We start from the raw sequence: 112758 nt of genomic DNA, 5'->3' as shown, positions 1-112758 counted from the left end.
ATAAAGATCGCATATGCCCGTCCCGCGGCCAGGCCTCGACGCCGAGGACGACACGGCCTCCATCGGCGAGGGCGGTCGAAAACAATCTCGGGATCAAGGCGTCGTGCTCGGCCGCTGCTGCCGGTTGTGCAAAATCGATCTGGCCCTTCCCGAGCAGAAACGCGGCGCGGCGGCACGTTAAATCTCGGGTCATCGCCGCCTCGATGTCAGGGCGGCTGCCCGCCAACGCGGCTCGCTTGAAATGACGACGTTGCTTTTCACGAATGCCAACCAGCGCCTCTTCAAGCTAAGGGAGAAAGAACAAGAGCGTGCTGGGGTGCGCAAACGCTGCCACTCTTTGACGCCATCCTGCGCGCAACTGATCGTCGGGATCACACCGCTGACGATGACGAGCCTCGTGCACAGCGCCAACGCCATCATCTCGAACCTGACGGCGCTGGCCTGACGCACGCGCGTCCTCACGGCGAACGTCGCGGAGCAGCGCATCATCTAAGCCGATCTCGAACCCGAGCAGATCCTGTGCATCCCATCTGCTGCCACTCGCGCGATGGCGGCTGTCCTCTGTCAGCGCCCCCTCAGAACGCATTCGACATCTCCGTCGCGCTCCGCGCGAAAGTCGCCCAACTTCGGAAGGAGGTCGCCGTCATCTGGTGTGAGACAGTCACGGCCAAGGCCGTGACCGCGCAGAAGCATCAGAATACTGTCCGCGAGACTGTGCAGCACCGCGTCAGCGGCCTCATCGCGGTCCTCGATAAAATGCCGGTCTTTCTGGCTGGTGGGCGAGCATGCATCGTCATACGTGATGCGTCCCTTTGCGAGGACCAGGTCGAGCGCGACCACCGCGTCCGAGGCCGGCGCGGAAATCCGCGACCCCGGCGCCGGGGCGGATGTACGGCGTCCGGGTCTTTGTGGCCTGAATGGCGAGGTCGTCGAAGGCCAGCTTGCTTTCGACGCCGGCGGGCTGCGGCACGGCGAAGAGGGGCGCCAGGGTCTGTTTGGTAATGTCCTACACCGCACGCTGGATTGCCAGCAGGGCGGCGATGGTGGCCGGATCACGAAGTTCCATGCACAAACCGATGTCGGCGGCTGCCCCGGCACCCTCTCGCTGACGCCCGGCAACGTCCGCAACGTGACAATCGCCGTGGCGGCACTGGCCGCGGCGCCAAACCGGATGAGAGCCCCGGCCCTCGGCTCGGGCCACGATACCGTCTGGCTGTGCGCTGACCAACGCAAGAGCAGGATCACGCCAAACATTCCGGGTGCGCGCTGCCGCAAGCGGACGGTCCGGCACGATGGGCCCTGCTCCCGCGAACGTCTGAGGCCCCCTTCAGCCGAATCAGGGACCGCCGCCGCATCGCAGCCCGCTCCGACAAGCTCGCACACAAGAACGCTTCGGCCGTCGCTCCGACTGCCGACATCGCCTTCTGAGGCCGATCGCGACCAGCCCCTAACGGGACCAAGGTCCGTTCAACCGACGGTTCGCCGCGTCGGCTGGGATCACCTCGTAGTGCCAGGCGGCCCCGGCGGCAGCCTCGCCGTCGCCGCCTGACCGCTTCAGGATGCGCCGATCGACCGTGAGGTCGAAGCGCGGATCGCGGCCGTCCTCGAGTGCGAGCGTCGCCCGGGGGAGCCGGGCACCCCGCGCAGGCGCATCACCATTTCCGCACGAGGGGCGCGGGGGCGGGGGCGGGCGGCGCGCCGAACACGTAGCGGAAGCCCACCGAGACGATGTCGGCGCTGGAATCCACCACCCCCGCGAAGGCGATGTTGCCGACGTTGTAGTCGCGGCCGAGGCCCGCCAGGATCCGCGACCGGTCCAGGAAGAAGTGCGAATAGGCGAGGTTCAGCGTCAGCTGCCGGCTCCAGCGGTAGCTGGCGCCCACCGAGGCGATGTAGCGGTCCCCGTCCGGCAGCCGCACCGAGCGGTTGCGGAAGTCGATCGGCGAGGTCTCGTAGGCGAAGCCCGTGCGCAGCGTCAGGTTCGGCGAGGCGTCGTACTCGGCGCCGATCGCATAGGTGAACCCGTCCTTGTAGTTGAGCGGCAGGGTGTTCACCGGCAGGCCGAGGGTCTTCGACACGATGCCGATGGTCCCGAGCCTCGACCAGTTGTCCCACTCGAAGCCGAGGTTCACCCGCGCCACCGGCGAGACCGCCTGGGTGAGGCCGACGCTCAGCTTGTCGGGGGTGTTCAGCCTCGCCCGGACCTGGCCGGCGAGCGGGGCCAGGGCGAGCAGCGGCACGCCGATCGAGCCTTCGATGTCGTGGTGCACCGAGGAGCGGTAGCCGATGCCCAGCACGGTCCCGTCGCGGGGCGTCAGCGTGGCGCCCGCGGTGAAGCCCACCCCCCAGGATTCCCCCTTGAGGAAGGAGCTCGGATAGGCGGTCGGCAGGAGGCCCGGGACCGGCAGCGCCTGCCGCAGGGTCAGGCGGAAATACTCGATGTTCGGCCCGGCCGCGATCGACAGCCATTCGTTGACCTTGACGCCGATCACCGGGTTGATCGCCAGGGAGAAGATCCGCGACGAGCGTCCGTAGACCTCCCCGGCCCAGACCTGGTTGGGCTTGGTCACGAGCCCGAAGGGCGCGCCGGTCGAGAGGCCGAGCCACAGGCGGTCGTTCAGCTGGTACGAGGTCGCGCCCGCCGGCACGAGGGCGCCCTGACCGAGCTCGCCCGAGCCGCCCAGCCGCGCGAAGCCCGGATTGGTGCCAGGCGCCGGGCGGATCTCCGAGGACAGGCCGATATAGGTGAAGTTCTGCTCCGCGACGAAGCCCGGATTCATCGTGATGGTCGCGGGGTTCCAGAACATCGACGACACGCCGCCCGATCCCGAGGCCGCGCCCGCAAACGCCAGCCCCTGCGCCTGCGTGCTCTGCTCCCGCAGACCGAACGCCCCAGCCTGAACCTCGGCAATCATGACGACAGACGCGCAGAGTGACGCCGTTCCGGCCGCCACAAGAAACCGAAATTTCATCCCCATCCTCCCCAAGGTTTACCGCGCATCCACTTCCTGTTTCGGGCGGATGTCGTGTTTTCTGAGTTCTGTGCCGCCAGAATCATCGGCGACACCGACACTTTGCGCGGCCGCCACTGTCACGATACTGCCGGTACGCGCAGGCATTACCCCTTCCCAATAGGTCAGGACGCTGCCGAAAGCGGCAAGAAAATGCAAGCGCGAAGCGGTGCGCCGATGAACTCCGGCGTCCGGCCGGCGCAGGGAAGGCGCTGGTGTGACAAATCGGTTTCACGCCGCCAGGCGGAGGCGCTGGATGGCGAGCGGCGGACCGCGTCGAGGACGCCGATGGGCCGCCTTGTACGGCACAGGGCTTCGGGTGCGGCGGCGCGAATACAAAGCTTCGCCGAGTGTCACCGCGGCCCTCGCAACATCGTCTGAACCGCTTGCGACCGGCTGACGCTTTGGGATAGAAGCTAACCTATACGTCAATCCTGGTCCGGCCAATCACGCACGCTCCGCGAGAGAGCGAGGCCGGTGAAGGGAGGGGAAGGTGGGAACCCAGCAGGGCACAAAGAGGTGGGCCGGCGAAGCCGACGCTCAGGGTCCGCGCCATCGACGGACGCTTTGCGACGACGCTCCGGAGACGCTTCCGGCGATGGGCGATCGAAATCCGCACGACCCTGCCCAAGATCGGGGTCGGCAGGCTGTCGGAGGCGGAGCGCGTGGCGGACGAGCGCCGGCGGGCCGATGCGGGGCCCATCAACATCCGAGTATCGGCACGACGTTGACCGCTCGCGCGCACCAGGAATACGGTGAATTCTCCGAAGAGAAGGTCACCTGTGTCCGATACGCTGTACACCGTGACCCAGCTCGCCAAGGACCTGGGGGTGACGGCGAGAACGGTCCGCTTCTACGAGGACAAGGGTCTCCTGACGCCTCAACGGGCCGGGAACACGCGGGTCTATACGCATCGCGACCGGGCGCGACTGATCCTGATCCTGCGCGGCAAGCGGCTCGGGTTCTCCCTGCGCGAGATCAAGGAATATCTCGACCTCTACGACGCCGATCCGACCCAGCAGGAACAGCTGCGCGCCCTGCTGAAGCGGATCCAGACCCGGATCGGCAGCCTCGTCGATCAGGAGCGGGCCCTCGTCGAGACGCTGGCCGAGCTGCGCGCCATCGAGCAGCAGGCCCAGGACGCCCTCGCGGCTCTGGCCCCATCCGAGGCGCCGGCGAAATCACGCCGCGCCCGCTAGGGCATACCGCGTCGTCAGGGCGACCGATCCCGCGGGCCGAGGCCGCGCGGCCGGAATCGGCCCGCGCGTCTCACAACCTCCTTCCCCGTTCTCGTGCGTGCTCCCACGCCGGGCTCGTGCGCGCCGGGACAGGGTACGTCCGGGTCGGTGGGCCGCCCGTGTCGCAGATCCATCGCGATCGTTCCGAGAGGACAGCATGACCAACGCGGTTATCGTGGGCTACGCCCGCTCGCCCTTCACCCTCGCCAAGAAGGGCGCCCTGGCCCGGGTCCGCCCCGACGACCTCGCCGCGCAGGTCGTGCGCCGGCTCGTCGCTGAAGCCGGCATCTCGTCGAACACCATCGAGGACCTGATCGTCGGCTGCGCCTTCCCGGAGGGCGAGCAGGGGTTCAACGTGGCCCGCCTGATCGGCATGCTGGCCGACCTCGATCTCAGCGTCGGCGGCGTCACGGTGAACCGCTTCTGCGGCTCTTCGATGCAGTCGGTGCACATCGCCGCCGGTCAGATCCAGCTCGGCGCCGGCGAGGCCTTCATCTGCGCGGGCGTGGAGAGCATGAGCCGCGTGCCGATGATGGGCTTCAACCCGATGCCCAGCCCGGCGCTTCATGCGGCGCGCCCTGGCGCCTACATGGGCATGGGCGACACCGCCGAGAACGTGGCGCGCCGCTGGCAGATCAGCCGGGCCGACCAGGAGGCCTTCGCGGTGACGAGCCACCGCAAGGCCGCCGCGGCCCAGGCCGCCGGACGGCTCGCCGCCGAGATCGTCCCGATCGCCACAAAGGCCGGCACGGTCGAGACGGACGGCTGCATCAGGCCGGAGGCCAGCGCCGAGGGACTCGCCGCGCTCAAGCCCGCGTTCCAGCAGGACGGCAGCGTCACGGCCGGCACCTCGTCGCCGCTGACGGACGGTGCCTCGGCGGTCCTCGTCTGCAGCGAGGCCTATGCCCACCGCCACGGGCTGAAGCCGCTCGCCCGGATCGCCGCGATCGGCGTCTCGGGCTGCGAGCCGGAGATCATGGGCATCGGTCCGGTGGCCGCGTCCCGGAAGGCGCTGGCCCGCGCCGGCATCGCCGTCGACGCGGTGGGCGTCGTCGAGCTGAACGAGGCCTTCGCCAGCCAAGCGCTCGCCTGCATCCGGGAACTCGGCCTGCGCGCGGAGACGGTCAATATCGACGGCGGCGCGATCGCGCTCGGCCATCCGCTCGGTGCGACGGGAGCGCGCATCGTCGGCAAGGCAGCGGCGCTGCTCGACCGCGAGGGCGCCCGCTTCGCGCTGGCGACCCAGTGCATCGGCGGCGGCCAAGGCATCGCCACCCTTCTGGAGCGTGTCTGATGAGCGGGATCCGCAAAGTCGCCGTCATCGGCGCCGGAGTGATGGGCTCCGGCATCGCCGCCCATGTGGCCAATGCCGGCGTGCCGGTCCTGCTCATGGACATCGTGCAGGAGGGCGCAACCGACCGGAACGGTCTTGCGGCGGCCGCCATCGCCCGGATGCTCAAGACCGAGCCGGCAGCGTTCATGACCCCGCGGGCTGCCAAGCGCGTCGAGGCCTGCAACGTCGAGGACCATCTCGACCGCCTCGCCGAAGTCGATTGGATCATCGAGGTGGTCATCGAGCGCCTCGACGCGAAGCGGGCGCTCTATCGGCGGATCGACTCCATGCGCCGGCCCGGCACGGCGGTCTCGTCGAACACCTCGACGATCCCGCTCGATGCGCTGGTCGACGGCATGCCCGAATCCTTCCGGCGCGACTTCCTGATCACCCACTTCTTCAACCCGCCGCGCTACATGCGGCTGCTCGAACTGGTGACCGGCCCGCAGACCGATCCGGCCCTCGCCGAGACGGTCGCCGACTTCGCCGACCGCCGGCTCGGCAAGAGCGTCGTGCGCTGCAAGGATCGACCGGGCTTCATCGCCAACCGCCTGGGCATCACGTGGATCCAGAACGCCATCGCGGCCGCCGACGACCTCGGCGTCCCGGTCGAGGAGGCCGACGCCATCATGGGACGCCCCTTCGGCATCCCGAAGACCGGCGTGTTCGGCCTCGTCGATCTCGTCGGCCTCGACCTGATCCCGCACACCACCGCGAGCCTGCGCGCGGCGTTGCCGCCGGAGGACGCCTTCCACGACTCCTACCGCGAGATGCCGCTCGTCAGCCGGCTGATCGCCGCGGGCTTCACCGGGCGTAAGGGCAAGGGCGGATTCTACCGCCTGAGCCGCACGGGCGGGCAGAAGACCAAGGAGGCCATCGATCTCGCGAGCGGCGCCTACCGGCCCGCCCGGAAGGTGGACCTGCCGGAGCTGAAGGACGCGAAAGGCCCCCGCGCGGTACTCGACCTGCCCGGCCGGGCGGGCGCCTACGCGTGGCGCGTCATCGGCGCGACCCTGTCGTACGCCGCCGGCCTCGTCGGCGAGGCGAGCGACGACGTCGCGGCGATCGATGAGGCGATGCGCCTCGGCTACAATTGGACATGGGGACCGTTCGAGCTGATCGACCGGATCGGCGGCGCCTACTTGGCCGATCGCCTCGCCCGCGACGGTCGGCCTGTCCCGCCGCTCCTCGCGGGTCTCGACGGCCGCAGCTTCTACCGGGTCGAGAACGGCCGCCGGCAGGTGCTCCAGCCCGGGGGCGGCTACCGCGACATCATCCGACCCGACGGCGTGCTGCGGCTCGCAGACATCAGGCTCGGCCGAGAGCCGCTCCTGACGAACGGCTCGGCGGCCCTGTGGGACATCGGCGACGGCGTGGTGTGCTTCGAGTTCACCTCGCAGAGCAACGCCCTGGACGAGCAGGTCATGATCCTGCTCGGCAAGACGATCAAGCTCGTGAAGGACCGCTACAAGGCGCTGGTCGTCTACAACGAGGGCACGAACTTCTCGGTCGGCGCCAATCTCGGGCTGGCCCTGTTCGCCGCCAATATCGCGGCGTGGGGGGAGATCGAGAAGCTGGTCCATCTCGGCCAGCAGACCTACCGGCAGCTCAAATACGCGCCGTTTCCGGTGGTGAGCGCACCCTCCGGCATGGCGCTCGGCGGCGGCTGCGAGATCCTGCTGCACAGCGATGCCGTCCAGGCCCATGCGGAGAGCTATATCGGCCTCGTGGAGTGCGGCGTCGGCCTCGTGCCGGCCTGGGGCGGCTGCACGGAGATGCTGGGCCGCTGGCAGGCCTCCGGCACGCTGCCGAAGGGGCCGATGCCGGCCGTCGCCAGGGTGTTCGAGACGGTCTCGACCGCAACCGTGGCGAAGTCGGCCGAGGAGGCGCGGGACCTCCTGTTCCTGCGCCCCGACGACGGCATCACCATGAATCGCGACCGGCTGCTCGCCGATGCCAAGGCCAGAGCGCTGTCCCTGGTCGCAGGCTATGCGCCGCCGAAGCCCGTGACGCTGACCCTGCCGGGTTCCGCGGGCGGCCTCGCCCTGCGCATGGCCGCCGAGGGCTTCGCGCGGCGCGGCATCGCCACGAAGCACGATCTCGTGGTGGCGGGCGAACTCGCCTCCGTCCTGTCCGGAGGAGAGGCCGACATCCTCGATACCCTGGATGAGGATGCCATCCTCGAACTCGAGCGCGACAGCTTCATGCGCCTCGTCCGCACCGAGGCAACCCTCGACCGGTTCGAGAGCGTGCTCGAGACCGGCCGGCCGGTGAGGAACTGACGATCATGCAGACCTACAAGGCCCCGCTGCGCGAAATGCGCTTCGTGCTCCACGAACTGCACGCCGATCCGGGTTCCGAGCCGCTGCCCGGCCTGGAGGAGATCACGCCCGACGTCGCCGACGCCATCCTCGAGGAAGCGGCGAAGTTCTGCACCGAGCGGCTCCTGCCGCTCAACGCCTCCGGTGACGCGGAGGGCTGCCGCCTGGAGAACGGCGTCGTCCGGACGCCGAAGGGTTTTCCCGAGGCCTACGCGGCGTTCCGCGCGGGCGGTTGGACCGCGATGGGCTCCGACCCCGCCTATGGGGGCCAGGGCCTGCCGGAGACGATCAACAAGCTCGTCGAGGAGATGATCTGCTCGACCAACCTGTCCTTCGGGCTCTATCCGGGCTTGAGCCACGGTGCCTACAAGGCGATCGCCGGTCATGCGTCGGAGGCGCTGAAGGCGGCCTATTTGCCCAAGATCGTCGACGGCACGTGGTCGGGCACCATGTGCCTGACCGAGGCCCATTGCGGCACGGATCTCGGCCTGCTGCGGACCCGCGCGGTGCCGCAGGACGACGGCTCCTACCGGATCACCGGCTCGAAGATCTTCATCTCGGCGGGCGATCACGACCTCACCGAGAACATCGTGCACCTCGTCCTCGCGCGGCTGCCCGATGCCCCCAAGGGCGTGAAGGGCATAAGCCTGTTCCTGGTGCCGAAATTCCTGCCCGCGCCGGACGGGACGCCGGGGGCGCGCAACGGCGTCACCTGCAGCGCCCTCGAGCATAAGATGGGCATCAAGGCCTCGGCCACCTGCCAGCTCTCCTTCGACGACGCCGTCGGCTGGCTCGTCGGCGAGCCGCACAAAGGCATGCGCGCGATGTTCACGATGATGAACAGCGAGCGCCTGTCGGTGGGAATCCAGGGGCTGGGCGCCGGCGAGGCGGCCTACCAGGGCGCCGTCGCCTATGCCCGCGAGCGCCTGCAGGGGCGCGCGCTCTCGGGTGCCAAGCGGCCGGACCTGGCCGCAGACCCGATCATCGTACATCCGGACGTGCGGCGCATGCTGATGACGATCCGCGCCTACAACGAGGGCGCCCGGGCGCTCGGCGGCTGGGTCGCCCGGAGCCTCGACGTGATGGAGCGCCATCCCGATCCGGCCGAACGGCGGCGGGCGGAGGATTTCTCGGCCCTGATGACGCCGGTGGTGAAGGCGCTGTTCACCGATCTCGGCTTCGAGGCGGCCAGCATCGGCCTGCAGGTCTATGGCGGCCACGGCTTCATCCGAGACCACGGCATGGAGCAGTATGTCCGCGATGCCCGGATCTCGATGATCTACGAGGGCACCAACGGCGTGCAGGCCCTCGACCTCGTTGGCCGCAAGCTCCCGGCCCATGCCGGCCGGCTGCTGCGCGGCTTCTTCCATCCGGTCCTCGCCTTCCTCGACGCGGCGCTGGAGGACGATGCCCTGGCGCCCCTCGCCCTGCCCGTGTCCAAGGCGTTCGGTGCGCTCCAGCTCGCCACCGCCCACATCGCGCAACGGGGCCTCAAGGATCCGGACGAGGCCGGCGCCGCCGCGACCGATTACCTGCGGCTGTTCGGCCTGGTGGCGCTCGGCTTCATGTGGGTGCGCGCCGCCAAGGTGGCGCAGGCGGCGCTGGCCGACGGAACGCCGGAGCGGGACTTCTACGAGGCCAAGCTCGCCACCGCCCGCTTCTTCATCGAGCGCATCCTGCCCCAGGTGGCCGGCCTGCTGGCGGCGATCAAGTCCGGCAAGGGCGCAATGATGGCCCTCGACGAGGCGATGTTCTGACCGCCCCGGACCTCCGGGGAATCCTCATGCGACTGATGGAGTGGAACGGATGGCGGATCTCGGCTTGCTGGTCGACTCGATCGAGGAACGGTCGGGGGCCCTGAGCACGCTCGGATACCGGGTGCGGTTCGACCTCACCGATGGCGGCGGCATCCTGCTCGACGCCACCGGCGGCACGGTCGCCTTGTCGATCGCCGAAGAGGGCGAGGCCGATGCCGTGATGCGCTTGAGTTCCGACAATCTGCTCAAGCTCGTGGAGGGCCGGCTCAGCCCGATGATGGCCTTCTCGACCGGCCGCCTTAAGGTGCAGGGCTCGCAGGGCGTGGCGCTGAAGCTCGCCGGTCTGCTCGATCAGTAGCCGTCCCTGCGGGTGCGCCCCCCTCATCCGCACCCGGCCATCGCGGGAGGCGCCACCGGAGGATCCGCGAGACCGTCCGAAGAATGAGCCGTGGCGGTGCAGGTGCCCGCCGCTTGGGTCGCGGTGGCGACATCGAGACCCGCGTGAAGGCCGGCGGCTCCGGGGGCCCATCGCCGACACGACGATGGCCATGCTCCCATTAAGGGGGAGCGCCGCCGAGCCGACCGGCGCCGGTCTGCGACCGCTACGAAACTTTCCGTCCGGCGCCCCCGTAAGGGCGGGTGCTACCCCTGCGTCGGGGTCGGATGGAAGGAAAAACGATGCCCACAGCGAACAGCCACCGCATGAAGGCGCTTGCTCTGGCCCTCGCGCTCGGTCTCGGAGCGAGCAGCGCAGCCTACGCCAAGAACCCGATGGTCGGCGGCGCGCCGATGTATGCCCAGAAGACCATCGTCGAGAACGCGGTCAACTCGAAGGATCACACCACGCTGGTCGCCGCCGTGAAGGCCGCCGGCCTGGTCGACACGCTGAACGGTCCGGGTCCGTTCACGGTGTTCGCCCCCACGAACGCCGCCTTCGCCAAGCTGCCGCCGGGCACGGTGGAGAACCTCGTCCAGCCGCAGAACAAGGCGACGCTGACGAAGATCCTGACCTACCACGTGGTCCCGGGTGTCTACACCGCCAAGGATCTGATGGCGCTCGCCAAGAAGGGCGGCGGACAGGGCACGCTCACCACGGTGGCGGGCGAGCCTCTCGCCGTCGAGGTGCAGGGCAAGAAGGTCTATGTGACCGACGTGAAGGGCAACACCGCCACGGTGACCATTCCGAACGTCATGCAATCGAACGGCGTCATCCACGTCGTCAATGCGGTGCTGATGCCCTGATCCACCCGGACGGTCCGGCGTCGGCGGCCCTGATCCGGCTGCCGACGCCGATTTCTCGCAAATGTTGACCGCTGCGGCTGCCGAGATCGCGTCAGTCCGCGATGAGCTTGCCGGTGTAGACCACCGGACCTGTCGGCTGGCCGGTGGGCGAGCCGCCGGGCGGCTCCACCGAGACTGCGATCACGCCATCCGGAGCGGCCCCCGCCGGCAGCTTCATCTGGCTCGCCGCCGTGCCGACAAGGCCGAGCGGCCGCGGCCCCTGGGCACCGACATACCACACTTCCAGGCTTCGATCCGCGGGTGCCTCGGCGCTGACGGGCCTCACCATTGCGACGCCAGTGCGTGTGTCGACGCGCACGATCAGCGCCGGGAGCGTTCCCCCGCCCTGCACCACGGCCAGATAGCGGCCATCCGACGGCCTCTGCCAGGGTCCGAGCGTCAGGACCAAAGCGAGGCCAGCCGCCAGCAGCCCGGCCCCGCCCGCGGCAACCCGCCACCGCCGAAGCTGGGAGCGCAGGGCTTCGATTTGATGCAGCTCCACGCGTCCCGCCGCCGGAAGCCTCCGCAAGAGTGCAGCGCGGACATGCGGCGGCGGCGTCTCGACGGGGATCACCATCGCGAGCGGGCCGAGGCGGCGTTCCCAAGCCTGGATCCGTGCCCGTGCGACCGGATCGCGCGCGGCCTCGCCCTCCATGGCCGCACGCTCCTGCGCGTCGAGCGTTCCGAGGACGTACTCGGCCGCACGCAGATCGGGATCGTCGGGGTCTGGCGCTCTCGTACCGCTCACGACACCGTCTCCAGGCAGGTCTTCAAGGCGGCGAGCGCCCGGTGGAGCCAGGTCTTGATCGTGTTCACGGGACGATCGAACCGTGCGGCCAGTTCCTCACGCGAGCGCCCCTCACAATAGGCCAGCACGACGCAATCCCGGTGCGACGGTTCGAGTCGGCCGAGACATGCCACGAGGGCATTGCGGTCTTGAAACGCGCCCGCCTCGTCGTGCGGATCGATCAGCAGGTCCACCCAATCCTCGCCGCTGTCCAATTCCTGCCCCTGCACCTCCGCCTTCCGGCGTACGCTATCGATGGCGCGGTTCCGTGCGATGGTAATAAGCCAGGGCAGCGGCGGCCCGGCTTCCGGCCGATAGCTGCCCGCTGCCTGCCAGATCCGCATGTAGACGTCCTGGAGTACGTCCTCGGCCAAGCCGCGGTCGCGTTGGATACGCAGGATCAGCCCGTAAAGTTTCGGGCTTGAGACATCGTAGAGTTCAGCGAGCCGGTCCGCCTCCCCTCGAGCGATTCCTGCAAGCAGCCGGCGCAGCGTGGCGTCGTCGGCCAATATGGGCCCCCGCATAGTTCGAGGCGCCTGCCATCGGACGCCCTCCCGGACGATGCTCTTAGACCAAGCCTCGGGACTCTGACGATCCCCCTGCGGGCTGCCGGAGGGGGCGCCACACACGGACGATCCGGCCGCCGGTCCAGGTCACAGGGCGGCGGCGTGCTTGTTCGCCCGGTGGTGCTGGCGTGGCCACCGAGGGGCGGAGAGATCGACCTTCGCTGAAGGCCGGTTCGCGGCGCAAATTCGCGCAAGCCTCGAAACGTCCCAAGACACGGCGCATGACGCTGAGCCATGGCCCTCCCGGCATCGCCCGTGCGTCAATCCATATTTCGCGTTGTCTGAAGCAGTGATCCATATAAAATCGAGATTGACCGGTTCGACCAGTTAGCGGTCAGAGCCGCGCTTCCCTCAGGTCGCTTCATGGCTATCGATATCGACAGTGGCGTCACCGCCGCGCCTCACCCCGCCGGTCCGCCCATTATCGGGGACGGCGCACCGAACTTCCGGGCCCGCACCACGATGGGCCCGCGCACGCTCTCGTCCTATCGGGGCCGCTGGCTGGTGTTCTTCTCGCATCCCGCGGACTTCACGCCGGTCTGCACCAGCGAGTTCGTGGCTTTCGCCCGGGCCCACGAGGCTTTCCAGGCCCTGGATTGCGACCTCCTCGCCCTCTCCGTCGACAGCCTGTCGTCGCACCTGGCGTGGCAACAGAGCATCGAGCAGCGTTTCGGCGTGCGAATGCCGTTCCCGATCGTCGAGGATCCGGCCATGGGCATCGCCCGTGCCTATGGCATGCTGCCGGCGGGAGCGGCGTCGAGCGCCACGGTGCGCACCACGTTCGTCATCGATCCGGAGGGGATCGTGCGCGCCCTCGTGGCCTACCCGCTGACGGTAGGGCGCAGCGTCGCCGAGATCCTGCGGCTTGTGAGGGCGCTTCAGGCCTCCGATGCGGCCGACGTCTCGACGCCGGAGGGATGGCAACCGGGCGAGCCGGTGCTGGCGAATCCACCGATGACGAGCGAAGAGATCGGCGGCTGCGGGACCGATTGGTATTACAGGTTGGAAAGCGTCTGATGGCACCCGGCACGGACGAAACCAAGGCGAGCGCGGCCGCCGAGTTGCTCAAGCTCGTCGCAAACCCCAACCGGCTGCGCATCCTCTACCTGCTGACGGAGGGCGAGCGCTCGGTTTCGGACATCGAGCAGCGCCTCGGCATCCGTCAGCCGACCCTGTCGCAGCAGCTCGGCGAATTGCGCAACGCCGGTACCGTCACCACACGGCGCGCGCACAAGGTCGTATTCTACAGCCTGACGGAGGCCCGCACGCGTGCGCTCCTCGATGCGATCGAGGATATCTTGATCGTCAACCGCCCGCAGCGGCGCCTGGCGGCGCGCGGCCCCGACGCGCGCGAACGGGCCCTCGGGCAGGCCGCGATGTTCGGCCAGATCGGAGACGCGCCATGAATGCCTTTCTCGCCCCCCTCGCCGGTGGTGCCCTGATCGGCGCCTCGGCGGCCCTGCTGCTCCTCGCCAATGGCCGCATCGCGGGGATCAGCGGCATCGTCGGCGGATTGCTCGGCCCGGCCTCTCGGGATTGGGCTTGGCGGGTGGCCTTTATCGTGGGGCTCTTCGCCGGCCCTGCCCTGTTCAGAGCGACGGCGGGCCATTGGCCACAAGTCCGCATCGATGCCTCCTGGCCGATGCTCGTCGGGGGCGGGCTTCTGGTTGGGCTCGGGACGCGTCTGGGGTCGGGGTGCACCAGCGGTCACGGGGTCTGCGGCCTCGCGCGGCTCTCGCCGCGTTCTCTCGCAGCAGTCGCGACGTTCATGGCCGCCGCGATCATCACCGTTTTCCTCGTTCGGCACGGCCTGGTCCGATGAACACCCCGCGCCTCCTCGCAGCCTTCGCGAGCGGCCTGCTCTTCGGAGCGGGGCTCGCCCTGTCGGGCATGATGGACCCCGCACGCGTGCTGGGCTTCCTCGATGTCGCGGGGGCCTGGGATCCCAGCCTCGCCTTCGTCCTGGCCGGGGCCGTCGGCGTCTCGGCCCTCGGATACGCGGTCAAGGCCCAGATGCCCCGGCCTGCCCTCGCGGACCGGTTCGAGATACCGGCGAACCGGAGCGTCGATGCCCGCCTGCTCGGCGGCGCCGTCCTGTTCGGAATCGGCTGGGGGCTCGCCGGCTTCTGCCCCGGCCCGGCCCTGGCCGGTCTGACACTCGGCCTGCCGGAGGTCGCGCTGTTCGTTGCGGCGATGCTCGCCGGGATGCTGCTCTTCCGGTTCACCGCCCCGCGCTCGAAGGGACCAATCGTCGTGAGCCGCTGAGGGCGGAGGCGCCAGCCCGTAGGCGAGCACCGGCCTCCCCGATCAGGCGACCCGTTCGGCTCGCTGCGGCTTCGCCATCCACTCTCGGCCCTTCAGCATAGCCTTCCAGTACAGCCGGGGCAGCATCCGTTCCTTGAGCAGCCACGCCAGCGGCTCGGCTTCGTGCCGTCGATCAGCCAAGCGGGGCTCCAGCGCACGCCTGTGGGAATCAGCGAGGCCATGGTCCTGGCTGTGACGGCGGGCGAGAAGACTCCGCCGCCGACCATGGTCCAGCCTGGCTGGTAATAGTGCACATCGGCGGGCTCGATCAGCGCGATGTCGAGATCGGGCTTGCGCGCCTTGAGACTGGCCGCCACGGCGATGCCGCCGGCCCCACCGCCGATGACGACCACGCTCTGGAACAGATCGGCCGATGCCTTCCGGATGCGGCCGCCCGCGGCGATGCGCCCGACAACGCCGGACAGGTCGTAGCCGGCTGCCTTCGCCGTTGACAGGATCTCCGGCAGAGGACGGCCGCGGGCCCCCTCGTCGAACGACCACAGCGTCGCCGAACGCATCCCCGTGCGGCAATAGGCGAGGAGAGGCTTGGGCAACGCCGCGCGCGCGACGCCGAATGCCGCCGCGTTCTCGTCGGAGACCTTGCCGGACACGACGGGCAGATCGTGGGCCTCGAGCCCCGCGGCGTGAGCAGCGGCCTCGATCTCCGCGAAATTCGACTGATCCACGCCCTCTCCGTCCGGGCGATTGCAGATCACGGCCCGGAAGCCGGCCTGCGCGATACGCACGAGATCGCCAGGAAAGATCTGCCCCGCGACCGACAGATCCGGCGTCAGGCGGTTTGATTCCATCGTCGCATCCATCATTCTATATTATGCGTATATGATTGGATGAATCGACAAGATCACATATTGACAGCAGCGGCAACAGATCGTCATATGCGCGGAGAGACTCAGGCTCGGGCCTATCGATATATTTTTAATTGAAATGAACGACGACTCAGGGCACGTCCTGCCTTGCCGCCCGTCGGATGTCGGTCTAGCGGAAGATCGGAGAGACACTGCAGATGAGTGCTCTTCCTGCTGTTCTTTCCGGCGCAGGGGTCGGATTTACGCTCGGGCTGATCGGCGGCGGCGGCTCGATCCTGGCAACGCCGCTGCTGCTTTACGTGGTGGGCATTGCCCAACCGCACCTCGCCATCGGGACAGGGGCGCTCGCGGTCGCGGCCAACGCGTTCCTGACGCTCATCGGGCACACCAGGGCCGGCAACGTGCGCTGGCGCTGCGCCCTTGTCTTCGCCCTCGTCGGCATCCTGGGCGCCCTCGTCGGGTCATCCCTGGGCAAGGCCGTGGACGGACAGCGCCTGGTGTTCCTCTTTGCGCTTCTGATGGTGATCGTCGGCATCCACATGCTGCGGGGCCGGACCCGACAGGAGGGCTCGGCCGAGCCGGTCGGCTGCGGCCCGACACCGAGCGGAAGAGTGGTGGCCGTCGCCTTTGCGGTCGGCATGCTATCGGGATTCTTTGGGATCGGAGGCGGGTTTCTGATCGTGCCGGGCCTCGTCTTCGCGACCGGCATGCCGCTCATCACAGCGGTCGGCACCTCGCTGCTCGCGGTCGGCGCCTTCGGCCTCGCGACCGCGCTGAATTACGCCCTGTCGGGCCTGGTCGATTGGGCGGTCGCGGGCGAGTTCATAGCCGGTGGCCTTGCCGGCGGCGTCCTCGGCATGCGCCTTGCCAACCGACTCGCCGGCTACAAGGGCGCGCTGAATACAGTCTTTGCCACCGTGATCTTCGGCGTCGCCGGTTTCATGCTCTACCGCAATGGCAGTGCCTTCGCCGCAGCTCCGTGAGCGGTGCGGGCGCGGGACTTGCGCGGGGCCGGGCTGGCGGGCGCCAGCCCGGCCGCCACGTCCGCTGAGATCCGCATCTGCCGCAGCCAGATCCGCCACGCGTCAATCCCGGAACGCCCGACGCCGACAGGAGAGATCACATGACCGAACCCGTCATCCGCGCCTTCTTCGATGAGCCCACCAATACGGTGAGCTACATCGTGGCCGATCCCGAGACCAAACAGGCCGCCTTCATCGATCCCGTGCTCGACTACGACCACAATGGCGGCAGCGTCGACACGCGCTCCGTCACGGCGATGCTGAAGGCGGCCGAGGAGGCGGGCTTCTCGGTGGTCTGGACGCTGGAGACCCACGCCCATGCCGATCATCTGTCCGGCTCACCCTTTGTGAAGGCGAAGACCGGCGCGCGGATCGGCATCGGCGAGCACATCAAGGACGTTCAGAAAATCTTCCGTCCGGTCTTCAATGCCACGGATTTGAAGACCGATGGCAGCGATTTCGATTGCCTCTTTGCCGACGGGGAAACCTTCCACATCGGCAATCTCGCCGTCGAGGCGCTCTACACGCCCGGCCACACGCCGGCCGATATCTGCTATCGCATCGGCAACCATGTCTTCGTCGGCGACACGCTGTTCATGCCCGATTTCGGCACCGCGCGTGCGGATTTCCCCGGCGGCGACGTACACGCCCTCTACCGCTCGATCCGCAAGCTCCTCGCGCTGCCACCCGAGACGGTCTTGCATCTGTGCCACGACTACAAGGCACCCGGGCGCGACGTTTACGCCTGGGAGACTACGGTGGGCGAGCAGCGCGCACGCAATGTCCACGTGAAGGAGGGTGTGACCGAGGCGGAGTTCACCGCGATGCGAACCGCCCGCGACGCCACGCTTGCGGCGCCGCGCCTGCTGCTGCCATCGATCCAGGTGAACATCCGCGCCGGCAAGTTCCCCCCGGCGGAGGCGAACGGCGTCCGCTACCTGACCATCCCGGTCAAGCTGAAGGGCGGGGCCGAGGCCGGGCTGTAACGGCACGCCGGGCTCGTGAGCCCGGACGGCCAACGGCCTCCGATGTCTCGATCCACGGAGCCGGCCGGAGCGGCCGCCGATTGGCGCTTCACGGGGAAACCCGGGTGACGGCGCGGTCGGCATTCACGCGTTGGGCCCAGCCTTTGGCGCCGGCCTCGCCCTTGAGGTCGATCAGTTTGGCGCCGCTGACATCGACGTTCTTGAAGTCCGCGCCGGCGACCGTGGCACCGGTCAGGTTCGCACCGGACAGGTCCGAGCCCATCAGCACCACGTCGGTCAGGTCGGCATCCTTAAGGTCGGCATATTCCAGGCGCGACCGGCCCAGGTCGGCCCCTTTGAGGTTCGCCCCTGAGAGGTTCACCGAAGTGAACACCGCCCGCATCAGGCCCATGGACTGGTTCCTGATGTCGGCACCGCCTTTGAGGTCAACCAGCGTCGCACCGCTCATATTGGCGCCTTTGAAGTCGCCGATCGGCGTGGATCGGCTGAGATCGGCGCCGCTCAGGTTGGCATCCCGGGCGGTGATGCCGAACATCCTCGCGTCGGTGAGTTTCGCGCCGGAGAGATCGGCTTTCAGGAACCACGCCTGTTCGAGGTTCGCCCCGCTGAGATCCGCCCCGCGGAGATTGGTGCCGTTCAGGCGCGCCGTCCGCAGGTTGGCGCCCCGGAGGTCCAGCCCGGACAGGTCGAGGCCCGACAACGCCTTGTCGTGCAGGTCGAGGGGCTTGCCGTCCGAGGCCCTGATCATCGCCTCGATGTCGGCGCGGCCCATCTCGGCCTTCGTCATCGCGGGGGAGGCCATGTCGGCTCCGAGCAGCAGATCCTGTTCGGCCGCGGCAGGGCCGGCGGCAAGGGCAGCGATCATGAAGCTGAAGGCGAGACGGCGCATCGGTTCACTCCCGGCAGACGCCACGCAACGCTGGCGTCCATATCGTGTTCAGTGTGCCGCAATGCTATCCCGAGCCGCCGCGCCCGGTCGGTGACCCCGGTCACACAAGTCCGACGTGGCGGGAGAAACACGCACCACGTGCCGGACGATCAGCCCGTCGTCACGGCCGGAGAACGACGCCAGCCATGACGGACGCGCAGAAGCTCGAGCGCTGGATCGCGCGCTTTCCTCCGATTCAGGCGCTCAGTTCCGCGCATCTTCAGATCGCGCGGGGCACCGTGCAATTCCCGGTGCTCGAGGCCGGCGCGACGGCCTACGAACTCCATGGCGAGTGCGCCCACTACCTGATGTGTCTCGAAGGACGGACGCGTATCTTTCGCATGTCGGAGAGCGGGCGTGAGGTTCTGATCTACAAGGTCGGGCCGGGCGGCACCTGTGCGCTGACGACGCAGTGCCTCCTGTCCGGCGGCACTTTCCCGGCTCAGAGCGTGGCCGAGGAGAGAACCGAACTCGCAGCCCTTCCGGTTGGCACCTTCCAACACCTGATGGGTGAAAGCGCAGCCTTCCGCAGCTTTGTTCTCGGCGACTACACGCGGCTGATGACCGGCCTGTTCACGCTGATCGACGAGGTCGCGTTCTCGCCGCTCAAACAGCGGCTCGCCCAGCGGCTTCTGTCCGAAGCCGGTCCGCAGGGCGTGGCCGCCGTAACCCACCAGAAGCTCGCGGACGACATCGGCAGCGTGCGCGAGGTGGTGAGCCGCATCCTGGCCCAATGGGCCGAGGCCGGTCTGATCGCGTTGCGACGGGGTGCCGTCGAGATCGTCGACCGAACCAGCTTGGCAGCGGCCGGCCGGCGGTGACCTGCCGGGCCATTCGGATCAGCCTGGCGGTCGGGCCCTGCGGGACGGACCGGCCGCTTCCAGTCCCATCCGATGACTTCCTCGCGCTGGCCCGGCACGGGATGTGACCGTCACGCGCCAACGCGTGGCGGGGCCTCGTATCGGCCAGTGCGATCATTGGCGCAGGTTGAACGTCGCACGCGCCCCGATCGCGACGGGCGGGACCGAGAAAAGGTGGATTGAAGACTTCATAAGCGTCGCGACAGCTTGGCCTTGCTCGCATGTCTGCAAGCCCTGGGCGCGCACCGCCTCGTGGAACCGGATAAACACCTCTTGAGTATGCTCGTCCACCCTGATAATAGTTTAATGAAATCGCTTCGAACGGTGAAGCGTAAGGAAAAAATACTTTTGGAGGCGGATATGATTGTATTCGCTGGTATTTTTTCAGCCATGGCAGGCTTCGGCCTACTGCTGGGCCTCGGCGCGATCGAGTATCCTGTGGCGCCCCATATCACCAGCTATGGCTGGGCCCTCTTCGTGAATGCAGCGGCGATATGTGGTTTGCTGCTGTTCAATCTCTATCATCGTCACAGTCAGCGCTTGCACTGATCCTGTGAGAGACACCCGAACCCGGGTCGCCAGACGAAGCTTGACCTTTGCCTCACGACGGGCGCGCGTCACAATGCGACCCGACCGGCGCGCCGATCCGGAAGCGCTATCGGCCGCCCCTGGCCCCGGGCGGAGAGCGGCTTCCCGTCTCGAAGACCGGGCATCCGGCAAGGTCGGGCGGCCGAACGATCCCGTCGGTCGGGCCCCTGTTCCGGCTCGCGCCCTCGTCGCGCTGGAAATGGCTTGGTGGCCTCATCCCCGGGAGTTTCGACGGCGCGCCGCCCAACTTGACCCGTCAGGGAAGTTCCAGGCGCCGCGGATCTAGGCAGGTCCCTCTCTTCACCGACGGAGAGCCTGTACGACCTGACGCGAATCCAGGTCGACGATGACCGCGCGATCATCGGGAGAAATGTAATAGCCGTAGTAGCCGACCGGGTTCAGGCCGGGCATCGCGACGTTCTGGAACGCTCCGAGTTCCAGCCATCCCGGAATTTGACTGCCCCGGCCGACGCGCACACCGCTCGGATCGCTATACCGCGGCCCCGTGTCGAAAAGCGTTTGGATCGTGCCGGGTTCGTTGCCGAACATGAGGACACCTTGCTGGGCCAGACGCGGATTGACCCTGACGATGAGCGGTTGGGCAGATGCCGGAAAGCAGGCGAAGCAGCTTACGGCCGCGAGCATGGCTCCGGACAAGGCCGACAGCGCAGGTAACCGACGAGCAATCATGACGCCCTCCGAAGCCTTGCAGCAAAAGCCAAGATCAATACGAATGTTTACATAGAGACAAGCCGAATTTGATGCTTGATGATTTGGGACAATCTTGATGTTTTGGTGTCGGTGCCCTCCCAGCAGCGCCCGGATGTTGCGGGGGCAAGACCGGTCCGCGGCGGCGTTCCGACAGGTTCAACGCACCCGTCAGACCCCGGCAACGCCTTGCCGAGCGGCGCTGCCGAACGCCGGGATGGCGCGGTCGAACCACATCGGCCGGCATACGATCGCGATCGGAGCCGGAAAGCAGACACGCCATGAATCGGGTGCTCCCTCGAATTCACGACGTCTCACCCGATCAAGCCGCCCACGCGAATGTCTGCAATCCTGAACAGGCTCGCACTGCGTCAAATCCAATATGGGGCTTGGCCAATACCGCGGAGCGGCCAGACAGGAACCCTGTCGAAAATTGTCCGGCGGGTGTCGCATCCAGCCGCGCGTCCGTTCCGCGTCAGGCATAGATCGAGACGCGAGCCATCGGACGGGCTTCACCGTGAAACACCTTGAAAGGACGACACATCGCCCCAAGGCGCCGACAATAGCCTGACGCTCGGTCGCTGGATCGAACCATGATCACTTCACACCCTCGCATTTCGGAAAGCGATGCCGACGCATCGGATCATCCGAAATCCAACCGCCGCAATCGAATGAAAGGGATCGGAACAAGAATTTTTGCAGAACTGAAGAGTTTTATCGGCATATTCATTTATTTGTGGGTCATATTCGGCATTCTGATCCTGCACGAGCATGCCGTCCTATCGCGTCACGGCATCGTCTATAGATTTTATGGATTGGCTTTCCTCAATGCATGGATTCTCGCGAAGATCACGCTGATTGCCGAGCATTTCGACACGCGGACAGCCGTTCGACGCAGTCCCCTGCTCTATCCGATCCTGACCCGGTCCGCGCTCTTCGCGTTGCTGATGGTCTGTTTCTACGTTCTTGAGGATATGGCAATCGGGCTCTGGCGGGGAAAGACGCTGGTTGAGAGCGTGCCGATGATCGGCGGCGGGGGCGCCCTCGGCTGGGCGTCCGTCGTCCTGATCATGTCGGTCGCCCTGATCCCGTATTTCACGTTTCGAGAGCTTGGCCGCGTGCTCGGCCCTGGGCGGTTGCAGGCGCTCTTGTTTCGCGACGGGAGTCACCTGGACCTGCCGGATCAGGACGAGGCCGGACGGGGCTGAAGCGCCGGATGTCGCGGCAGCCGCCACGCGGCCAGCGCGCACGACCACGCTCACCCTGGCACGGGGCGTTTCATGCGGGAGCGTCGGTCACGGACCGAAACGCGCTTGGGGAGGCCGCAGCTCCGGCTCGGACGCGTCCTGCTCGATCAAGCGATCCCGCGGAAAGCTGCCAGAATACCACCCCGCAGCCGAGAGACGGTGCGGCAAGGCTTTGCGATGGTCCGCGTCCCCCTTCTCGTGCTGGTTACCCTGCTGATCACCGGTCCCGGCCCCTCGGCGCGTGGCGAGGGAGAGCCCCCTGCCGCGCTGGCGGTCGGAACGGTGACGGCGCAGCGCAAGGCCTTGGACAGGGCGCTGGACTTCGTCGGCCGGGTCGAGGCGGTGGGGCGCGTCGAGGTGCGCGCCCGCGTGACCGGCTATCTCGAGGCGGTCCTGTTCAAGGAGGGCGATCCGGTGAAGGCAGGGGCCCCTCTGTACCGGATCGAGCGCGATCTGTTCGTGGCCGCCGTCAGGCAAGCCGAAGGCGCCCTGGAGCGCGGCAGGGCGGCGCAGGCTCTGGCCGCCATCCAACTGCAGAGGGCACAGGAGCTGCTCGACCGGAATTCGGGGACCGTCGTTGCCCGCGATCAAGCACGGGCCGCCCTCGATCAGGCGAAGGGCGCCGTGACGGGCGACGAGGCCAATCTCCAGACCGCCCGCATCAACCTCGGCTACACCGATATCACCGCCCCCATCGCCGGCCAGATCGGCCGAACGAGCGTGACGAAGGGCAACGTCGTCGGGCCCGACAGCGGCGTGCTGACCACGATCGTCAGCCAGGACCCGATCTACGTCACCTTCCCGGTGAGCCAGCGCGAGTTCCTGCGCTACCAGCAGGGCGCGAAAAGCCCCGACCGCAGCAAGGTCGACATCCGGATCCGATTCCAGGACGGATCGGAATACGGTCAGGTGGGACGGGTCGATTTCGTCAACATCAGCGTCGACCGCACGACCGACACGGTCCTGGTGCGCGCGGTCATGCCGAACCCGGCGGGCGTGCTGCGCGACGGGCAGTTGGTCCAGGTCGCCCTTCAGATTGGGGAACCCGAGCAGAAGATCGTCGTCCCGCAAGCGGCGCTCATCGCCGACCAGGGCGGGGTCTACGTCTTCGTCGTCGAGGACGGGCGGGCCGTGACCCGGCGCGTCAAACTCGGTTCCGCCGGTACCGGCCCGGATGCCGTCATCGACGAGGGCCTGTCGGCCGGGGAGCTCGTCATCGTCGACGGCCTGCAGCGGGTGCGGCCCGGAATCACCGTGCAGGCGAACCCGATCGCCCAGTCGGCCGGCAGGATCTGACGCCATGGTCTCGGCGATCTTCGTCGACCGGCCGCGCCTCTCGGTGGTGATCGCGATCGTCACGTCGATCGCCGGAGCGCTGGCGCTGTTCACCATCCCGGTGGCCCAGTACCCCGACATCGTGCCGCCCCAGGTCTCGGTGACGACGACCTATCCCGGCGCCTCCGCCGAGGTGGTGGAATCGACCGTCGCACAGCCCATCGAGTCTCAGGTCGTGGGCGTCGACAAGATGATCTACATGAAGAGCGTCAGCGGCAACGACGGCAGCTACACGCTCACCGGGTCCTTTGAACTCGGCACCGATCCGGACATCAACGCCGTCAACGTCAACAACCGGGTTCAGATCGCCTTGGCCAAGTTGCCCGAGGACGTCCGCAAGCAGGGTGTCACGGTCAAGAAGAAATCTTCCGCGCTGCTGGGCGTGCTGGCGGTCTACTCGCCCAAGGGCATGCAGGATCCGCTCTTCATCTCGAATTACGTGACGATCAACCTGCTCGACCGCATCAAGAGCACGCCCGGCGTCGGCGACGCGACCCTGTGGGGGCCGCAGGATTACGCGATGCGGGCCTGGGTGCGGACCGACCAGCTCACCGGTCTCAACCTGACCACGGGCGATGTCATCGCAGCGATCCGCACGCAGAACGTGCAGGCTCCCGTGGGCCGGATCGGCGCACGCCCGATTTCGGACGAGCAGCAGCTCCAGCTCAGCATCCAGACGCAGGGGCGCCTGAACTCCGCGGAGCAGTTCCGCAACGTCATCCTGCGCACGAATCCGGACGGGTCCGTGCTGCGGCTCGGGGACGTCGCCCGCATCGAGCTCGGCGCCGCCAATCTCGACCGCGAGACACGGCTGAACGGGAGCCCCGCCACGGTGGTGGCGATCTACCAGTCCCCCGGCGCGAACGCCCTCGCGACCCTGAAGGAAGTCCAGGCCCGGGTCGGCGCGCTGGCCAAGTCCTTCCCCGAGGGGCTCGCCTGGAAAGTCACCTACGACCCGACCACCTTCATCACCGAGACGGTGCGCGAGGTCCGCAAGACCCTGATCGAAGCCTTCGTGCTCGTCGTCGTGGTGGTGTTCCTGTTCCTCGGCAGCCTGCGCGCGACGCTCATCCCGACGCTCGCCGTGCCGGTGAGCCTGATCGGGACTTTCATCGCCCTGAAGGCGGTGGGCTACTCGGCGAACTCCGTCTCGCTCCTCGCCCTGGTGCTGGCCATCGGCATCGTCGTCGACGACGCCATCGTGGTCGTCGAGAACGTTGAGCGCGTGATGGAGGAGCATCCCGATCTCTCCCCGCGGGAGGCCACCAAGCGGGCGATGGCCGAGATCACGGCGCCGATCATCGCCATCACCCTGGTGCTGCTCTCGGTCTTCGTGCCGGTCGCCTTCGTCCCCGGCATCTCCGGCGAGCTCTTCCGGCAATTCGCGGTCGCCGTCGCGGTCGCGATGCTGATCTCGGCCGTCAACGCGCTGACCCTGTCGCCGGCTTTGTGCGGCGTGCTTCTGCGGCCGCATCAGGGTCCCCGCCGCGGGATCATGGGCGTCGTCATGCGGGCGATCGACCGGGTGCGCGACGGCTACGGTGCCGTGGTGGCGCGGATCGTGCGCTTCTCGGTGATCGGGCTCGTACTCGCCGGCGCGGCCGCCTACGGCACGCTGCAGCTGGCCAAGATGACCCCCACCGGCTTTCTACCCGAGGACGATCAGGGCGCCTTCTTCGTCGTGGTGCAGCTGCCCGAGGGCGCCGCGGTGGGACGCACCGCCGAGGTGGTGGCGCATGCCGAGGCGATCCTGCGGCAGGAGCACGTGGTCGCCGACACGACATCGGTGATCGGCCTCAACTTCATCGACAACTATTCGCAAGGCAACGCGGCCTTCCTGGTCGTGACTCTCAAGCCGTTCGAGGAACGCACCGGCGCCGCGGACGGGGCGGCGGCCGTGATCGCCCGGCTCGGCCGTCAGTTCCGGGACATCCCGGGCGGGACCGTGGTGCCCCTGGCGCCGCCTCCCGTCATCGGCCTCGGCACCGGCGGCGGCTTCGCCTACGTCCTGGAGGACCTGCGCGGCGGCGATCCGAAAGACCTCGCCCAGGTCGTGCGCGGGCTGATCGTGGCGGCGAACGACGAGCCGAAGCTCAACCGCGTCTTCAGCACGTTCTCGGCCACGAACCCCTCGGTGTTTCTCGACATCGACCGCAACAAGGTCCAGATCCTCGGGGTCCCGCTGGAGAACGTGTTCCAGGCGCTGCAGGCCTCGCTGGGCGGCTATTACGTCAACGACATCAACCTGTTCGGCCGCACGTGGCAGGTGCAGGTCCAGGCCGAGGCCGCCGATCGCACTCGGATCGACGACATCTACCGCATCAACGTGCGCAACAAGGACGGCGAGATGGTGCCGCTGCGCTCCCTCGCGGAAGCGCGGATCGTGGTCGGACCGCCGGCGCTGATCCGCTACAACAACCTGCGGGCGGTCACCGTGCAGGGCTCTCCGGCGCCGGGCATCTCGTCGGGCCAGGCGCTCGCCGCCATGGAGGCGGTCGCGGGCCGCACCTTGCCGGCGGGGTTCGCGGGCGAGTGGACCGACACGGCGTTCCAGGAGAAGCGGGCCGAGGGCAAGACCGCGATCATCCTCGGCTTCGCCGTCCTGTTCGCATTCCTGTTCCTGGTCGGCCTCTACGAGAGCTGGACGATCCCCGTCCCGGTGCTGCTGTCGGTCACCGTCGGGATCCTGGGCGCCTACGCGGCGATGGTGTGGGGCGGGCTCACCCTCGACCTCTACGCGCAGATCGGCATGGTGGTGCTGATCGGACTCGCAGCCAAGAACGGCATCCTGATCGTCGAGTTCGCCAAGGAGCAGCGCGATCGGGGCGTGCCGCTCCACGAGGCGGCGACCGAGGGCGCGCGCCTGCGTTTCCGGCCCGTGATGATGACCTCCTTCGCCTTCATCCTCGGCCTGTTTCCGCTGGTCATCGCCGCCGGCGCCTCGCAACTCGCGCGGCGCAACGTGGGGACGCCCGTCTTCGGCGGAATGATCGCCGCGTCCTTCATCGGGATCTTCGTGATCCCGCCCCTCTACGTGCTGTTCCAGAGCCTGCGTGAGCGGGCCTGGGGCCTTCTGGGCGGGAACGGGACGCGGCACGACGCGGCGGCGGAGCCGGCCGGAACGCAGGAGCACATGCCGGCCGAGTGACCGTGCGCGGTCGAGCCGGGCAGGATGAGGAGGCTGGGCGGTGATGGACGATGCGACGCGGGCACAGGAGCTCGAGACCGACGACGAAGCCACCGACGAGGGGCTGGCGCAGCCCAAGCTCAAGCGCAAGGCGTACGAGCGGGAACTCCGCGCGCTGCAGGTGCAGCTCTGCCATCTGCAGGACTGGGTCCGCAGATCCGGCGCGCGCATCGTCGTGGTCTTCGAGGGACGTGACGCTGCCGGCAAGGGCGGCACGATCAAGGCGCTCACCGAGCGGGTGAGCCCGCGGGTGTTTCGCGTGGCCGCGCTGCCGGCCCCCTCCGACCGGCAGAAGACCCAGATGTTCATTCAGCGCTACATCGAGCACTTCCCGGCGGCCGGCGAGATCGTGATCTTCGACCGGAGCTGGTACAACCGCGCGGGCGTCGAGCGCGTCATGGGGTTCTGCAGCGACGCGGAATATCGCCGCTTCCTCGATCTGTGTCCGCGGATCGAGCGCTTTATCGTGGGCGGCGGAACGCAGCTGATCAAGTTCTGGCTCGAAGTCGGCCGGAAGGAGCAGAAGCGCCGCTTCCTGGCCCGGATCGATGATCCTCTCCGGCAGTGGAAGCTCAGTCCCATGGACCTCGAGTCCTACAGTCGCTGGTACGACTACTCGATCGCCCGGGACGAGATGTTGGCGGCGACCGATATCGATGAGGCGCCCTGGCATATCGTCCGCTCAGACGAGAAGCGGCGCGCCCGTCTCAACTGCATCGCCCATCTGCTGCGCCTGATCCCCTACGGGGAAGTGAAGCGCGAGGCCGTGGTCTTGCCGAAACGCCTCAAGGACAAGGCGTACGACGACACTCTCACCAAGGGGCATTTCGTTCCGGAACTGCACTGACGGGACGCAGCGCACCCGGACATCGGCTCTTCAAAACCCGAGCCCGGCCTTGAACTCTTCGAGCCGGGCGATCGAGACATCGAAACGGGCCCGCATCGCCTCGTCACGCGTCGCATCCGGCTGCGTCTGGAGCTGTAGGATCTCCGCGTCGATCTGGTCGCCGTTCAGCTCCTCGACGGAGAGAACCCGCGCGGCCAGGATCGTCACCCGCTTCGCCGTGACCTCGGCCAGCACTCAGCAACGCGAAGAGATCCGGGAGCGCAGGTCGTTCACCCGCTGAGGTGGCCGTCTGTGTCCGCTGCTCGGTCATGATCGCCATCCCGGGGCGTCCTGAATCACACGTGGAGTTTTTCCCAGGTCAGGAAGAAACCAACATCGCCCGGCATGCCGTCGGGCCAGTCGACGATCATCGCCGACAAGCCATAGCCGAGGGGGCGCAGTCGCTCGCGCCAGAACTCGTATGCCTGCCGGGGCCGCCCGGTCAGGGTGTCGGGCCAGTCCGCCTCGGCATTGTTGATGGCTCGCCCGCTGTCGGTGCACATCGCGTTCGGGAAACGCATGACCAGCAACTCGTTCTTGCCCTGCTCGGCCGCGACCCGGAGCTTGTGCAGGAGAGGCCGCGTGATCTCCTGGACCTTCTCGGGCGTGAGCTCGATGGTCTTGGACAGAGTCTTGATCAGCTCGGCCCGCGCCTGGCTCGCTTGGTCCTCGGCCTTCAGCGCCTTCATGGCTTTGGCGGCCTTCAACTTGGCCGTGTAGGCACCGAGTTCGGCGGCCGACATGAAGGTCTCGTCGGCGAGTTCGAGATCGGCCGGCGACCTGGTTCTCACGGCGTCCATGGCAAGCTCCCGTTGTTCAAAGCGCCGGCTGCGGCCGGCTGCTCCTGGGCCGAGACAACACGGCGCGCGTGCCGCGCGCGATCATCAGTTCCTCGTCCGTCGGAATGACCCAGGCGGTCGGCCCGGGACCTCGGCTCACGCGGGGGCCGCCGGAGGCGTTGGCCGCGTCGTCGAGTTCGAATCCCGCCCAGGCGGCACCCCGCAGGACCTCCGCACGGGTGGCGGCGTCGTTCTCGCCGATGCCGGCCGTGAAGATGAGGGCGTCGATGCCGCCCAGTGCGGCGACGAGGGAGCCGAGTTCACGACCGATCCGGTAGACGAACAGGTCGATGGCTCGGCGGGCATCGGGCTCGCGCGCCGCGACGCGGCGCAGCGTGCGCATGTCGTTCGAGATCCCCGACACGCCGAGCAGGCCCGACTGCGTGTAGAGCATGCGCTCCGCCTCGGCCGGGCCGAGCTTCATCTCGCGGAGCATGTAGAACACGATGCCGGCATCGAGGCTGCCGCAGCGCGTTCCCATGGGTAGCCCGTCGAGGGCGGAGAAGCCCATCGTCGTGGCGACGCTGGCGCCGCGGTTCAGCGCACACAGGCTGGCGCCGTTGCCGAGATGGGCCACGACCACGCGTCCGGCCGCAAGGGCGGGATCATACTCCGCCAGCACGGAGGCGATGTAGGCGTAGGACAGGCCGTGGAAGCCGTAGCGGCGCACACCGCCCTCGATCATCGCGTGCGGCAGGGCGAAAAGCCGGGCGATCTCCGGTTGACCGGCATGGAAGGCCGTGTCGAAGCAGGCGACCTGGGGCAGATCGGGAAAGCGCCGCCGGAAGATGCGGATCGGTTCGAGATTGTGCGGCTGGTGGAGGGGAGCCAGCGGCACGAGGCGCTCCAGGGCCTCCAGGACCTCCGCAGTCACGCGCACGGGCTCGCAATAGGTCATCCCGCCGTGGACGATCCGGTGCCCGACGGCGACCAGCTCGAAGCCGCCACTGTGCGCGCGCATCCAGGCGGCCACGTGCAGGAGCGCGTCCTCGTGGCCGAACGCCCCGTCGCTGCCGAAGTCTTCGTCGGCCACGGTCGTGCCGGTCCGATCACGGATCCGCAGATGGGGCGCTTCACGCAGCCCCTCGAACAGGCCCCGGAAGAGACGCTGCGGCTCTTCGCCATCGCCGAGGGCGAAGACTTGGAATTTGAGGCTCGACGAGCCCGCATTCAGGACGAGCAGGACCGGGGTCATCGGCTAGACCTTGGGCATCAGACGCGTTGCCCGCTGCCCGGCGACGAAACGGGAGGCCACGGCGCAGGGATGGGCGACCGCCACCCGAAGCTCCGGCAGCGCCTGCGCGGCCGCGATCAGCCGATCGTCCTTCTCGTGGCGGCGCGTGTCAGACGATGGCCGTGCGGGAGCCAAAGTCGGCATCGTGAATTCTCCTGGCGGGAGAGACAGTACGCCGCTTCGCCAGCGCCCCCTTGAGCGAGATCAAGGATCAGGCGCCCTTGCTCGCCGAAGCGCACCGCAGTGTATGGCGTCAACGGTCGCCCGCTTGATCGGCCGAGACAGCATGTGGCCCCTGTCGGCGCGCGACGCTCCGTTCAGGGGCCGTCTCAAGACCGGCCGACGGAGCCTTGCCGGCTTGCCCCGGATCGGCGGCGGTGGCGCGGCGCGCGAAGGCTGCGGTGAGCGCGTTCGCGGTCAAGCCGTGCGCGAGGATGCTGAGGATGATGGTGGCCGCGACGGTCGTCGTCAGGGCCTGACGTCCGGGAAGATCGGCCGCGAGCACGATGACGGCGAAGACCACGCTGGCGAGCCCTCTCGGACCGAACCAGCCGATGAACAGCTTGCCGTCCGTCTTCAGGCCCGTGCCCGTCAGAGCCAGCCAGACCGGAAGCATGCGGATCACGGTGAGGCTCAAGACCGCGTAGACGATGACCGCCCAGGTCAGCCGCTGCGGGACCTGCGCGATCACGACGGCCCCGAAGAGCACCCAGGTCGACAGGGCGAGGACGTCGCCGGCCCCCTCGGCCGCGCAGAGCAGCTCGTGCTTGACCACGCGGTGCCGCGCCATGCCACCGGCGACGAGGCCGCCGACGAAGGATGCAATGAAGCCGCTGCCGCCCAGAGCCTGCGCGGCCGCGAACGCCGTAAGCGCGAGCGCCACCGCGGGGAGTTGCCGCCAAGCCGAGCCGATCCAGCCGCGATTGCCGGCATAGCGCAGGGCTCCGACGCCCAGAACGGCCAACCCACCGCCTACGACGAGGCCGACACCGATCTCCGTGCCGAAATGGTGGACCGCAAGATCCAGCGGGGGCCGCCCCGGATCGGATCCCGCGGCGAGCGTAAGGAAGATCAGAAGGACCGGGACGCAGATGCCGTCATTCAGGCCGCTCTCCACATTCAGCCCTTCGCGCACCGGGCCCGGAAGGTCCGGATTCGTGACCACTGCCTTTCCGAGGGCCGCATCCGTCGGCGCCAGGATCGTCGCGAGAAGGGCGCATTCGAGGAAGCCCAATTCCGGGAACAGAATGATACCGACCAGGAAGCCGAACAGGATTGTAAGCGGCAATCCGATGAGCAGGAGACGTCCGGGGATCGCGTATGAGCGTCGCAGCACGCCGAGGTCGGCTTTGGCGGCATCCGTGAACAGTACGAGGGCCAGCGTGAACTCGGCCAACCGTTGAAGAAGATGGGCCTCGGCGTTCACCGTGATGATGCGCAACCCGGCCGGCCCTGCAGCGAAGCCGAAGGCGGCGAAGATCACGGCGCCGGCCAGTGGACTGCGCTCCAGCGGGACTGCCACGAGGCTGTAGGCGAAGACGAATGCGAACAGGACCGCGATGGTCTGGTACATCAACAAAACCGATGGAGCCGCCGTTGTCTTGCGACAGTGACCGTTGTCGGATTACGGTTTTGACATTCCGGAAAGCGTATTTATCGAGGACATGATTTGATTTAGGTCAAGGCGCGAGAAAAATTGTTTCGCAATTTGACAATGACAACGCAGGAACTGGACTTAAAAAATTTCGCGTGAAACACGATAATAAGTTTCTTTCATCAGCCTCATAAGCCAGTCGCGATCGATATTCCGGCTCCGCTAGAATCGTTTCATTTGTCAATGTGCCGCTTCAAGCGCGGTGCGGAAAAATTTGGATCGACCGCGTTTTCGACGGCGGGAGGACGGACACTCTGAGGTCAGCCCCCGGCGAGATGGCGGGAGGGCAGCCCGGATCGATCCGGATGCCTCACCGGGCCTGCGTCGGAACGCTGTCTGCCCGTAGCCAGGAAGGCGCCTCAGATGTGGCGACATCATACCGGCCGGATATGGCTGCTGGCTCTGATCGCGCTTGCGCGCACGGCAACCGCCCAGGAGATTCGCTCGCCGCTCATGGACCGCGGAAATTCCGTGATCCAGGAAAACGCGGCGTCTCTGATGCCCACGCTGCGCGGGCGGCATCTCTATGCCGATCAGGGTGTGCGCGTCGGGCGCGTCCGCGAAGTCAGGGTCGGGCAGGACGGAACCACGCTCCTGGCGATCGTCGCCCGCCGGCGCTTGTTGGGAGGCGGAGAGATCGGCGTTCCTGTGTCCACTCTCAGCCAAGTGGGCCCTGTGCTGACCATGCGGGGTACGCGCGACACCATTCGGGCCATTCCACCGTTGTGAGACGGGGGTGGATCAGTTCTCGATGCCCATCGGCGCGGCCCGCTCGACCGAGCGCGTGCAGTCGATTTTCGGTCCGGCACGGTCCGGCGAAAGCAGGGGCGCGACTTCGGACGACAGGGAGGCGCAACCCGTATGGGGAGCCATGACCCGAAGCACGCGGATCCGGCCGATCTTCCCGGCGGCCCGGGAGGCGAAAGTTCGATCGTTGCGCTGGATCAACGACTGGGACGCCGGTGTTCCGCCAAAAGGGCGATCCTGAGTGAGGGCCCTGCCGATGCGAGAGCAGCTGCGCGACGCCTACAACGTGTTTTGCCGTAAGCACAAGCCAGGCCTGTGCTGCGCCGTGCGCGAGGACCGTCCGGTGCCGAGTTTCCTCGACGCGGAGAGTTGGGCATTCAGCTACACGGTCCGCAGCAAGACGGATGTCAGGCGACACGGCAAACTGACCCCCTGACGCCATGAGGATCTGACCCCCTCGATGAGCGAGGAGGTCGAGATGATCAGGAACGAGGCTCAGGCTCTGACGCGGATGGACGATCCGTGGAGGGCCGAGATGAAGACGCCGGACGACGTGTCGGCGATGATGCGGCTGCAGGCGCTCGGCTGGGGCGCGAAGCGGATCGCAGCCGAGCTTGGCTGTTCGAAGAACACGGTGAAGCAGTGGCTGCGACGGGGGGATTGGCGCCCCTGCGCGACGCCCTCGCGCTCGAAGCAGCTCGACGGCTTGGCGGACTGGCTGGTCGAACGCTTCCGGCAGCATGCGGGCAACGCCGACGTCGTGCGCCAGGATCTGGCGACCGAGAAGGGCATCCACGTCAGCCTGCGCACGGTGGAGCGGGCGGTCGCGCCGTTGCGGCGGGATCTGGTGATCGCCGCGCGGGCGAGCGTGCGGTTCGAGACGCGGCCGGGCGAGCAGATGCAAATCGACTTTGGCGAACGGCGCGTCGAGATCGGCGGCGTGCCGACTCGGGTCTCCCTGTTCGTAGCGACGCTCGGCTACTCGCGCCGCCTGCACGTGCGTGCCTTCGGCCACGAACGGCAGGAGGACTGGTTCGCCGGGCTGGAGAGCGCTTTCCGGGCTTTCGGCGGCGTGCCACACGAGGTGTTGCTCGACAACGCTCGCGCCCTGGTCTTGCACCACGACCCTGTGAGCCGCGAGGTCGTCCTGCACCCGCGCCTGCACGCCTTCTCCCGCCACTGGGGCTTCCGGGTGCGGGCCTGCGCCCCGTACCGGGCGCGCACGAAGGGCAAGGACGAGCGCGGCGTCGGCTACGTCAAGAACAATGCCGTGGCCGGCCGCCGCTTCGCGAGCTTCGCAGCCCTGGAGGCGCATCTCGATGCCTGGACGCGGGACGTCGCCGACCGGCGCGTGCACGGCACGACCGGCGAGGCGCCGGGCGAGCGGTTCGCCCGCGACGAGGCTCGGGCGCTACGGCCGCTCGCGGGCGTGCCGCCGTTTTCCGCCGCGCGCGATCTCGTGCGCCGGGTCGGAGCGGACTGCGCGGTTGCGGTCGACGGCAACGCTTACTCGGTACCCTGGCGGCTGATCGGTGAGCGGGTGCGGGTCACCGTGAGCGGAGCGGTGGTGCGCGTCCACCACGGCGGACGGGAGGTCGCCGCGCATGCCGAACTGAAGGGACGTCACGGCCGTGCGGTCGACGACGCTCATCTGGCCGGGCTCGTGGGTAGCCGTGAGCGACCGGCTCATCGGCGCGACCCGCCTCCTCTCGTGGCGACGCCGGAACTGCTGCGTCCGCTCGCCGAGTACGAGGCTGTCGCCGGGGGAGGCTTCTGATGAGCGAGGAACACGATCACCTCACCGTACTGCTCGACCGCCTGAAGCTGACGGCCATGCGTGACCAACTCGACAGCCTGATCGACGAGGCCGGCCGGGGCGAACTGACGATCCGCGAGGCGCTGACGCTGTTCTGCGAGCGGGAGATCGCCCGGCGCGATCAGCGGCGCATCGACATGGCCTTCGGGCTGGCCCGCTTCCCGTTCGTGCGCGACCTGACCGGCTTCGACTTCGGCGCACAGCCCTCGTTGGACAAGGCGCAGATCCGCGAGATCGCCACCGGCCGCTTCATCGCCAACGGTGAGGCGGTGCTGCTCCTCGGACCACCCGGGGTGGGCAAGACGCATCTGGCGGTGGCGATCGGGCGTGCGGCGATCGTGGCCGGCTACGGCGTGTTGTTCACCCCAGCCACGACGCTCGTGGCGCAGTTGGCCAAGGCGCACGCCGAGGGGCGGCTGGAGGAGCGGCTGACGCACTATGCCAAGCCGAAGCTGCTGATCATCGATGAGCTCGGCTACCTGCCGTTCGAGCCGGATGCCGCGCACCTGTTCTTCCAGCTCGTCAGTCGCCGCTACGAGCGCGGCGCGATGCTGGTGACCTCGAACCGGGCGGTGGGCGAGTGGGGCAGCGTGTTCGGGGACGCGGTGGTGGCCACCGCCATCCTCGACCGGCTGCTGCACCATAGCCACGTCGTCACCATCCGCGGTGACAGCTACCGCCTGCGCGAGAAGCGTCGCAGCGGACTTCTACAGAGGGCCGCTATCGTCCCCAACCCCACGCCCGTCTAGGCGAGGAAACCGGCATGGGGGTCAGATCCTCGTGACGCGAAGGGGTCAGTTCCGGTTGTCGCTTGAAAACGGATGGGCCGGTCAGTTTCCAGTCCAAGGCGGCCCAGGAGGCGAATAGCCGCCTCGGCTTCTATCTTTTCCACGACGTCTGCGCCTGAGCCCTGCGGAGGATGGGCACCGCCCCAGGGCGATGATCTGTGCCGCCCAGGACTTTGCGGCACATCGAACGTCGTCAGATGCCGGGCGCGCATAGGACCGGCGCAATGAGAGCCGGCCATCACACCCAAGCGGCTGAGCCCGATCGCCGAGCACGGACATAACGCCGTTCGGCACCATTCGAGATGACGCACCGCTATCGGGCGGCGATCGAGATGGCCCCGTCGGCCCTGTATCGAAAGCCTGCCCCTCGGGGTTGCGCTTGAGCGTCGCGCACGCCTCGGCGGCAACAGCGCCGATCATGTCCCGTCTTCAAAGCCTTCAGGGCCCCGGCACGAGCCGGCTTTCCGACGCCCGCCTTCGTATTGAAGTCGGTCGCACCGTGATCGCCCGCACGCCAGCAACCAGCGCGCGATGGGTCGCGATCAGGCGGGGCGGTCGTGCGCAGGGATGCCGTTTGCGTGAGACGCAGCCTCCTCAATGCAGGTCGATTGCAAGCGCACCGATGAATGCCGATAACCCACGAACAGATCCCACCGGGAGTGGGACTTTTCCGCTGAAAATCTCGACACATCACACCGTTTGTAAGATGTCCTGTCCGATGCAACGCGCCGGCAGATCGCAGAGCGAGCATCGAGACCCAAACCATTCTGCGCCCACGGCTTGAGACCGGCCTGTCCGCGGCGTCTGCTCAAGCCCTGGCCGACCTGACGCGCGTCCAAACCGCAGCCTCTGCCAGCGGCCTGCTTTCTGCGCCACTGCGCTCACGATCTACGGGCCAGTCCCGTCACCAACCACAACGGTCAGGATCGGACCCGTCGAGACCTCCGTGAACGGCCGTTCGAGGCTGGCGAGGAGATCCGCGATGACATCGTCGAGTTCGGAGGCTGCGGTACCGTAGAGCTGAAAGGCGCACCGGTGGGCCGCACGCGCGGTGGGATCAGAGAGGCGGGCCATGGCGGCTGCCTCGGACCGGCCTTTCTGTCGAAGCGTCGCGGCAAGCTGGCGATATAGGGCCAAGACGTCGGCACCGACGCGGGCGGCTTTGGACTGCACGACGTCCTGATCGACGTCGGCTGAAGACGATGAAATTTTGTCTGTCACGGACCCCTCCGATTATTATATATGCAACCGATCTAAATATTCTCGTGCTGATCGGCACCGAATTTTATTCGTCGACACTGCATCGATTGCATATCCCGAACCCGTCTGCACGCGTGCCGTCGATGGTTCGGACGAGCCGGCCGAGAGCCGTTCGAAGCCGGGCCGCTCTCCCCGTATCAGGAGAGTCTTCTGTTAGACGATCGACGTGCAGGTCTTCGGCGCGAAGCGCCGCGATTCCTGCAACCGGGCCTGCGGTATGAGGCGCACATGCGCCGCACCCGTGCACCCCGCGCGCACCCGCCACGGACAGACGCGCCGGTCGCCGCGCGCTTCGTCGCCCCGGCCTCACCCTGGGCTGCGCTGGACGGACACGTCGCCTTGCGCTGCCGCGGCGGAATGGCTGGGTGCGGGCAGATACTCCGGAGGGGGCCTGTGTCGGCTCGGCGCCATGATCAAGGTTTCTCCTCGCGGCGGAAGAAGACGGGTCTCGTGCGAGAAGCTGGCCTGAGCGCCCTGCGGCGCAGATCGCTTGAACAGCCGCGCCGGGTCGCAACTCGCAATCGCGGCATCCTTGATCATGATACCACAGCTGAGCATTGATCTCTCTCAATATACTGCGCCGCCGCCCACCCGTCGGATTCAGACGAGCCGGCAGCCTGCGCCCCGCGACATCGGCCGAACGACAGGCCGACCGACGGCTCGGAATGCATCCGATGTCTCCGATGACCGCGCCGGCCGACCGCGCCGAATGGATCTGCGACAGCCGGAGCTGAGCCCGGAGCGCGAGACGCGCGAGATTGGACGGCGCTCATCACGGCCTTGCCCGCAGCCGGGTTCGCCGACACGCACCGGCGGGACGCGCCGGCAGATCCGACTGAACCCGGCAGCATTCTATTGACGCGATTCATGGATTGGGTAGAAATCCCGAACCCATGACGGATATCAGATCGATTGCGCCCAATCTTTATTGCCTCTCGTCATGGATATATCTGGCCCAATCTCCGTCTCCACGTTGACTGATCATCCGCGCGGCCAGCCTATTGGCTGGGCGCACGGCCATCGTGCCGACGACACTTCAGGAGCGAGCCATCGCCGACGAAACGTCCCTGCCAGAGCGGTCGCGTATGCGCATCCTCGCGAGCCTCATCGCGGCCACCGTGTTGCTGCCCCTCGCAATCCTGCTGCTCGGACTCTGGCAGGGCCAGCGCGGAACCGACGATTGGAGGGAATTCGCAACCGAGCATGACCGCCTCGCCGCGGCTGTGGCGGATCTGGAGGCCCGCGCTCCCCGGGACGGGCGCCCCGATTTCCGCCTGCAGTTCCGCCACGACGGCCACCTCTATGGCGGCCCCTACGCCGTGGTGAAGGCGCGCGAGGTCCGCGACGAAGCCGGCACCCTCGCTGCGGTGATGGATTGGCGCCGCTCGCTGCCGCCGGTGGCGGTCCTCGGTGGCGGCATCGCGGCAACGCTCTCCCTGCTCGTCCTGGTCGTCGGCGGTGTGCTCGGGCAGGTCGGACGCACCTCCCGCCAGACGCTGGTTCATGGCTTTTCGCTGGTGCGGCGGCTGCTCCCCGTCGTGCTCGCCGCTCAGATCGTCGCGGCGACCGCAGGCTTCGTCGCCATCGTTCTCTTCGAGGCGGGTTTGCTCATCCAGGGCGGCTTCACCGGCGGGGGCGCAAAGCTCCTGGGCCTCGCGGCCGCTGCGGCCGGCGGCACGATCATCGCCGCGGGGGGCGCACTGATGGGCCTGCGCCAAGCGCTTGTTGCCTTCGAGCCCGAGCCTCTGCCGATCCTCGGGCGCCAGATCGCGCCGGCCGAAGCTCCGGGTCTCTGGCGCCTCGTCGAAGCGATTGCCGATCGGATGGGCGCGCTCAAGCCCGAGGCCCTGGTCGTCGGCCTCACCGAGGGCTTCTTCGTCAGCGCGGGTCCGGCTGTACTCGAACCAGGCGGCACGCGTCTCGAGGGCCGGATTCTCTACGTACCGCTTCCCTATTTGGCCCTGATGCGCGTGGACGAGACGGCGGCGATCATCGGGCACGAACTCGCTCACTATGCCGGCGGCGACACCGCCTACAGTCAGCGCTTTCTGCCGATCTACACGGGCGTCGGGCGTTCCCTCGATGCGCTCCTGGAGCGCGAGCGCGGCGGTCTCGGCCTGCTCGGACCGTCGGTGCGGCTCGGCCTGTTCGTGATGGAGCGCTTCCACCTTGCCGTGCGCCATTGGAGCCGGAAGCGCGAATTCGCCGCCGATGCAGCCGGCGCGGCTGCGACCTCGTCCGCCGCCTCGGCCCGGGCGCTCCTCCGCTCCGGCGCCGTGCGTCCGGGCATCGTGGACGTTCTGGAGACCGCTGCCGCCGCGCCGGCCGCGGCTTCCTCCGATCTCATGGCGGCGGCTCTCGACCGGGCGATGGCGCGCGGCCTCGACGACCCGGCAGCGCGTCTCGAAGACGGACAGGCCCACCCGACCGACACCCATCCGCCGACCCGCGAGCGCATCGCGGCCCTCGGCCTGGCGGTCGATGCGGACCTGCTGACGGCCGCTGGAGCCCCGCCTCCGGCTCGCGCCCGCGAACAGCTCGCAGCCTATTTCACCGATCCGTCCGGCCTGTGCCGGGCCGCAACGCAGGACTTCCTTGGCGCAGTCCAGGCGCACGCGGCGGCCGCGCGCGCGCATCTGGAGGCCACCGCTGCGGAAGTCGGTCCCGAGGATCGGGTGCTGCGCGCCAGCCACCGTGCCCGCGGCCTCGTGCTCGCGGTGAGCGGCGGCTTCTTCGCCGCCGCGGCGCTGCCGCTCGTGCTGGTCCGCATTCCCGGCCTGTCGCCTGACGAGACCCGCGTACTTCTGGTCGTGATGCTGGCCCTTGCCGCTGTTTTCTGCGTTGCCGGCGCCTTCGTGCTGGCGCGGGGGGAGCCGATCACATTGATCCTGAGTCCGACCGGGCTGACGGCGCCGGGCCTCGACCGCGTGATACCTTGGGCGGCCATCGCGGATCTCGACATGACGCTGAGCCGCGGCGGAATCGCAATGCGGCTGTTGCTGCCGCCCGGCGCCGACTGGCCGGAGCGGGCACCGGGCCGGCACGCGGTGAAGCTCGACCCCAAGCGCCGCATCGTGACCCTCACGGCCGGGCTGCCGCGCAAGATGAAGCCGCAGGATTTCGCCGATCTGATCGCCCGCTATCAAGCGGCCCATCAGGCTCGCCGCCTTCTGTCCGAACGTGCGCCGATCGCGACCACCGCCGTCCCTCTCGAAACCCATCCTGCTTGAGGATCGCCATGACTCCCCCTGCGAAGACAGAGGCCGAGGAAACCCTGCGGCTGCCATCGGAGCGCACCAGCTGGACCGTGATCTTCGGAGTGCTGTTCGGCCTTGTCCTGTTCAGCGGCATCCTGGCAGCCAGCGCGCTCTACACGGCGCCTGCCTTGATCTCGGACTGGCAGGTCCGCGAGACGGCGCAGCCTGTCCCGCGCGCACGGGTGGCAGATGGCAAGTGCAACGCCAAGCTCGTCATCCACATCTGCAATGCGACACTGACGCTATCCACGCCTCGGGGCAGCACGACACGGCGGGTGAACTACGTCTTTTCCGGCCCGCAGGCCGCCAATTTCGACCTCGTGGTGATGGCCGACCCGGCGCGGCCCGACATCGTCACCACAAATCTCGGTCTCGACCGGTTATGGAATCGGACCATCACCCTTCTCGTGATCGATGGAGCAATCTTGGCCTGTATCGTCGGAGCGTTGGTGTCGATCATCCGCAACGGGCGCGCGGCCTTCCGGGTCGCCATGTGACCGGCAAACCGCTCATCCGACCCACTTCGGGCGCTCAGGGGGCTTCCGTTGCGCAAGCCGTCGACGGGACAGGATGCTGGTCTTCGCCGCCGCGGATGGCGGCCTCCGGCTGCAAGCGTCGAGCGGACGCTTCCGCCGCGTATCACGGCGGACAGGTGGAACAACCGACTCAGGCAGACCCTCATTGAAACGTATGGCCATCCAGTATTAATGCCCATAAAATGCATTTATTTAAATATTCCCGGCGGACGGGCAGCCTGCGCTGCCAGTCTCAAAATCGCAAAGACAGCGTACAATTGTCCCTCGGCCTGCTCCGGGCTCGGGTACGGCTCATGTCACGCGAAGGGTGAGATCTCGTCGGTGAAGGTCATGTTGACGGGCATCTTTTCCGTCAGGACCCTGCGCCGCGCAGCGAGCAGGGGTTTGAATAGGGCATTGCTCTTCAAGAATGCGCCGAGCTTCGAGCCGGACACGAAGATCGTGGACTCGAACGGCTTCAAGGCGACGACATTCGGTGAAATCACGCGACCGCGGGTGAGTGCGCCGTTCTCGAAGAAATAGTTCCAGTTGTCTGACGTGACCACGACAGGTCGATTGACGCGCAGGATTCCCTCGGCCGCCTCTCGCGTGATCACATAGGCGGCGGTGGAGCCGAGACCGCTCATCTGCATGGGCAAGCACAGGCGGTGATTGCCGATCGGCACGGCATCGACGGTACTGAAAACCCCGATGTTCTTCGGCCAGTTGAACATCAAGACGACATCGCCCGGCCGAAGGGCGGCCTCGATGCCAGCCACGATCCCGTGGATCTGCGGCGGCAGGACGACGTCATCCTCGACGATGAGCGCATAGGGCAGATCGCGGGCGATCAGGCGTTCGTAGGCGGCCATGTGGGACATCGCGCAGCCGATCTGCCCAGGCGACAGATGAGGCGGGGGCGGAACGCGCGGATCCGGGACCGCGCCCTCGTACCCGGCAACCTCGAAATCCGGCCCCCACGCTGCGGCGAGATGACGGGAGATGTACGCGTGCCGTTCCGGAAAACGACGCAAGGAAATTCCAAAACAATACATCGTGTTCACCTCTGTGTGGTGCCGGCTCACGAGACGGGGGGCCGGCGGAGTTCGTGGCCGCGTCCGCGTCCAGGCCCCGCCGCCTCAGTCAGACACGGCTCAAGCCCGAAAGGCCGCACGCCCATGAATCGTCCGCCCCGCGACGTTCCCTGACCCCATGACCGGCAAGAGCGCCGCGAACAGAAGTTGGTGCAGACCGTGATTGATGAAGAGCGGGCATTCCAGGCAGATAAGGACGCAGAGCTGGCTCATGAACAGGATCGGCCAAGCCTCCACATATCCGGACGAGCGCGCGAAGTGCGCGATAACCCGGCGCCCCATATCGAGGAACGTCACCGTAAAGACGATGAGACCGACGATGCCGAACGCGACGACGGCGTCGATGAAGTTGTTGTGGAAAAACCAAAGCTTTTGCTTGGTCACGAAATGCAGATATGCGGCCGTTGTGAGCGGGCTGTCCCAGTAAGCTCTGTACCCGACACCGATCAGCGGCTCGCGCCAGAATTGATCGAGTCCGAACTGCCAGAGGATCGTACGGCCCGTCAGCGTCCTGTCCTTGCCGAGGTCGGAGAGCAGGCTCGCCGAGATGTCTGCGCCTCGCGCGGCGAGCACGACAATGCCAATGCCCGCGAGTGCGATGACGAGGCCGAGGCAAAAGCCCGTCACGTGCTTGCCCTGCCGCCACGCGAAGATCGCAGCAAGGGGCGCCAGTCCCACCATCGCCGCCACCAGCGCCGTGGCCGAGTGGGTTGCCACGAGAAGCGCCAGCGCGAGGCCGAACCCCACAGCGGTGAGGAGTCGGTTCCAACCCTGAAGGAACAGGCAGGCTGCGCACAGGATCTGCAAGCTCGCCATTGAGCCCAGAACGTTCTTGTGTGAATAGATGCCGGCCCAGTCGCCGTTCATCCCGCGGGTGAGGCTCGGGGCCGCGACCGTGAGGATGGCCGACAGGATCTGAGCGAACAGAAGGCCCAGGAAGACAATCCGGATAATGCGCGACAGACCCATCGTGGTGCGCATCGCGATGCCGGCCACGATGGTCGCGAGCAATTGCAATCCGTAATAGGCCGAGAGGCCGGGTGTCAGGGACCACAGAGCCGACACGATCGCCAGGAGCGGCCAAGTCAGCAGCAGCAACCGACTTCCGAACAGGGTCGCGGCAAGGTCGCGGCGCAGGACCAGGAACACCAGGGCGGCGAGATCGGCACAGGCCCAGATCAGCCTTTCGAGACCCGGCAGCTTGATCTGCTCGCCGATCACGGGCGCGAAGACGAACAGGGCGATCCACGGGATGGCGGCGACGCCGAGCTTCGGCATGGCATCGGTCGCGCCTTCGTCGCGCGCCGCGCCGTTCCAGCGAGGACCGACGCCGGACGGGCCGAACGGTGACCACGCCACGCCCGCCGCATGTCCGGTTTCGAGGGTGGCCAAGTCGCGTGGAAACGCCATCGTTCGATCTCGGGTCCCCGGATGAGGCGGTGCCATCTCGGACGCGCGAGACCTCTACGGCCCGACGCAGCCGCGGACTCGGCCCCTCGCGATCCGACGCTAGCCCGACCGATGCGGGCGCTGAACTCGACCAAACGAGGTAGGGGCGGCTCGCGCGGCGGACGCCTCCGATCGACCGGACCGACGCCGGATCACGCTCCGGCGGCACCGCCCGAGTTACGATGCCGCACCCCGGCCCGGCGGGGCGACCCATGCGCGCCCCCCTGCGACGAAGGTCTGTTTTCACCAGCTCGGGGCACGTCAAACGCGCAGATGTCCCGATCGGACCTGACCGTTTCGAAGATCTTAGACAATCGGCACGGAACTCATGGGACGATTAGGCACTTGGACGTTCGTTGAATCTTGGAGGAGCGTTTGATGAAGGTCTCACGTCTGGCGGGCGCGGTTGCGCTTCTGGCCGTCGCTGCCGGTCCCGCTTTCGCGGCCCCGTGCAGCACTGGAACCACAAAATCGAAGACCCCTGATCAGCAGGCTTCCAACCCGAACAGCTCCGATGTCGACAAGTCGAGCAAGAATCTGGCCGGCGGCCAGCAGCCCGCCTCGCCCGGCACGGTCGGCGCCATGAACAACGCCGGCGCGACGCAGACCGCGGATCGACAGGCCCCGACCGATGCGGGTGCGAAGTCGAAGTCGACGGACCCGGCTGCCGCAAATCTGGCTGGTGGCCAGCAGCCCGCCTCGCCCGGCACAGTGGGCGCCATGAACAAGGCCGCTGCGGACAGGCAGACCGCTCCGGTTTCCGACGACGGCTGCTGATCCGAACCGTACCCTTTACCGCTCTATGGAAGCCCGCTTCGCAGTGTCGAGGCGGGCTTTTTTGTTCCTGCCTGCCGGCCGCGGCGAACCCGGGCTCCCGATCGAGCGATCCGGTTTGAACCGGCCAAGTTCGGGTGTATCTGGCATCGAAACCGGGTAGATTCGGCAATCGAGGTTAGGGGAGGAGCGCGACGTGGGTGGTCGCCGGGCGATGCTGCTCATCGGAGGGATGGTGCTCGCCGCGGCCGGTCTCGCCGTCACGCCACCGGGCGAAAGGCTGCGGGCGGATGCGGGCCCGATCATCGCGGAGATGCGGGCGCGGGCAACGGCGCTCGTCCCCGATTGGCGCGATGGTCCACCTGCAGCGGCACAGCTTCCGGCGCCGCGCACCGCCGTCGAGGATGGACGGACGGTGGTGCGGCTGACGGCAGCCGAGCGCGCGCGGATCGGGCTCGTGGCCGAGTCGCGGCCGGCCGTGCTTCACCGGCAGGAGTTGACCGCCTACGGCAGCGTCCTCGACCTCGCCCGGATCACCGAACTCACCAACAGCTATGCGGGCGCCGTCGCGGCGCTTCAGACGGCGCGCGCCCGTGTCGAAGTCTCGGCCAGTGCTGCCCGCCGGGCCCGTAACCTGGGCGCCGGCGTGGTGGCGGTGGCGCAGATCGAAACCGCCGAGGGCACGCTCCTGACCGATCAGGCGTCGATGACGGTGGCGGAGTCGCAGTTGCGGACGCTCGCCGCCACGGCGCGCCAGGAATGGGGTTCGGTGCTCGGCAAGGCGATCATCGAGCGGTCTCCGCTGGTGACGCGCCTGATCGAGCGGACCGATTTCCTCATGCAGGTCACCTTACCGCCCGGGGAGACGCTTTCCGAAGCGCCGCAGGCCGCCTTCGCCGAGGTGCCGCCCCAGAGCGCGCGCGTTGCCCTCCGGCCGGTCTCCCCCGCGACGCGGACCGATCCGCGGATCCAGGGGCAGAGCTTCTTCTACTTGGTCTCCGGCGACAGCGGCCTCCTGCCCGGCACCAGCACGATGGCGTTCCTGCCGGCGTCCCGCGCGGTCAAGGGCGTCCTCGTGCCGGAGGATGCCGTCGTCCACGGAGAGGGCGGCACCTGGGTGTATCGCGGCACCGGCGACGGCGCCTACGTGCGCCATCCGGTCCGGCCGGATGCCCCGATGTCGGCCGATGCCTTCGTCGTCGAGGACCTGCCGGACGGCAGCGAGATCGTGCTGCGGGGGGCGCAGGCGCTCCTCTCGGAGGAGATGAAGAGCCGCATCCGCGTCGTGGGCGACGACGATGACTGAGCCCTCCCCTGCAGCCGGCCGCGGCGGCGGTTTGCAGGCCGCACTCGTGGGCTTCGCCGTCCGCCTGCCGCGGGTGGTCCTCGCGCTGGCCTGCGCGGTCCTGGTCTTCGGGCTCTACGTCCTCGCGGGGGCCCGGTACGATGTCTTCCCCGAGTTCGCGCCGCCGACGGTGACGATCCAGACCGAAGCACCGGGCCTCGATTCCGAACAGGTCGAGGTGCTGGTCACGCAGCCCGTCGAGGTGGCAGTCGGCGGCCTGCCGGGCCTGGAGACCCTGCGCTCCACTTCGATCCAGGGCCTGTCGGTGATCACTGCGGCGTTCAGGCCCGGCAGCGACGTCGACCGGATCCGCCAGCGGGTCAACGAGCGTCTGGCGGCGCTGGCCGGCCGCATGCCCGACGGCGTGGCAGCCCCCGCCATGACCCCGCTCACCTCTTCGACGCTCACCGTCCTCCTCGTCGGGCTGACCGCCGAGGCCCGCGACGCCATGGACCTGCGCCAGATCGCGGAATGGACCGTGCGTCGGCGGCTCCAGGCGGTGCCCGGCATCGCCCAGGTCTCGCTCTATGGCGGCGGCGTGCGCGCCCTGCAGGTTCAGGTCCGCTCCGACGACCTGATCCGCTTCCAGATCGGCCTCAACGACGTCCTGGCGGCCGCCCGAAAGGCGACCGGCGTGCGCGGGGCGGGCTTCGTCGACACGCCGAACCAGCGTGTCCTACTCCGGACGGAGGGACAGTCCCTCACGCCGGAGGCGCTCGGACAGATCGTGCTGCACAACGACGGCGGGGCGAGCGTCGTGCTCTCGGATGTGGCCACCGTCACGGCCGCCCCGGAGCCGGCGATCAGCGCGGCCCTCGTGGACGGCAAGCCCGGCGTGCTGCTGATGGTCGGCGCCCAGGTGGGCGTCGACACGCGCGCCGTGACGGCCCGCCTGGAGGCGGCCCTGGACGAGCTGCGCCCGGTTCTGAAGCGCGAGGGCGTGAGCCTGCGGGCGGACCTGTTCCGGCCTGCGAACTTCGTGGATGTCGCCACGGGCAACGTGATCCAGGCGCTGGCGCTGGGCGGCGTGCTGGTGATGATCGTACTCCTCGTCTTCCTGGCGGATTGGCGGGCGGCGGTGATCAGTGCAGCGGCGATCCCGCTGTCGCTGATCACCGCCGCGCTCGTTCTCCAAGCCTGGGGCGAGAGCCTCAACACCATGACGCTGGGCGGGCTGGCCCTTGCCATCGGGGAGGTGGTCGACGACGCGGTGATCGGCGTCGAGAACGTCTCCCGCCGCCTGCGGGAGGCGCGGGGCGGACGGCGCAGCATCCCCCGCGTGGTTCTGGCCGCGATGCTCGAGGTGCGGACGTCGGTCGCCTACGCGACGCTCGCGGTGATCCTGATGTTCCTGCCCATCCTCGCGTTGACCGGCGTCGCCGGCCGGCTGTTCGGTCCGCTGGCGCTGGCCTACATCGCGGCGGTCGTCGCCTCGCTTCTGGTCGCGCTCACGGTCACGCCGGCCCTCGCGATCCTGCTCCTCGGCAGTCGTTTGACGCGCCATGCGGGCGCCGCTCCGCCCGACCCGCCGGTGGTGCGCTGGAGCCGGGCGGCCTATCTGCGGCTGCTCGCCGGCATCGGGCGGGTGCCGCGGATCGCCATGGCCGGCGCGCTGCTGGTGACCCTTGCGGGGGCCGCCATCCTGCCGACCCTCGGAGCGGTGTTCCTCCCCGACCTGAAGGAGGGACACATGATCCTGCACATGGTGGCCATTCCCGGCACCTCCCTGCAGGAATCGCAGCGGCTCGGGACCCTGATCACCGGCGATCTGAAGGAGATCCCCGGCGTGCGCGCCGTGGCGGCGCAGATCGGGCGCGCCGAGGCCGCCGAGGATACCGCCGGGCCGCATTACAGCGAGATCCACATCGATCTGGAGCCCGGCCTCGACGGGGCTGCCCAGCGCCGCGTCGAGGCCGGCATCCGGACGCTGATCGCCGGCTTCCCGGGGGCGGCCTTCTCGCTCAAGACCTTCCTGACCGAGCGCATCGAGGAGACCGTCTCGGGCTTCACCGCACCGGTCGTGGTCAACGTGATCGGCAGCGATCTCGACCGGATCGAGGCGGCGGCCCGCTCGGTCGCGCAGGAACTCTCGGAGGTGAAGGGTGCCCGGGACGTCCAGCAGGCCTCGCCCGCCGGGCTGCCGCAGGTCACGGTGGCGCTACGCCCGGTGGATCTGCGGCATTGGGGCCTCGATCCCGTAGAGGTGCTGGAGGCGGTGCGCACCGCCTACCAGGGTGACACGGTGGGCCAGACCTATCGCGGCAACGCCGTGTTCAACGTGCTGGTGATCCTCGACGCACGCGTGCGGGATCGCCTCAGCGCGGTGGGGGACCTGCCCCTGCGGGCCCCCGGCGGGCGCTATGTCCGCCTGTCGCAGGTCGCCGACGTCTACGAGAGCGCCGGCCGATACCAAGTGCAGCATCTCGGAGCACAGCGCGTGCAGGCGGTGACCGCCAACGTCGCCGACCGCGATCTGGCGGGATTCGTGGCGGCGGCCAAGCGCAAGATCGCCCGCGAGGTTCGGCTGCCCGAGGGGGTCTACGTGACCTTCTCGGGCGCCGCCGAGGCCCAGGCGGCCGCCCGCCGCGACCTCCTCGTCCATGCCGGGCTCGCCGGCTTCGGGATCGTGGTGCTCCTCGCCATCGTGACCGGTTCGGCGGCGAACTTGCTGCTGGTGCTCGTCAACCTGCCCTTCGCCTTCGTGGGCGGCGTGGCCGCGGCGGCGCTGACCGGCGGGGTCTTGTCGCTCGGCTCGATCGTCGGGTTCGTGACCCTGTCGGGCATCTCGCTGCGTAACAGCGTGATGCTGATCGCCCATTACGAGCAGATGGTCACCCGGGACGGGCGATCCTGGGACGCGGCCACGGCGGCGGAGGGCGCCGCGGACCGGATGGTGCCGATCCTGATGACCTCCCTGGTCACGGGTCTCGGCCTGCTGCCGCTGGCGCTCGGCGCCGGCGAGCCCGGCCGTGAGATCGAGGGCCCGATGGCGCTCGTGATCCTCGGCGGCCTCGTCACCTCGACGGTGCTGAACCTGCTGATCCTGCCGGTGCTGGCGCTCCGCTTCGCCCGGTTCCGGCGCGTGGATCCCGCGGATCTGGAGCTGACCGCGATCGGGTCCTGACGGCGGGCCGATCCGGCCTCGCGCCGCAGGTCGCCGCTGGTCCTACCACCAGCTCGCGCGGGTCTCGGGGGCGGCCGGCCGGTTGGCCGAGGCCGGGCGCAGGGAGTGATCGAGGGCGGCCAGCACGCGGCGCACGGCGTCCTCGTAGGTCGCCGCCACCGGTTCGCGCGGCCGGGCGAGCCCGATCGGCACGGTCTCGTCCAGGCGTCCCGGCCGCGGCCGCATTACCACCACCCGGTCGGCCAGAGTGACGGCCTCTCCGACATCGTGCGTGACGATCAGGATCGTCGGCTTCGACTCGGCCCAGAGATCAAGGAGTTGCTCGTGCAATCCCTTCCGGGTGAAGGCGTCGAGGGCGGAGAACGGCTCGTCGAGGAGCAGGACTCGCGGCCGCGCCACGAAGGCCCGGGCGATGGACACGCGCTGCTGCTGGCCTCCGGACAGTTCCCGGGGCCAGCGGCCACCGTGCTCGGCGAGGCCGACCCGCTCCAGAGCATGGGTCACGCGCGCCCGGCGCTCGGACCGCGGGAGGTCGGCGAGGCCGAAGCCGACATTGCCGGCCACGTCGAGCCAGGGCAGCAGCCGCGGCTCCTGGAACACGACGCCGACGCTCGGATGGGGCGCGCGGATCGTCTCGCCGTCGACCTGCACGGCGCCTTGGCTCGCCTGATCGAGCCCCGCGATCAGCCGGAGCAGCGTCGTCTTTCCGCAGCCCGAGCCGCCGATCAGCGCGACGATCTCGCCCTGCTGGACCGACAGGTCGATGCCCGACAGGGCCCGCGTGCCGTCGGCATAGGTCTTGGAGAGGTCGTCGACGGTCAGCACGGGCATCTCTCGCGCGGTCGCGGGATGGGGATCGGATTGGAACCGCGGCGCGGGGCCGTCCCCGGTTCCGCGCCGCACGTCAGCCCAAATCCTGCGGTCACAGGCTGTCCCGCACGGTATCCTGCCATCGGGTCAGGGGCCGTGTCAGCGTCAGCAGGGCCATGTCGGCCGCCTTGCCCACGAGGGCAAAGGCGATGATCGCCGCCACGATCTGATCCGGCTTGCTGAACTGCTGGCCGTCCACGAGCAGATAGCCGAGGCCCTCGGAGGCGCCCATCAGTTCCGCCGCCACGACGAACAGGAAGCCGAGACCGAGCCCCGTGCGCAGGCCGACGAGGGTCGCCGGCAGCACGGCCGGCAACAGGATCCGGCGGGCGAGGGCAAGGCGGGACAGGCGGAAGATCCGCCCGACCTCGACCAGCTTGCGGTCCACCGAGACGATCGCCCCCGAGACGCCGACATAGACGGGGAAGAACACGCCCACGGCGATCAGCAGCACCTTCGGCGTCTCCAGGATGCCGAACCACAGGATGAAGAGCGGCACCCAGGCCAGAGACGGGACGGCGCGCAGGGCCTGCAGGCTCGGATCGATGAGCCAGCGCAGCAGCGGGATTGTCGCGACGAGGGCACCCGCGATGATCCCGGCCGCCGCCCCGCACAGGAAGCCGAGGCCGACCCGCACGAGGGTCGCCTCGACGTGAAGCCAGAGATCGCCCGACACCGCGAGCTCCCAGAGGGTCGCGCCGATCCGGCTCGGCGGCGGGAGCAGCCGTCCGGAGGCCGCGCCCGTCGCCACCGCGATCTCCCAACCGATCGCCGCGACGAGCGGCAACAGAAGCCCCAAACCCGCGCGGCCGCCCCGCCGCAGCAGCGGCACGCTGCCGCTCACTGTCCGGCGACGGGATTGAAGTGCGCGTCGAGCAGGCCGTCGACGGCCGCGGCCACGTCGGTGCCCGCCGGGATCACGCCCGCCTGCTGCAGAGCTGTTCCGGCCGCCTTGATCGACTGGGCCTGGGCTGCGCCGATCGCCGGCTGGGACAGGTCGGTCCGCTCGAGCTGACGGGCGATCACCGGCTCGGGCAGCTTCGTGGCCGCAACGAGGGATGCGGCGAGCGCCTGGGGGTTGGCGAGCGCGTAGGCGCGGGCCCGCTCGTAGGCGGCGATCACCGTCCGGACGAGGTCGGGATGGGCCGTCGCGAACTCCTCCCGGACGTCCAGCAGGCCCCAGGTGTTCGCGGCGGCATCCCGGTAGAACAGCACATCACCGTTCTCGATCTCGGCGGCCGCCATCATCGGATCGAGGCCGGCCCAGGCATCGACATCGCCGCGATCGAGGGCGGTCCGGCCGTCCGGATGCTGCAGCAGCACGAGCTTGGCGTCGCGCTCGGTGAGGCCGGCGCTCTGGAGCGCGCGGATCAGGAAGATGTGCGGATCGGTGCCCCGGGTGACGGCGACGCGCTTGCCCTTGAGATCGGCGGGCTTGGCGATGCCGCTATCCTTGCGGGTGACGAGCGCCGTCCATTCCGGGCGCGAATAGGCGTAGATCGCCTTGATTGGATTGCCGTTGATCCGCGCCACGAGGGCTGCGGCGCCAGCCGCCGAGCCGAAATCGATGGCGCCGGCGTTCAGGAATTCGAGCGCCTTGTTGGAGCCGAGCGACTGGACCCAGCGGACCTTGATGCCCCGCGGCGCCAGCGCCTCCTCGAGGAAGCCCTTCTCCTTCAGGAGCAGGCCGACCGGATTGTAGGTCGCCCAGTCCAGGCGGACCTCCTTCGGATCCTCGGCCCGGGCCTCGCGCGGCGAGAGGCTGCCCAGGCACGCCAGGGCGAGGCCGGCGGCCAGGAGGGATCGGCGGTTCGGGATCATGAATCGGGCCTGGCGTCTGAAGTGGGTGCGGCGGGAGGCGTTCGGTCTGCGGCGCCGTAGCACAGGTCCCGGTTCGCGGTGCGATCCGAGCCGGTTCCTTCGAGGCGGCCGCGTTCGGGGAGTCAGCAGCGGCGGTGGATCAGCCGGACGGATCTTTCGGACCACGGCGAGGTTCGAGCGCGAACCGTCCACCCGATCCGGACGGCGTCCCTGTTCGTCCCGGGGACACGACCGGACCGCCCATGCGTCTTCATCTTCCCTGCGCTGCCCTTACCGTGACAGTGAATACAGGATCCTGTCGGTCGGCCAAGGAGTCAACGAAACGGCTTTCCCTACTTTGCTGGGTGAAAGCAAGAATGTTCGTCATTTTGCGACGGCACGAGAATGTTTTGCGCTTGAACGGAGCGGCGATGCCACTGCGGTTCTCCGACCCTTCTCGGCGCCCATTCAGGCCAGCGAGACGCTCTGCGTCCGACGACGGGGCCGTTCGGCGCGATCGGGGACGTGCGTGGCGCGCAAGCGTGTCGAGCCTCCTGGCGGTCGCGCATCCCGGTTGACCGCGGCCGGTCTGCGCCACGCCGAATCCCGGGCGGACGTCCGGCAGCCGGCGTGCCCCGGCCTGGGCCGACGTCGGATTGGATGCGACCCTCCCGCATCGTCGATGACAGAGTCGGCTGCGTCGCCCCCCGGTGCCCGACACATGGCGTCGGGCCCGGCCTTCGTCATTCATCGCTCGATCACGAGATGTGCCGACCCTTCGTGCGCGAATATTGATTTGCAGAAAGGCCGGTGAATATTATTGGTTTATGGGTTCGGGCGATTCACGCGGCGATGCAGGCGCGATCATGGGGACAAGCATGGGCGCGAACCGGCACGAGCGGGTCCCGGACTTCTCGGGCTATCCGGATCTCGTCGTGATCTATCTCGGCATGAAGGTCCGGACGCTCGCCGGCGTCAGGACTCTCCTCGGCTTCGGACCGCGCATCGCCACCGTCGGCGCGGAACGCCCGGACGGCCTGCTGCACTACGAGAACAACATCATCTTCAGCCTGCGCCCGCTGCATCTGGGCATGCGCTGGTACTGGCGCGACATCGACAGCATGGTCGCCTGGGCGAAATCCGAGCCCCATCGGATCTGGTGGCGGGATTTCCTGCGGGACACGCGCGGCGTCGGCATCTGGCACGAGACCTACCACATGCGCGGCGGCATGGAGGCGATCTACAACGCCGTCCCGAGCGCGGTCGGTTTCTCGGCCTTCATGCCGATGCAGGAGGCGCGCGGCTCCCTGGCGACGCGGCACGCGCGGCATGCCACGTCCGATCTGCACGACCTTCCCTCGGGGAATGCGCCGGAAACGTCCGTGTCCCGCTGACGCGCGCCACGGGCCCTGCCCCGGTGCCGGCCGGTACCGTCCCAGCGGAAGCGGGATGAGCCTCGCGCGTGCAACGCTGGGTTCGCGTGCACGGGTGGGTCGGCTAGACTCCGGCCCGCTCACGCGGCACGGAGCAGATCAGCCTCGATGACGGTCGGTTCGATGAGACAGGGCACCCTGCGCCTCGGCGCATTCTTCTACGCGACCGGCCACCATGTTGCGGGCTGGCGCCATTCCTCCAGCGAGGCCGACGGCGGTCTGGTCCTCGAGCGCTATGTCGGCTGGGCGCAGCGGGCCGAAGCCGCAAAGTTCGATCTCATCTTCCTCGAGGACGGCACCGGCATCCGCGACCCTCGATCTCCGATCCAGCGAGCGCACCGCGCGCTCCACCCATTTCGAGCCGGTGACGCTCCTGTCGGCACTCGCGGCGGTGACGAGTCGGATCGGTCTCGTCGCCACCACCTCCACCAGCTTCAACGAGCCCTACAACGTCGCGCGCCGGTTCGCGTCCCTCGACCACCTCAGCGGTGGACGGGCCGGCTGGAATCTCGTCACCTCCGCGACCGACGCCGAGGCGGCGAATTTCGGCGGCGACCGGATCGCCCGCCACGCCGACCGCTACGAGCGCGCGGAGGAGTTCGTGGACGTGGTCCTCGGCCTCTGGAACACCTGGGACGATGGCGCGGTGATCATCGACCGCGCCAGCGGGCAATTCTCGAAGCCGGATGGCTTCCGCCCGTTGAACCACCGCGGCAGCCATTTCGAGGTGCGCGGGCCGCTCAACATCTCGCGCACGCCGCAGGGACAGCCCGTGCTGGTGCAGGCCGGCTCCTCCGGGCCCGGCAAGGATCTGGCGGCGCGCACCGCCGAGATCGTGTTCACGGCCAATCAGACGCTGGAGGAGGCGGTGGCCTTCTACGGCGACCTGAAGGAGCGGATGGCGAGGTTCGGCCGCGCCCCGGACGATCTGAAGGTGATGCCGGGCCTGTTTCCCGTCGTCGGCCGCAGCGAGGCCGAGGCGCGGGCGAAGTTCGAAGCCCTGCAGGACCTGATCGATCCCGTCGTCGGCCTCGCGCTGCTCGGACGCATGATCGGCGGCCACGACCTGTCGGGCTACGATCCCGACGGGCCCGTCCCGGCATTGCCCGAGACGGACGGCATCAAGTCCCGCCAGCAGCTGATGGTCGACCTCGCCCGTCGCGAAGGCCTGACCCTGCGTCAGCTCTACCTGCGCATCGCGGGCGCCCGCGGCCACTCGCAGATCATCGGCACGGCCGCCCAAATCGCGGATGAGATGGAGGAGCAGTTCCGGGCTGGCGGGGCGGACGGCTTCAACATCATGCCCCCGACGCTGCCCGGCGGTCTCGACGACTTCATCGCGCTGGTTCTGCCGGAGCTTCGCCGGCGCGGCCTGTTCCGCACCGAGTACGAGGGCCGAACCCTGCGGGACCATCTCGGCTCGCGCCCGCCGGCAGGATTCGGGCCTCATCCAGCCAGGACCTAGGGGTAGCGGCCGGTCGCCGCGTGCAGCGACCGGCCTGCGGCGTCTTGGCCATTAAGATGATCGCGCACAAGCGATAATCCCTGTGATACGAGGAGCCATCACGGTCGAAGGCCGCCATGTGCAGGTCGTGGCAGGGGCGACGGGGCATTGACGGATCAGCAGGAACGCACCCGCTTCGAAGCGGAGTTTGCGCGCATCGGCGCGAGTTCCGACCCGTTCGTATCCGCCGTTCGGGCGACGCGGATGCCGATGCTGATCACCGATCCCAATCAGCCGGACAATCCCATCGTCTTCGTCAATGCCGCCTTCTCCACGCTGACCGGTTACGCCCATGACGAGATCATCGGGCGGAACTGTCGGTTCTTGCAGGGGCCCGAGACCAACCGCGCCGATATCGCCAAGATCAGAGCGGCCATCGCGCGCCGGGTGCCGATCGAGATCGAGCTGTTGAACCACAAGAAGAGCGGTGAGCTCTTCTGGAATCGGCTCCTTATCTCGCCGGTCTTCGATCGCGACGGTGAGTTGACTTATTTCTTCGCGTCGCAGTTCGACGTGACCCTGGAGCGGGACAAGCTCGCGCGGATGCATCGCGACCGGCTGGCGCTGGAGCTGGAAGTGGAGCGGCGCACCAGCGACCTCACCCGCAGCGAAGAGCGACTGCGCTTCATCCTGAAGGCCGGACGCTTCGGCTCCTGGACCCTCGATCTCGCCGACATGCGCCTGGTGGCCTCCGAAACCTGCAAGGAGAATTTCGGACGAGCGGCCGACGACCCGTTCAGCTACGAGGATCTGATCGCGGCGATCGATCCCGAGGACCGCCCGCGCATGCAGGCGGCGGTGCAGACCTCGATCCGCGAGCATAGCGACTACGACATCGAGTACCGGGCGCGCACGCCGCGTGGCGAGCTGCGCTGGCTGCAGATCCGCGGCCAGACCTTCTACGACGCGGTCGGCCAGCCGCTGAGCATGGCCGGCGTCTCCATCGACGTGACCGAGCGCAAGCGCGCGGAGGAGCACCGCACCCTCCTGGCCGACGAGCTGAACCACCGGGTGAAGAACTCGATGGCGACCATGCAGTCCATCGCGCACCAGACTCTGCGCAACGCATCCTCCGTGGAGGAGGCGCACAAGATCCTCGATGCGCGGCTGCAATCGCTCTCGGCCGCCCACGACGTTCTGACCCGCGAGAGCTGGATCGGCGCCACGCTGACCGTGATCGTGGAGGGCACATTGCAGCCGTTCCGCGGCGGCGCGGGGCAGAGGTTCCTGATCAACGGCCCGGAGGTGTGGCTGACGCCGCGCCTGACCCTCGCCTTCACGATGGCGCTGCACGAGCTGGCGACCAACGCAGTCAAATACGGCGCCCTGTCGAACGACAGGGGACGGGTGATCCTGAACTGGGACGTGGTGGATGGGGCGAGGCCAGCCCACCTCTGGTTCCGTTGGGAGGAAATCGGCGGACCTGCGGTGACGGCGCCGGCCCGCGGCGGCTTCGGCACGCGCCTGATCGAGCGGGCGCTGGCCGCCGAGATGGGAGGCTCGGCGGAAATCGAGTACCGCCCCCGCGGCGTCGTCTTCACCCTGGACGCGCCGTTGCCCGACCGGAGACCGGCCGCAGCGGAGGACCCAACGGCCTGAGGACCTCGAGCGCCGGCGCGCCGCCGTTCAGGTCATGCGCGTCAGGACAGCCTCGTTCCAGAACCTGCGATGCAGGAAGGCCATCGCGGCATGGCCGAGGACGACCGCCAGGAGCGTGAAGCCCAGCCAGTAATGGAACAGATCGGCGGGAAGCATCATCCAGGCGATCTTCGTGTCCCGCTCCGGCATCAGGGGGAGACCGTAGGGCGCAAAGGGCTTGCCCGAACCGTACTGGCGCAGAAGCGCTAGGCCGGGGACGAGGATCATCAGCAAATAGATCAGGCCATGACCGGCCACGGCGGCGCGCCCCGGAGCGCCTGGATGCGACGGGCGCCGGTGGAGATTCGCGAGTCCCCAGGCCCCGCGCAGGAGCACGAGCACGAACAGCGTGAAGCCAAGGGTGAAGTGGCTCCCGCCGACGAGGCGCGTGACCGCCGTGTCACCGATCGCGACGTAGAGCAGCGCGCCCGTGAATTGCCACGCGAAGAGGGCGGCCATCAGCCAGTGGAAGCCGCGGCTGATGCGGCCGTAGCGGTGCGGGGTGTCCAGCCAGACACCCTGCGGCGCGGCTTCGCGGTTCATCGGCCTGGTCATGCCGCGGTCTCGGTCCACAGGTCTCCGGCCATGGCGTCGGCTTGCAGGATCTCGGACGCCGCGGCGGTGAGCGCATGATCCGGTCCGGGCTGGCGCAGATAGGTGGCGAGGTCGCGCGCGAGCCGCTCCAGCCTATGGCCGCGCATGAATCCCTGCAAGCCGACCGAGCGCTGGGCCAGCTGGAGGACATCGAGGCCGGCGCGCTCGACCGCGAGGCGGACCAGGTTGATGTAGGCGACCACGCGTGCGGGCGGCAGCCCGGCGTCCGATGCGACCTGCGCGCCGCGCTCGATCCAGAGCCGCGCCCCCTCGACCGCGATGGCTCCCTCGCCGAGGCGGGCCAATTGGTGCGGGTCGCCGCCCCGGCCGGTCCGGTTCAGGTGGCCGCGCCAAGCATCGAACACGGCTTCGATGCCGCCGAGCTGGACCGCAGCAAAGCGCCACGCGCCGCCCGAGAAGGCCGGCTGCTGGAAATAATCGTCGGGCTGGCCCAGGATGTCGCCGGCATTGACGGCGAGACCGGTGAAATCGACCGTGCCGGTCGCCGAAGCGCGCATGCCCTGTGCGCGCCAGGCCGAGAGATCGGCCCGGGTGCCGGCTTCGAGCGGCACCACCATCATCGCCACGCCGGCCCGGTCCGGATGCCGGGCGGTCACGAGGGCGCGGGTGACGTAGCCGGCGCCCGACGCGAAGGTCTTCACGCCGAGGAGTTGTCCGTCGGTATCGCGGGCCTCGACCCGCAAGCCGCCCTCGGCCGGCTCCGTATTCCAGACTCCGAACAGATGACCGGCGCGCGCGTCGGCGAACAGGCGGCTTCGCTGGTCGGGCGTGCCGTACCGGGCGATGAGCTGGATGGCGTTGACGTGTCCCTCGTAGAGTCGGCCGAGGGCGAGGCTGCCGTAGCCGACCAACCGCAGAACCTCGGCCAGCGCGCCGGCTCCCGGCTCCGTCCCCAGGCCGGCCCCGGCCTGTTCCACCGGGACCGGGGCGGCGAGCAGCCCGAGCCGCGCGAGATCGGCAACATCGTCCTGCGGGAAGCCGCCGTCATGGTCCTGGGCATCCGCGCGCGCCGCGGCGGCGGCGGCAATGGTTCGGGCGGCCGCCTCGGAATCGTAGATCGGGTCCAGACGGGTCCACTGGTCCATGCGTCTTTCCCCTTCAAGTCGCGGCCGGGCGCGGCGGAGTGCGCAGACCGCACCGCCGATCCGTGCACGCTGAGCGTCTAGCATCGCGATCCGCGCGGCCCGTTACAGGAGCGCAGCCGCGCAGGGTCGAGCGCTCGGATGTCGTCACGTCTCGCCTCTTACCCGCACTGGATGCGGAAGATCATAGAAAGCTAACCTGAGAGTGAAGCACCCTTTCCTCATCCGGGGCTGCGACCAATGCGACCGCATTCGGCCGGGCCGGCGGCTGCGCCGCGATGGTTCAGTTCAAAGTCCGGTTGGCGCGCAGCTGCGACACCGCGAGGTCGACGAAGGTCCGCACCTTCGCGGGTGCGCGCCGGCCTTCCGGATACAGCACGTGGACGGGTATCGGCGCCTCCTCGTACTCGTCGAGCACGATCCTGAGGCGGCCTTCGAGCAGATCCGGGCCAATCTGGTAGTGCAGGACCCGCGTCAGCCCCCAGCCTGACCGGGCGGCGGCGATCGGAACCTCGTTGGTGTTGCTCTGAAGGGTGGAATGGACGACCACCCGCTCGTTCCCCGCGAACCGCCATTCCGGCGACGCCCAGGCGCCGGTGGAGACCGCGATCCGGTGCCGCTTCAGATCCGCCGGCGTCGTCGGCACGCCGTGCCGCGCGAAATAGGCCGGGGCGCCGCAGATGACATGGCGGACCGATCCGACCCGCGCCGCCGTCAACCCGGAATCGGTCAAGCGGCCGATCCGGATCGCGACATCGATCCCTTCCTCGACGATGTTGACGGGCCGATCGACGAACAGGGTCCGCGCCGACATGGTCGGGTAGGTGTCGAGGTAGTGGGTCACGATCGGGAGGACGTGCATCTTCCCGAACAGCACGGAGGCCGTGACCGCGAGCGTCCCCGAGGGGGTCGCATTGGAGCCGGCCGCCGCCGACTCGGCCTCGGCGATGTCGGCCAGGATCCGCCGGCAATCCTCGTAGTAGCGGCTGCCCGCCTCCGTGAGCTTCACGGAGCGCGTCGTCCGAATCAGGAGCCGGGCGCCGATGGTCTCCTCGAGGGCCGCCACAGCACGCGTGACGGCCGGAGGGCTCATGTGCAGGAGGCGGGCGGTCTGCGCGAAGCTCCCCGTCTCGGCGACCTTGGCGAAGACGCGCATGGTTTGCCAACGATCCAAGGCCTCGCTCCTGGGCTTCGCGAAACGGACCGCGCCGTCGACGCCCGGTCCAGGCTCCCCTCACCCGCCGGGCCGGTGATCAGAAGCCGAAATGGCTCAGGCCGGGATGATCGTCCGGCCGGCGTCCGAGGGGCCAGTGAAACTTGCGGTCCGCTTCCGCGATGGGCAGCTCGTTGATGCTGCTGTGCCGGTAGCGCATCAGCCCGTCCTCGGCGAATTCCCAGTTCTCGTTGCCGTAGGCCCGGAACCAGTGGCCGCTGTCGTCGTGGTACTCGTAGGCGTAGCGCACGGCGATCCGGTTACCGGTGAAGGCCCAGAGCTCCTTGATGAGGCGGTAGTCGAGCTCCCGGTTCCACTTGCGGGTCAGGAAAGCCTCCACCTCCGCGCGTCCGTTCAGGAACTCGGCGCGATTCCGCCAGCGGGTATCGGTCGTGTAGGCCAGGGCGACCTTGGCCGGGTCGCGGCCGTTCCAGCCATCCTCGGCGAGGCGGACCTTCGCGATCGCGCTCTGCTCATCGAAGGGCGGCAGCGGGGGACGGGACATGGTGTACTCCTGGGGTGCGCGAGGTTGCGGGGCCCGGGCCCGATATCGACGCCGCGCACAATGATCGGCCGCCGACGATCCCGGAAGGTGGAAAACGGAGTCGGGTGAAGCGTGCCGGGCGTCACAGCGCGAGCTGCACCCGGTCCGTGCCTTCGGCGGGCACGGCCGAGCAGATCAGCACTTCGTCCTCAGTTACGGCGGCGCTCGGTTCCTTGCGATAGGTCACGGCGCCGGCGAGCAGCTTTGTGCGGCAGGTCCCGCAACTGCCTTCCCGGCAACTGAAGGCGGGTGCGAGGCCGCGGGCTTCGGCGAGGTCGAGGAGGCTACCGGACTCGGGGGTCCAGCGCGCCTCCTTGCCGGTGTCGAGGAAGGCGACGGGCACCGGTTTCGTTGAGGGTGGCGGGCGGGGCGGCGTGGCGCCCTCCGACCCCGCCGTCCGGACCAGCGCGGAGGGGCCGAACGCCTCCGCGTGGATCCTGTCGTCCGACACGGTGTAGCCGCGCAACCCGTCATAGAGCGCCTGCGTGAAGGTCGGCGGCCCGCACAGGTAGAAGTCGTAATCGGCGAAAGCCAGGAAGCGCGTGAGCAGCGCCATGTCGATCCGGCCCGCGACCTCGTAATCGACGCCGGCCCGGGCATCGGAGACGTCGCTCAGGACGCGCACGATCCGGACGGAGCCCTGTGCCGCTGCGGCCAGCTCGGACAATTCCGCGTCGAAGGCGCGATCGGACCGCGCACGTACGGCGTAGATGAGCGTGGTCGGTCGGATGTTGCGGGTGCGCAGGCCCTCGTAGACCACGTGCCGGAGCATTGCCAGGAGCGGCGTTATCCCGACGCCGCCGGCCAGCAGCACCGCGGGGCGCGCCGCGTGGGCATCGAGGGAAAAAGCGCCGCCGGGCGCCCGCGCCTCAATGATGTCCCCAACCTGAAGGCGGTCGTGCAGGTGCTGCGAGACGATGCCGTCGCGCTTCACGCTGATGCGGTAGGTCGGGTCGGAGGGCGCGACCGAGAGCGTGTAGGTGCGGGCCACCGGCGCGTCCGCTCCGGGCAGCGTCACGCGGATCGGGAGATGCTGGCCCGCACGGTGCGGGAGCCGTCCGGCTCCGTCGTCCGGAGCCAGATGGAAGGACCGGATGGAGCGGCTCTCGTCGGTGATCTTCGTCACCCGGAAGGGCCGCCAATGCGCGGCACGCTCGGTCGCCCGGACGCGATCGGCCGCCTCCACCCAGTCGCCGGTCATCAGCGCGTTCGGCGACCATCCATCCGCCTGGAACGACCACCGCAGCGGAAGGGCGCCCCGCCGACGGATGACCCGGCGCGGCCGGAAGGTCCAGAGACGCTCGGCGCCCTGGAAGGCGGCGAGCTCTGGCGAATCCAGGATCACGGCGGCGTCGCCGGTCAGGTGGAGAAGATCACCCGTCGCGAAATCGGTGAAGACCAGCCCTGCCCTGCCGTTGAGGTGGATGTTGCCGAGGGTGGCGAAAAACAGGTTGCCGGCGAAGTCGGGGATCGTGAGCGTACCGTCCGCAGCGACACGGACGAAGCCCGTCTTGCCGCCGCGATGCGAGACGTCGACCTGGCGCCGGCCCTCGCGGTCGGCATACGACGCCACGAAGAACGTGTCGGCCGTCGCGATCAGGGACCGCGCCGCCTCGTCGAGGTCCGCGCGCTCCTCGATTGGGGCCGCGACGGGCGCGCGAAGATCCCCGAGGACGGTCATGTCGCGGAGCTGGATGTACTGCGGACAGTTTCCGAAGCTCTGATCGACGTCGAAGTGCAGGATCCCGCCGGCCGTGGACCGGACGATCCCGTTGACGCGGTTGCGTCGACGGCTGTGCAGCTCGATCCCGAGGAGACCGATCGCGTCGCCCTCCCCCGTACCCTCAGCCGCGGGATCGCCCGGGTCGGGCCGCACGGCGATGTCGAGGGCCGTCGGTGTCGGTGAGGTGATGAAGCCCGGGCCGCCGGCGAGAAGCGTGGCCCAGGCATCGCCGCGCCGGTCGACGCTGCCGAGAACGACGAAGGGAATCTGCGCATAGAAGGCGCGGTGCTGATCGGGCATGAAGTCCCGCACCACCCTCTGTCCGATCATTTCCATCCGTTCGGCGGCGCCGACCGTCTCCTGAATGGACTTTTCGCCGGCATGCCAGGTCGGCAGCTTCGCAAAGGTCTGACCGTCATCCATCATGGCGCCCTCCGCTCGATTCCGCTCCCGGATGCGGTGGCATCCAGGCCTGCCGGTCACCCCGCGGCCGTGAGGCCGGCGGGTGTCTTCGCGAGAGGGACGAAGCCCGGCAGGCTTTCGACCCGGCGCAGGAACGCCTCGACGTTCGCATAGCTCGACAGATCCACGTTGCCCTCCGGGGCCCGGGCCAGGTAGCTGTAGAGTGCCACATCCGCGATGGTCGGCCGCTCGGCCGCGAGCCAGTCCCGCCCGTCGAGATGCGCCTCGAGCCGCGCCAGAAGCGTGTGCGCCCGGGCGATCACCTCCTCCGGATTGAACGTGGCGCCGAAGACCGTGATCAGCCGGGCCGCGGCCGGTCCGTAGGCGAGTTCACCCGCCGCGACCGACAGCCAGCGCTGGACCGCCGCCGCGCCCTGCGGATCCTCGGGCAGCCAATCGGACCGGCCGAGCCGTTTCGCGACGTAGACCAGGATGGCGTTGGAATCGGAGACGATCACGCCGTCGTCGTCCAGCACCGGTACCTGACCGAACGGGTTCATCGCGCGAAAGGCCGGCGTCCTGTGCTCGCCCGCCTTCAGGTCGACCTCGACCAGCTCATGCGGCGCGCCGACCAGGGACAGGAACAGGCGAGCCCGGTGCGCGTGGCCCGAGAGGGGATGATGGTAGAGCTTCATGGTGGCGGTTCTCCGTCGGGGGCCGGGATTGCCCCGCGCCGCGACGGTAGAATGCTGCCGTCGCGGCTTCGGCGGAATGCGCGTTCTGCGCAGCACATCATTCCGGAAATCGGAACAATCATCGGCGCCTGTCGCCGGCCTCGCACGAGAGCCGGGATCGCGACCAGTCCTCGGATCCGTGCCGGCGCGCCGATTCCGCGCGCGAAGGTTCGGAGACGTGAGGAGCGGTTGGAGGGATGACGTCCTCTTTTCGGGTTGCACCTGCGGGATCCGCGTGCTCGTCTTACCCGCCTTCGCCTCCGCCGGGCCCGCGGACGGGTCGTCGATAGGATTCTCGCCATGGGCCATCTCTCGACGCACGTGCTCGACACCACCTCGGGCAGGCCGGCTGCCGGCGTGGTCATCGAACTGCGCCGCCTCGCCGCCGACGGGACGGCGGAGCCTATCGCCTCGGCCGTCACCAATGCCGACGGGCGGACCGACGGTCCCCTGCTGGACGACGCGACCCTGTCGGCCGGCACCTACGAATTGCTCTTCCATGTCGGCGCGTATTTCGCCCGGACGGGTCTGGACGGATCGCCACCCTTTCTCGATGTCATCCCCGTCCGATTCGGGGTCTGCGACCCGGACGGGCGCTATCACGTCCCCTTGCTCGTCACGCCGTGGAGCTACGCGACCTATCGCGGAAGCTGACGTGGTCCCGCACCGGACAGGACCGGTGGCAGGGCTGAAGAGCCGCGTCGAAGGCCGCGAAGAGAGGGGCGGGACGCAACCTCCGAAAGGACCGCGCGGGCCTTGACACGGGCTCCATAACCGAAGAGCCTAGTTTTCAGGCGTGGGGCAAAGCTGCCCAGTTTCGCGCCACAATGTCTCGACCTTTCCCGGCGATGCCGCCCGCAGTGCTCACGCACTGGCGGGCTTTTTGCGTTCTGAAGGATTGCATGGGCCTCAGCCATCACAGCATCGGCATCCTGTTCTCCACGGACGGTCCCTATGGCCTCGTAGGGCGGGCCATGCTGAACGGGGCACGGCTGGCGGTCGAGGAAGTGAACGCGCAGGGCGACATCACCCTCGAGCCGGTGATCTGCGACCCGCAGGGCGCCCTCGCCGGATACGTCGCCGGCGCCGAACAGCTCCTCGGCGCGGGCATCCGCCACGTCGTCGGTTGCTACACCTCGTCGAGCCGCAAGGAGATCATCCCGATCTTCGAGAAGCGGGATGGATTACTCTGGTATCCATCGCATTACGAAGGCTTCGAGACGTCGGCGAATGTGATCTACACCGGCGCCGCACCGAATCAGCACATCGTCCCCCTGGTCCGATACCTGCTCGCCCGGGGCGGCCGTACCGCCTTCTGCGTCGGATCCAACTACATCTGGGCATGGGAGAACAACCGGATCCTGCGCGAGACGCTGGCGATCGCGGGCGGCCAGGTCACGGGTGAACGCTATCTCGCAGTGGGCGAGACCGCTCTCGGGCAGGTGATCGAGGCGATTCTGGACGCGAAGCCGGACTTCGTCTTCAACACCCTGATCGGGACGTCGGCGTATCGCTTCTTCCGCGATTTCCGGAGCGCCTGCCGGGCGCGCGGCATCGACCAGCCGCGGACATTGCCGGTGGCGAGCTGCAGCCTCGCCGAGCCGGAATTGGAGGCGATCGGGCCGGAGGCGGTCGACGGTCACCTGTCGTCGAGCGTCTACTTCACGTCGATCGACTCTCCCCGAAACCGGGCCTTCACGGCCGCCTATGCGGCGCGCTTTCCGGACGGGCCGACCGCGTCGGCCGATACCGAATCCTCCTACATCGCGGTCCATCTCCTGGCGCGGGCGCTGGCGCGGGCAGGGACGGAGGACGCCGCGACGGTGCGCAGGACCGCCTGCATGGACGCGTTCGACGCGCCGCAGGGGCCGGTCCGTCTCGACGAGACCACGCTCCATGCCTGTTTGACGCCCCGGATCGGCCTCTCGACGGCGGCTGCCCGCTTCAGCATCGTGGCGCAAGCGGACGAGCCGGTGGCGCCGGATCCCTATCTCGTGCGCAGCGACCCGCGCGTCGTGCCGGTGAGCCGGCGTCCGCGCCTGCGGGTGGTGCCATGACGAATCCCCGCCTGATCCAGAACTTCAGTGGCGCGCAGGCCCTGCTGATCGCGCCGCCGGGCACCGCCACCGAGGTTCTCGCCGGCACCCTGTTGAAGCTGGGGCTCACGGTCGCCTCGGTCGTCCCGGCCGGCGAAGCGCCCTGGCTCGATTTCGAGAGCCTCGACCCCGAGCGCCACATCGTCATCGTGGACGGCGACCTGCCGCTGCCGGGCATCGCGGCGAGCGCCGTCTCCGATCTGCCGCCAGTGCCCGTGGTCGGGCTCGTCGGCGCCGAGGCGCCCAGCCGGCTCAAGGGGCTGCTCCAGCTCGGCGCCACCGGGCTGCTGCGCAAGCCGATCCACGGTGCCTCGGTCTACGCCGCTCTGTTCCTAGCGGTGAACGAGCACAACCGACGGCGCGTGCTCGAGGAGCGGCTGGCCCGCCACGAGGAGCGGCGGCGCGGCCGGCGCCACGTCGTCAAGGCGATCCTGCGGCTGATGCAGGAGCACGGCCTCGACGACGACGCGGCCTACGAGGCCCTGCGCCGCGAAGCGATGCGCGCCCGCCAACCCCTCGAAGCGTACTGCGAAGCGCTCATCCGCACCCGGCCGTCCCCCGTGGCGCCCACCGTGGCGCCGCGACTGGCCCGCTCCTGAAGTTTTTTCGCCCCCCGAAGACGAGGATGCCCTGATGCCGAGAACGCCCCGCGGATCCCGCCTGTCCGCCCTCGCGGCCGCCCTGCTCCTGAGCACACCTTTGGCCGCCCCCGCGGCCCGCGCCGCCGACCCGATCAAGCTCGGCGTCCTCGAGGACCAGTCCGGCGACTTCGCCCTCGCCACGATCGGCAAGGTCCACGGAATCCAACTCGCCGCGGACGAGATCAACGCCGCCGGCGGCATCGCCGGGCGCAAGCTGGAACTCGTGATCTACGACACGCAGTCGGACAACACGCGCTATCAGGAATTCATGCGCCGCGTGCTCCAGCGCGACAAGGTCAACGCCGTCTTCGCGGGCTTCTCCAGCGCGTCCCGCGAAGCCTACAGGCCGATCGTCGACCAGCTCGACGGCTTCGCCTTCTACAACAACCAGTACGAGGGCGGCGTCTGCGACGGCCACATGGTCATCACGGGCGCGGTGCCGGAGCAGCAATTCTCGACGCTGATCCCGTGGATGATGCAGAAGTTCGGCAAGCGGGTCTACACGATCGCGGCCGACTACAATTTCGGTCAGATCTCGGCCGAGTGGGTGCGCAACATCGTCAAGGAGAACGGCGGCGAGATGGTCGGGGAGGAATTCATCCCCCTCGGCGTGTCGCAGTTCTCGCAGACGATCCAGAACATCCAGAAGGCCAAGCCCGACATCCTGATGACGCTGCTCGTCGGCACCGCGCAGGCCTCCTATTACGAGCAGGCGGCGGCCGCGAACTTGAAGATCCCGATGGGGTCCTCGGTCAATATCGGCCAGGGCTACGAGCACAAGCGCTTCCAACCCCCGAGCCTCGCCAACATGTACGTGACCACGAACTACATCGAAGAGGTCGACAGCCCGTCGAGCAAGGCCTTCCTCGCCAAGTGGAAGGCGAAGTTCCCGAACGAGCCCTACGTCAACCAGGAGGCCGAGAACTCCTACCTCGCGGTCTACCTCTACAAGCAGATGGTGGAGCGGGCGAACGGCTCGACCAAGCGGGCCGACCTGCGCAAGGTCATCGCGGTAGGCGACGTCTGCGTGGACGCGCCGGAGGGCAAGGTCTGCATCGACCCCAAGAGCCAGCACGCCTCCCACACGATCTCCCTCGCCAAGGTCGACGAGAAGCACGCGATCTCGTTCCCGAAGACCTGGGACAACATCCAGCCCTACTGGCTCGGGAAGGCCGGCTGCGACCTGACGCAGAAGGATCCGATGGCGCAGTACACGCCGAGCAACCCGCCCAAGCCCTGAGGCGCACGATACCGCCGGGGCCCGAGCGCCCCGGCCCCCCTCCGTCATGATCGGGCCTCCTGGATGGATCTGCTGACCCACGCCTTCACGTTCCTCTACCAGATCGGCGACGCGTTCTCGTTCCTGGTGCTCTCCGCCTGCGGTCTCGCGGTGGTGTTCGGCATGATGGGCGTCATCAACCTCGCGCACGGCGAACTCATCATGTGCGGGGCCTACGTGACCGCGGCGACGACGCGGGCCGGGCTGCCCCTGCCCCTCGGCATCCTCGCGGGGGCGCTCGCGGCCGGCGCCGTCGGCATGGTGATGGAGCGCCTCGTCATCCGCCACCTCTACGGCCGGCCCCTGGACACGATCGTGGCCACCTGGGGCATCAGCCTCGCGGCGACGCAGGGCACGCTGATCCTGCTGGGCTCCAGCATGCCGGGGATCGGCACGCCCCTCGGCAGCTTCGCGGTCGGCGGCTACTCCTACTCGACCTATCGCGTGGTCCTGATGGTCGCCGCCGTCGCGGTGCTGGCCGGGCTCTACCTCGCCTTCAACGCCACCCGCTTCGGCACCCTGGCGCGGGCCACCATCCAGGTGCCGCACATGGCCGAGGCCCTCGGCGTCGACACGCGCACCGTCTACGCCCTGACCTTCGGCCTCGGCGCGGCGCTGGCGGGCCTCGCGGGCGGGCTCTACGCGCCGACCATGACCATCGTGCCGACCATGGGCACGACCTTCATCATGGAGGCCTTCGTCACCGTGGTGGTCGGCGGCGCCGACATCTTCCTCGGCACGGCGCCGGCGGCGCTCGTGCTTGGCACGGTGCGGGCACTGCTCACCACGTGGCAGGGCCAGCTCTTCGGGCAGATCGGGCTCCTCGTCGCGGTGATCCTGGTGATCCGGGTGCTGCCGCGGGGCATTTCGGGCCTGATCCTGCGCGAGCGGGCGTGACGCCATGGTGATGAGTCTCGCGATGACCCTGCTCCGGCGCCTCGAAGGCCCGCAGACCCTGGGACGCGGGCCGGCCTTCTGGACCGCGTTCGCGATCGTGATCGCCGCCGCCATCGCCTATCCGTGGTTCGCGGACGGCTACACGGTCGGCAACACCGCCTACTTCTTCTGCTGGGTGTTCATGGCGCTCGGCCTGTGCCTGATCTGGGGCTATGGCGGCGCGCTGAGCTTCGGCCAGACCGCCTTCTTCGGCCTCTCCGGCTACGCCTACGGGGTGCTCACCCTCAATGTCGGCGCCGCCTACGGTTTCACCCTGGCGGCCCTGGTGCTGGCGGTAGCCCTCTCGGCCGTCATGGCGGCGCTCCTCGGCTATTTCCTGTTCTTCGGCCGGATCGGCGGCGTGTTTCTCGGCATCATCACCCTGTCGGTGACGCTCGCCCTGGAGCGCTTCATGGCGCAGACCGCCGGCCCGGAATGGAAGATCGGGGCGGCGCGCCTCAACGGCTACAACGGCATGAGCGGCATGCCGCCCCTGACCGTGCCGTGGTTCGACGGCGACGTCGTGCTGTTTCCCGACGTCGCCCTCTATTACGGCCTCCTGGGTCTGCTGATCGTCGTCTACCTCGCGCTGCGCATCCTGGTGAACGCCCGGTTCGGCAACGTGCTGGTGGCGATCCGCGAGAACCCGGAACGGGCCGAGATGCTGGGCTACGACGTCCGGCGTTACCAGCTCGCCGCCTTCGTGATCGGCTCGGCCCTCGCGGGGCTGAGCGGCACCCTCTACACCGCCTGGGGCCAGTACATCACGCCCTCCAGCATGGGCCTCACCGCCGCCGCGCTGCCGGTGATCTGGGTCGCGGTCGGCGGCCGCGGCGACCTGACGGCCACGCTGATCGGCACGCTCGTGGTCCTCGGCGGCTTCCAGGCGCTGACGATCTACGGCAGCCAGTACGCCCTCGTGGTGATGGGCCTGCTCCTCGTCGTGGTGGTGCTGGCGGCGCCCGACGGCTTGGTGGTGGCAGCCATGCGCGGGCTCGGCCGCCTGCGCCGCCGGGAGGCCGGCCGATGACTCCGCTCCTCGAGACCCGCGCTCTCAGCAAGCATTTCGGCGGCCTCCACGTCACCAACGACGTGAACTTCGCCCTCGCGGCGGGGGAGATCCACTGCCTGATCGGGCCGAACGGCGCCGGCAAGAGCACCTTCTTCCGCCTGCTGCTGGGCGAATACACGCCGGAGCGGGGGCAGATCCTCTACGCCGGCGAGGACATCACCGCGCTCAAGCCCTTCGCGCGGATCCGCCGGGGCATGAGCGTCAAGTTCCAGGTGCCGGGCATCTTCCCGAGCCTGTCGGTCGCCCACAACCTGGAGATTGCGCTCCAGCATCATCTCGAGGGGGCCTCGCTCGGCGCCGAGATCCGCCGGCTGCTCGCCTTCCTCAACCTCAGCGCGGCGGCCTCCGAGCGGGCCGGCAATCTCAGCCACGGGCAGAAGCAGTGGCTGGAGATCGGCATGGCGATCAGCCTCAAGCCGCGCCTGCTCCTCCTCGACGAGCCCACCGCCGGGATGTCGCCGGACGAGACCTTCGCCACCGGCGCGATGGTACAGGCCCTCAACCGCGACGGCGTCGCGGTGCTGGCCATCGAGCACGACATGGCCTTCGTCCGGCAGATCGCCCAGCGGGTGACCGTGCTCCATGTCGGGCGCATCTTCGCCCAGGGCACCACCGACGCGATCATCGCGGACGAGCGGGTGGCGGCGATCTACCTCGGCGAGACGGATGCGCCGCCCCTGCGGAGTGTCGCCGATGCCTGAGCCGCTTCTCGCGACCACCGGCCTGCGGGCCGGCTACGGCGGCAAGCCCGTGCTGCAGGGGGTCGACCTCGCGGTCCGGCCCGGTGAGATCGTGGCGGTGATCGGCCGCAACGGCGTCGGCAAGTCGACGCTGATGCGCAGCCTCGTCGGGCTGCTGCCCGCCTCCGGGGGCGGCATCGCCTTCCGGGGCGCCGCGGTCGAGGGCCTCGCCGCCCACCGGCGCGCCCGCCTCGGCATCGGTTACGTGCCCCAGGGCCGCGACGTCTTCCCGCGCATGAGCGTCGCCGACAACCTGACGGTCGGCGCGTCCCTGCTGCCGAAGGGCGAGCGGCCGGATTACGAGCGCGCCTTCGGGCCGTTCCCGATCCTGCGGGAGCGGCGCGGGCAGCGGGCCGGAACCCTCTCCGGCGGCCAGCAGCAGCAGCTCGCCATCGGCCGCGTCCTCGTCGGCGGACCCGCCCTGATCCTCCTCGACGAGCCGTCCGAGGGCATCCAGCCCTCGGTGGTGCAGCAGATCGGCCGCACCCTGGTCGATCTCAACCGCCGTACCGGGGTCACGATCGTGCTCGTGGAGCAGAACCTCGACCTGATCCGCGCCATGGCCCAGCGCAGCTACGTCATGGACAAGGGCCGGATCGTCGCGGAGCTGACGGCCCGGGACCTCGACGACCGCGACCTCGTCCGGCGCCACCTCGCCGTCTGACACCTCAATCCGTCAACCAAGGGAGAGACGACCATGCAGTGGCTCGATCAGTCCATCATGGCCCGCAAGGGTGTCGCCGGCGGCAAGTCCGGCCAGGAGCACACGATCACCGAGGCCGAGCAGGGCCGCTACCACTACGTCTACGGGCCCTTCGCCGAGCCGGTCCTCACCGTCGATCCGGGCGCCGTGGTCACCGTCGAGACCCACGACGCCTTCGAGGGCAAGATCCGCCACGAGACCGACAGCCCGACGCAGATCCTGAACTTCCCCTATCTCAACCCGCAGAACGGGCCGATCTACGTCAACGGCGCCGAGAAGGGCGACTGCCTTGCGGTGGCGATCCGCTCGATCCGGCCGCGCGGCCCGCAGCCCTGCGGTACGACGCTGATCATGCCGGAATTCGGCGGCCTCGTCGCCACCGGCGACACCGCGCTCCTCAACCCGTCCCTGCCCGAGCGGGTGCGCAAGCTCGAGGTGACGGCCGAGAACGGCGTGCGCTGGAACGACCGGATCACGCTGCCCTACCAGCCGTTCATCGGCACGATCGGCACCTCGCCGGAGATCGAGGCGATCTCCTCTCTGCAGCCGGACTATTACGGCGGCAACATGGACCTGCCCGACGTCGGCGTCGGCGCGGTGATCTACCTGCCGGTGAATACCGAGGGCGCGCTCCTGTATCTCGGCGACTGCCACGCCGCGCAGGGCGACGGCGAGCTCTGCGGCGTAGCGGTGGAGCACCCGACCCACACGACGGTGCAGATCGACCTGATCAAGGGCTGGACCTTCCGCTGGCCGCGGCTGGAGACCGCCGACTTCTACATGACGATCGGCTCGGCCCGGCCGATGGAGGACGCCGCGCGCATCGCCTACCGGGAGCTGGTCCGCTGGCTCGCCGCCGATTTCGGCTTCGACGAGATCGACGCCTACATGCTGCTCACGCAGTGCGGGCGCGTGCGGCTCGGCAACATGGTCGATCCGAAGTACACGCTCGGCGCCTCGATCACGAAGGCGATCGCCCACGCCTGATCGGCGACGGAGGAGGATGGCATGGATCTCGGGCTCAGAGGCCGCCGGGCGCTGGTGACCGGCGGCACCAAGGGCATCGGCGCGGCGATCGTCGACCTGCTTGCCGACGAGGGGGCGGCGGTCGCCCTCTGCGCCCGCAACGCCGCGGAGGTCGCCGCCAAGGTCGACGCCCTGCGCGCCAAGGGCGTGGCGGCGACCGGGCGCGCCCTCGACGTCGCCGATCCCGCCGCCCTGCGCGGCTGGGTCGCCGAGGCCGCAGGGGAGCTCGGCGGCCTCGATATCGTGGTGCCGAACGTGAGCGCGCTGGCCGTCGGAAGCGACGAGGCGGCGTGGCGCAGCGGCTTCACGGTCGACATGATGGGCACCGTCACGGCGGTCGAGGCGGCGATGCCGTTCCTCGAACGCTCCGAGGCCGGCGCGATCGTCGTCATCTCCAGCGTCTCCGGGCGCGAGATCGACTTCGCGGCCGGTCCCTACGGCGCCTTCAAGGCGGCGCTGATCCACTACGCGCAGGGGCTGGCCTTCCAGCTCGCGCCCCGGAACATCCGCGCCAACTCGGTCTCGCCCGGCAACACCTACTTCGCGGGCGGCGTCTGGCACCAGATCGAGACCGGCAACCCGGCGCTGTTCGCCGAGGCGCTCCGGCTGAACCCGACCGGCCGGATGGCGCGTCCGGAGGAGGTGGCCCGCGCGGCCGTCTTCCTGGCGAGCCCGGCCGCGAGCTTCATTACCGGCACCAATCTCGTGGTGGACGGCAGCCTGACCCGCGGCGTGCAGTTCTGAGGCTGTCGAACGCCCTCAGGCGACATCCGGAAGCCTGAACCGGCGACGGGACCGGCCTGCCGCGCATCGGCAGGCGGGATCGGGACACCGTCCCGAAGGACAGGCGCGGCCGGCCCATGCGCATCGGATGTTCGGCGATGAAGTCTGGAGATCGCGGATATCGACCACACTTGCGACGCAATTCGCCTGCTCTCGGCTCTGTAGAGACAAGCTTGCCAGGCGCGCTGGCACGCGGCACTCTCAAGCTTGGCCTTTCGCGCGACGGAGGCACGTTGTGCGGTCGCGCCGGGCTGCAGGACAGGGAAGTCCAGGGCGATGATGACGGACGATCGCATGGCCGGCGGGCTCGACGAGCGCGGGCGCCCCGGACCCGACGCGGGGCTTCTCAGCCGCCGGTCGTTCCTGGCCGGCTCGGCTCTCGGAATCGGCGCCCTCTCGCTCGGCGGGTGCGGGACGACCGACACCCTGCTCATGGCCGAGGCGGCGAAGACCTACGGGCCGATGCCGAACGAGAAGTTCCCGATCCCGGCGGTCGACATCAGCAAGGTCAACCCGAAATACTATCGGCGGACCGTCCAGTACGCCTCGTCGGAGGCGCCCGGCACGATCGTCGTCGATCCCGCCAACTATTACGTCTACCGCATCGAGGGCGACGGCGCTGCCACGCGCTACGGCGCCAATGTCGGCCGTCAGGGCTTCCTGTGGAACGGCAACGCGTATGTCGGTCGCAAGTCCGAATGGGCGACCTGGACCCCGCCCAAGGAGATGATCCGGCGCCAGCCCGAGGCGGCGAAATACGCCCGCGGCATGCCCGGCGGACTCGACAACCCGCTCGGCGCCCGCACGCTCCACCTCTACCAGAACGGCGCCTATACGCTCTACACGATCTACGCCAGCAGCGACGCCGAATCGATCGGCACGGGCATCACCAGCGGCTGCGTCGGCCTGCTCAGCCAGGACATGATCCATCTCTACGCGCAGACGCCCGTCAAGACGAAGGTGGTCGTGCTCCCGGCCTGAGGGCGGGCATCCGCCGCGCGCGATCCCGGACGGAACGCGTCAGTTTCGCCGATGGCGGTGCCGTTCGCGCTCCCCGGCGGCCTCGACATCCTGCAGGATCGGGTTCCCTGACGTCCGACAGCGCGCCGGGAGCGCCCGCCATGGCCTACGCGACGACGATCGAAGGCACACGTTTCACCTTCCCCGACCTGCGCCGCCTCCTCGCCAAGGCGACGCCGGAGCGGTCGGGCGACCAGCTCGCCGGTCTCAGCGCCGACGGGCCGGTCGAGCGCCTGGCCGCGCAGATCGCCCTCGCGGACCTGCCGCTGAAGACCTTCCTGGCCGAGGAGCTGATCCCCTCGGAGGAGGACGAGGTCTCCGACCTGATCGCCCGCCGGCACGACGCGGCGGCCTTCGCGCCGGTCTCGTCCCTCACGGTCGGCGCCTTCCGCGAGTGGCTGCTCTCCCCCGCCGCCGACGCGCGGGCGCTCGCCACCCTCTCGCCCGGCCTCACCCCCGAGATGGTCGCGGCGGTCTCCAAGATCTGCCGGCTGCAGGATCTCGTCGCGGTGGCCGCCAAGCGGCCGGTGGTGACGCGCTTCCGCTCCACGATCGGCCTGCCCGGACGCCTCGCCACCCGCAACCAGCCGAACCATCCGACCGATTCGTCCGAGGGCATCCTGATCTCGGCCCTCGACGGCCTGCTGATGGGCTCGGGCGACGCGGTCATCGGGGTGAACCCGGCCACCGATTCCCTGCCGGACTACATCCGCATCGTCGAGCTTCTGGAGACCCTGCGGCTGCGCCTCGACGTGCCGACCCAGCATTGCTGCCTCGGCCACGTCACCGTGGCGATCGAGGCCATGGCGAAAGGCGCGCCCGTCGATCTCGTGTTCCAGTCGGTGGCCGGCTCGCAGAAGGCCAATGCCGGCTTCGGCGTCGACCTCGCCGTCCTGCGCGAGGCCTCGGAGGCGGCGCGGGCGCTGGGCCGCTGCCCGGCGGGCGGCCAGGTCATGTATTTCGAGACCGGGCAGGGCTCGGCCCTTTCGGCCGACGCCCATTGGGGCGTCGACCAGCAGACCATGGAGGCGCGCGCCTACGCGGTGGCGCGCGAGTTCGACCCGCTCCTCGTCAACACGGTCGTGGGCTTCATCGGCCCCGAATACCTGTACAACGGCAAGCAGATCATCCGGGCCGGGCTAGAGGACCACTTCTGCGGCAAGCTGCTCGGCCTGCCGATGGGCGTGGACGTCTGCTACACCAACCATGCCGATGCCGACGGCGAGGACATGGACGCGCTCCTGACCCTGCTCTGCGCGGCCGGCGTCAACTTCGTCATCACCGTGCCGGGGGCGGACGACGTGATGCTGAACTACCAGTCGCTGTCCCACCACGACGCGGTTTTCGCCCGCGAGACCCTGGGCCGTCCGCCAGCCCCGGAATTCGAGGCGTGGCTCCGGGACGTGCGCATCACGGACGCGCAGGGCCGGCTCACCAGCGCCACGGGTGAGTTGCCCCCGGCCCTCGCCGCGGCCACCCGGCTCCTGCCCGGGCGGGCCGCGTGAGCGACCCGGCGAAGCCGGCCAAGCCGGCCCACGCGGGCACCCCGACGCTGCGCGATCTGCGCGGGCTGACCCAGGCCCGCATCGCCCTGGGCGCGCACGGCGCCGGCCTTCCCACCGGCGCGGCGCTCGCCTTCGGCCTCGACCATGCCCGCGCCCGCGAGGCGGTCTGGACGCCCCTCGACGCGGCCGCGATCGGCGCAGCGCTGTGGGCCCAGGGCCTGGAGTCGGTCGAGGTCCGCTCCGCCGTGTCCGACCGGACGGAGTACCTGCGCCGGCCGGACCGGGGCCGCAGCCTCGCTCCGGAATCCGCCACGGTGCTCGACGGGCACGGGCCGGGCTTCGACGTCGCCATCGTGATCGCGGACGGGCTCTCGGCCACGGCGGTCGCGCTGAACGCGGTCCCCGCGGCGGCGGCGCTCGCGGCGCGGGTGCGCCAAGCCGGCTGGAGCCTCGCCCCGGTGGTCGTCGCGAGCCAGGGGCGGGTGGCGATCGGCGATCCCATCGGGGCGCGGCTGGGGGCGCGCTGCGTCGTGATGCTGATCGGGGAGCGGCCGGGCCTGTCGGCCTCGGACAGCCTCGGCTGCTACGTGACGTTCGGCCCGGAGCCGGGGCTGCCCGACTCCCGGCGCAACTGCATCTCGAACATCCGGGAGGGCGGCCTTTCGGTCGAGGCGGCCGCCGGGCAGATGGAGGCGCTGCTGCGGGCGATGCTGGCCCAGGGCACCAGCGGCGTCGCGCTGCGCCGGGGGGATCCCGCCGATCCGAAGGCTCTCCCGGACGCGCGGGACTGACCGCTCGGATTGCCCGAACGGTCGTCACGCTCGCTCCGCGGACGGGCTGCAGCCGAACTGGGACCGGTAGCAGCGGGCGAAATGGGCCGCGCTCGCGAACCCGCAGGCGGTCGCGATCTCACCGATCCGGAGCGGGCTCTGGCGCAGCAGGCGCCGTCCATGGGCGAGGCGGATAGCCCTGTACTGGGCCGAGAAGCTCAACCCGAGCTTCTCGAGGAACAGCCGGTCGAGGTGGCGTGGGCTGATGGACGCGAGGCGCGCCATGGCGAGGCGGCCGAGCGGCGCCTCCACCGTCTTCTCCATCGTCTCCAGCACCGTCAGCAGGGCCGGATGGTGAATTCCATAGCGCTCGACCGCGGAGGCCCGCTGCGGGTCGTCGGCGGCGCCGATGGCGGTGTGGAGGAACCAGTCGGAGACGCGGCGGGCGAAGGCCTCACCCATGCGCTCGGCGATCAGGGCGTGGGCCATCTCCAGGGGCGCGACGCCGCCGCCGCAGGTCAGGCGATCGCCGTCGGCGACGTAGCGCGCCCGGTTCAGGCGCGCGTCGGGGAAGGTCTCGACCGTGGCGCCGGCATATTCCCAGTGCAGCGTGAACGCGCGATCGGCCAGCAGGCCCGCCGCGGCCATCAGGTAGGGACCACCCGAGATGCCGCCGATGCGCACGCCGAGCCGGGCCATCCGCCGCAGGGTCGCGTGGATCTCGGGCCTGTCCCACCCGGTCGGCTCGCCGCCCGCGCAGACGAAGAGGGTGTGGAGATGGCCGCGCTGGCGCGGCAGCGCCTCGGTGGGGACCTCCGCGCCCGACGAGGCGGCGACCCGGCCCTCCGCCTCGCCGAAGTAGCGCAGCCGGTAGAGCGGCCGCCCGGCGAGATCGTTGGCCGCGCGGAACGGCTCGCAGCCCGAGGCGAAGGACATCAGCGCGAAGCCGGGCACGAGGATGAAGCCGATCTCCTGCGGTGAATCCGCGGTCTCTGCAGCCATTCCGCCAGCGCTCTCCGGCCTCACACGGCTCAGCCGTGCAAGAAACCGTCCGTCCTGGTCAAACGCGATGCTTGGCATCCATCATCCTGTGTGTCGTCTTCCCGTGCCGCGCGAGACCGCCTCCGGATGCCTCGACCTGCCGACTTGCCCCCGTTCCGCGCTGCGGCGGCGTCCCGTCCCGGCAGCCTCCAGGAGTGCCGGCCGTGAGCCGCCGCTACGACGTCGCCGTTCTGGGACTCGGCGCGATGGGCAGCGCCGCGCTCTACCAGCTGGCGAAGCGGGGCGCCGCGGTCATCGGGCTCGACCGCTTCGCGCCGCCCCACGCGCTCGGGTCCAGCCACGGCGAGACGCGGATCACCCGGCAGGCGGTCGGTGAGGGCGACGACTACGTTCCCTTCGTCACCGCCTCGCACCGCATCTGGCGCGAGCTGGAGGCCGAGACCGGCGAGGCCCTGCTAAATGCCTGCGGTGCCCTCGTCATGGCACCCGGCCACGGCACTTCGTCCCATCACGGGAAGCCTGATTTCGTCGGACGCTCGATCAGCGCGGCACAGGGCGCCGGCATCGCCCACGAGGTGCTCGACGGTGCGGCGGTGGCCCGCCGGTTCCCGCAATTCCTCAACCTCGCGGGCGACGAGAAGGCTTATTACGAGCCGGGCGGCGGCTACGTGTTCCCGGAGCGCTGCCTCGCGGCGCAGCTCGGCCGCGCGGGGGCCGCGGGGGCCGAGATCCGCACGAACCGCGCGGTGGTCGGGCTGCAGCAGGACGGGAGCGGCGTCCGTATCGACACCGCGGAGGGGACCATCCTGGCCGACCGCGCCGTCGTGGCCGCGGGCGCCTGGACGGCCCCGCTGCTCGGGAGCCCATTCGACCGGCTCCTGACCGTGCGCCGTCAGCTCCTGCATTGGTACGCGCTGGCGGACGAGACCGCCTATGGGCCGCATTCGCCGGTCTTCATCTGGATGTACGGGACGGGCGACACCGAATACCTCTACGGCTTCCCGCCGTTCGACGGGTCCATCAAGGTCGCCACGGAGCAGTACGACACCATTACCAGTGCAGACGGGGTGGAGCGCCGCGTCGACTTGTCCGAATCCGCCGAGATGTACCGGCTGCGCGTCGCGAACCGGCTGGCCGGCGCGACCCCGGAGGTCGTCCAGGCCGCGGCCTGCGTCTACACGGTGACCCCCGACCGCGGCTTCATCATCGACCGGCATCCCGCGATGGACCGGGTCACGGTGATCTCCGCCTGTTCGGGGCACGGCTTCAAGCACTCGGCCGGCATCGGCGAGGCCGTCGCGGCAGAACTGGCCGGGACCGGCGGCACGGTCGATCTCACGCCCTTCGCCTTGGCACGTTTCAGTTGATGCGCCGGCTAATGGCTCGTGGATTGCTAGAAACCATGCCAAGATCGGTTGACCCGAGCAGGAAAGATCCGATGCGCCTCACGATCCGCACCCTTCTGACCACCGGTGCGCTGGCCGCGCTCGCGGCGTTCTCGGCCGTCGCGCTGCCCGGCCGGGCCACGGCCGCCGACGGCGTCGACGCGATCAAGAAGCGCGGGACGCTGATCGTCGGCGTGAAGGCGGATTACAAGCCGTTCGGCTTCCGCGACCCGAGCGGGACGATCATCGGCCTCGAGCCCGACCTCGCCGCCGACCTCGCCAAGCGGCTGGGCGTGAAGCTCGAACTCGTGCCGGTCGTCTCGGCCAACCGGATCGAGTTCCTGCAGCAGGGCAAGGTCGATCTGCTGATCGCCACCCTCTCGGACAAGCCGGAGCGCCGCCGCGTCGTCCAGGCGATCGACCCGAACTACTATTCCGACTTCGTCAACGTCCTGCTGCCCAAGTCTTCCGGGATCACCGATTGGGCGCAGCTCAAGGGCAAGCCGGTCTGCGCCACCTCGGGGGCTTGGTACAACAAGGACGTCGCGCGGACCTACGGGGCCGAGATCGTCGCCTTCGACGGGTCCGAGAAGCCGCTCTTCGCGCTCAAGCAGGGCAACTGCATCGGCTATGTCTACGACCAGAGCATGCTGCAGGGTAAGCTGCTCGACGACGACTGGAAGGCCAACTACGCGCTTCCGCTCAAGGGCATCCTGGACGCCCCGTGGATGATGGCGGTGGCGCAGGGCAACACCACGCTCCAGGCCGCGGTCGAGGACGCCACCAAGGACTGGATGAAGACCGGCTTCATCGTCAACGAGGAGAAGAAGTGGGGCATCGAGCCGACCGCTTACTCGAAGGCGATGCACGAGAAGTACAAGAACGCGACCAACTGATGCGCGCCTGCACGACGAAGCCGGGCGTTCACCCGCGATGATCGCCACGATCCAGGCGTGGTTCCAGCAGCTCTACGAGACCACGGGCTTCAACGTCACAATCTTCTACGATCCCTACGACTGGGACCGGTACGTGGCCGGCCTGCGGATGACGCTGCTCCTCGGGATCAGCACCATCCTGGCGAGCCTCGTCATCGGCGCCGTCGGGGCGCTCCTGCAGAGCGGTCCGTCGCGCGTCCTGCGGGCGCTGGTCAACGGCTTCGTGGTGGTGTTCCGCAACACGCCGCCGCTCGTGCAGATCTTCTTCTTCTACTTCGGCCTCGGGACGCTGCTGCCGGACATCCGCTCGGCCGACGGCCTTCGCGCGCCGATCCTCACCAACGTCCAGTGGGCGATCATCTCGCTGTCGCTGTTCGCGGGCGCGTTCAACGTCGAGATCTTCCGCTCCGGCATCGAGGCCGTGCCCCGGACCACGGTCGAGGCCGCCGAGGCCCTGGGCTACACCCGCTTCAAGGCCTACCGGTACGTCGTCCTGCCCCTGGCCCTGCGCGTGTGCCTGCCGGCCCTGAACAACAACCTCATCAACCTCCTGAAGACCACCACGTTGGCCTACGCCATCGCGGTCCCGGAGACCCTGTACGCGGTCAAGCAGATCTGGTCCGAGTCGCAGAACGTCCTGGAGATGATGCTGGTGCTGCTCGCGACCTACGCGGTCCTCGTCGGCGTGCTCGTCTGGATCATGCACCGCTGGGAGCGTGCCCTGCGCATCCCGGGATACGGCCGATGAGCGCCCCAGATTCGCAGGGCCGGCGACCGGGGGACCTGCCGGTCCTCCTGCCGTTCGCGCTCCCGAAGGACCGCGCAACGTCGCGCCTGCGCCCGGCCCATCTCTGGCTGCTCGCCGGGCTCGCCCTCGTCGCCGTCCCGGCCTGGGCGCAGGGCGAGGCCGCCGCGCTGTCGCCGCTGGAGGTCGTGATCAAGTGGGCGCCGCTCCTGCTCACGGGCTTCGCCTTTAACGTGGCGATCTCGCTGATGGCGATGGCGATCGGCACGGTGGCGGGCATCGGGCTCGGGCTGGCCATGCTGGCGGAGGGGCGGATCCTGCCCCGCCTCGCGTGGTGCGCCACGCAGGTCTTCCGCAACGTGCCCTGGCTGGTGCTGCTGTTCTTCGTGATGTTCCTCGTGCCGTTCCAGATCACGGTGTTCGGCCTCCGCGTGCCGCTGCCCGACTGGGTGAAGGCGACCTTCGGCTTCAGCCTGCCGGTCATGGCCAACGTCGCCGAGATCGTCCGCGGCGCGGTGCGCTCGGTGCCGAACACCCAGTGGGAGGCCGCCGAGTCGCTGGCCTTCACCCGTCGGCAGACGATGTGGCGCATCATCCTGCCCCAGTGCGCAAAGCGGATGCTGCCGCCCTGGATGAACGTCTATTCGCTGATCGCGATGGCGACCGTGCAGGCGTCGATCGTCGGCGTCACCGAGATGCTGACGCTGACCGCACAGGTGCATGCCGCCGAGGGCGGCCGCCCCGAGCTGTTCGCCCCGCTCTACGGCTTCGCCCTGCTCTGCTTCTTCCTCTATTGCTACCCGATCGACCGGTTCACCGCCGCCCTGGAACGCCGCTTCGAGACCCGTTGAAACCATGACGCGCGCGACCCTGGCCGAAACCCCGTCCCCGAATTGGACGCCCGATCAGCCGATCGTCCGCATCGCCGACGTGCACAAGTCCTTCGGGACGTTCGAGGTGCTGAAGGGGATCAGCTTCGACGTCCGCAAGGGCGAGGTCGTCTGCATCATCGGCCCCTCGGGCTCGGGCAAGTCGACGCTGATCCGCTGCATCAACGCGCTGGTGCCGGTCACCGCGGGCTTGATCGAGGTCGAGGGGATCGACGTCACCGATCCGCGGCTCGACAAGCTGGCGCTGCGCCGCAAGGTCGGCATGGTGTTCCAGCAATACAACCTGTTCCCGCACAAGACCGCGCTGCAGAACGTGATGATGGCTCCCATCCACGTCCTCGGTCAGGAGAAGCGAGAGGTCGAGGCGCGGGCGCGGGCGCTCCTCGCCAAGGTCCGGCTGGCCGGCAAGGAGAACGCCTATCCCGGCGAGCTGTCCGGCGGCCAGCAGCAGCGCGTGGCCATCGCCCGCTCGCTGGCGATGCGACCGGACGTGATGCTGTTCGACGAGGTCACCGCCGCCCTCGATCCGGAGACGGTCAAAGAGGTGCTGGTGACGATCCGGGAACTCGCCGAGGAGGGCATGACCTGCATGCTCGTCACGCACGAGATGAACTTCGCCCGCGACGTCGCCGACCACATCTACTTCACCGACCGCGGCGTCATCGTCGAGCACGGCCCGCCCGCGACCTTCTTCGCCTCCGCCCAGGACGAGCGCACGCGCCGGTTCCTGTCGCAGGTGCTCTGAGGCCCCCCGGCCCGGACTGGGGCCGCGTCAGCGCGGCCCGGCCTCCTGCGCGACGATGTGGTCGGCGATCGCCCCGGCGGTGGTGAGCCAGATGTCGCCGCGGTGGTCGGCGATGTGCTGGAGCGCCCGCCGCAGGGGCCGCAGCCGGTGCGGTCGTCCGACGATGTAGGGGTGGAGCGCGATGCCCATGACGAGGGGCGCGGCCTGCGCCTGCTCCAACATCTCGTCGAAGGCGTCGACGATGGCGTCCGCGAACTGGCGGCCCGTCTCCTTGCGGGCGACGATGGCGGGGATGTCGTTGAGTTCCTGCGGGTACGGCACCGTCAGGATCCGGCCGCCGTTGCGGGTCGCGAACCACGTGGGCTGGTCGTCGTGGTCCCAGTCCAGCAGGTAGCGGTAGCCTGCCTCGGCGAGCAGGTCGGGCGTCACCCGCGACTGCGAGATCCAGGGGCCGAGCCAGCCGGAAGGCGGGCGGCCTTCCTGCGCGGCGATCACCGCCGTCGTCTCGGCGATCAGGGCCCGCTCGGCGGCCTCGTCGAGGGTGCCCTGCCGCTCCGCGTTGGTCCGCCCGTGGCCAACGATCTCGTCGCCGCGGGCGCGGAACGCCTCGATCAGCCCGGGGCAGTCCCGGTAGAGGTTGCTGTTGACCAGCACGCTCGCGGGCATCGCCAGGGCGTCCAGCATCTCGGCGATCCGCCACGCGCCGACCCGGTTGCCCCAGTCGCGCCACGCGTAGTTGAGCACGTCCGGCTGCGGGCCGCCCGGCGCCAGCTCGGCGCCCAGGCCCTCGCCGAACGCGAAGGTCTCCAGGTTCAGCCCGACATAGACGGCGAGGCGCTTGCCCTCGGGCCAGTCGTAGACCGGCCGGTCCGGGAGGGCGCTGTAGCTGTAGCGGCCGTGGCCCGCATTCGTGTCCATGTGGAGACCCTGTTACGCCGCACCGAGATAGGCCGCTTCCAGCCCCTTGTCCGCCGACAGCGCCGCGGCGGTTCCGCGCGCGACCACCCGGCCCTGCTCCAGCACGTAGCCGCGGTCGGCGACCGTGAGGGCGAGCGCGGCCATCTGGTCGACGATCAGGATGGTGACGCCCTCGTCGCGCAGTTCGGCCACGGTGGCGTAGAGGGCGTTGATCATCGCCGGGGCGAGGCCCAGCGACGGCTCGTCGAGAAGCAGGATGCGCGGATGCGCCATCAACCCGCGGGCGATGGCCAGCATCTGCTGCTCGCCGCCGGAGAGCAGGCCCGCCCGGCTCGCCGCCCGGTCCCGCAGCCGCGGGAACCGGTCGAGCAGGCGCTCGACCTCGGCCGGGTCGATCGGCGTCCCGCGTCCGAAGGCGCCGAGGCGGATGTTCTCGACGACGCTGAGCTCCGGGAAGACCTGTCGGCCCTCCGGTACCAGAACGAGGCCGCTGCGGGCGATCCGGTGCGCGGGCAGCGCCTCGACGCGCCGGTCGTCGAACACGATCGATCCCGCCACCGGGCGCAGCAGTCCCGCGAGAGCCCGCATGGCCGTGGACTTACCGGCACCGTTGGCGCCCAGCAGGGCGACGGTCTCGCCCGGCCGCACGTCGAGATGGATGCCATCGAGGACGGGCGCGGCGCCGTAGGCGGCCGTCAGGTCGAGGACGGAGAGGACGGCATCCGCCGGCCCCTGCCACGGCGTGCTTCGCGGCCGGGCGGGCGTGTCGGCGCCGCCGAGATAGGCGCGCAGGACAGCCGGGTCGCGCCGGATCTCGGCGGGCGTGCCGCGTGCGATCGGGCGCCCGGCATCCATGACGAGGATGTGGTCGGAGATCCCCATTACCAGCGGCATGTCGTGCTCGACCAGCACCACCGCGACGCCGCTGTCGGCGATCCGGCGGATCAGCCGGGCCAGCCGGTCGGTGTCGGCCCGCGACAGGCCGGCCGCGGGCTCGTCGAGAAGCAGCACCGTGGGGCCGCCGGCGAGCGCCCGGGCGATCTCCACGAGCCGCCGGTCGACATGGGGCAATTCGGCGGCCAAGCGGTCGAGGGCGCCCCGGTAGCCGACGAACGCGAGGAGCGACGCGGCCGTCGCGCGGTCCTGCGCCTGCGCGCGGCGCCACAGCCGGCCCGGCGCGAAGCCGAGGGCGACGTTGTCCACCACCGGGAGCGAGCCGAACAGGCGCGTGGTCTGGTAGGTGCGCGCGATGCCGGCGCGGGCGACGACGTGCGCCGGCCGCCCGGCGAGGTCGCGTCCGCCCAGCCGGATCGCCCCGGCGGTCGGGCGGTAGAAGCCCGAGATCATGTTCAGCACGGTGGTCTTGCCGGCCCCGTTCGGGCCGATCACGCTGGTGACCGCCGCCGGCTGGGCGGTGAGGTCGACCCCCTCCGCAGCCGTGATGCCGCCGAAGCGGATGCCGATGCCCTCGAGGACCAGGGGATCGCGCGCCGTCGTGCCGGGCAGCGACACCTCTTCGCTGTCCCCGGCGGCCGGCGCGTCGCGGCCGCGGGGCAGCAGTCGGGCAAGGCTGCCGACCAGCCCCGAGGGCACCAGCCAGAGCACCGCCAGGGTCGCGACCCCGAAGAACAGCAGGCGGTACTCGGCGAGGCCGGACAGCGCCTCCGGCAGCAGCACGGTGACGAGGGCGCCGAGGAGTGGGCCGAGCACCGTGCCGGCGCCCCCGACGATCACCGACAGGACGAACAGGATCGACTGCGAGAACGGGAACGAGCTCGGCGCGATGAACAGCATCAGTGGCGGCAGGACAGCCCCCGCGAGGCCGGTCAGGGCCGCGGAGATCGCGAAGGCCAGGGCCTTCACCCGGACCGGATCGAAGCCCAAAGCCGCCGCGGCGACGTCGGCGTCGCGCACGGCGCGCATCGCCCGGCCGAGGCGGCTGCGGGCGAGGAGGTCGAACCCGGCGAGACTCGCGCCGGCCGCGAGCACCGCCAGCACCGCGAGGCCGACCGGCGAGAGCGGCTCGCCGAGGAGGCTCGGCGCATCGGTCACGACGAGGCCGTTCTGGCCGCCGGTCAGTTCGCCGCCCTCGATCAGGCCGTGCTCGACAATGAAGCCGAAGGCGATCGTCAGCATGGCGAGGTAGGGGCCCTTCACCCGCATCGCCGGCACCGCCACGAGGCCGCCGACGAGCGCCGCGATCAGCGCCGCCGCCGGGAGCGTCAGCCAGAAGCTGACGCCGTGGAGCGTCAGGATCGCGCTCGCGTAGGCGCCGATCGCGTAGAAGCCGGCATGGCCGAACGAGATCAGCCCGGTCAGGCCGAGGAGCACGTTGAGGCCGACCCCCGCCACCGTCGTCAGCGCCACGAGGGCGATCACGAAGTGGCTGTAGCCTGCGGTCAGCGCGACGAGGCCGAGCGCGGCGGCGGTGAGGCCGGCGATGCCGAGCCGCATCGCCGGAGCCGAGCGCAGGTACGGCATCGCGTCAGACCTTGTTGACCGCGGCGCGGCCGAGCAGGCCGTCGGGGCGCAGGGTGAGGGCCAGGATGATCACCGAGAACACCACGAGCTGCGTGTAGGTCGAGCCGAGGGTGGCGGTGACGCCGGCCTCGACGAGGCCGTAGAGCAGCCCCGCCAGGATCACCCCGGTGGCGGAGCCGATGCCGCCGAGGATCGCCACCGCGAAGGCCTTGATGCCGAACAGCGTGCCGAGCTCGGCCGAGACCGAGAAGAGCGGCGCGATCAGCAGGCCCGCGATGCCGGCCAGCACCGCCGAGAGCGCGAAGGCGCAGGCCACGGTGCGGCGCACGTCGATCCCCATCAGGCGGGCGGCATCGGCGTTCTGCGCCACGGCGAGGAGGACACGGCCGAGATCGGTCCGGCGGAACACCGTGCGGATCGCGAAGGCCAGGGCGATCCCGACCACCGGGATCACGAGCTGCAACGGGTAGATGCCGGTCCCGAGGATCTCAACGGGCTTCGTCGCCAGCGGCGAGGGCAGGCTGCGCGGCTCCTTGCCGAAGGTGAACAGCACGGTGTTGTCGAGGACGATGCCGCCCGCCACCGTCGCCAGGAGCCACGCGTCCGAGCCGCGCGCCACGAACGGGCGGACCAGTGCCCGCTCGACCACGAGGCCGAACAGGGCGCAGCCGGCGAGCGCCAGGACGATCGCGGCCGGCATCGGCCAGCCGAGGGTGACGCCCAGCGCATAGGCCAGGACCGCGCCCAGGGTGACGACGCTGCCCTGCGCGAAGTTCACGGTCCCCGACACCGCGTAGGTCACGTGGAAGCCGAGCGCCACGAGCCCGTACATGCTGCCGAGGCCGAGGCCGCTGACGAGGATGGAGGTCAGCATCGCCGGGCTCAGTTGGTCACCGCGACGATCTCACCGTCCTTGAAGCGGGTGAACACGTAGTCCTTGGGGCCCAGCGCATCGTGCTGGCCGGGGGCGAAGGGCTTCTCGTAGGTTTTGATCAGGCCCGGATAGGTGCCGATCTTGTAGAAGCCGTCGCGGACCTTCGGGCCCTCGGTGGAACCCGCGGCCTGGATGGCGAGCGCCAGCAGGTGCGTGGCGTCGTAGGCGTTGGCGATGCCGACGGCGGGGGTGACGTCGGCCATCGACTTGATCGCCGGGTACTTGGCCTTGAGCGCGTCCAGCACCGTATTCGCCTTCGGCGACGTGTTGCCCGCGAAGGTAAAGGTCTGGATGAAGTGGACCTTGGCGGCGCTCGGGCCGGCGAGCTCGTCGAAGCGACCGCCTGCCGGCCCCCAATGCGAGACGACCGGCACCGACCAGCCCATCCGGTCGAGGGACTTCACCACCTGGGCCGAGGGACCGACATTGCCGACGAGGAACAGCGCGTCGGCCCCGGCCTCCTTCAGCCGGGACAGCTGGGGCACCATGTCGACGTCGTTGGCTTCGTACTTCTCGATGCCCGCCGCCGGGAGGTTGGCCGCCTGCAGGGCGTCCTTGAGGCCCTTCTGGTTCGACTCGCCCCAGGCGTTGTTGACGAGGATCATGCCGGGCTTCTTCGCCCCGTAGGTCTTCACCGCATAGGCGACCAGCGCCTCGTCGACGAGGGCGTCGACCGCCGAGACCCGGAAGGCGTAATTGTCGGCGGCGCCGTTGCGGGTGATGCCGGTGCCGGCCGCCCAGGGGCCGATGAACGGCACCTTCATCTGGTTGGCGATGGGCACGATCGCCATGGAGACCGGCGTGTCGAGGCCGCCGACCACCGCGACGACGCCGACCCGCTGGATCAGCTCTCGGGTCGCCAGCACGCCCTTGGACGGGTTGGCCTCGTCGTCGCGGGCCACCAGCTCAAGCGGACGCCCGAGGACGCCGCCCTTGGCGTTGATCTCGTCGATGGCGAGCCCGATCCCGCGGGAGATGGCCTCGCCGGATTTCGCGGACTGGCCGCTCAGGGCCGTCACGAGGCCGATCTTGACGGTGTCGGCCGCCTGCGCGGTCGAGACCGCGAGGCCGAGCAGCGCGCTCGTCGTCACCGCGAAGCGGCGCAGGGTCGGGGGCAGGAAGGAGGCCATGGCGTGTCTCCGAGGGCGGGTCGCCCCAGAAGACCGCAACCTCCATGCCAGCGAGATTCCGGTGCTCGGCCGCTCCCGGCGCCGCGTGCGTGCATCTTCGGAGGCATAATGTGCTCAATCGCGTGTCAAAGTGCATACACTTCCTGCATGCACGGACCGGCCTTTTGCGGCACGTTAGGGCCGACAGGAGGCCTGCCATGACCGATGTGACCCACAGCGCGGCGACCGCGCGCGACGCCGCCAACGTCACCGCCTATCTCGAGGCCTCGATGGTCCCGGATCCCGAGACGGCCGCCCGCTACATGGCACCGGGCACCCGGATCGTGTTCACCGGCGCGCGGGTCTTCAACCATCCGTCCGAGGTCACGGCCTTCAATGCCGGGCGCTACGCCTGGGTGAAGAAGCGGATGGAGCGGCTGGACGTGGTCCCGGGCGACGGCGTCACGACGGTCTACAGCCTCGGGACGCTCTACGGCGCCTGGCCGGACGGCACGCCCTTCGAGGGCAACCGCTACGTCGACCGCTTCACCGTGCGCGACGGCCTGATCGTCGGGATGGAGGTCTGGAACGACAGCGCAGAGCGTCTGCTGACGAAGCACGGCCTCACGGCCTGACGCCGAAGGCTCAGGCTCCGCCGCCCGCGACGTAGGGCGCCAGCAGGCGTCCGAGATCGCGCTCGCGCGGGGTCGGGGGCACGATGCGCGCCCGCTCGGCGACCGCATCAAGGTGGTGGTCCATGAGCGCGGCGGCGCGTTCGGCATCACCCGCGACCAGGGCGGCGACGATGTCGCGGTGCTCGCTCACGGCGCAGTCCGAGGAATGCGGCCGGCTGTAGAGGGACAGGATCAGGGCGCAGCGATAGCCGAGTTCGGCGACATACCGGGTCAGCACGGCGCTGCCGGTCATCTCGGCGAGCATCAGGTGGAATTCGGTAGCGAGCCGGATCGAGAGCGCCTCGGGCCCGCCCCGGGCGGCCTCCTCGCGGGCGATCTGATCCAGCAGAACCTGACGCTGCTCGGGACTGAGCTGTCCGGCGAGGCGGCGCACCACGAGCCGCTCCAGGCCGAGACGCACGTCGAAGGTGTCACGCGCCTCCTCCCAACTCGGCGTCGCCACGACGGCGATGCGATTGCGGCGGAGGTCGACCAGGCCTTCCCCGGCCAGCCGCAACAGGGCCTGCCGGGCGATGGTGCGGCTCACGCCGAACCGTTCGCCGAGGGCATCCTCGGGCAGGCGGTCGCCGGGGGCCAGCGCCCGTTCCACGATGGCTCGGCGCAGGGCTTGGCAGATGGCGCCCACACGATCGCCTTCGTCGGCCGCCTTCATCGATGCCGTCCGCGGCCGATCGCCGATACCTCTGCGCATTGGTGCGTCATGGTCCATTCTCGGTCGCGAGACGCTTCGATGCGTTCGAAGACGTATCGCGGCAGGGTCTTTGCCGATGGAGACCTTCAGGTGCAACGGTCACGCCAGCGCCACCGGACCGGTGGCAGCGGGACCGCGGTGGGCTGCGCCGAACGCGGAGGGGATCCGGGCGGAACGGGTCGTCCGGCGCTCAGGTCCGATCCCGCAGGCGGCGCCCGCACGCCGGCGGCCCGGGTCGAGCCGCGAACGATCACGGAGCGGCAGGGGCGGGCCGATCGCACGTCGGGCTGGTCGACGGCGAAGCCCGGGGCGTTCCGATTCGTCCCCGGATATGCCCCCTCGGCACGCGCCATGTTCGACGAGCCTGACCGCCCATCCAGGTCCGCGCAACGACAGTCCGGGTCGCAACCGGCGAGGAGCCGCGGGAATGCCGCTCGGAGGCCCGAACATAGTCTGGAAGTCATCCGTCATCGGTCCATCCGTCCCGGTGCCACCCGTGCGATCGGTCACACGATCGCGACAGATCGACCCGGCCGGAACTTTCTCCGACATAAATTTCTATTTCAAAATTGGTCCTCTGCGTCCCCGGAATTTGATAACGGCCGATTTGTGCAGACGACGCCATAGCCGATATCTGGACGGGATCTTAAGGATCCCTGCATAAACACACGACGAGAAGGTCGCGGCGACGTCGGTTTCGCCGATTCAGCTCAGCCATTTAACCTGTGCGCAGATCCGCGAAGAGACGGGACGGGTCTCCGCGCGGGCGGCACAGGCGGTTGGGCCGCAGGATGAAAAGCGCCGCGGCGACCAAGTCGCCACGACAGTCGGTGCGGTCATCGTCCTGCCGGCCCTTCTCTTCATCGATGGCGACAACCATCAGACCGCCGAACTCACGCGCCGCAAGGGAGCGGTGAAGGCATTGGAGCAGGCCTCTGTCGAGAAGAGATGCGGTTTGGACTTCGAACCGCAGCCCCCGCGCCGGTAAGTCGACCCCGGCGCATCGTCATCGCGGGGCGCCCACCTCTATTCCAGCGCTTCGGAGACCGCAGGACAGGGTCGAGGCGCCGCCGGCCGGCGATCGGCCGCATCCGCGGCCCGCGACGCCGCCACGAGATCCGATCCCGAAATCTGCAATCGCAAAGTGGCCGTACCGTATCGATCAGCTTTCGATCCGTCCGCGTACGTCGAGACGTACGCCAGGGGCCGTCGCGCCGGACCGCGGACGGACGGCGTGCGGCTGACCCTGGGCGACACCGGCGACGCGCGTCCGGGCGCCACCGCGCAGGTCTTCGCCGCATATTATCGCCGCAGGCCTCCAGGCTGCTTGGTCAGGCACGCCGACCAAACGCAGGCCGGCGCGATCCTGCGCGCCGCGGCTCGGAGGACAACCCGTAGACGACGATAGATCTTCCTGTTCGTCTTTGAGTAACATTTTTGCGGTATAGAACCGTTAAGGATGCCGAGATCGGGACGCGCGCGAATTCCTAAGTGTTGCCGGCGAGCTACATCTTCCCGATCGCGCGCCTGATAAGTCGAGATCAGCAGACGCTGCTAACGGAACCAACACGGACATGACCAAGATCCTGGCCTCTCTGGCTGCATTCACCGCTCTCACGGCTGCGGCGTCCGCCGCCGACCTGCCGCGCCGCGCTGCGCCGCCGCCGGTGTTCACGCCGGTGCCGGTGTTCACCTGGACCGGCTTCTACGTCGGTGTGAACGCCGGCTACGGCTTCGACGCCAACAGCCGCAACACCACCAGCTACGCCCTGCCGGGCGGCTCGCTGATCAACTCCCCCGGCACCTCGGGCGTCGTCAGCGTCAACAACCGCAACAACAACGACGGCTTCTCGGGCGGCGCCCAGATCGGCTACAACTACCAGTTCACGCCGGGCTCGGGCGTGGTGATCGGCTTCGAGGCCGACGCCCAGTACGTCGACTTCGCCCGCCGCGCCAACGCCACCCAGAACTACAGCTTCCTGGGCTTCCCCGGCGTCGCCTTCTCCAACCCGCCCGCCTTCGTCGCCACCAGCGGCAACGGCCTCGACTACTTCGGCACCGTCCGCGGCCGCCTCGGCTACGCCTTCGACCGCACCCTCGTGTACGGCACCGGCGGCTTCGCCTACGGATCCGGCCAGGACGACCAGAACTTCTCCGGCAACCGCTTCCGCGACAGCTTCCGCACCGGCTGGGCCGCCGGCGGCGGCGTCGAGTACGCCCTGCCCACCGACTCCTTCCTGAACTTCTTCCGCTCCTCGGCCGTCACCCTGAAGGTCGAAGGCCTGTACGTCAGCCTCGACCGCCAGAAGAACTCCGCCGGCGGCGTCTTCTACGGCAACCTCCTGCCCCCGAACGGCACCGCCTACCTCAACGGCGCCGCCGCCAAGACCGAGTTCGCCGTCGTCCGCGCCGGCCTGAACTACAAGTTCGGCTCGTACTGAGCCGAGCGTGACTCGAGGGGCCATCGCCTCTCGCGGAGACTTGGCATGGGACTGGTCCTCTGCATGCCGGTCGCCGCGGGATGGCGATGCCCCTCGCTCGACCCTTGCATCCCAGCCCGATCAACCTGGTCGCGAGGTCGACAAAACCCCGGGAGCATTCCGCTCCCGGGGTTTCCGCATGTGTGGGGCCACCCGAAACCGTTGCGCCCACACCTGAGCATTCCGCTCGCGATGTCGGGCTCTTGTCGGTGCTTCTGGAAGGGGTTTCACGAGGCCCTCAGGCTTCGCGCCTGCGCTGATTGGTGCCGCCCGAAGCGCCACGGGAGCGCCAAGCTTTCGGATTTTCCATCGCCCTGAACCGCGCCCCTGTCATCCGGGTGGACGGGAGGAACTCGCGGACGGATGGCCTGATCCCCGCGCCGACACGCGACGGCCGACGGCTTGCATGCCAGCGCGGGAGGGCGCGATATGATCGGCCACGACGGCGGAGCGGGACAATCGCGGGATGGCGGATTTCCGCAGCTTGGAGGTGTTTTACTGGGTTGCGAAACTCTCCAGCTTTCGCCGCGCCAGCGAGAAGGTGAATACGACCCAGCCGGCCGTCTCCCAGCGCATCGCGGCCCTGGAGCATGAATATGGCACGCTGTTCGAGCGCCGAAGCCGGGACGTCGCCCTGACGGAGCGGGGGCGTCTCCTCCTGGGTTTCGCGGAGCGGTTCCTGGCTCTGCAGGACGAGATGAGCGCGGCCCTGCACGAGACCGGACGGACGCGGGGCACCCTGCGGCTCGGCGTGTCCGAGACGATCGTCCATCTGTGGCTGTCGCGCTTCATCGAGCGCATGCGCGCCGCCCATCCCGGGATCGGCGTCGACATCACCGTGGACATCTCGCCGAACATGCAGGCCGCCCTCGTCGCCGACGAGATCGATCTGGCACTCCTCGTGGGTCCGATCACCCTGCCGAGCTTCGTCAACCGTGCCCTGTTCAGCACCCCGGTCGCGTGGATCGCCGCGCCGGGCCTGCTGCCGGGCGACGCGCCCCTAAGCCTCGGCGCGCTCCTGCACCATCCGCTCATCACCTACCCGCGCAACACCAGCCCCTATGTCGAGCTGCGCGACCTCGTCCTGCAGGAGAACCTCCTGCCGAGCCAGATCCACACCAGCGCCTCGCTCGCCACCATCGTGAAGATGGGCATCGAGGGCCTCGGGATCTGCGTGATCCCGCCGGCGGTGGTCGAGGCCGAGATCCGCGCCGGCACCCTCCGCGTCCTGCCGGCCGAGCCGCTGCTCTCGAATCTGACCTTCACGGCGATGCACATGAAGCGGCCGGCCCACCATTTCGTGGCGGATGCGGCCCGCCTCGCCCAGGACGTGGCCGAAACCTGGGCCGCCGGCCGATAAGACTGGTTTATCGCGCCTCATTCGCAATCACGATTGGCGTGCCCTGCGGCGCGATGGGATCGTTGCGGCAGGACATGAATCGCTGAAGCGATCGGGATCTTGCGGAATCCGGGCTGCCGACGATGCCGGCCCGGCGCTCGACAACCAGCCAGGGAGATCATCGCGGTGAGCCAGCACCTGGGCGCCGACGGCGCAGCACCTGTCTTCGCCGATGCGGCGGAAGCGCGGCGCGCGATCCGCGCGGGTCGGTTTAGGGGCCACACCTCGGGTCTCGTCCCCGCCCACGCGCAGGGCAACCTGATGATCCTGCCGCGGGCCATGGCGGAGGATTTCCACCGCTTCTGCCAGCAGAACCCGAAGCCCTGCCCAATCCTCGGCGTCTCGCAGCCCGGCGCCCGCACGCTTCCGACGCTCGGCGCCGATCTCGACCTCGCCACCGACGTTTCCGGCTATCGCGTCTACGAGGGCGGCGAACTCGTGGCGGAGCTGCCCGACCTGACCGGCGTGTGGCGGGACGACCTCGTCACCTTCGTCCTCGGCTGCTCCTTCTCGTTCGAGGCCGGCCTGATCGCGGCGGGCATCCCGCTCCGGCACGTCGCCCTCGGCCGCAACGTCGCGATGTACCGGACCTCCATCGCCACACGACCCTCGGGCCCGTTCCACGGCCCCCTGGTGGTCTCCATGCGGCCGATGAAGGCGGCGGACGCCATCAAGGCCGTGCAGGTCACGGCCCGGATGCCGGCGGTCCACGGAGCGCCGATCCATCTCGGCGACCCGAGCCTGATCGGTATCCGCAACATCGCGCAGCCGGATTTCGGCGATCCGGTCCCGATCGAGCCCGACGAGCTCCCGGTCTTCTGGGCCTGTGGAGTTACCCCCCAGGCGGTGGCGATGGCGGCGCGGCTGCCGCTCTGCATCACCCACGCGCCCGGTCACATGCTGATCACCGACCTCCTCAACCGCGACCTGCCGTTCCTGTGACCCTCCCGGCCGCATGACGGCCTGTCCGCCAAGGAGTTGCGCCATGTGGGTGAAAGACACGAGTCCGGCGGAGCGCCGGGTGCTGGGCGCGGCCTTCGCGGGCTACGGCGTCGATGCGTTCGACTACATGGTCTACACCTTCCTGATCCCGACGCTGGTCGTGGTCTGGGGCCTGACCAAGGTCGAGGCCGGCAACATCGCCACCGCCGCGCTGGTGACCTCGGCCATCGGCGGCTGGGCGGCCGGGATCCTGGCGGACCGCTACGGCCGGGTGGTCGTCCTGCAAGCCACCGTCGCGTGGTTCACCCTGTTCACGGTGCTCAGCGGCTTCACGCACTCCTACGAGCAACTGCTCGTCACCCGCGCGCTGCAGGGCTTCGGCTTCGGCGGCGAGTGGTCGGTGGGCTCCGTGCTGATCGCCGAGACGATCCAGGCCCGCTATCGCGGCAAGGCGGTGGGCCTCGTCCAGTCGAGCTGGGCGGTCGGCTGGGCCTGCGCGGCGATCGCCTTCTGGGCCGTGTTCGCCCTGGCGGAGCCCGCCGTGGCGTGGCGGATCCTGTTCTGGCTCGGCGCCCTCCCCTCGGTGCTGATCTTCTGGATCCGCCGCAACATCGAGGATCCGGAAGTCTACCGGCAGACGCGCGCCGCCATGCGCGACGTCGGCGATACGGGCAGCTTCCTCGACATCTTCTCCCGTCCGCTGATCGGCCGGACCGTGCTGGCGAGCCTGCTGGCGACCGGCATGCAGGGCGGCTACTACGCGGTGACCACGTGGCTTCCGACCTACCTGAAGACCGAGCGCAACCTCTCGGTCCTGAACACCAGCGGCTACCTGCTGATGCTGATCTTCGGATCGTTCGTCGGGTACCTGACCAGCGCCTGGCTCTCCGACCGCATCGGGCGCCGCCTGGGCTTCATCCTGTTCGGCTTCTGCGCCGGTCTCCTCGTCCTGGCCTACACGCTGATTCCGATCACCGACCCGGTGATGCTGGTCCTCGGCTTCCCCCTCGGCTTCTTCCTCTCCGGCGTCTTCTCCGGGATGGGCGCCTTCCTGAGCGAGCTGTTCCCGAGCCGGATCCGCGGCTCCGCACAGGGCTTCTGCTACAATTTCGGGCGCGCCACGGGCGCGATCTGCCCGGCCGTGGTGGGCCATCTCAGCGGCTCGCTGACACTCGGCATCGCCATCGGCGTCGTGGCGGCGGGCGCCTATTGCCTCGTGATCGTCGCGGCGCTTCTGTTGCCCGAGACGGCGGGCCGCGCGCTCGATTCTTGCAGCGCGGATCCGAGCGAGCCGGAGCCCGTTGCGGCCCTATGAGACCCGATCGGCACGCGGAGCGGCGGCGATGACCAGCGTGGACCTGAATTCCGACCTCGGCGAGGGCTACGGCGCCTATGCCTGCGGCGACGACGCGGCGATCCTCGGGATCGTCACCTCGGCCAACGTCGCCTGCGGCCTCCATGCCGGCGACCCCGAGATCATGGCCCGGACCTTCGCGCTGGCGAAGGCGCGCGGCGTCGCGGTCGGCGCTCATCCGGGCTTCCCCGACCTCTGGGGCTTCGGGCGGCGGCGGATGCCGTTCAGCCCGGACGAGATCGAGCGGCTCGTCGCCTACCAGATCGGCGCCGCCCAGGCGCTGGCCGCCTATGCCGGCCACCGCATCACCTACGTCAAGGCGCACGGGGCGCTGGCCAACGTCGCCGCCGAGGAGCGGCCGGTGGCCGACGCCATCGCCCGGGCCGTCCGTGCCGTGGACCGCGACCTCGCGCTGCTCGCCATCGCGCTCACCGCCCAGGTGCCGGCGGGCGAGGCCTGCGGCCTCGACGTGCATCAGGAGATCTTCGCCGATCGCGGTTACACGCCGACCGGGCTCCTGATCCCGCGCAGCCAGCCCGGCGCGATGATCACCGATGCCGGCGAGGCGGCCGACCGGGTCCTGCGCATGGTCGAGGCGGGCGCGATCCTCACGGCGGACGGCCGTACGCTGCCGACGCCGATCCGCTCGATCTGCGTCCACGGCGATTCCGCCCACGCCGTCGCCACGGCCCGCGCGGTGCGGACCCGACTGGAGGGCGCGGGCGTCACGCTGGCGCCGTTCCGGCCGTGAGCGCGGTCGCGGAGCCCCGGCTTCTCGACGCCGGCGAGGCGGCCCTCGTGGTCGAGTTCGGCAGCACGGTCGACCCGGCGATCAGCGACCGGGTCCTGGCGCTGGACGACGCCCTCGGGGCGGATCCGCCCGAGGGGCTGCGGGAGCGCGTGCCGACCTACCGCTCCCTGATGCTGCACTATGATCCGCTGGTGCTCGACCGCGCGACGCTCGCCGAACGGGTCCGGGCGCTGGTGTCGGGCGCGACCGCGCGCGCGTCCAGTCCGACCCTGTGGACCCTGCCCTGCTGCTACGCTTCTCCGCATGGCGAGGACATCGCGCAGGTCGCCGAGCGCAGCGGGCTGTCGCCGGAGGCGGTGGTGTCGACCCATTCGGCCACGACGTTCCGGGTCTACATGTACGGCTTCGCGCCGGGCTTTGCCTATCTCGGCGGCCTGCCGGAGGCCCTGGCGGTGCCCCGGCGCGCGAGCCCGCGGCCGCCGCATCCGCGCAACGCCGTCATGATCGGCGGGGGTCTCGCCGCCGTGGCGACCGTGCCGATGCCGACCGGCTGGTACGTGCTCGGCGCGACGCCGGCCCGTCTCTACGCGCCCGAGCGCGACCCGAGCTTCTTCGTCGCCGCGGGTGACCAGATCCGCTTCGAACCGGTGGATTCCGCGACCTTCGAGGCCCTGACAGCCCGGGAGGCGGCAGGCGAGCCGGTGGCCCGGCGCGGGGAGCCCCACTGATGCCCGCCCTCGTCATCGAGTCCGCCGGACCCGGCGTAACCCTGCAGGACGGGGGCCGGCACGGCTACCTGCGCTACGGCATCACGGCCGCGGGTCCCATGGACCCGCTGATGCACGCTGCCGCCAACCGGGCGGCATCGAACGCCCTCGACGCCACCGCCGTCGAGATCTCCACCGGCGGCGTCACCGTCTCGGCGGAGGACGGACCCGTCGGGATCGTCCTGCTCGCGCCGGGTTTCCGCGTCGCGCTGGACGGGGTGCCGTTGCCCGATACGGTCGCGCTCACCCTGGAACCCGGCCAGAGGCTCGTCGTGCGGGCCGGCGATGCGGGCGCCTGGGGCTATCTGGCGGTCGCTGGGCGGCTCGACGTGGCGCCGGTCCTCGGATCGGCGGCGACCCATACTCGCTCGGGGCTCGGCGGCCTCGATGGGCGCGGCCTCGCTGCGGGCGACCGCCTGCCCGTCGCCGACTGCCGGACCCTGGACGGGGCGCCGCAGCGGCTCGTCGCCCCCTGGCTCGACCGCGACGGCCGGGGGATCCGGGTGGTGCTGGGCCCGCAGGACGATTATTTCGCCCCCGACCAGATCGAGGCCTTCCTGGCGGGTCCCTGGACGGTCTCGCCGCGGGGCGACCGGATGGCCTGCTTCGTCGACGGCACGCCGCTCAAGCACGCCAAGGGGCACGACATCGTCTCCGACGGGGTCGCCATGGGGGCGATCCAGGTCCCCGGCAACGGCCTGCCGATCATCCTGATGGCCGACCGGCAATCCACCGGCGGCTACCCGAAGATCGCCACGGTCATCGGACCGGATCTCGGGCGGCTGGCGCAGGTCCGGGGCGGGGCGCGCCTGTCGTTCCGGCGCGTGTCGGTGGAGGAGGCGGTCGCGGCGCGGCGCGCCGAGCGCGATCTCCTGCGCGAGGCGGTGCCCCGCGAGCCGGTCATCCGCACGGATTTCGCGTCGGACTTCCTGCTCGGCCTCAACCTCGTCGGCGGCGTCACCGACGGCGGCAGCTGAGCGCAGATCGGCTGCGCTCAAGGGCGCAAGCAGATAGAGTGCGGCACCGGCCGAGTCCCCGGCCCGATCCCGAGACACAGGAAAGCCCGCACGCATGGCGCACGCCGTTACCGCCCCGGGGAGCCCGCCCGCCCGCAGCAACGAGCCCCTGAACGCCGACAGCGTGCGCCGCGCCCGGATCGACCTCGCCGCCTGCCTGCGCTGGGCCGCCCGGAACGGTCTGGAAGAGGGGATCTGCAACCACTTCTCGGCGGTGCTGCCGGAGCGGCCCGACCTGTTCCTGGTCAATCCCTACGGCCTCGCCTTCGCGGAGGTCACCGCGTCGAGCCTTCTGCTCTGCGACTTCCACGGCAACGTCGTCGAGGGCGAAGGTCAGCCCGAGGCCACCGCCTTCCACATCCATGCCGAGTTGCACCGGCTGAAGCCCCGCGCCCGGGCGGCGTTCCACACCCACATGCCCTATTCGACGGCCCTCGCCATGCTGGAAGGCGAGCCGCTGCTATGGGCGGGCCAGACGGCCCTGCGCTTCTACGGCCGGATCGCCGTGGACGAGGATTACAACGGGCTGGCGCTCGACGCGTCCGAGGGCCGGCGGATCGCCGAGAGCGCCGGCGAGGCGGACGTGGTGTTCCTGAAGAACCACGGCGTGATGGTGCTGGGCGAGACCATCGCGGAGGCCTGGGACGATCTCTACTATCTGGAGCGCGCCGCGCAGGCGCAGGTCCTGGCCATGAGCACGGGGCGCACGCTCAAGACCGTGCCCGAGGCGATCGTCAAGCACGTGGCGGCCCAGGAGGCGGCGGGACGCGCCGAGAGTGCGCGGCTGCACCTGGAGAGCGTCAAGCGGGTGCTGGCCCGGGACGAGCCCGCCTTCCTGGCGTAGACGCCACTCAGGGCGTCGCCCGGACCCGGTCCAGCAGCGTGGCGTCGGCATAGCCGTCCGCCGGCAATCCGATCGACCCCTGGAAGGCGCGTAGTGCCGCCCGCGTCTTGGGGCCGATCTTGCCGTCGACCCCGCCGGTGGCGAAGCCGCGCTCCGTGAGCCGGGTCTGCAGATCGCGCCGCTCGTCGGCCGTGAGCGGCCGGTCGCCCCGCGGCCAGTCGTGCACCAGGCCCGGGTCGCCGCTCAGGCGATCCGACAGGAGCGCGACGGTGAGCGCGTAGGCCAGGGCCGTGTTGTAGCGCAGGATCACCGCGAAGTTCGGCTGCAGCAGGAAGGCGGGGCCGCGGATTCCGGCGGGCAGGATCAGGGTCGCCTCGGCCTCGTCCGGCATCGCGGGGTCACGCGCAGGCTTCACGCCGAGCGCCCGCCATGCCGCGATGGTGCGGACCGTTGTCTCGTCGGCGAGGGCCGCATCGAAATTCTCGGGCAGCGCCGCCTCGGCGCCCCAGCCCGCCCCGGGCTTCCAGCCGTGGGTGATGAGGTAATGAGCCGTCGACGCGAGCGCATCCGGCACCGAGGTCCAGATGTCGCGTCGTCCGTCGCCGTCGAAATCCACCGCCTCGCGCTGGTAGACGCTGGGCATGAACTGCGTGTGCCCCATGGCGCCGGCCCAGGATCCGGTGAGCCCCGCTTGCATCCGGTCGAGGGGCGCCTGGTTCCAGGCCAGGATCTGGAGCGCTGCCGTCAGTTCGTCGCGCCAGTAGGTGGCGCGATTGGGATCGCTGCAGCCGAGCGTCGCCAGCGAGCGGACGACCGGCTTCACCACCGCCGGATTGTCCAGCACGGCGCCGTAGCTCGATTCCACGCCCCAGAACGCCACCAGGATGTGGCGGTCGACCCCGTACCGGGCCTCGATGGCCGCGAGCGTGTCGGCGTGCTCGGCGAGCTTGCGCTGACCGGCCTCGATGCGGGCCGGCGTGACGCTGGCCTCGATGTAGTCCCAGATCGGCCGGACGAACTCCCCCTGGCTCTGCGTTGCGGCGAGCACGTCCGGATCGGGCGTCAGGGTGGCGAGTTGCGCCTCGGCGAGGCTCTGCGGCACGGCCCGCGCCGTGACCCAGGCGATCAGATCGGCCCGGCAGGTCTCGAAGGGCTGGGGCGTGGCCGGCGGGGATTGGTCCGGCTTCGCGGCGGCGAGCGTCGGCGCCACCAGACCGATCAGAAGTGAGGCTCCGGTCGTCAGGACCGTCCGCAGGGGGCCGCTCCAGGTCGCGGGCCGCATCGGCGCAGCGCGATCGTCCATGGGCATCTCCGGTGATCCAGATGCGCGCGACGTAGCACACCGAGCCCGCGACGGCACCTTCAGCGGGGACTCGCCGCGACGGCGGCTCCGCCCCAAGTCGCGTCACGTCAGCCCGAACACCAGGAGACCGAACCGTGCAACGTGCTTATCTCACGGCGATCGGTGCGGCCCTCCTGTCCGCCGGACCAGCCAGCGCCCTGGAAGTCACCCGCAGCCGCGACATCCCGGCCCCGCCGGCTGCCGTCTGGGCCCTAATCGGCGATTTCTGCGCGATCCAGAACTGGCACCCGCAGGTCCAGCGCTGCATCCTGTCGGGCGAGGACGACGACGACGGCATCCGCGCGCAGATCCGCGGCCTCGTCGTCAAGGGCGGCCTGGGCACGATCGCGGAAGTCGAGACCGCGCGCGACGAGACCGGCATGAGCTACAGCTACAGCTTCATCCAGGGCCCCCTGCCGGTGCGCGCCTACAATGCGACACTGGCGGTCCGCCCCAACGGTGAAGGGTCCACGGTGATCTGGAGCGCGACCTTCGACGCCGAGGGTATGAGCGACGCCGACGCGGTCGCCGACATCACCGGCGTGTTCGACGCCGGGCTTGCCGGGATCGCCCGGGAGACGGCCAGATAGGCGCCGGCCGAATCAGTCCGCCGCGCCAAACATCGCCTGGCCGGAGCCGCGGCGGTGCCGGGCACCGCTGTGTGCGGCGGCGGCGCGACCGAGCGCCCGGCTCGGTTCCCAGAGACAGCCCCAGGAGGGCGAGACCCGAATGCGCCGTCACCGCCACGCCAAGATCGTCGCCACCGTCGGTCCCGCCAGCTCCACGCCGGACCAGCTCCGCGCCCTGTTCCTCGCCGGCGTCGACACGTTCCGGCTGAACTTCAGCCACGGCGTCCAGGCGGATCACGCCAAGGTCCACGCGGCGATCCGCGACCTGGAGAAGGAGGTGGGCCGGCCGATCGGCATCCTGCAGGATCTCCAGGGACCGAAGATCCGGATCGGCAAGCTTCAGGGCGGCCGGCTCGATCTTCAGGCCGGGGAGACGGTGCGCTTCGTCCTCGAGGGCGCCGAGGGTGACAAGCAGGCGATCCCGCTGCACCACCCGGAGATCTTCGACGCCGTCGTGCCGGGCCAGGAACTCCTCATCGACGACGGGCGGGTGCGGGTGCGGGTCACAGGGCCCGAGCGGACTTCCATCACCGCCGAGGTGATCACCGGCGGACCGATCTCGAACCGCAAGGGCGTGAACCTGCCGGGCACCCTGCTGGATCTCTCGCCGCTCACTGAGAAGGACCGGGCCGACCTCGCCTTCGGGCTGGATCTCGGCGTCGACTGGGTCGCCCTGTCCTTCGTCCAGAAGCCCTCCGACGTGATCGAGGCGCGGGGTATCATCGGCGACCGCGCCGGCATCATGTCGAAGATCGAGAAACCGCAGGCGCTGGACCGGATCGACGACATCATCCGGCTCTCCGATGCCGTGATGGTTGCCCGCGGCGATCTCGGCGTCGAGATCCCGCACGAGGATGTGCCGGCGCGCCAGAAGGAGCTGATCCGAGCCTGCCGGCTGGCCGTGAAGCCCGTGGTCGTGGCGACCCAGATGCTCGATTCCATGGTCAACGCCCCGGCGCCGACCCGGGCCGAGGCGTCGGACGTCGCCACCGCCATCTATGACGGCGCCGACGCGGTGATGCTCTCGGCGGAATCGGCAACCGGCCGCTACCCGGTCGAGGCGGTGGCGATGATGGACCGGATCATCCGCAGCGTGGAGGGGCACAAGCTCTATCACTCGATCATCGCGGCCTCGGAGCCGGGCGAGGAGGAGACGCCGCCGCATGCGGTGGCGACCGCCACGGCCGATCTCGCCGAGGCCGTGCGCGCCGCCGCGATCGTCGCCTACACGGCGAGCGGGACCACGGCGGCACGGGTGGCGCGCAAGCGTCCGGCCGCTGCGATCCTGGCCTTGACCCCGAACGTCGCAACCTCGCGGCGGTTGAGCCTGCTCTGGGGCGCGCACAGCGTCCTGACGGAGGATGTCGACAGCTACGAGGAAATGACCACGAAGGCCCGCCACCATGCGCAGGACGAGGGCTTCGCCAAGCCGAACGACATCATCGTGGTCACCGCCGGCATCCCGTTCCATTCGGCCGGCAACACCAACAACATCCGCCTGATGCAGATCTGAGCCGGCCGATCGGGAGCATGATCTGGAACGCGGCCCACATCTCACCCGTTGATAGGAAGCTGCGCCATTTGGGCGCGATAACGGAGGGCCGAGCCATGAACCTGATCGGACGCATCGTCACCAAGATCCTCGGCAACGAGAACCGTCCCGTGTACCGCGACGACCGGAACGCCAGCTCGGCGACCCCGCTCGGCCGCCTCGTGACGAAGATCCTGGGCAAATAAGAGGTCGGCAGGACCGGGCCTGCGCCGGCAATCCGGCTCCGGGACCTGACATCGTCCACCGCGCGCCCTGCCGGGCGCGCGGCAAGACCCTGTTCGATCACTGCGCCACGACGCTCGCGGTCTCTCTGAGGACCGGCGAAGCCGGAACAGTATGCTGCCAGAACGTGCCGGTCCGGCCCTTCTCAAGGCCCGCATCGTAGAGCGCGCGCATGTAGGCGGTGTCGAAGCCCTTGGCGGCCGAGGCCTTGGGGCCGTTCTCGTCAATGTATGTCAGGTTGAAGCCGATGCCGTTGGCACGCGCGAGCGCGTAGGTCGCGGTGAGCGTGGCCCGGGAGCGCGCCCGGCTCGCCGTCGTGAATGAGCGCTCGACGATCGAGAGCGTGTTGTCCTTCGTGACCTCGAAATCCGGCTCGAGACGGCCGTTGATCACCACGTAGATCTCGGCCTTGCCGCCCGTACGGATCCGTCCGTCGCGCAACAGGAGGCTCTGCGGCAGGGTGAAGACCGGCGTCACCACCGAGCCGTCCACATGCATCTCCTGGAAACGCGTGTCGCCGGCCGAAACGTCGATGAACTGGGGCGGGAACACCGCCGGAATGCTGGCCGAGGCCGCCAACACGTCGCGGAACAGCTCCCGGGCGTTCGGCACGCCGCTCGCCGCGATGGCGCCCATGTTCCAGATCACCGCCCGCTGGGAATCGAGGTTCGTCGTCACCACGAGGAGGCGCCGCCCCTTGGCATGCTCCTCGGCAACCGCCTTGAGGAGATCCGCCGTGACGTAGCGGTCGATCAGGCTGCGCAGGCGTCCGTCACCGAACAATCCGGAGCCGAACAGCACGTTTGCCAGGTTGGGCGAGGCCACCAGCTCACCCGCGACGCCGCTGGTGTAGAACTCGGTCAGATAGGGATCGTAGGCCGGTCCCAGAAAGGCGAAGGGGGCGATCAGCGCGCCGGTAGAGACACCGGACACCAGGGTGAATTCCGGGCGCTTGCCGGAGGCTGTCCAGCCGTTAAGCACGCCCGCCCCGTAGGCGCCGTCACCCCCGCCGCCCGACAGGGCCAGATACGTGAAGCCCTTGAGGCGACGCTCCGGATTGGCGGCGAGCGCCGCGATCGTGTCCACCGACGCGTCGGCGAAGACGCGCGCACCGGGGACGCCGGGGATGGTCGCCAGCGCGGCCTGCTCGGCGCTGTAGGGAGTCCGCGGGACGCTGCCGCACGCCGCGACCTGCCCCGCCAGCCCGAACGCCACTGCCATGCGCAGGCTGACCTGACGAAAACCCATCGTCGCTTCCTTGAACCGCGTAACGCGCCCACTCTGCCACACGGAACGAGCTTGGCCGTACAGCCTGTTCCACCATAGCCGGCTGAGCAGGACGATATGGCCGCGCTGTTGCGAAGGGGTCACGTTTCCACGGGATCCGGGCACAAGCGTGGCCGCCTCGATCGCACGGCCGAGGGGCCATCGGCCGCCGCCATTGCCGGTGGACAGGCGCCGCGGCGGCCCGCATCGGGGGACCGGCCGCCCTTGCAACGCTCGCGAACGCCGCGCTAGGGTTCCCCCGTGGCCTGGCGAGACAGGGTGTCGCACGCGGTGCGGCAGCCGGCGCGCGAGGGCGCGGTCTGCGCGGCGACACGGTCGACCGAGATAAGGCGTCCGGCGGCCTGAACACACGGCCTCGCTTTCGGGAACGCAGCCGAGCCGCAGGGGGCGGAGGGGATGATGGAACCGGTTCTCGGCTGGACGGATGATCGCGTGGCGCTGCTGCGCCGGTTGTGGGAAGACGGGCAGAGCGCCAGCAAGATCGCGGCGCAGCTCGGCGGCGTGACCCGCAATGCGGTGATCGGCAAGGTCCATCGCCTCGGTCTGGCCGGGCGTGCCCGGGGTGGCGAGGAGGCTCCCGCCGCCGCGCCACCGTCCAAGACCGTGGAGATCGAGACCGCCATCGCGGTGGTCGAGACACAGGCGCCCGAGCCGGTGGCGATCCTCGCCCATCGTCCGGCCCCCGAATTTCCCGCGCCCGCGCCCGTGCCGGCCTTGGAGCCTGTGGCTCTGGCGGTCTCGCAACGCGTGACCATCATGGACCTGCGGGAATCCATGTGCCGCTGGCCGCTTGGCGATCCGACGACCCCGGAATTCCGGTTCTGCGGCGCCCGGTCGATCACTGGGCTGCCCTATTGCACCCACCACGCCGAGATCGCCTACCAGCCGGCAGCCGAGCGGAAACGCGACCGCCGCGTCGCCTCCTTCCGCTGAAGCCCGGCGGACTCAGCGCAGGCTCACGCCCGCTTCGCGGAGGAGGCGGGCGGTCCCGGGATTGATCCTGTCCGCCGGGACGAGGCCGACGAGGTTCTTTGGCTGGGCGGTGGCCAAGTCCGTGCGCGCCAGCGCCGCCGCGACGCGATAGGCCGCGTCCTCGCGGAGTCCGGGCCGCGCGAGCACGAAGCTCCAGGATCCGACCGTCTCGATCGGGTCCGTCTGGCCGGCGAAGCTGCCCGCCGGAACTGTCAGGCGCCGCGTCGCCGCGCCCGGCTGCGCGAGGCGCGCGATCCCCGCCTCGGACGGCCCGAAGAAGCGGGCTCCGCCCGGATCGGCGGCCAGAGCATGGAAGCCCGGCCAATCGAGGCCGCCGCCCCAGAGCGCGTCGGCGCGGCCCTCCCGCACCAAGGCCGGACCGTCGCCGGCCCGGTCGAGCAGGATCGGGCTGATGTCCCGCTCGGGATCGAGACCCGAGGCGCTGAGGGCGCTCCGGCCCATGACGGTGAGCCCCGAATTATGGGTGCCGAGCACGACCCTGCGCCCGCGCAGATCCGACACGGAGCGGATCGCGCTGCCGGCCGGAACCACGAACAGGCCCGGCGTCGGGTACATCGGGGCCAGAACGGTCAGGTCGCCGCCTTCGGCGAGGGCCGGATAGGCGTACGCGCCCTGTACGAGGCCGAGATCGACCCGACCGGTGCGGAGTAGGCCGACATTCTCGGCCGACCCGCCGGTGGCACGCCGCTCGATCGCCAAAGTCGGGTCGACGGCCGCGATGGCGTGGGCGAGCGCCTCGCCGAAGGCTGGAAAGCCGCCGCCCGGCGTCGCGGTGGCGAGCACGAGGTGGACCACTTCGCTCCCCCAGGTCGGCCGCGCCAGGATCACCCCGAAGCCGGTCAACAGAGCAGCCCGACGAGTCGGCCTTCGGGGAAGTCCCAGCCCTCCAGATGTGGAGGACACGCCGATCCCGCCGGTCGTCTCGACGCGGGCTGGAGAATGAAATTCCATCAGGCTCGGACCAATCGATAAAGGCCTTCCATCCGGGGCCGAATGCCCTGGAAATAATGAAAAGAACTTTCGGTAAGGGCACTTAGCCCGATTGCTCCGGCCGCGGCAACGCGATATCGCAGCCTCCCGTCCGGAACCGGCCGGGCCGGCCTCGCGTGAGCGATCCCTTGGCGCGGCCCGTCCCGGACCCGAGATCTGTCAGATCCCTCAACACGCGCAGGAGTTCCCCGATGGCCGATACCATCAACGCACCGGCGAAGGTCGGCCACGGCCGGGTCTACGGCTCGATCACCGAGACGATCGGCAACACCCCGCTGGTGCGCCTCAACCGGCTGCCCAAGGAGCACGGGGTCGAGGCCGAGATCCTTCTCAAGCTCGAATTCTTCAACCCGATCGCCAGCGTCAAGGACCGCATCGGCGTCAACATGATCGACGCGCTGGAGGCCTCCGGCAAGCTCCAGCCTGGCGGCACGCTGGTCGAGCCGACCTCGGGCAACACCGGCATCGCCCTCGCCTTCACGGCCGCCGCCCGCGGCTACCGGCTCATCCTGGTGATGCCCGAGACCATGTCGCTGGAGCGGCGCAAGATGCTGGCCTTCCTGGGAGCGGAGCTGGCGCTCACCCCCGGCGCACAAGGCATGAAGGGCGCGATCGCGAAGGCCGAGGAACTCCTGAAGGAGATCCCGGGTGCCGTGATGCCGCAGCAATTCTCGAACCCCGCCAACCCCGAGATTCACCGGAAGACCACCGCCGAGGAGATCTGGAGCGACACTGGCGGCCAGCTCGACGCGTTCGTGGCCGGCGTCGGCACCGGCGGCACCGTGACGGGTGTCGGCGAGGTGCTGAAGCCGCGCCTGCCGAACCTGAAGGTCTTCGCCGTGGAGCCGGAGGATTCCCCGGTGATCTCCGGCGGCCAGCCCGGCCCGCACAAGATCCAGGGCATCGGCGCCGGCTTCATTCCGGACAACCTTCACACCGACATCCTCGACGGCGTCCTGAAGGTCACCAATCAGGCCGCCTTCGAGACCGCCCGGGCCCTCGCCCGCCTGGAAGGCATCCCCGGCGGCATCTCCACCGGCGGCAACGTCGCCGCGGCGCTGGAACTGGCCAAGCGGCCCGAATTCCAGGGCAAGCGCATCGTGACCGTCGCCTGCTCCTTCGCCGAGCGCTACATCTCGTCGGCCCTGTTCGACGGCATCGGTTAGGCGATGTCGGAGCGGCCCTCGGGCCGCTCCAACACGGGTGCCCCGGGGATCGCGCCGACACCGTTCGGCGCGAGACATAAACCCTACAGAGGCTGGATTTGGCGTACCGCCTGAACGGGATCACTACGACAAGAGAACCCTCGAATAGTAAAAGTGATCTTTGGAAACTTCAGTTCAGACTATTTTGCCTATAAACACTACAGATCAATTGGTATAGTTCGCGCCGTTCCGAAAAGTGCCGCATCTAGATCCGGAAAAGCCTTTCCGGTAACGCCAGACCCGTCGATCGGGTGGCGATTCTCTGATGCGCGGTCTCCTTGTTCTTCTGCTCAGCCTCTGGGCTCAAGCCGCGCTGGCGCAGGGCTTCGCGCTGCACGACCTGACCGGGCTGGCCGAAGCTTCCAGAACCGCCCTCGGGCCGGAGGCCGCCGCGCAGGCGGCACCGCTTCATCTCGGCGTGAATTGTTCGTGCTGCAGGGGTGCGCCGACGATCGAGCTGCAGCTCGGGCGCCTGACCGACGGGACGGAAGAGCGGGTGCGCTCCGGCAGGACGTCCCTCGGCGCGCTCGAAACGCTCTGCGTTCGGCGGAACCCGGATTGCCGACTCTCGGCCCTGCCGGCCGGCCCGGCGATCGGCTGGCTGAGTGTCTACGCGCTGGAACGCGGTGCGGGCGCGACCGCCGTCATCCTCCGGGGTGGCGATCTGCTGACGATCGAGGCCCGCGCGGCGGATCGCGGGGCTGCCGAGGATTCCGTGCGTCGCCTGACTGACGCCGTCCTGCCGCGGATCGTCGGCCCCTGACATCAGGGGACCGCCGGCGGTCGATCGCCTCGGCCCCCGCAACCCTCCTGCGCCGCCTCCGTTGTCCCTCGAAGAGGCAGCGAGGCGAGCCATGACAGAGCAGACCGGACAGACGCCGCGGGAAAGTCCTGAAGCCGACAAGGCCAGTGAGATCGGGACCCCGCGCGAGAAGCTCGGCCAGATGGAAGACCAGGCCAGGAGCGGCACCGACCTTGGCGAAGCCATCGACCGTGCCACCGCCGCCGTCGGTCAGGACGACGGGAAGCGCTGATGAGCCGAGCGACGAGCGAGTCCGAGACGGTCACCCGCAAGCCTGACGACGCGGTCGGGTCGCGCGGAACCCCGCCGGCCGGGGGTGGTCACCAAACACCCGAGCAGGCGGCGATCACCGACATGGGATCCGGTGGAACGCCACGGAGCGAGCCGAAGGAGGGCTGGGGTTCGACCGGCGAGCCCGGACGCGCGCCGCCCGCCATCGGCGGTTCTTCCGGCGGCCATTCGGACCAGAAAGCCTCGCGGGGCCCGGCCGCCGACACGAAAGTCGCAGGCGGCCATTCTCGCGCCGAGCAGGAGATCCAGGAATGACCGAGCGCGGCGAGACCGATCCGCAGCCGGAGAAGCCGAAGAACGTCGCCCCCGACGCGGTGAAGGACCCGAACGAGAAGACCGAGGGCAAGCCCGGCCTGGGCACGCCCTCCGGAGGTACGCAGAACGACGAGACCGATCCCGGCGGCAGCTGACGCGACAGAGCCGCACCGCGACGCGGTGCGGCTGCTCGCGGCTCAGGAGAGGCGGAGAGGGATCGGTCCGGCCGCCAGCGGCACGTCGCCGGGGCGGCAGCCGGTCTCGAGGCAGGCGTAGCGGATCGCATCCTGACGGCTGCGGAAGATGCCTCCGGCACGCCCACCAGCCTCGACGGCCACCCAATGCCCCTCGCCGTCTTGACCGACGAGATAGGAGGGCGGCGCAGAGGCGGCCGGCGGGAGCGACGGGATTGGATTCAACGCGACGGACATCTGTGTCACGGGGTTCACGCGGGCCTCTCGGGTCCGCCGCACCGAGGTATTGTCCCCGGCATAAGGGTTCGATGGGCCCGAGATCAGCCGGACATAAGGGCTGCATCAGCAACCGGGCCTGAGCGCCCGGTTGCCGGTCGTTCAGCTCAGGCGGCGTTTTCTTTGGAGCGCTCCGCCCGCTTGCGGTCGTTCGGGTCGAGGATCGCCTTACGCAGGCGGATCGACTTCGGCGTCACCTCGACGAGTTCGTCGTCCTGGATCCAGGCCAGCGAGCGCTCCAGGGTCATACGGATCGGCGGGGTGAGGCGCACGGCCTCGTCCTTCGACGTGGTGCGGATGTTGGTGAGCTTCTTGCCCTTGAGCACGTTCACCTCGAGGTCGTTCTCGCGGTTGTGCTCGCCGACGATCATGCCCTGGTAGACCTTCCAGCCCGGCTCGATCATCATCGGGCCGCGGTCCTCCAGGTTCCACATGGCGTAGGCGACAGCCTCGCCCTGGTCGTTGGAGATCAGCACGCCGTTGCGCCGGCCCGGCATCTCACCCTTGTAGGGCTCGTAGGCCTTGAACAGCCGGTTCATGATCGCGGTGCCGCGGGTGTCGGTGAGCAGCTCGCCCTGGTAGCCGATCAGGCCACGGGTCGGGGCGTGGAAGACGAGGCGCAGGCGATTGCCGCCCGACGGCCGCATCTCCAGCATCTCGGCCTTCCGCTCGGACATCTTCTGCACGACGACGCCGGAATGCTCCTCGTCGACGTCGATCACGACCTCCTCGATCGGCTCCAGGAGCCCGCCGGCCTCGTCGCGCTCGAACACGACGCGCGGCCGCGAGACGGCGATCTCGAAGCCCTCGCGGCGCATGGTCTCGATCAGGATCGAGAGCTGCAGCTCGCCGCGGCCCGAGACGTAGAACGAGTCCTTGTCGGCCGCCTCCTCGATCTTGAGCGTGACGTTGCCCTCGGCCTCCTTGAACAGGCGGTCGCGGATCATGCGGCTCGTGACCTTGTCGCCCTCGGTGCCCGCGAGCGGGCTGTCGTTGACGATGAACGACATCGTCACCGTCGGCGGGTCGATCGGCTGCGCCTGGATCGGGGTGTCGACCTGCGGGTCGCAGAAGGTATCGGCCACGGTGCCCTTCATGAGGCCGGCGATCGACACGATGTCGCCCGCCTCGCCCACGTCGATGGGCGCACGCTCAAGGCCGCGGAAGGCGAGGATCTTCGATACGCGGCCGGTCTCGACCACCTTGCCGGTGCGGTCGAGGACCTTGATCGACTGGTTGGGCTTCACCGAGCCCGAAGCGATCCGGCCGGTGATGATCCGGCCGAGGAACGGGTTGGCCTCCAGCAAGGTGCCGAGCATCCGGAACGGCCCATCCTCGGTCTTGGCCGGCGGCACGTGCTTCAGCACGAGGTCGAACAGCGGCTCGAGACCCACCGACGGGTCGGCCTCCGGGCTGTCGGCCATCCAGCCGTTACGGCCCGATCCGTAGAGGATCGGGAAGTCGAGCTGTTCGTCGGTGGCGTCGAGGGCCGCGAACAGGTCGAACACCTCGTTCACCACCTCGTTGATCCGGGCGTCCGGCCGGTCGACCTTGTTGATCGCCACGATCGGACGCAGGCCGATCTTGAGCGCCTTGCCGACCACGAACTTGGTCTGCGGCATCGGCCCTTCGGCCGCATCCACCAGCACGATCACGCCGTCGACCATCGACAGGATACGCTCGACCTCGCCGCCGAAATCGGCGTGGCCGGGGGTGTCGACGATATTGACGCGGGTGTCCTTCCAGACGACCGACGTCGCCTTGGCGAGGATCGTGATGCCACGCTCCTTCTCGAGGTCGTTCGAGTCCATCGCCCGCTCCTCGACCCGCTGATTCTCGCGGAAGGTGCCGGACTGAGCCAGCAGCTTGTCGACGAGCGTCGTCTTGCCGTGGTCGACGTGAGCGATGATGGCGATGTTGCGCAGATTCATGGCGGCCCGAAACGGGTTGTGCCGGCTCCCTGGCGGCCGCGCGGCGCGGCCGTCCGCGCCGGTTCAGGTACGGAGTCGTGGTGGTTGCGTCGCAATATAAGGACGCGCGCTCTTGAGCAAGGCCGCTGACGTCATGGGCGCACCGCGCGGGCCGGATTGCTGGGGGCGGCTCCCGACTGCGGCACCGGCGCCACGCCTGCGGCTGGGCCCGGCGCGCGCCGCCGTTGCAAGGCAGATCTGCATGCCCCCCGCATCGCAGGATACCCTATATGACGGCGCGATCACGCCGCGACCGGCGCGCCGCCGTCCGTATCGGGGTGTATTGGATGAAACCGGATCCCTCGGGTAGCGTATCGACCAGGGTCAAGCGTCCGACTGCGGCGATTCGGCCCTCGGGCCGCCAGGGCGGGCTTTCGTCGGAAGGACACGATGCGCGCGCTTGAGCCGCGGCTGTTCCCGTACATCTGGCGCTATTCGAAGGGCAATCAGCTCAGGATCTGCGCCGTCGTGCTGGCGTCGCTCCCGTTCTACTTCGCCTCCCTCGACCTGCCGAAGCGCATCGTCAATGACGCGATCACCGGCAAGGCCTACGCGCATGGCGAGGCGACCGCCCCATTCCTCGAACTCACCGTGGACTGGCCCGCGGCGCTCGGCGGCGGCACGACGCACCTGTTCGAGGGCTTCCAGCTCGACCGCTTCGAGCTGCTCCTGAGCCTGTCGAGCCTGTTCCTCGGCCTCGTCCTGATCAACGGCGCGTTCAAGTTCTGGATCAACCTGCAGAAGGGCATGCTCGGCGAGCGGATGCTGCGCCGCCTGCGCTTCCAGCTCTTCGCGCTGATGCTGCGCTTCTCGCCGGAGACGCAGCGGGAGGTGAAATCCTCCGAGACGGCGACGATCATTCGCGACGAGGTCGAGCCGATCGGCGCCTTCATCGGCGACGCCATCGTGGTGCCGGTGTTCCAGGGCTGCCAGGCCGCCACCGCGCTGGCCTTCATCATGATGCAGAACATCTGGCTCGGCATCGCGGCCGGCGGCATGGTCGCCGTGCAGATGATCGTGATCCCGCGGCTGCGACGGGAGATCATCCGCCTGAGCCGGCAGCGCCAGATCGCCTCCCGGGCCCTGGCCGGCCGCGTCGCCGAAGTGCTCGACGGGCTGCAGGCGGTGATGCTCAACGACACCGGCCGCTGGGAGCGGGCCGAGATCGGCGGGCGGCTCTACGACCTCTACGACCTGCGGCTGAAAATCTACCGCCGCAAGTTCGCGGTAAAGTACCTCAACAACCTGCTCGCGCAGGTGACGCCGTTCCTGTTTTACGCGATCGGCGGGTACTTCGCCCTGAAGGGAGAGCTCGACATCGGCCAGCTCGTGGCGGTGCTTGCCGCCTATCGCGATCTGCCCCCGCCCCTCAAGGAGCTGATCGACTGGGATCAGCAGCGCCTCGACGTCGAGGTCAAGTACGAGACCGTGGCGGCCCATTTCGGCCCGCACCGCCTGCGGCCGGTGGAGCGCGAAGCCGAGCTGCCGCCGCCACGCCTCGGCAGCCCGCTGCGTCTCGAAGGCCTGTCCCTGCGCGATCCGCAGGGGGGCGCCCCGATCGAGGGTCGGCGACGCCGAGATCCGCCTGCCGGGGCGGCTTGCCCTGGTGCCGGCCGGCCCGGTGGCGCAGGAATTCGCCCGGGTCCTGGCCGGGCTGCAGCTACCGCCCGGGGGCACGATCCGGATCGGCGATCACGACCTGTCCACCCTGCCGCGACGGGATCACGCGCACCGCATCGCGTATGCCGGCATCCAACCCGTGCTGTTCCCGGGAACGCTGCGCGACAATGTCCTGTACGGGCTGCGCGTCCAGCCGCTGCGCACGCACATCCTCGATCTCAGCAAGACGCGGATCAACGAGGCGGTGAAGACCGGCAATCCCTGCGACAGCGTCGACGATCCCTGGATCGATTTCGGACGCCTCGGGGTTCGCGACGCCCTGGATCTCGACGATCGTCTGCTCGACCTGCTCGGCCGGCTCGACCTCGGCGACGATCTCTACAGGTTCGGGCTCGGCGCCCTCAGTTCGGTGGCCCACGACACGCCGGTGGGCCAGCGGATGATCGCGGCGCGGGAGCACCTACGGGAGCATTTCGCCCAGAAGGGCCTCGCCGACCTCGTGATCCCGTTCGCCCGGGGCCGCTACAACGATCAGGCGACCGTGGCGGAGAACCTGCTGTTCGGCGTCCCCCGGGATACGTCGCTGACGGATCCGCGCCGTCTCGCCGGCGTGCCCATGTTCCGCGAGGCGCTGGAGAAGGTGAAGCTCCTCGACGAACTCGACCGGATGGGCGTCGCCATCGCCAGCAACCTGAAGGACATTTTCGCCGACGTGCCGCCGGGCCACCCGCTGTTCCGGCGGTTCTCGCTGATCACCCCGGACGCGCTGCCGGATTATCTGCGCCGCCTCGGTCGCCTGCCCGCGGCGGGGCGCCTCAGCGAAGCCGACAGCGTGGCCTTCCTGGCGCTGGCCCTGGCCTATGTCGAGCCGCGGATGCGCTTCGGCCTCCTCAATCAACCGCTGACCAAGCGGATCGTCGGCGCACGGGGTGTCGTGCAGGGCTTCATGCACGGCGACGACGGATACGACGTCGAATCCTACGATCCGAACCGGATCAACCCGCGCAGCACCGTGCTGGACAACCTGTTGTTCGGCCGCATCGACACGGTGCGGATGCACGGCGAGACGCTGATCCAGCGGGAAGCCCGCGCGGTGTTCCGGGAATTCGACCTGGAGCGGCCGATCCAGCGGCGCGGCCTCGAGAAGGAGGTCGGAAATCGCGGGCAGCTCCTGCCGGAGCGGGTCCGGGTGCGAATTGGCCTCGCCCGGGCGATCCTGCGCGAGCCGGAGATCCTCGTGGTCGACCGGGTGGACGAGCATCTGGAGCGCGGCGTCGGGACGCTGCTCGACGTGACGGAGGCCACCCTGCCCCGGGCCAGCCTGGTGGCCAGCCTCTCGACGGACTCGGATCCGGCCCGCTTCCCCGCGCGATTGGCGCTCGGAAGTGCCGAAACGCGCCTGCGGACGGCCGCGGAATGACGTAGGCGTGACCGGTCCGCGCGGCGTGCGGGCGGCGGTTTACAGGCTTGCCCGTCTTCGGCACAGGATGGCGCCACATGCCCATACTTTCGGACGCGAGCGCGAGACCGGACCGGACGACCCCGAGCCTTGCCGGCCTGCCGCGCGTGGTGCCGCCGCACCGTGCGCCACCGGAGCGGGAGCTGCCGCTCGCCGCCTACCTGCGCTCGATTCGCGACAACGCGCTGGAGGGGTTCCCCCGGCGCGCCTTCGAGGAGCCGGTCACCCGCCGTGGGCTTCTCGGACGGTCGAGCTTCGTCCTGAGCGACCCGGAGGCGATCCGCCGGGTTCTGGTCGAGAATCAGGCGAACTACGCCCGCACCACCGGAACGACCCGCATCCTGCGCCCGATCCTCGGCGACGGACTGCTGATCAGCGAGGGTTCGGCCTGGCGGCACCAGCGCCGGACGCTTGCGCCCGCCTTCACGCCACGGGCCATCGACGGGCTGGTGCCCCATATCGACGCCGCCCTGGCGGACGGGATGGATCGGATCGCCGCCGAGGCTGCGACGGGGCCGGTCGATCTGTTTACGTCATTCTACAGGCTCGCCCTCGAGATCGCCGGGCGCGCCATGTTCTCGGTGGGCATGGACGAGCACGGCGCGGAGCTGCGCCGGTTCATCGCCGAATATGCCGAGCGGATGGGCCGGCCGCATCTCCTCGACATCGTGATCCCCCCGGGCTGGCCGGTGCCCCTCGACTGGTCCCGCGCGCGGTTCCGCCGCCGCTGGATCCCGTTCCTCGACCGGATCATCGCGGCGCGCCGGGACGCCGAGCGGGACAGGCCGCACGCGGGCGACCTCCTCGACCTGCTCGCGGCGGCGCGCAATCCCGATACGGGGGCTGCCTTCACCGCCGACGAATTGCGCGACCAGGTCGCCACCATGATCCTGGCCGGCCACGAAACCACGGCCGGCACGCTGTTCTGGGCGGCCTACCTGCTGGCCCTCGCCCCGGAGATGCAGGAGCGGGTCGCCGCTGAGGCGCGCAGCGCCGACCTGACCGATCCCACCGGCTGCCAGAGCGACGGTCGCCTGCCGCTCACCCGCGCTGTGATCGACGAGACGCTGCGCCTGTATCCCGCGGCGTTCGTGGTCGTCCGGCGGGCACTCGGTCCCGATTCGGTTGCCGGGCATGCGGTGAAGGCGAGCGACATCGTCATGGTCAGCCCCTGGGTGCTCCATCGGCACCGGACGCTGTGGTCGGATCCGGACGCGTTCGATCCGGGCCGCTTCCTGCCGGGCGCCCCCGCGCCGCGGCGCTTCGCCTACCTGCCCTTCGGAGCAGGCCCCCGGGTCTGCATCGGCGCGCAGTTCGCCCTGAGCGAGGCCGTCCTGTCCCTGGCGCGTCTGCTGGCGCGGTTCCGGCTCGTGCTCGACGAGCGCGAACCGGTCCTGCCCCAGGCGGTGGTGACGACGCAGCCGGACCGGCCGGCGCGATTCCGTCTGATCCCCCGGGATCCGGTCAGCCCTTGATCCCGGTGATCGTCGCCGAGATCGCCCGGGGATCGCGCATCGGCCAGCGGCCGCTCTCCACCTGCGCCAGGAATTCGTCGAGGAGTCGGTTGTAGGCATCCGGCTCCTCGACGGAGAGGGCGTGGCCGGTATTGGGCAGGACCGCGAGGGCCGCCGACGGGATCACCTGCTTCAGCATGAGGCTCGGGGCGAGGCAGGGCCAGTCCTCGTCGCCGGCGACGATCAGGGTTGGAACGGTCATGCGGCGCAAGGCGTCCGTGAGATCGTAGAGCGACGGGCGGCCCTTCTGCACGCCGGCCTGGGTGTTGGCCGAGCCGAGGGCCGAGTGTTCTGCGAGCATCCGCTTGAATTCGGCATGCCCGCGCGGATCCTTGGCCTCGAACTGCACCCGCGTCGGCCCGACGGCGTAGCGCTCGGCGAAAGCGGCCATGCCGTCGCGACGCAGCATCGCCGCGGTGGCGTCGGCCTCGGCGCGGAACATCGCCTGCCGCTCGGGTTCGGCGCCGTAGCCACAGCCGCCGAGACAGAGCGACAGCGCGCGGTCGGGATGCCGGAGGCCGAAATGCAAAGTTGCGAAGGCGCCCATCGAGATGCCGGCGACATGGGCCTTCGGCGCGCCGAGATGGTCGAGGATGGCCAGGATGTCGTCGGCGGCACGCGCCTGCGAGTAGGCGGAGACGGCCTCCGGGACGTCGGAAGGCGGGTAGCCGCGGGCGTTGAACGCGATCGCGTGGTAGCGCCTTCCGAAATGGCGCAGTTGCGCCTCGTAGCTGCGATGGTCGCCGGCGAATTCATGCACGAAGATCAGCGGCGTACCCCAACCGCTCTCCTCGTAGTGGAGCCGGATCCCGTCATCCGTCGCGGCGCTCGGCATGGCTACCCTTTCACCAATCTCCCCCGAGATTTGCGACATGGT

The 112758-nt window shown here is 69.3% G+C and carries 105 protein-coding genes and 2 pseudogenes; 71 read left to right on the top strand and 36 right to left on the bottom strand.

Annotation, left to right across the window (positions count from 1 at the left end):
- The first annotated feature begins 241 nt into the window (after nt 1-241).
- The gene (locus tag ABC766_RS23010) at nt 242-445 is read left to right on the top strand and encodes a hypothetical protein (protein WP_342142995.1); all 204 of its coding nucleotides are present in this window, start codon (nt 242-244) and stop codon (nt 443-445) included.
- A gap of 119 nt (nt 446-564) precedes the next feature.
- Here ABC766_RS23010 and ABC766_RS23005 read toward each other — a convergent pair whose 3' ends face one another.
- Together ABC766_RS23005 and ABC766_RS23000 are read right to left on the bottom strand one after the other, a co-directional pair.
- Nucleotides 565-840, bottom strand: coding sequence for a hypothetical protein (locus ABC766_RS23005; protein ID WP_345819587.1), 276 nt, complete (start codon nt 838-840; stop codon nt 565-567).
- A gap of 812 nt (nt 841-1652) precedes the next feature.
- Nucleotides 1653-2978 (bottom strand): OmpP1/FadL family transporter, encoded by a 1326-nt coding sequence (locus ABC766_RS23000; RefSeq protein WP_427902260.1) that lies wholly within the window; start codon nt 2976-2978, stop codon nt 1653-1655.
- Between the two features lie 815 nt (nt 2979-3793).
- Between ABC766_RS23000 and ABC766_RS22995 the strand changes: the two genes are divergently transcribed.
- The 6 genes from ABC766_RS22995 to ABC766_RS22970 all read left to right on the top strand — a co-directional run bounded on the left by ABC766_RS22995 (nt 3794) and on the right by ABC766_RS22970 (nt 10902).
- Nucleotides 3794-4210 carry a MerR family transcriptional regulator gene (locus tag ABC766_RS22995; protein WP_179696969.1) on the top strand — a complete coding sequence of 139 codons (417 nt, stop codon included), beginning with the start codon at nt 3794-3796 and terminating at the stop codon, nt 4208-4210.
- A gap of 196 nt (nt 4211-4406) precedes the next feature.
- The gene (locus ABC766_RS22990; RefSeq protein ID WP_345819586.1) at nt 4407-5543 is read left to right on the top strand and encodes a thiolase family protein; all 1137 of its coding nucleotides are present in this window, start codon (nt 4407-4409) and stop codon (nt 5541-5543) included.
- Complete coding sequence (locus ABC766_RS22985) at nt 5543-7864, top strand: 3-hydroxyacyl-CoA dehydrogenase/enoyl-CoA hydratase family protein (protein ID WP_345819585.1); 2322 nt, start codon at nt 5543-5545, stop codon at nt 7862-7864. The genes ABC766_RS22990 and ABC766_RS22985 overlap by 1 nt, the downstream gene beginning before the upstream one ends.
- A gap of 5 nt (nt 7865-7869) precedes the next feature.
- Nucleotides 7870-9660, top strand: a complete 1791-nt coding sequence (locus tag ABC766_RS22980; protein ID WP_345819584.1) for an acyl-CoA dehydrogenase C-terminal domain-containing protein — start codon at nt 7870-7872, stop codon at nt 9658-9660.
- 49 nt (nt 9661-9709) lie between these two features.
- Nucleotides 9710-10018 (top strand): SCP2 sterol-binding domain-containing protein, encoded by a 309-nt coding sequence (locus ABC766_RS22975; RefSeq protein ID WP_342141843.1) that lies wholly within the window; start codon nt 9710-9712, stop codon nt 10016-10018.
- Nucleotides 10019-10338: 320 nt separating this feature from the next.
- Complete coding sequence (locus ABC766_RS22970) at nt 10339-10902, top strand: fasciclin domain-containing protein (RefSeq protein WP_043350407.1); 564 nt, start codon at nt 10339-10341, stop codon at nt 10900-10902.
- Nucleotides 10903-10993: 91 nt separating this feature from the next.
- Here ABC766_RS22970 and ABC766_RS22965 read toward each other — a convergent pair whose 3' ends face one another.
- Together ABC766_RS22965 and ABC766_RS22960 are read right to left on the bottom strand one after the other, a co-directional pair.
- Nucleotides 10994-11689, bottom strand: a complete 696-nt coding sequence (locus ABC766_RS22965) for an anti-sigma factor (protein ID WP_345819583.1) — start codon at nt 11687-11689, stop codon at nt 10994-10996.
- Entirely contained in the window at nt 11686-12237 is a 552-nt protein-coding gene (locus ABC766_RS22960; protein ID WP_345819582.1) for a sigma-70 family RNA polymerase sigma factor, read from the bottom strand. The genes ABC766_RS22965 and ABC766_RS22960 overlap by 4 nt, the downstream gene beginning before the upstream one ends.
- Nucleotides 12238-12657: 420 nt before the next feature.
- Here ABC766_RS22960 and ABC766_RS22955 point away from each other — a divergent pair, with 420 nt between their 5' ends.
- Genes ABC766_RS22955 through ABC766_RS22940 form a run of 4 tightly spaced genes read left to right on the top strand, consistent with a single transcriptional unit; the run spans nt 12658 to nt 14559 of the window.
- A complete protein-coding gene (locus ABC766_RS22955) occupies nt 12658-13311 on the top strand; it encodes a peroxiredoxin (protein ID WP_345819581.1) in 654 nt (217 codons plus the stop codon).
- Complete coding sequence (locus ABC766_RS22950) at nt 13311-13700, top strand: ArsR/SmtB family transcription factor (RefSeq protein WP_427902259.1); 390 nt, start codon at nt 13311-13313, stop codon at nt 13698-13700. Before ABC766_RS22955 ends, ABC766_RS22950 begins: the two co-directional genes overlap by 1 nt.
- On the top strand, nt 13697-14116 hold the full coding sequence (locus ABC766_RS22945) for a YeeE/YedE family protein (RefSeq protein WP_345819580.1): 420 nt from the start codon (nt 13697-13699) through the stop codon (nt 14114-14116). The genes ABC766_RS22950 and ABC766_RS22945 overlap by 4 nt, the downstream gene beginning before the upstream one ends.
- A complete protein-coding gene (locus ABC766_RS22940; protein WP_345819579.1) occupies nt 14113-14559 on the top strand; it encodes a YeeE/YedE family protein in 447 nt (148 codons plus the stop codon). Before ABC766_RS22945 ends, ABC766_RS22940 begins: the two co-directional genes overlap by 4 nt.
- 92 nt (nt 14560-14651) lie before the next feature.
- On the opposite strand, the gene ABC766_RS22935 is transcribed toward ABC766_RS22940, so the two are convergent.
- Entirely contained in the window at nt 14652-15422 is a 771-nt protein-coding gene (locus ABC766_RS22935; RefSeq protein ID WP_345819578.1) for a TIGR01244 family sulfur transferase, read from the bottom strand.
- Between the two features lie 200 nt (nt 15423-15622).
- On the opposite strand from ABC766_RS22935, the gene ABC766_RS22930 reads away from it, so the two are divergent.
- Together ABC766_RS22930 and ABC766_RS22925 are read left to right on the top strand one after the other, a co-directional pair.
- The gene (locus tag ABC766_RS22930) at nt 15623-16408 is read left to right on the top strand and encodes a sulfite exporter TauE/SafE family protein (RefSeq protein WP_345819577.1); all 786 of its coding nucleotides are present in this window, start codon (nt 15623-15625) and stop codon (nt 16406-16408) included.
- 140 nt (nt 16409-16548) lie between these two features.
- Nucleotides 16549-17433: an MBL fold metallo-hydrolase gene (locus ABC766_RS22925; protein ID WP_345819576.1), complete on the top strand. Its 885-nt coding sequence runs from the start codon at nt 16549-16551 to the stop codon at nt 17431-17433.
- A gap of 88 nt (nt 17434-17521) precedes the next feature.
- Here the strand turns inward: ABC766_RS22925 and ABC766_RS22920 are convergent, their stop codons facing one another.
- On the bottom strand, nt 17522-18322 hold the full coding sequence (locus ABC766_RS22920; protein WP_345819575.1) for a pentapeptide repeat-containing protein: 801 nt from the start codon (nt 18320-18322) through the stop codon (nt 17522-17524).
- A gap of 185 nt (nt 18323-18507) precedes the next feature.
- On the opposite strand from ABC766_RS22920, the gene ABC766_RS22915 reads away from it, so the two are divergent.
- The gene (locus tag ABC766_RS22915) at nt 18508-19182 is read left to right on the top strand and encodes a Crp/Fnr family transcriptional regulator (RefSeq protein ID WP_043350376.1); all 675 of its coding nucleotides are present in this window, start codon (nt 18508-18510) and stop codon (nt 19180-19182) included.
- Between the two features lie 312 nt (nt 19183-19494).
- Nucleotides 19495-19770 carry a hypothetical protein gene (locus tag ABC766_RS22910; RefSeq protein ID WP_345819574.1) on the top strand — a complete coding sequence of 92 codons (276 nt, stop codon included), beginning with the start codon at nt 19495-19497 and terminating at the stop codon, nt 19768-19770.
- Nucleotides 19771-20109: 339 nt separating this feature from the next.
- Here ABC766_RS22910 and ABC766_RS22905 read toward each other — a convergent pair whose 3' ends face one another.
- Nucleotides 20110-20499, bottom strand: a complete 390-nt coding sequence (locus ABC766_RS22905; protein WP_345819573.1) for a hypothetical protein — start codon at nt 20497-20499, stop codon at nt 20110-20112.
- 611 nt (nt 20500-21110) lie between these two features.
- On the opposite strand from ABC766_RS22905, the gene ABC766_RS22900 reads away from it, so the two are divergent.
- The 4 genes from ABC766_RS22900 to ppk2 all read left to right on the top strand — a co-directional run bounded on the left by ABC766_RS22900 (nt 21111) and on the right by ppk2 (nt 27133).
- Nucleotides 21111-21725 (top strand): hypothetical protein, encoded by a 615-nt coding sequence (locus tag ABC766_RS22900; protein WP_345819572.1) that lies wholly within the window; start codon nt 21111-21113, stop codon nt 21723-21725.
- Nucleotides 21726-21941: 216 nt separating this feature from the next.
- Nucleotides 21942-23060, top strand: coding sequence for an efflux RND transporter periplasmic adaptor subunit (locus ABC766_RS22895; RefSeq protein WP_345819571.1), 1119 nt, complete (start codon nt 21942-21944; stop codon nt 23058-23060).
- Nucleotides 23061-23064: 4 nt separating this feature from the next.
- The gene (locus ABC766_RS22890; RefSeq protein ID WP_345819570.1) at nt 23065-26247 is read left to right on the top strand and encodes a multidrug efflux RND transporter permease subunit; all 3183 of its coding nucleotides are present in this window, start codon (nt 23065-23067) and stop codon (nt 26245-26247) included.
- A gap of 43 nt (nt 26248-26290) precedes the next feature.
- Nucleotides 26291-27133: a polyphosphate kinase 2 gene (ppk2, locus tag ABC766_RS22885; protein ID WP_345819569.1), complete on the top strand. Its 843-nt coding sequence runs from the start codon at nt 26291-26293 to the stop codon at nt 27131-27133.
- Nucleotides 27134-27163: 30 nt separating this feature from the next.
- Here ppk2 and ABC766_RS22880 read toward each other — a convergent pair whose 3' ends face one another.
- The 5 genes from ABC766_RS22880 to ABC766_RS22860 all read right to left on the bottom strand — a co-directional run bounded on the left by ABC766_RS22880 (nt 27164) and on the right by ABC766_RS22860 (nt 30818).
- Nucleotides 27164-27367 carry a hypothetical protein gene (locus ABC766_RS22880; RefSeq protein WP_345819568.1) on the bottom strand — a complete coding sequence of 68 codons (204 nt, stop codon included), beginning with the start codon at nt 27365-27367 and terminating at the stop codon, nt 27164-27166.
- A 101-nt stretch (nt 27368-27468) separates the two neighbouring features.
- On the bottom strand, nt 27469-27972 hold the full coding sequence (locus ABC766_RS22875; protein ID WP_075380660.1) for a hypothetical protein: 504 nt from the start codon (nt 27970-27972) through the stop codon (nt 27469-27471).
- Between the two features lie 16 nt (nt 27973-27988).
- On the bottom strand, nt 27989-29206 hold the full coding sequence (locus ABC766_RS22870) for an acetate/propionate family kinase (RefSeq protein ID WP_345819566.1): 1218 nt from the start codon (nt 29204-29206) through the stop codon (nt 27989-27991).
- Nucleotides 29207-29209: 3 nt separating this feature from the next.
- Nucleotides 29210-29389, bottom strand: coding sequence for a hypothetical protein (locus ABC766_RS22865; RefSeq protein WP_427902258.1), 180 nt, complete (start codon nt 29387-29389; stop codon nt 29210-29212).
- A 109-nt stretch (nt 29390-29498) separates the two neighbouring features.
- Nucleotides 29499-30818 carry a cation:proton antiporter gene (locus ABC766_RS22860; RefSeq protein ID WP_345819565.1) on the bottom strand — a complete coding sequence of 440 codons (1320 nt, stop codon included), beginning with the start codon at nt 30816-30818 and terminating at the stop codon, nt 29499-29501.
- 444 nt (nt 30819-31262) lie between these two features.
- Between ABC766_RS22860 and ABC766_RS22855 the strand changes: the two genes are divergently transcribed.
- From ABC766_RS22855 to istB, 5 genes are read left to right on the top strand one after another with little or no spacing between them, the layout of a single operon-like run.
- Nucleotides 31263-31628, top strand: a complete 366-nt coding sequence (locus ABC766_RS22855) for a PRC-barrel domain containing protein (RefSeq protein WP_345819564.1) — start codon at nt 31263-31265, stop codon at nt 31626-31628.
- A 7-nt stretch (nt 31629-31635) separates the two neighbouring features.
- Nucleotides 31636-31887, top strand: coding sequence for a hypothetical protein (locus tag ABC766_RS22850; protein WP_345819563.1), 252 nt, complete (start codon nt 31636-31638; stop codon nt 31885-31887).
- A gap of 15 nt (nt 31888-31902) precedes the next feature.
- Complete coding sequence (locus ABC766_RS22845) at nt 31903-32082, top strand: hypothetical protein (RefSeq protein ID WP_345819562.1); 180 nt, start codon at nt 31903-31905, stop codon at nt 32080-32082.
- Between the two features lie 42 nt (nt 32083-32124).
- Nucleotides 32125-33423: an IS21 family transposase gene (istA, locus tag ABC766_RS22840; RefSeq protein ID WP_427902312.1), complete on the top strand. Its 1299-nt coding sequence runs from the start codon at nt 32125-32127 to the stop codon at nt 33421-33423.
- Nucleotides 33423-34211: an IS21-like element helper ATPase IstB gene (istB, locus tag ABC766_RS22835; RefSeq protein ID WP_127991182.1), complete on the top strand. Its 789-nt coding sequence runs from the start codon at nt 33423-33425 to the stop codon at nt 34209-34211. The genes istA and istB overlap by 1 nt, the downstream gene beginning before the upstream one ends.
- A gap of 927 nt (nt 34212-35138) precedes the next feature.
- On the opposite strand, the gene ABC766_RS22830 is transcribed toward istB, so the two are convergent.
- Entirely contained in the window at nt 35139-35324 is a 186-nt protein-coding gene (locus ABC766_RS22830) for a hypothetical protein (protein ID WP_342141857.1), read from the bottom strand.
- A gap of 1271 nt (nt 35325-36595) precedes the next feature.
- On the opposite strand from ABC766_RS22830, the gene ABC766_RS22825 reads away from it, so the two are divergent.
- Together ABC766_RS22825 and ABC766_RS22820 are read left to right on the top strand one after the other, a co-directional pair.
- On the top strand, nt 36596-38740 hold the full coding sequence (locus ABC766_RS22825; RefSeq protein WP_345819561.1) for a M48 family metalloprotease: 2145 nt from the start codon (nt 36596-36598) through the stop codon (nt 38738-38740).
- Nucleotides 38737-39264 (top strand): hypothetical protein, encoded by a 528-nt coding sequence (locus ABC766_RS22820; protein ID WP_342141859.1) that lies wholly within the window; start codon nt 38737-38739, stop codon nt 39262-39264. The genes ABC766_RS22825 and ABC766_RS22820 overlap by 4 nt, the downstream gene beginning before the upstream one ends.
- Before the next feature lie 335 nt (nt 39265-39599).
- Here the strand turns inward: ABC766_RS22820 and ABC766_RS22815 are convergent, their stop codons facing one another.
- Nucleotides 39600-40190: a glycosyltransferase family 25 protein gene (locus ABC766_RS22815; protein WP_345822826.1), complete on the bottom strand. Its 591-nt coding sequence runs from the start codon at nt 40188-40190 to the stop codon at nt 39600-39602.
- 246 nt (nt 40191-40436) lie between these two features.
- A complete protein-coding gene (locus ABC766_RS22810) occupies nt 40437-41786 on the bottom strand; it encodes an O-antigen ligase family protein (RefSeq protein WP_345819560.1) in 1350 nt (449 codons plus the stop codon).
- A gap of 417 nt (nt 41787-42203) precedes the next feature.
- Here ABC766_RS22810 and ABC766_RS22805 point away from each other — a divergent pair, with 417 nt between their 5' ends.
- The 3 genes from ABC766_RS22805 (at nt 42204) to ABC766_RS22795 (ending at nt 47068) form a co-directional block, all read left to right on the top strand.
- A complete protein-coding gene (locus ABC766_RS22805; RefSeq protein ID WP_043351879.1) occupies nt 42204-42602 on the top strand; it encodes a hypothetical protein in 399 nt (132 codons plus the stop codon).
- 229 nt (nt 42603-42831) lie between these two features.
- A complete protein-coding gene (locus ABC766_RS22800) occupies nt 42832-43905 on the top strand; it encodes an efflux RND transporter periplasmic adaptor subunit (RefSeq protein WP_301335445.1) in 1074 nt (357 codons plus the stop codon).
- Entirely contained in the window at nt 43898-47068 is a 3171-nt protein-coding gene (locus ABC766_RS22795; protein ID WP_345819559.1) for an efflux RND transporter permease subunit, read from the top strand. Before ABC766_RS22800 ends, ABC766_RS22795 begins: the two co-directional genes overlap by 8 nt.
- A gap of 42 nt (nt 47069-47110) precedes the next feature.
- Here ABC766_RS22795 and ABC766_RS22790 read toward each other — a convergent pair whose 3' ends face one another.
- The 3 genes from ABC766_RS22790 to ABC766_RS22780 all read right to left on the bottom strand — a co-directional run bounded on the left by ABC766_RS22790 (nt 47111) and on the right by ABC766_RS22780 (nt 49759).
- The gene (locus tag ABC766_RS22790) at nt 47111-47893 is read right to left on the bottom strand and encodes an ABC transporter ATP-binding protein (RefSeq protein WP_345819558.1); all 783 of its coding nucleotides are present in this window, start codon (nt 47891-47893) and stop codon (nt 47111-47113) included.
- A 97-nt stretch (nt 47894-47990) separates the two neighbouring features.
- Nucleotides 47991-48770, bottom strand: a complete 780-nt coding sequence (locus tag ABC766_RS22785) for an ABC transporter permease (RefSeq protein ID WP_345819557.1) — start codon at nt 48768-48770, stop codon at nt 47991-47993.
- Between the two features lie 8 nt (nt 48771-48778).
- A complete protein-coding gene (locus ABC766_RS22780) occupies nt 48779-49759 on the bottom strand; it encodes an aliphatic sulfonate ABC transporter substrate-binding protein (RefSeq protein ID WP_345819556.1) in 981 nt (326 codons plus the stop codon).
- Nucleotides 49760-50616: 857 nt separating this feature from the next.
- Here ABC766_RS22780 and ABC766_RS22775 point away from each other — a divergent pair.
- From ABC766_RS22775 to ABC766_RS22765, 3 genes and pseudogenes are all read left to right on the top strand, one after another.
- Nucleotides 50617-51132, top strand: coding sequence for a DUF4188 domain-containing protein (locus ABC766_RS22775; RefSeq protein WP_345819555.1), 516 nt, complete (start codon nt 50617-50619; stop codon nt 51130-51132).
- 162 nt (nt 51133-51294) lie between these two features.
- Nucleotides 51295-52636: pseudogene (locus tag ABC766_RS22770) on the top strand (LLM class flavin-dependent oxidoreductase).
- Nucleotides 52637-52783: 147 nt separating this feature from the next.
- Nucleotides 52784-54274, top strand: a complete 1491-nt coding sequence (locus ABC766_RS22765; RefSeq protein WP_345819554.1) for an HWE histidine kinase domain-containing protein — start codon at nt 52784-52786, stop codon at nt 54272-54274.
- A gap of 27 nt (nt 54275-54301) precedes the next feature.
- On the opposite strand, the gene ABC766_RS22760 is transcribed toward ABC766_RS22765, so the two are convergent.
- The 6 genes from ABC766_RS22760 to ABC766_RS22735 all read right to left on the bottom strand — a co-directional run bounded on the left by ABC766_RS22760 (nt 54302) and on the right by ABC766_RS22735 (nt 60587).
- The gene (locus ABC766_RS22760; protein WP_427902257.1) at nt 54302-54868 is read right to left on the bottom strand and encodes a cytochrome b; all 567 of its coding nucleotides are present in this window, start codon (nt 54866-54868) and stop codon (nt 54302-54304) included.
- On the bottom strand, nt 54865-56013 hold the full coding sequence (locus ABC766_RS22755) for an acyl-CoA dehydrogenase family protein (RefSeq protein WP_345819553.1): 1149 nt from the start codon (nt 56011-56013) through the stop codon (nt 54865-54867). The genes ABC766_RS22760 and ABC766_RS22755 overlap by 4 nt, the downstream gene beginning before the upstream one ends.
- 280 nt (nt 56014-56293) lie before the next feature.
- Nucleotides 56294-57184 carry a LysR family transcriptional regulator gene (locus ABC766_RS22750; RefSeq protein ID WP_345819552.1) on the bottom strand — a complete coding sequence of 297 codons (891 nt, stop codon included), beginning with the start codon at nt 57182-57184 and terminating at the stop codon, nt 56294-56296.
- A gap of 79 nt (nt 57185-57263) precedes the next feature.
- Nucleotides 57264-57728 carry a DUF1348 family protein gene (locus ABC766_RS22745; protein ID WP_043356394.1) on the bottom strand — a complete coding sequence of 155 codons (465 nt, stop codon included), beginning with the start codon at nt 57726-57728 and terminating at the stop codon, nt 57264-57266.
- A 121-nt stretch (nt 57729-57849) separates the two neighbouring features.
- Nucleotides 57850-59913, bottom strand: coding sequence for a pyridoxamine 5'-phosphate oxidase family protein (locus ABC766_RS22740; protein ID WP_345822824.1), 2064 nt, complete (start codon nt 59911-59913; stop codon nt 57850-57852).
- 56 nt (nt 59914-59969) lie between these two features.
- Nucleotides 59970-60587, bottom strand: a complete 618-nt coding sequence (locus ABC766_RS22735) for a glutathione S-transferase family protein (protein ID WP_043356393.1) — start codon at nt 60585-60587, stop codon at nt 59970-59972.
- Nucleotides 60588-60926: 339 nt separating this feature from the next.
- Between ABC766_RS22735 and uraH the strand changes: the two genes are divergently transcribed.
- The 13 genes from uraH to eutC all read left to right on the top strand — a co-directional run bounded on the left by uraH (nt 60927) and on the right by eutC (nt 73218).
- The gene (gene uraH / locus ABC766_RS22730) at nt 60927-61280 is read left to right on the top strand and encodes a hydroxyisourate hydrolase (RefSeq protein ID WP_043758697.1); all 354 of its coding nucleotides are present in this window, start codon (nt 60927-60929) and stop codon (nt 61278-61280) included.
- Nucleotides 61281-61528: 248 nt separating this feature from the next.
- Complete coding sequence (locus tag ABC766_RS22725; protein ID WP_043758700.1) at nt 61529-62683, top strand: transporter substrate-binding domain-containing protein; 1155 nt, start codon at nt 61529-61531, stop codon at nt 62681-62683.
- The gene (locus ABC766_RS22720; RefSeq protein WP_345819551.1) at nt 62680-63321 is read left to right on the top strand and encodes an ANTAR domain-containing response regulator; all 642 of its coding nucleotides are present in this window, start codon (nt 62680-62682) and stop codon (nt 63319-63321) included. The genes ABC766_RS22725 and ABC766_RS22720 overlap by 4 nt, the downstream gene beginning before the upstream one ends.
- Before the next feature lie 34 nt (nt 63322-63355).
- Nucleotides 63356-64603, top strand: coding sequence for an urea ABC transporter substrate-binding protein (locus ABC766_RS22715; protein ID WP_345819550.1), 1248 nt, complete (start codon nt 63356-63358; stop codon nt 64601-64603).
- Nucleotides 64604-64666: 63 nt separating this feature from the next.
- On the top strand, nt 64667-65539 hold the full coding sequence (locus ABC766_RS22710) for an ABC transporter permease subunit (RefSeq protein WP_043356373.1): 873 nt from the start codon (nt 64667-64669) through the stop codon (nt 65537-65539).
- Nucleotides 65540-65543: 4 nt separating this feature from the next.
- Nucleotides 65544-66608, top strand: a complete 1065-nt coding sequence (locus tag ABC766_RS22705; RefSeq protein WP_427902256.1) for a branched-chain amino acid ABC transporter permease — start codon at nt 65544-65546, stop codon at nt 66606-66608.
- A complete protein-coding gene (locus tag ABC766_RS22700; protein WP_075380671.1) occupies nt 66605-67351 on the top strand; it encodes an ABC transporter ATP-binding protein in 747 nt (248 codons plus the stop codon). The genes ABC766_RS22705 and ABC766_RS22700 overlap by 4 nt, the downstream gene beginning before the upstream one ends.
- A complete protein-coding gene (locus ABC766_RS22695) occupies nt 67344-68054 on the top strand; it encodes an ABC transporter ATP-binding protein (RefSeq protein ID WP_345819549.1) in 711 nt (236 codons plus the stop codon). The genes ABC766_RS22700 and ABC766_RS22695 overlap by 8 nt, the downstream gene beginning before the upstream one ends.
- 33 nt (nt 68055-68087) lie before the next feature.
- Entirely contained in the window at nt 68088-69080 is a 993-nt protein-coding gene (locus tag ABC766_RS22690; RefSeq protein WP_053610608.1) for an acetamidase/formamidase family protein, read from the top strand.
- A 21-nt stretch (nt 69081-69101) separates the two neighbouring features.
- Complete coding sequence (locus ABC766_RS22685; RefSeq protein ID WP_043352173.1) at nt 69102-69863, top strand: SDR family NAD(P)-dependent oxidoreductase; 762 nt, start codon at nt 69102-69104, stop codon at nt 69861-69863.
- Nucleotides 69864-70178: 315 nt separating this feature from the next.
- Nucleotides 70179-70883: a L,D-transpeptidase gene (locus ABC766_RS22680; RefSeq protein ID WP_043385757.1), complete on the top strand. Its 705-nt coding sequence runs from the start codon at nt 70179-70181 to the stop codon at nt 70881-70883.
- Nucleotides 70884-71023: 140 nt separating this feature from the next.
- Entirely contained in the window at nt 71024-72427 is a 1404-nt protein-coding gene (locus ABC766_RS22675; protein WP_345819548.1) for an ethanolamine ammonia-lyase subunit EutB, read from the top strand.
- Complete coding sequence (gene eutC, locus ABC766_RS22670) at nt 72424-73218, top strand: ethanolamine ammonia-lyase subunit EutC (protein WP_345819547.1); 795 nt, start codon at nt 72424-72426, stop codon at nt 73216-73218. Before ABC766_RS22675 ends, eutC begins: the two co-directional genes overlap by 4 nt.
- A 24-nt stretch (nt 73219-73242) precedes the next feature.
- On the opposite strand, the gene ABC766_RS22665 is transcribed toward eutC, so the two are convergent.
- Nucleotides 73243-74199, bottom strand: a complete 957-nt coding sequence (locus tag ABC766_RS22665) for a GlxA family transcriptional regulator (RefSeq protein ID WP_043348814.1) — start codon at nt 74197-74199, stop codon at nt 73243-73245.
- 203 nt (nt 74200-74402) lie between these two features.
- Here ABC766_RS22665 and solA point away from each other — a divergent pair, with 203 nt between their 5' ends.
- The 5 genes from solA (at nt 74403) to ABC766_RS22640 (ending at nt 78899) form a co-directional block, all read left to right on the top strand.
- Nucleotides 74403-75566 carry an N-methyl-L-tryptophan oxidase gene (gene solA / locus ABC766_RS22660; RefSeq protein ID WP_345819546.1) on the top strand — a complete coding sequence of 388 codons (1164 nt, stop codon included), beginning with the start codon at nt 74403-74405 and terminating at the stop codon, nt 75564-75566.
- Nucleotides 75567-75637: 71 nt separating this feature from the next.
- Entirely contained in the window at nt 75638-76480 is an 843-nt protein-coding gene (locus ABC766_RS22655; RefSeq protein ID WP_043758711.1) for a transporter substrate-binding domain-containing protein, read from the top strand.
- A 37-nt stretch (nt 76481-76517) separates the two neighbouring features.
- On the top strand, nt 76518-77267 hold the full coding sequence (locus ABC766_RS22650) for an amino acid ABC transporter permease (protein ID WP_345819545.1): 750 nt from the start codon (nt 76518-76520) through the stop codon (nt 77265-77267).
- On the top strand, nt 77264-78115 hold the full coding sequence (locus tag ABC766_RS22645; RefSeq protein ID WP_345819544.1) for an amino acid ABC transporter permease: 852 nt from the start codon (nt 77264-77266) through the stop codon (nt 78113-78115). The genes ABC766_RS22650 and ABC766_RS22645 overlap by 4 nt, the downstream gene beginning before the upstream one ends.
- 4 nt (nt 78116-78119) lie before the next feature.
- On the top strand, nt 78120-78899 hold the full coding sequence (locus ABC766_RS22640; RefSeq protein WP_345819543.1) for an amino acid ABC transporter ATP-binding protein: 780 nt from the start codon (nt 78120-78122) through the stop codon (nt 78897-78899).
- A gap of 27 nt (nt 78900-78926) precedes the next feature.
- On the opposite strand, the gene ABC766_RS22635 is transcribed toward ABC766_RS22640, so the two are convergent.
- Genes ABC766_RS22635 through ABC766_RS22620 form a run of 4 tightly spaced genes read right to left on the bottom strand, consistent with a single transcriptional unit; the run spans nt 78927 to nt 84362 of the window.
- The gene (locus ABC766_RS22635) at nt 78927-79817 is read right to left on the bottom strand and encodes a polysaccharide deacetylase family protein (RefSeq protein WP_345819542.1); all 891 of its coding nucleotides are present in this window, start codon (nt 79815-79817) and stop codon (nt 78927-78929) included.
- Nucleotides 79818-79829: 12 nt separating this feature from the next.
- Nucleotides 79830-82298 carry a branched-chain amino acid ABC transporter ATP-binding protein/permease gene (locus tag ABC766_RS22630; RefSeq protein WP_345819541.1) on the bottom strand — a complete coding sequence of 823 codons (2469 nt, stop codon included), beginning with the start codon at nt 82296-82298 and terminating at the stop codon, nt 79830-79832.
- 4 nt (nt 82299-82302) lie between these two features.
- Nucleotides 82303-83172, bottom strand: a complete 870-nt coding sequence (locus ABC766_RS22625; protein WP_043348786.1) for a branched-chain amino acid ABC transporter permease — start codon at nt 83170-83172, stop codon at nt 82303-82305.
- Between the two features lie 8 nt (nt 83173-83180).
- Nucleotides 83181-84362: an ABC transporter substrate-binding protein gene (locus ABC766_RS22620; protein ID WP_342145008.1), complete on the bottom strand. Its 1182-nt coding sequence runs from the start codon at nt 84360-84362 to the stop codon at nt 83181-83183.
- 197 nt (nt 84363-84559) lie between these two features.
- Between ABC766_RS22620 and ABC766_RS22615 the strand changes: the two genes are divergently transcribed.
- Nucleotides 84560-84976: a nuclear transport factor 2 family protein gene (locus tag ABC766_RS22615; protein ID WP_043389197.1), complete on the top strand. Its 417-nt coding sequence runs from the start codon at nt 84560-84562 to the stop codon at nt 84974-84976.
- Nucleotides 84977-84986: 10 nt separating this feature from the next.
- Here ABC766_RS22615 and ABC766_RS22610 read toward each other — a convergent pair whose 3' ends face one another.
- The gene (locus ABC766_RS22610) at nt 84987-85688 is read right to left on the bottom strand and encodes a GntR family transcriptional regulator (protein ID WP_053611267.1); all 702 of its coding nucleotides are present in this window, start codon (nt 85686-85688) and stop codon (nt 84987-84989) included.
- Nucleotides 85689-87301: 1613 nt separating this feature from the next.
- Between ABC766_RS22610 and ABC766_RS22605 the strand changes: the two genes are divergently transcribed.
- From ABC766_RS22605 to ABC766_RS22570, 8 genes are all read left to right on the top strand, one after another.
- On the top strand, nt 87302-88168 hold the full coding sequence (locus ABC766_RS22605) for an outer membrane protein (RefSeq protein WP_043758726.1): 867 nt from the start codon (nt 87302-87304) through the stop codon (nt 88166-88168).
- Between the two features lie 505 nt (nt 88169-88673).
- The gene (locus tag ABC766_RS22600) at nt 88674-89567 is read left to right on the top strand and encodes a LysR family transcriptional regulator (protein WP_043758727.1); all 894 of its coding nucleotides are present in this window, start codon (nt 88674-88676) and stop codon (nt 89565-89567) included.
- Between the two features lie 159 nt (nt 89568-89726).
- Nucleotides 89727-90548 carry a putative hydro-lyase gene (locus ABC766_RS22595; RefSeq protein WP_427902329.1) on the top strand — a complete coding sequence of 274 codons (822 nt, stop codon included), beginning with the start codon at nt 89727-89729 and terminating at the stop codon, nt 90546-90548.
- A gap of 43 nt (nt 90549-90591) precedes the next feature.
- On the top strand, nt 90592-91863 hold the full coding sequence (locus ABC766_RS22590; protein ID WP_053609469.1) for an MFS transporter: 1272 nt from the start codon (nt 90592-90594) through the stop codon (nt 91861-91863).
- A 28-nt stretch (nt 91864-91891) separates the two neighbouring features.
- Complete coding sequence (locus tag ABC766_RS22585; RefSeq protein ID WP_182591765.1) at nt 91892-92653, top strand: 5-oxoprolinase subunit PxpA; 762 nt, start codon at nt 91892-91894, stop codon at nt 92651-92653.
- Complete coding sequence (locus tag ABC766_RS22580) at nt 92650-93381, top strand: allophanate hydrolase subunit 1 (RefSeq protein WP_345819539.1); 732 nt, start codon at nt 92650-92652, stop codon at nt 93379-93381. Before ABC766_RS22585 ends, ABC766_RS22580 begins: the two co-directional genes overlap by 4 nt.
- Nucleotides 93381-94397: a biotin-dependent carboxyltransferase family protein gene (locus ABC766_RS22575; RefSeq protein ID WP_345819538.1), complete on the top strand. Its 1017-nt coding sequence runs from the start codon at nt 93381-93383 to the stop codon at nt 94395-94397. Before ABC766_RS22580 ends, ABC766_RS22575 begins: the two co-directional genes overlap by 1 nt.
- A 94-nt stretch (nt 94398-94491) precedes the next feature.
- Entirely contained in the window at nt 94492-95280 is a 789-nt protein-coding gene (locus ABC766_RS22570; RefSeq protein WP_043382902.1) for an aldolase, read from the top strand.
- 7 nt (nt 95281-95287) lie between these two features.
- On the opposite strand, the gene ABC766_RS22565 is transcribed toward ABC766_RS22570, so the two are convergent.
- Nucleotides 95288-96583, bottom strand: a complete 1296-nt coding sequence (locus ABC766_RS22565) for a lytic murein transglycosylase (RefSeq protein WP_345819537.1) — start codon at nt 96581-96583, stop codon at nt 95288-95290.
- Between the two features lie 134 nt (nt 96584-96717).
- Here ABC766_RS22565 and ABC766_RS22560 point away from each other — a divergent pair, with 134 nt between their 5' ends.
- The 3 genes from ABC766_RS22560 to ABC766_RS22550 all read left to right on the top strand — a co-directional run bounded on the left by ABC766_RS22560 (nt 96718) and on the right by ABC766_RS22550 (nt 98988).
- The gene (locus ABC766_RS22560; protein WP_279900536.1) at nt 96718-97212 is read left to right on the top strand and encodes an SRPBCC family protein; all 495 of its coding nucleotides are present in this window, start codon (nt 96718-96720) and stop codon (nt 97210-97212) included.
- A gap of 139 nt (nt 97213-97351) precedes the next feature.
- On the top strand, nt 97352-98764 hold the full coding sequence (gene pyk, locus ABC766_RS22555) for a pyruvate kinase (RefSeq protein WP_345819536.1): 1413 nt from the start codon (nt 97352-97354) through the stop codon (nt 98762-98764).
- Between the two features lie 95 nt (nt 98765-98859).
- Complete coding sequence (locus ABC766_RS22550; protein WP_043354815.1) at nt 98860-98988, top strand: hypothetical protein; 129 nt, start codon at nt 98860-98862, stop codon at nt 98986-98988.
- A gap of 97 nt (nt 98989-99085) precedes the next feature.
- Here the strand turns inward: ABC766_RS22550 and ABC766_RS22545 are convergent, their stop codons facing one another.
- Nucleotides 99086-100273 (bottom strand): patatin-like phospholipase family protein, encoded by a 1188-nt coding sequence (locus ABC766_RS22545; RefSeq protein ID WP_342145560.1) that lies wholly within the window; start codon nt 100271-100273, stop codon nt 99086-99088.
- Between the two features lie 435 nt (nt 100274-100708).
- Between ABC766_RS22545 and ABC766_RS22540 the strand changes: the two genes are divergently transcribed.
- Entirely contained in the window at nt 100709-101245 is a 537-nt protein-coding gene (locus ABC766_RS22540) for a GcrA family cell cycle regulator (protein ID WP_427902255.1), read from the top strand.
- Between the two features lie 12 nt (nt 101246-101257).
- Here ABC766_RS22540 and ABC766_RS22535 read toward each other — a convergent pair whose 3' ends face one another.
- Nucleotides 101258-102148, bottom strand: coding sequence for a TAXI family TRAP transporter solute-binding subunit (locus tag ABC766_RS22535; protein WP_345819535.1), 891 nt, complete (start codon nt 102146-102148; stop codon nt 101258-101260).
- Nucleotides 102149-102486: 338 nt separating this feature from the next.
- On the opposite strand from ABC766_RS22535, the gene cysK reads away from it, so the two are divergent.
- From cysK to ABC766_RS22510, 5 genes are all read left to right on the top strand, one after another.
- Nucleotides 102487-103461 carry a cysteine synthase A gene (gene cysK, locus ABC766_RS22530; protein WP_075380693.1) on the top strand — a complete coding sequence of 325 codons (975 nt, stop codon included), beginning with the start codon at nt 102487-102489 and terminating at the stop codon, nt 103459-103461.
- Nucleotides 103462-103765: 304 nt separating this feature from the next.
- Entirely contained in the window at nt 103766-104263 is a 498-nt protein-coding gene (locus ABC766_RS22525) for a hypothetical protein (protein WP_345819534.1), read from the top strand.
- Between the two features lie 91 nt (nt 104264-104354).
- On the top strand, nt 104355-104534 hold the full coding sequence (locus tag ABC766_RS22520) for a hypothetical protein (protein ID WP_345819533.1): 180 nt from the start codon (nt 104355-104357) through the stop codon (nt 104532-104534).
- Nucleotides 104534-104848 carry a hypothetical protein gene (locus tag ABC766_RS22515; protein ID WP_345819532.1) on the top strand — a complete coding sequence of 105 codons (315 nt, stop codon included), beginning with the start codon at nt 104534-104536 and terminating at the stop codon, nt 104846-104848. Before ABC766_RS22520 ends, ABC766_RS22515 begins: the two co-directional genes overlap by 1 nt.
- Nucleotides 104845-105003, top strand: a complete 159-nt coding sequence (locus ABC766_RS22510; RefSeq protein ID WP_345819531.1) for a hypothetical protein — start codon at nt 104845-104847, stop codon at nt 105001-105003. Before ABC766_RS22515 ends, ABC766_RS22510 begins: the two co-directional genes overlap by 4 nt.
- A 42-nt stretch (nt 105004-105045) precedes the next feature.
- On the opposite strand, the gene ABC766_RS22505 is transcribed toward ABC766_RS22510, so the two are convergent.
- On the bottom strand, nt 105046-105279 hold the full coding sequence (locus ABC766_RS22505) for a hypothetical protein (RefSeq protein ID WP_043382919.1): 234 nt from the start codon (nt 105277-105279) through the stop codon (nt 105046-105048).
- A gap of 146 nt (nt 105280-105425) precedes the next feature.
- Nucleotides 105426-107249: a translational GTPase TypA gene (gene typA, locus ABC766_RS22500; RefSeq protein WP_043346753.1), complete on the bottom strand. Its 1824-nt coding sequence runs from the start codon at nt 107247-107249 to the stop codon at nt 105426-105428.
- Nucleotides 107250-107678: 429 nt separating this feature from the next.
- Between typA and ABC766_RS22495 the strand changes: the two are divergent.
- The 3 genes and pseudogenes from ABC766_RS22495 to ABC766_RS22485 form a co-directional block, all read left to right on the top strand.
- Nucleotides 107679-108572: pseudogene (locus ABC766_RS22495) on the top strand (ABC transporter transmembrane domain-containing protein); the annotation flags it as partial.
- Nucleotides 108573-108894: 322 nt separating this feature from the next.
- Nucleotides 108895-110328, top strand: a complete 1434-nt coding sequence (locus ABC766_RS22490; RefSeq protein ID WP_345819530.1) for a hypothetical protein — start codon at nt 108895-108897, stop codon at nt 110326-110328.
- Between the two features lie 77 nt (nt 110329-110405).
- The gene (locus tag ABC766_RS22485; RefSeq protein WP_182591776.1) at nt 110406-111842 is read left to right on the top strand and encodes a cytochrome P450; all 1437 of its coding nucleotides are present in this window, start codon (nt 110406-110408) and stop codon (nt 111840-111842) included.
- Here the strand turns inward: ABC766_RS22485 and ABC766_RS22480 are convergent.
- The gene (locus ABC766_RS22480; RefSeq protein WP_345819529.1) at nt 111832-112716 is read right to left on the bottom strand and encodes an alpha/beta hydrolase; all 885 of its coding nucleotides are present in this window, start codon (nt 112714-112716) and stop codon (nt 111832-111834) included. The two genes, ABC766_RS22485 and ABC766_RS22480, sit on opposite strands and share 11 nt — an antisense overlap.
- Between the last annotated feature and the right edge of the window lie 42 nt (nt 112717-112758).

Source organism: Methylobacterium fujisawaense (assembly GCF_039619325.1).
GTDB lineage: Bacteria > Pseudomonadota > Alphaproteobacteria > Rhizobiales > Beijerinckiaceae > Methylobacterium > Methylobacterium fujisawaense.
The sequence above is the reverse complement of the archived record's forward strand: the minus strand, read 5'-3'. Positions and strand labels throughout refer to the sequence as shown.

Bases quoted from the DNA above. Each gene is read 5' to 3' on its own strand.
- ABC766_RS22620 (WP_342145008.1), bottom strand. From the start codon at position 84,362: ATGGCCTCCTTCCTGCCCCCGACCCTGCGCCGCTTCGCGGTGACGACG.
- ABC766_RS22680 (WP_043385757.1), top strand. From the start codon at position 70,179: ATGATGACGGACGATCGCATGGCCGGCGGGCTCGACGAGCGCGGGCGC.
- ABC766_RS22930 (WP_345819577.1), top strand. From the start codon at position 15,623: ATGAGTGCTCTTCCTGCTGTTCTTTCCGGCGCAGGGGTCGGATTTACG.
- ABC766_RS22940 (WP_345819579.1), top strand. From the start codon at position 14,113: ATGAACACCCCGCGCCTCCTCGCAGCCTTCGCGAGCGGCCTGCTCTTC.
- ABC766_RS22650 (WP_345819545.1), top strand. From the start codon at position 76,518: ATGATCGCCACGATCCAGGCGTGGTTCCAGCAGCTCTACGAGACCACG.
- ABC766_RS22700 (WP_075380671.1), top strand. From the start codon at position 66,605: ATGACTCCGCTCCTCGAGACCCGCGCTCTCAGCAAGCATTTCGGCGGC.
- ABC766_RS22875 (WP_075380660.1), bottom strand. From the start codon at position 27,972: ATGGACGCCGTGAGAACCAGGTCGCCGGCCGATCTCGAACTCGCCGAC.
- ABC766_RS22860 (WP_345819565.1), bottom strand. From the start codon at position 30,818: ATGTACCAGACCATCGCGGTCCTGTTCGCATTCGTCTTCGCCTACAGC.
- ABC766_RS22900 (WP_345819572.1), top strand. From the start codon at position 21,111: ATGATCACTTCACACCCTCGCATTTCGGAAAGCGATGCCGACGCATCG.
- ABC766_RS22825 (WP_345819561.1), top strand. From the start codon at position 36,596: ATGCGCATCCTCGCGAGCCTCATCGCGGCCACCGTGTTGCTGCCCCTC.
- typA (WP_043346753.1), bottom strand. From the start codon at position 107,249: ATGAATCTGCGCAACATCGCCATCATCGCTCACGTCGACCACGGCAAG.
- ABC766_RS22905 (WP_345819573.1), bottom strand. From the start codon at position 20,499: ATGATTGCTCGTCGGTTACCTGCGCTGTCGGCCTTGTCCGGAGCCATG.
- ABC766_RS22935 (WP_345819578.1), bottom strand. From the start codon at position 15,422: ATGATGGATGCGACGATGGAATCAAACCGCCTGACGCCGGATCTGTCG.
- uraH (WP_043758697.1), top strand. From the start codon at position 60,927: ATGGGCCATCTCTCGACGCACGTGCTCGACACCACCTCGGGCAGGCCG.
- ABC766_RS22725 (WP_043758700.1), top strand. From the start codon at position 61,529: ATGGGCCTCAGCCATCACAGCATCGGCATCCTGTTCTCCACGGACGGT.
- ABC766_RS22515 (WP_345819532.1), top strand. From the start codon at position 104,534: ATGAGCCGAGCGACGAGCGAGTCCGAGACGGTCACCCGCAAGCCTGAC.
- ABC766_RS22805 (WP_043351879.1), top strand. From the start codon at position 42,204: ATGAAGGTCTCACGTCTGGCGGGCGCGGTTGCGCTTCTGGCCGTCGCT.
- istA (WP_427902312.1), top strand. From the start codon at position 32,125: ATGATCAGGAACGAGGCTCAGGCTCTGACGCGGATGGACGATCCGTGG.
- pyk (WP_345819536.1), top strand. From the start codon at position 97,352: ATGCGCCGTCACCGCCACGCCAAGATCGTCGCCACCGTCGGTCCCGCC.
- ABC766_RS22690 (WP_053610608.1), top strand. From the start codon at position 68,088: ATGCAGTGGCTCGATCAGTCCATCATGGCCCGCAAGGGTGTCGCCGGC.
- cysK (WP_075380693.1), top strand. From the start codon at position 102,487: ATGGCCGATACCATCAACGCACCGGCGAAGGTCGGCCACGGCCGGGTC.
- ppk2 (WP_345819569.1), top strand. From the start codon at position 26,291: ATGGACGATGCGACGCGGGCACAGGAGCTCGAGACCGACGACGAAGCC.
- ABC766_RS22950 (WP_427902259.1), top strand. From the start codon at position 13,311: ATGGCACCCGGCACGGACGAAACCAAGGCGAGCGCGGCCGCCGAGTTG.
- ABC766_RS22480 (WP_345819529.1), bottom strand. From the start codon at position 112,716: ATGCCGAGCGCCGCGACGGATGACGGGATCCGGCTCCACTACGAGGAG.
- ABC766_RS22980 (WP_345819584.1), top strand. From the start codon at position 7,870: ATGCAGACCTACAAGGCCCCGCTGCGCGAAATGCGCTTCGTGCTCCAC.
- ABC766_RS22720 (WP_345819551.1), top strand. From the start codon at position 62,680: ATGACGAATCCCCGCCTGATCCAGAACTTCAGTGGCGCGCAGGCCCTG.
- ABC766_RS22985 (WP_345819585.1), top strand. From the start codon at position 5,543: ATGAGCGGGATCCGCAAAGTCGCCGTCATCGGCGCCGGAGTGATGGGC.
- ABC766_RS22990 (WP_345819586.1), top strand. From the start codon at position 4,407: ATGACCAACGCGGTTATCGTGGGCTACGCCCGCTCGCCCTTCACCCTC.
- ABC766_RS22895 (WP_345819571.1), top strand. From the start codon at position 21,942: ATGGTCCGCGTCCCCCTTCTCGTGCTGGTTACCCTGCTGATCACCGGT.
- ABC766_RS22775 (WP_345819555.1), top strand. From the start codon at position 50,617: ATGGGCGCGAACCGGCACGAGCGGGTCCCGGACTTCTCGGGCTATCCG.
- ABC766_RS22945 (WP_345819580.1), top strand. From the start codon at position 13,697: ATGAATGCCTTTCTCGCCCCCCTCGCCGGTGGTGCCCTGATCGGCGCC.
- ABC766_RS22685 (WP_043352173.1), top strand. From the start codon at position 69,102: ATGGATCTCGGGCTCAGAGGCCGCCGGGCGCTGGTGACCGGCGGCACC.
- ABC766_RS22675 (WP_345819548.1), top strand. From the start codon at position 71,024: ATGGCCTACGCGACGACGATCGAAGGCACACGTTTCACCTTCCCCGAC.
- ABC766_RS22635 (WP_345819542.1), bottom strand. From the start codon at position 79,817: ATGGACACGAATGCGGGCCACGGCCGCTACAGCTACAGCGCCCTCCCG.
- ABC766_RS22575 (WP_345819538.1), top strand. From the start codon at position 93,381: ATGCCCGCCCTCGTCATCGAGTCCGCCGGACCCGGCGTAACCCTGCAG.
- ABC766_RS22920 (WP_345819575.1), bottom strand. From the start codon at position 18,322: ATGCGCCGTCTCGCCTTCAGCTTCATGATCGCTGCCCTTGCCGCCGGC.
- ABC766_RS22855 (WP_345819564.1), top strand. From the start codon at position 31,263: ATGTGGCGACATCATACCGGCCGGATATGGCTGCTGGCTCTGATCGCG.
- ABC766_RS22600 (WP_043758727.1), top strand. From the start codon at position 88,674: ATGGCGGATTTCCGCAGCTTGGAGGTGTTTTACTGGGTTGCGAAACTC.
- ABC766_RS22525 (WP_345819534.1), top strand. From the start codon at position 103,766: ATGCGCGGTCTCCTTGTTCTTCTGCTCAGCCTCTGGGCTCAAGCCGCG.
- ABC766_RS22540 (WP_427902255.1), top strand. From the start codon at position 100,709: ATGATGGAACCGGTTCTCGGCTGGACGGATGATCGCGTGGCGCTGCTG.
- ABC766_RS22755 (WP_345819553.1), bottom strand. From the start codon at position 56,013: ATGGACCAGTGGACCCGTCTGGACCCGATCTACGATTCCGAGGCGGCC.
- ABC766_RS22715 (WP_345819550.1), top strand. From the start codon at position 63,356: ATGCCGAGAACGCCCCGCGGATCCCGCCTGTCCGCCCTCGCGGCCGCC.
- ABC766_RS22655 (WP_043758711.1), top strand. From the start codon at position 75,638: ATGCGCCTCACGATCCGCACCCTTCTGACCACCGGTGCGCTGGCCGCG.
- ABC766_RS22710 (WP_043356373.1), top strand. From the start codon at position 64,667: ATGGATCTGCTGACCCACGCCTTCACGTTCCTCTACCAGATCGGCGAC.
- ABC766_RS22645 (WP_345819544.1), top strand. From the start codon at position 77,264: ATGAGCGCCCCAGATTCGCAGGGCCGGCGACCGGGGGACCTGCCGGTC.
- ABC766_RS22845 (WP_345819562.1), top strand. From the start codon at position 31,903: ATGCGAGAGCAGCTGCGCGACGCCTACAACGTGTTTTGCCGTAAGCAC.
- ABC766_RS22505 (WP_043382919.1), bottom strand. From the start codon at position 105,279: ATGTCCGTCGCGTTGAATCCAATCCCGTCGCTCCCGCCGGCCGCCTCT.
- ABC766_RS22610 (WP_053611267.1), bottom strand. From the start codon at position 85,688: ATGAAGGCGGCCGACGAAGGCGATCGTGTGGGCGCCATCTGCCAAGCC.
- ABC766_RS22590 (WP_053609469.1), top strand. From the start codon at position 90,592: ATGTGGGTGAAAGACACGAGTCCGGCGGAGCGCCGGGTGCTGGGCGCG.
- ABC766_RS22795 (WP_345819559.1), top strand. From the start codon at position 43,898: ATGACTGAGCCCTCCCCTGCAGCCGGCCGCGGCGGCGGTTTGCAGGCC.
- ABC766_RS22585 (WP_182591765.1), top strand. From the start codon at position 91,892: ATGACCAGCGTGGACCTGAATTCCGACCTCGGCGAGGGCTACGGCGCC.
- ABC766_RS22605 (WP_043758726.1), top strand. From the start codon at position 87,302: ATGACCAAGATCCTGGCCTCTCTGGCTGCATTCACCGCTCTCACGGCT.
- ABC766_RS22970 (WP_043350407.1), top strand. From the start codon at position 10,339: ATGCCCACAGCGAACAGCCACCGCATGAAGGCGCTTGCTCTGGCCCTC.
- ABC766_RS22740 (WP_345822824.1), bottom strand. From the start codon at position 59,913: ATGGATGACGGTCAGACCTTTGCGAAGCTGCCGACCTGGCATGCCGGC.
- ABC766_RS22955 (WP_345819581.1), top strand. From the start codon at position 12,658: ATGGCTATCGATATCGACAGTGGCGTCACCGCCGCGCCTCACCCCGCC.
- ABC766_RS22830 (WP_342141857.1), bottom strand. From the start codon at position 35,324: ATGGCCCGCCTCTCTGATCCCACCGCGCGTGCGGCCCACCGGTGCGCC.
- ABC766_RS22705 (WP_427902256.1), top strand. From the start codon at position 65,544: ATGGTGATGAGTCTCGCGATGACCCTGCTCCGGCGCCTCGAAGGCCCG.
- ABC766_RS22630 (WP_345819541.1), bottom strand. From the start codon at position 82,298: ATGCCGTACCTGCGCTCGGCTCCGGCGATGCGGCTCGGCATCGCCGGC.
- ABC766_RS22800 (WP_301335445.1), top strand. From the start codon at position 42,832: ATGGTGCTCGCCGCGGCCGGTCTCGCCGTCACGCCACCGGGCGAAAGG.
- ABC766_RS22615 (WP_043389197.1), top strand. From the start codon at position 84,560: ATGACCGATGTGACCCACAGCGCGGCGACCGCGCGCGACGCCGCCAAC.
- ABC766_RS22865 (WP_427902258.1), bottom strand. From the start codon at position 29,389: ATGCCGACTTTGGCTCCCGCACGGCCATCGTCTGACACGCGCCGCCAC.
- ABC766_RS22625 (WP_043348786.1), bottom strand. From the start codon at position 83,172: ATGCTGACCTCCATCCTCGTCAGCGGCCTCGGCCTCGGCAGCATGTAC.
- ABC766_RS22570 (WP_043382902.1), top strand. From the start codon at position 94,492: ATGGCGCACGCCGTTACCGCCCCGGGGAGCCCGCCCGCCCGCAGCAAC.
- ABC766_RS22520 (WP_345819533.1), top strand. From the start codon at position 104,355: ATGACAGAGCAGACCGGACAGACGCCGCGGGAAAGTCCTGAAGCCGAC.
- ABC766_RS22565 (WP_345819537.1), bottom strand. From the start codon at position 96,583: ATGGACGATCGCGCTGCGCCGATGCGGCCCGCGACCTGGAGCGGCCCC.
- ABC766_RS22640 (WP_345819543.1), top strand. From the start codon at position 78,120: ATGACGCGCGCGACCCTGGCCGAAACCCCGTCCCCGAATTGGACGCCC.
- ABC766_RS22485 (WP_182591776.1), top strand. From the start codon at position 110,406: ATGCCCATACTTTCGGACGCGAGCGCGAGACCGGACCGGACGACCCCG.
- ABC766_RS22890 (WP_345819570.1), top strand. From the start codon at position 23,065: ATGGTCTCGGCGATCTTCGTCGACCGGCCGCGCCTCTCGGTGGTGATC.
- ABC766_RS22760 (WP_427902257.1), bottom strand. From the start codon at position 54,868: ATGACCAGGCCGATGAACCGCGAAGCCGCGCCGCAGGGTGTCTGGCTG.
- ABC766_RS22665 (WP_043348814.1), bottom strand. From the start codon at position 74,199: ATGGCTGCAGAGACCGCGGATTCACCGCAGGAGATCGGCTTCATCCTC.
- ABC766_RS22780 (WP_345819556.1), bottom strand. From the start codon at position 49,759: ATGATCCCGAACCGCCGATCCCTCCTGGCCGCCGGCCTCGCCCTGGCG.
- ABC766_RS22810 (WP_345819560.1), bottom strand. From the start codon at position 41,786: ATGGCGTTTCCACGCGACTTGGCCACCCTCGAAACCGGACATGCGGCG.
- ABC766_RS22745 (WP_043356394.1), bottom strand. From the start codon at position 57,728: ATGTCCCGTCCCCCGCTGCCGCCCTTCGATGAGCAGAGCGCGATCGCG.
- ABC766_RS22925 (WP_345819576.1), top strand. From the start codon at position 16,549: ATGACCGAACCCGTCATCCGCGCCTTCTTCGATGAGCCCACCAATACG.
- ABC766_RS22510 (WP_345819531.1), top strand. From the start codon at position 104,845: ATGACCGAGCGCGGCGAGACCGATCCGCAGCCGGAGAAGCCGAAGAAC.
- ABC766_RS23010 (WP_342142995.1), top strand. From the start codon at position 242: ATGACGACGTTGCTTTTCACGAATGCCAACCAGCGCCTCTTCAAGCTA.
- istB (WP_127991182.1), top strand. From the start codon at position 33,423: ATGAGCGAGGAACACGATCACCTCACCGTACTGCTCGACCGCCTGAAG.
- ABC766_RS22915 (WP_043350376.1), top strand. From the start codon at position 18,508: ATGACGGACGCGCAGAAGCTCGAGCGCTGGATCGCGCGCTTTCCTCCG.
- ABC766_RS22870 (WP_345819566.1), bottom strand. From the start codon at position 29,206: ATGACCCCGGTCCTGCTCGTCCTGAATGCGGGCTCGTCGAGCCTCAAA.
- ABC766_RS23000 (WP_427902260.1), bottom strand. From the start codon at position 2,978: ATGGGGATGAAATTTCGGTTTCTTGTGGCGGCCGGAACGGCGTCACTC.
- ABC766_RS22545 (WP_342145560.1), bottom strand. From the start codon at position 100,273: ATGGGTTTTCGTCAGGTCAGCCTGCGCATGGCAGTGGCGTTCGGGCTG.
- ABC766_RS22735 (WP_043356393.1), bottom strand. From the start codon at position 60,587: ATGAAGCTCTACCATCATCCCCTCTCGGGCCACGCGCACCGGGCTCGC.
- ABC766_RS22550 (WP_043354815.1), top strand. From the start codon at position 98,860: ATGAACCTGATCGGACGCATCGTCACCAAGATCCTCGGCAACGAGAAC.
- ABC766_RS22975 (WP_342141843.1), top strand. From the start codon at position 9,710: ATGGCGGATCTCGGCTTGCTGGTCGACTCGATCGAGGAACGGTCGGGG.
- ABC766_RS22695 (WP_345819549.1), top strand. From the start codon at position 67,344: ATGCCTGAGCCGCTTCTCGCGACCACCGGCCTGCGGGCCGGCTACGGC.